Raw genomic sequence first — 113,094 nt, forward strand, 5'->3', positions numbered from 1 at the left:
AGGGAGCCCGGGTCGTCGTAGTCGACGCGCAGCAGCAGCTTGCCCGCGTCGAAGCCGAGGCGCTGGATGTCCTCGGGGCGGTGGCCGGTGAACCGGTCGTCGAGCTCGAAGCTGGCACCCTGCAGGCCGCCGCGGTTCATGGAGCCCATGACGACCTTGTGGTCGAGGGCGCCGAGCAGGAGCAGGTCGTCGAGGATGTCCGCGGTGGCGAGGACGCCGTCGACGCCGGGCCGGGACAGTGCGAGGCAGAGGCGTTCGAGCAGGTCGGCCCGGTTGGCCATGGCGAGCTTGCGGTCACCGACAGCGAGGGCGCCACGGGCCGGGTGGTCGGCGGCGACGATCATCAGCCGGCCGTCGTCGTTGAGCAGGGGCCTGCGGGCCCGGCGGGCGGCGGCCTCGGCGATCGCCTCGGGGTGGTGGGTGCGGATGCGGACCAGCGCGGAGACGTCCACCCGGGGCTGCCGGGTGCCGTCCCCGCCCTCGTGGTGGGCGCCCGCAACCCTGCCCGCCCTCACAGCACCGCTCCGGCCTCGAGCGCGGCGGCCACCTCGTCGGGGGTCGGCATCGCGGAGGAGCACTCCAGGCGGGAGGCGACGATGGCGCCGGCCGCGTTGGCGTGCCTCATGATCGTCTCCAGGTCCCAGCCGGCCAGCAGACCGTGGCACAGGGAGCCGCCGAAGGCGTCCCCGGCGCCGAGCCCGTTGAGGACGGTGACGGGTAGGGGTGGGACCTCGGCCGCCTCGCCCTTCCGGTTCACGGCGAGAACGCCCTTCGGCCCCTGCTTCACCACGGCGACCTCCACTCCCGCGTCCAGCAGGGCACGGGCGGCGGCGTGCGGCTCGCGCACCCCGGTGGCGACCTCGACCTCGTCCAGGTTGCCGACGGCGACGGTGCTGTGGCGCAGTGCCTCGGCGTAGAAGGGGCGCGCGGCCTCGGGGTCGGCCCAGAACATCGGCCTCCAGTCGAGGTCGAAGACCGTCGTGCCCGACCGCGCCCGGTGGGAGAGGGCGGCGAGGGTCGCCGTACGGCTGGGTTCCTCGCTCAGGCCGGTGCCGGTGACCCAGAAGATGCCGGCGCCGTGGATGGCGTCCAGGTCCAGGTCGTGGGCGTCGATCTCCAGGTCGGGCGCCTTGGGCTGCCGGTAGAAGTAGAGCGGGAAGTCGTCCGGCGGGAAGACCTCGCAGAAGGTGACCGGGGTCGGCAGCCCGGGAACGGAGGTGACCCAGCGGTCGTCGACGCCGAAGCCGCGCAGCGCCTCGTGCAGATAGGCGCCGAACGGATCGTCGCCGGTACGGGTGATCACGGCGGTCCGCCTGCCGAGCCGGGCCGCGGCGACCGCGACGTTCGTCGCCGACCCGCCGAGGAACTTGCCGAAGGACGACACCTGGGGGAGCGGGACACCGGTTTGCAGCGGGTAGAGGTCCACTCCGATCCGCCCCATGGTGATCAGGTCGTAGGCCATCGGCTTCCCTTCGTCACGGCTCTCCCCGGCTTTCTAGTCCCGTACGCCGAGCCCTGTCAATGTTTTGTCCAGACATTCGGACCAGCCCTTGACACCGCTTTCCCGGGCCCGCACCCTGACGGCCATGACGTCGTTGTCACCCTCCTCACTGTCCCGCATCCGCATCGGATCGGCGCCCGACTCCTGGGGCGTGTGGTTCCCGGACGACCCCCGGCAGGTGCCCTGGCAGCGCTTCCTGGACGAGGTGTCCGCCTCCGGCTACGAGTGGATCGAGCTGGGCCCCTACGGCTATCTGCCCACCGACCCGGTGGTGCTCGCCGAGGAGACCGCCCGGCGCGGCCTGAACGTGTCGGCGGGCACCGTCTTCACCGGCCTGCATCAGGGCGAGGCGGTGTGGGACAGGACGTGGGCCCATGTCTCCGACATCGCCGCCCTCACCCAGGCCATGGGCGCCCGCCACCTGGTCGTCATCCCGTCCTTCTGGCGGGACGACAAGACAGGGCGGGTGCTGGAGCCCTCCGAGCTGACGCCGGAGCAGTGGCGGAGCCTCACCTCGCTGACCGAGCGGCTCGGGCGGGAGGTGCGGGAGCGCTACGGCCTCACGATCGTCGTCCACCCGCACGCCGACACCCACATCGACAGCGAGGAGAACGTCACCCGCTTCCTCGACGGCACGGACTCCGGCCTGGTGTCGCTGTGCCTGGACACCGGGCACTACGCCTACTGCGGCGGGGACAGCGTCAAGCTGATCGAGACCTACGGTGAGCGGATCGGTTATCTGCACCTCAAGCAGGTGGATCCGGAGATCCTGGCCGACGTACGGGCCAAGGGCACGCCGTTCGGGCCGGCGGTCGCCCAGGGCGTGATGTGCGAACCGCCGGCCGGGGTGCCGGAACTCGAACCGGTGCTTCAGGCGGCGCAGCGGCTGGACGTCGACCTGTTCGCGATCGTCGAGCAGGACATGTACCCGTGCGAGCCGGACGCTCCGCTGCCGATCGCCCGGCGGACCCGGGCGTTTCTCCGGTCGTGCGGGGTGTAGCCCTCCGGGGGGTTCCGGGTGGGGACCCCGCGTGGGGCAGGGTAAGGAAGCCGCGTGGTGCAGGGTGAGGAAGCCGTGTGGTGCAGGGTAAGGAAGCCGCGTGGTGCAGGGTGACGAAGCCGTATGGTCGCGCCACCCGGCGTCAACACGCCTCGCCCATGTACCGGCGCACGCCTTTGCGGCAGCTGTGTCACAAACACCTCCCCTGTGTCACATATGTCGCGTGTACGCGGTCTCTCGGTCACACCCGGTCGACAGGCGCTGCCCCTCCGTCACGCTGCGTCGTTCACCGGGCACAGGCTTGTTGATCGCCAGTGAAGCGTCCGGCTGCCAGAGGGCCGTCCCGGTCGCCGCCGGGCGCACGCAGGGAGGTACAGCTCATGACCGACCGAAGGCTCTGGTCCTATAAAGAGATCGCCGCGCACATCAAGGTGCAGCCGGACACCGTACGGTCCTATCGCAAGCACGGGCTGCTGCCCCCACCCGACCATGTGGAGGGCGGCAAGCCCTACTGGTACGCCGACACCGTCCGGGCCTGGGTCACCTCCCGCCCCGGCAACCGCGGCCGCAGACAGGACTGAACGCCCGCTCCCCGGTGGACGGCCCCGCGGAGCCTCAGCCCCGGCTCCATGGCTCGATGACCGTGACGCCCGCCCCCGCTGCCGTGCCCATGGCCGCGAGCGCCGCCGGGGCCGCGTCGAGAGGGATGGCGGCCGTCACCAGGAGGTCGGGGCGCAGGATGCCGGAGCGGACCAGGTGGAGCATGGCGGGATAGGTGTGGGCGGCCATGCCGTGGCTGCCGGACAGTTCCAGTTCCAGGGCGATGGCGCGGGCCAGCGGGACGGGTGTGGTGCCCTCGGGTGAGGGCAGCAGGCCGACCTGGACGTGCCGGCCGCGGCGGCGCAGGCCGTTCACGGAGGCCGCGCAGGTGACGGGGGAGCCGAGGGCGTCGAGGGAAAGGTGGGCGCCGCCGCCGGTCAGCTCGCGGACGGCGGCGGCCGTGTCGGGCACGGCGGCCGCGTCCACGCACTCCGCGGCGCCGAACCTTCGCGCCAGATCGAGCGCTTGGGGCGATACGTCGACGGCGATCACCCGCGCCCCGGAGGCCACCGCGATCATCACCGCCGACAGTCCGACCCCGCCGCAGCCGTGCACCGCGACCCACTGCCCCGCCGCGACCCGGCCCTGCTGCACCACGGCCCGGAAGGCGGTGGCGAAGCGGCAGCCGAGGCCGGCGGCGGTGGCGTAGGCCATGTCATCCGGGATGGCGACGAGGTTGACGTCGGCGTGGTCGAGCGCCACGTACTCGGCGAAGGAGCCCCAGTGGTGGAAGCCGGGCTGGGTCTGCCGTTCGCACACCTGCTGGTCACCCGCCGCGCAGGACGGGCAGGTGCCGCACGCGCACACGAAGGGCACGGTGACGCGGTCGCCGGGCCGCCACCCGGTCACCCGCGTGCCCACCGTCTCGACGACACCGGCGAGTTCATGCCCGGGAACGTGCGGCAGCGTGATGCCGGGGTCGTGCCCCATCCAGCCGTGCCAGTCGCTGCGGCACAGCCCGGTCGCCTCGACCCGCACGATCACTCCGTGGTCGGCGGGCCGGGGGTCGGGCACCTCGCGCACCTCGGCCGGTTCGCCATATCGCTCGAACACCACAGCGCGCATGCGTGCCTCACCTTCCGTTCACGTCCGGGCCACCGCTTCCCGTGGAACGCTAGCGCTCCACGGGAGATGCCGTTCGCCGGCCGCGGGCCACCGGTGGCCGGTCCTGCTCGCGCGGCGGCGCCGCAGATGTGTTTGCCCCACGCCCCTTCGGGGCGAGGACTTCACCGGCCTCGCTCATCCCGAACCGCCCGTGGAAGCGGCGCAGCGGGGCCGGCGCCCACCAGGTGGCGCGGCCGGTGAGCCGCATGATGGCCGGGACCAGCAGGCTGCGCACCACCATGGCGTCCATCAGCACGGCGAGCGCGATGCCGAGGCCCAGCATCTTGGTGTTGGTCACCCGTGAGGTGCCGATGGCGACCATCACCACCGCGAGGATGACCGCCGCCGCGGTGATCAGCCCGCCGGTGCGCTGCAGTCCGTGGCGCACGGCCGCGTTGTGGTCGCCCGTGTGGTCGTACTCCTCCTTGATGCGGGAGAGCAGGAACACGCCGTAGTCCATGGAGAGGCCGAAGGCCACGCAGAACATCAGGACGGGCAGGGTGGTCTCGATGGAGCCGGAGCTGGTGAAGCCGAGCGCTCCCGACAGGTGGCCGTCCTGGAAGACCCACACCACCGCGCCGAACATCGCCGTCAGGCTGAGCGCGTTGAGCACCACGGCCTGCAGGGGTATCAGCACGCTGCCGGTGAGCAGGAAGACCAGCAGCAGGGTCACCACGACGATGAACAGGACCGCCCAGGGCAGGCGTTCGGCTATCGCGTGCTTGGTGTCGACGAGGACGGCCGCCGTGCCGGTCACCTTGGTGTCGAACGGGGTATCCAGGGAGCGCAGGTCCCCCACCAGGCGCTGGGCGGGGTCGTCAACGGCCTCGCCCACGGGCTGGACGGTGAAGTAGGCCGCGTCGCCTCTGACCAGGGGGCCGTCGACGCGGGCCACCTCGGGAAGGGCGGCCACCTGCTGCCGGTAGGCGGCGTACTGGGCCTCGGTGGCCCCGCCCTCGGCGAGGACCTCCAGCCCGCCGCCGGGGCTGCCGGGGAAGCCCTCGCGGATGTCCTGCTGCACCACATGGGACTCGGCGGCCGAGGGGAGCTGGCGGTCGTCGGCGGTGCCGAACCGCACGCCGAGGAACGGCAGTCCCAGGAGGACCAGCAGGGCGGTGGTGCCGAGCGCGAAGACCGGGGCGCGGCGCATGACCAGAGAGGCGACGCGGGCCCAGGCGGTGCCCTCGGCGGGCCGGGCCTCGCCCTCGCGCCGGAAGAGGCGGCGCACGTCCCAGGAGTTGACCCGGTGGCCGAGCAGGATCAGCGCGGCCGGGAGCAGGATCAGAGCGGCGGCCGCCGCGAGCAGGACCACGGCGATGCCGGCGTAGGCGAAGGAGCGCAGGAAGTACTGCGGGAAGACCATCATCGCGGCGAGGGACACCGCGACGGTGAGGGCGGAGAAGAGCACCGTGCGGCCGGCCGTGCGCAGGGTCGTCCCCACGGCCGTCAACGGGTCGGCGCCGGTGGACAGTTCCTCGCGGTAGCGGCGGACGATGAACAGGGCGTAGTCGATGGCGAGGCCGAGCCCGAGAGCCGTGGTGAGGTTCAGCGCGAAGACGGAGACGTCGGTGAAGGACGTCAGGCCGCGCAGCACCGCGTTCGTCCCGAGGATCGCCACGACACCGATGCCCAGCGGCAGCAGGGCGGCGACCGCGCTGCCGAAAACCATCACCAGCAGCACGAGGGTGATGGGCAGGGCGATCATCTCGGCCCGGGTCAGGTCCTCCTTGATGATGGTCTGCATCTCGTGCCGGACCGCGACGATGCCGCCGACCTTCACCTGTACCGGGCCGTGCGTCCCCCGGTAATGGGGGGCGATGCGGTCCAGGGTCCTGCCCATCGTGTTCTCGTCGCCGGTGATGCGGGCGGCGATCAGCGCCTCGCGGCCGTCCTCGGCGCGCAGGGCGGGCGACTTGCTCTGCCAGTAGGAGCCGACGCCGGTGACGCCCTTCTCCCCTGCCAGCCGGGTGGTCAGGCTCCGGGCGGCGGCGGCGACCGCGGGGGCGTCGACCGAGGCGCGGCCCGAGTCGACCAGGAGCAGCAGGTTCGGCTGGGAGCCGGGGAACTCGCGCTCCAGCGCCTTGGTCGCGTACGTCGACTCGGCGGCCGGGTCCTCCCAGCCGCCGCTGCCGAGGTGGTCCGCCACCCCGCTGCCGGCCAGGACGGCGAGCGCGGTGAGCAGCAGGGCCGCGAGCAGCGACAGGCGTGGACGGGCGGTCACCAAGCGCGTCCACCCGCCGGGACGGGGTGGTCCGTCACCGGAACGTGGTGGTGTTTTGACTTGGGTCATCGTGCGGTGTCCCCTTCACCCCGACCAGCGCGGCCGTGTGCGAGCACGGCAGCATGGATCAGCCATTGCCATAGACTGGCAAACACGAGAGATCGCTCGCGTTTCCCAAGAATGCGAGCGACCGCTCGCGTTTGTCAATCGCGTTCCGAGAGCTGGGGATGACGCGTGTCCGAGAAGACCGAGCCCGACAAGACGGAGAAGGAGCAGCCGCGCCGCCGCCAGGCCCGCGGCGAGCGCCGTATCGCCCAGCTGCTCCAAGCCGCCGCCCAGGTCTTCTGCACGAGCGGCTACACGGCCGCCAGCACCAACGCCATCGCCCGCGAGGCCGGCGTCTCCCCGGGCACGCTCTACCAGTTCTTCCCCAACAAGGAAGCGATCGCGATCGAGCTGGGCGACCGGCTCATGCACGAGATGCGGGAGACCTACGGCGAGGCGCTGGCACCCGTCGATCCCGCCACGCCCCTGGAGGAGGCGATCGGCTCGGCCGTCGACCGGTTCATGGCCTTCAACACCGACCACCCGGTCTTCTTCGCGCTCATGCACGGCCCCGACATCCCGGGCCGGATGGCCGAGGCGCACGACCAGCTGCACACGACCGTGATCGGCCGCATCGAGATCCTGCTCGCCTCCCTCATGCCCGGCGCCCCCCCGGCCGACGTCACGCGCACGGCACACGTCTGCCTCGGCGTCTACAAGGCCGGCCTGGAACTCGTCCTCGCCCACGAGGGCGCCGAGCGCGCGGCGTACGTCCAGGAGGTCAAGGACGTCCTGATCCGCTACCTGGAACCGCTGGTGGGTGGCCGGTTCGGCCGTACGTGACCCCAGCGAGCCCCCTGGACTGCGTCTCGCGGGACATCTGCCTAAGGTGCGGATAAATCGCCCAGCAGCCCGAGGGGACCCACGTGAGCCACTCCCCGCCGCCCGGCACGCCCAAGGCCCGCATCCCCGGCCCGCAGCAGCCCCCACCGCCGTACCCGCGCATCGGGGCGGGCCTGTGGCGGCGCGTTCTGGGCGGCGGGCTCGTCCTGTGGGCGCTGACCGCGGGGGTCGCGTATACGACACGGAACACCACGCTGCTGCCGACGCCGATCCTGCTCGGCAGCCTCCTCGTGCCGGTCGCCTTCGTGCTCTGGGCCTACGAGCGGCACGGCCGTGACCTGGGCGTCAGCGCGATCCTCGGCTGTTTCCTGGCCGGCGGCACGCTCGGCCTGCTCGGCGCCGCACTCATGGAGTCGTACCCGCTGCGCCCTTCCCTCGGGCTGTTCCTCGGCGCCGGCCTGATCGAGGAGGCGGCCAAAATGGGGGCGCTGGTGTTCGCGCTGCGCCGGCAGCGGGGCATCCGAGGGACACGGGCCGGGCTGGTGCTCGGCGCGGCCGTCGGCTTCGGCTTCGCGGCCCTGGAGACCGCCGGCTACGCCTTCGGCGCGGCGGTCTCCCTCGGGGGCGCCGATCCGCGGGCGCTGTTGGAGACGGAGGTCCTGCGCGGGGTACTCGCCCCCTTCGGGCACGGCCTGTGGACGGCGATCGCGGGCAGTGCGCTGCTGTCGCTGCGCCGCCCGGACGGGCGCTTCCGGTACGCGCCGCCGGTGGTCGCCGCCTGCATGGGCGTCTGTCTGCTGCACGCCCTGCGGGACTCCACGCACGGCATCGCGGTCTGGCTGGTGACACGTCTGTCCGGCGCCGGTCTCTCCGCGTGGATGTTCGCGCACGGGTACCCGAGCCGGCCGAGCGCGGCACAGGAGCACCTGTCCACGCTGTTCTCGGCCGGTGGCCTGACCCTGGTCGCGCTGGCCGGGGTCGGCTGGGTGCGGTCCCTGGCACACCGGGACACCCCTTGGAGGAATACCCCCTAGGGGTATAGTGTGAGCAGTAGGGGGTTCCCCGTGGGCCCCACCGGCCCCACACCCTGACGAGGAGAACGACATGAGCGCCGAGACCGACACCCCGGGCCCCGTCACCACCGTCTACAAGGTGACCGGCATGAGCTGTGGCCACTGCGAGGGTTCCGTCTCCGGTGAGATCTCACAGATCCCCGGTGTCAGCTCGGTGAAGGCCGTCGCGTCGACCGGCGAGGTGACCGTCGTCTCCACGGCCCCGCTGGACGAGGAGGCGGTGCGCGAAGCCGTCGACGAGGCCGGCTTCGAGCTGGCCGGCAAGGCCTGAGAAAAGCACGCTCCCTTTCCCTGACCGGGCCGCGCCGACCAGCTGATACTGGATCCGTACGGCCCGGTCCGATGTCTGGAGTCCGGACATGACCAGCACCACCGCAGAGACAGCCGTGGCCACGGGCACCGCCTCCCGGGTCGAGCTGCTCATCGGCGGGATGACCTGCGCCTCCTGCGCCGCCCGGGTGGAGAAGAAGCTCAACCGGATGGAGGGTGTGAGCGCCACCGTCAACTTCGCCACCGAGAAGGCGAAGGTCGCCTACGCCGAGGGCGTCCAGGTCGCCGACCTGATCGCCACCGTGGTGAAGACGGGCTACACCGCCGAGGTGCCCCCGCCGCCGGAGCCCGCACCCGAGGCGGCCCCGGAAGCCGCCGAGCGGGACCTCGAACTCGGCGCCCTGCGCCACCGCCTGCTCGTCTCCGCACTGCTCGCCGCGCCCGTGGTCCTCATCGCGATGATCCCCGCGTTGCAGTTCGACAACTGGCAGTGGCTCTCGCTCACGCTCGCCGCGCCCGTGGTCGTCTGGGGCGGCGCCCCCTTCCACCGGGCCGCCTGGACCAACGCCCGGCACGGGGCCGCCACCATGGACACCCTCGTCTCGGTCGGCACGCTGGCGGCGTTCGGCTGGTCGCTGTGGGCGCTGTTCTTCGGCGACGCGGGCATGCCCGGCATGCACGACGAGTTCCGCCTCACCGTCTCGCGGATGGACGGCGCCGCCACCATCTACCTGGAGGTCGCCGCCGGAGTCGTCGCGCTGATCCTGCTCGGCCGCTATCTGGAGGCCCGTTCCAAGCGGCGCGCCGGGGCGGCCCTGAAGGCGCTGATGGAGCTGGGCGCCAAGGATGTGGCGGTACTGCGGGACGGGCGCGAGGTGCGGGTACCGGTGGACTCCCTCGGGGCCGGCGACCGGTTCGTCGTACGCCCCGGTGAGAAGATCGCCACCGACGGCATCGTCGTGGAGGGCGTCTCCGCGGTGGACGCGTCCATGCTGACCGGCGAGTCGGTGCCGGTGGACGTCGGCCCGGGCGACCGGGTCACCGGCGCCACGGTCAACGCGGGCGGCCGGCTGGTGATCGAGGCCACCCGGGTCGGCGCCGACACCCAGCTCGCCCGGATGGCCAGGCTCGTGGAGGACGCGCAGAACGGCAAGGCCGAGGTGCAGCGGCTCGCCGACCGCGTCTCCGCGGTGTTCGTGCCGGTGGTCATCCTCATCGCGCTCGGCACGTTCGGCGTCTGGCTGGGCACCACCGGGGACCCGGTCGCCGCGTTCACGGCCGCCGTCGCCGTCCTGATCATCGCCTGCCCGTGCGCGCTGGGCCTCGCCACGCCGACCGCGCTGATGGTCGGCACCGGCCGCGGCGCCCAGCTCGGCATCCTCATCAAGGGTCCCGAGGTGCTGGAGTCCACGCGCCGCGTCGACACGGTCGTCCTCGACAAGACCGGCACCGTCACCACCGGCCGGATGACTCTGCAGGCGGTGTACGCCGCCGACGGCGAGGACGAGAAGGAACTGCTGCGACTCGCGGGCGCCCTGGAGCACGCCTCCGAGCACCCCGTCGCCCGCGCCATCGCCGCCGGCGCCGAGGAGCGCACCGGCGCCCTGCCGGCGGCCGAACACTTCGAGAACGTCCCCGGGCGTGGTGTACGCGGGCGCGTGGACGGCCGCGAGGTGGTCGTGGGGCGCCTGTACGACGACCTCCCGGAGGAGCTGGCCCGTGCGGCCCGAGAGGCCGAGGAGCAGGGCCGTACGGCCGTCCTGGCCGGCTGGGACGGCCGTCCCCGCGGGGTCCTCGCCGTCGCCGACGCGATCAAGGAGACCAGCGCCGAGGCGGTGCGCGAGCTGCGCGCCCTCGGTCTCACACCGGTACTGCTCACCGGGGACAACCGGACCGTCGCCGAGGCGGTCGCCAGGGCCGTCGGCGTCGACGAGGTGATCGCCGAGGTGCTCCCCGAGGACAAGGTGGACGTCGTACGACGGCTGCAGCGCGAGGGGCGGACCGTGGCGATGGTCGGCGATGGCGTCAACGACGCGGCCGCGCTCGCCACCGCCGACCTGGGTCTCGCCATGGGCACCGGCACGGACGCGGCGATCGAGGCCGGCGACCTCACACTGGTGCGCGGGGACCTGCGCGTGGCCGCCGACGCGATCCGGCTCTCCCGGCGCACCCTCGCCACCATCAAGGGCAACCTCGTGTGGGCCTTCGGCTACAACGTGGCCGCGCTGCCCCTGGCCGCCGCGGGCCTGCTGAACCCGATGATCGCGGGCGCCGCGATGGCCTTCTCCTCGGTGTTCGTGGTGACCAACAGCCTGCGGCTGCGCACCTTTCGATGAAGCCACCGGGGATCCGCCGGGACCGAAGTGGGAGGCCCCCTGGAGTCCGGCGCGCGCCTCACATAAACTCTTCACAAGGCTCGCGCATCATCCTTACGCCTGGGTCCCGATCGCCGTATCGGGGCTCTTGCGTACCTAAAGGACATATGCAAGAGACGCAGATCACAGTGATGCGAACGTAACCATCGAAGGGGTTCGAAGGTCTAAGTTGGCGATGTCAGACCAGCGTCTTGGGGGGCGCTGACTGGCATCTGGGGATGTCTTGGGGGACTTCCTCAGAGATGCGTTGCCGGGGCACGTACCCCTGGGAAGCTTTGAGCGGCCCTCCCAGCGTGCGTTGTCCCGGCAGATCGCACCGCATCACCGGAGCACGACGAGTTTTGCTCATTGTGCTCAGACAGCGATTCAGGCGCTGTCCTCTCCAAGCGCCCGGCCGGATCCCGTGGGGGGAATCCGCACCGGGACATGGGAAGGCGCCCTGGTCGTCGGCCCGTGGGGGGACCGGCGACGCAGGGCGCCTTCCGCCTTTTCGTGGCTCGGTGCGGCCGGTTCGCCTCGGGGCGACTTCAGCCGGTGCCGAGACCACGACCGTGCTCAGCCCTCAGGGCCTCCGCGCGCTCGCGCCCTCGACACCGACGCCCCCTTCGGCTCACCCGCCGCTGGACAGCGTGGTTCAGCGCTCCTCGACCGGAACGAAGTCGCGCTCGACGACGCCCGTGTAGATCTGGCGCGGGCGGCCGATGCGGGAGCCGGGCTCCTTGATCATCTCGGTCCACTGGGCGATCCAGCCCGGCAGGCGGCCGAGGGCGAACAGGACCGTGAACATCTCGGTCGGGAAGCCCATGGCCCGGTAGATCAGACCGGTGTAGAAGTCGACGTTCGGGTACAGCTTGCGCTCGACGAAGTAGTCGTCGGACAGCGCGTGCTCCTCCAGCTTCAGGGCGATGTCGAGGAGTTCGTCCTCCTTGCCCAGCGCCGAGAGCACGTCGTGCGCGGCGGCCTTGATGATCTTGGCGCGCGGGTCGAAGTTCTTGTAGACCCGGTGGCCGAAGCCCATCAGACGGACGCCGTCCTCCTTGTTCTTCACCTTGCGGATGAAGGTGTCGACGTCGGAGCCGGAGTCGCGGATGCCCTCGAGCATCTCCAGCACGGACTGGTTGGCGCCGCCGTGCAGCGGGCCCCACAGGGCGCTGATGCCGGCCGAGATCGACGCGAACATGTTGGCCTGCGAGGAGCCGACGAGGCGGACCGTGGAGGTCGAACAGTTCTGCTCGTGGTCGGCATGCAGGATCAGCAGCTTGTCCAGCGCGGAGACGACGACCGGGTCCGGCTGGTACTCGTCCGCCGGGACCGAGAAGGTCATGCGCAGGAAGTTCTCGACGTAGCCGAGGTCGTTGCGCGGGTAGACGAACGGGTGGCCGATCGACTTCTTGTACGCATAGGCCGCGATCGTCGGGAGCTTGGCGAGCAGGCGGATCGTCGAGAGGTTCCGCTGGTTCTCGTCGAACGGGTTGTGGCTGTCCTGGTAGAAGGTGGACAGCGCCGAGACGACCGAGGACAGCATGGCCATCGGGTGGGCGTCACGCGGGAAGCCCCTGTAGAAGTTCTTGACGTCCTCGTGCAGCAGGGTGTGCCGCGTGATGTCGTTCTTGAACGTCGTCAGCTCGTCGACGGTGGGCAGCTCGCCGTTGATCAGCAGGTACGCCACCTCGAGGAAGGTGGAGCGCTCGGCCAGCTGCTCGATCGGGTAGCCGCGGTAGCGGAGGATGCCCGCCTCGCCGTCGAGGTAGGTGACCGCGGATTTATAGGCGGCCGTGTTGCCGTAACCGCTGTCCAGGGTCACCAGACCGGTCTGGGCGCGGAGCTTCCCGATGTCGAAGCCCTTGTCGCCGACGGTGCTGTCGACCACCGGATAGGTGTACTCGCCGTCGCCGTACCGCAGTACTACAGAGTTGTCGCTCACGTCTTCCCTCACCGACGTAGTGCCTCATCTTCGAGGTGCCCTGACTGTCTCTACCATCCCCCATTTGGCTCAGGAGAGTGCACTCGGGGTCGACCATTGGGCCTACTGGCGGCACTCAGTGCCGCCAACCTGCTCATCCTGCCCCCTCCGCACGGCATCTGGAAGTGCTCTGTGACCTTTGCGACTCGTTTGATCGATCATTTTTTGTGATGAAGGTCGCCGTCCCGGGCCGGGGGCCGGTCAAAAGCCGCGAAGCCTGAAGTCCAGAGCCGTGCAGCGCCGTCCCGCGGACACCGTGCGCACCGCCTGCCCGATCGCCCTGCGCGAACCGACGAGGACCACGAGCCGTTTCGCCCGCGTCACCGCCGTGTACAGCAGGTTCCGCTGGAGCATCATCCATGCCCCGGTGGTGACGGGAATCACCACCGCGGGATACTCGCTCCCCTGCGAGCGGTGGATGGTCACCGCGTACGCGTGTGCCAGTTCGTCCAGTTCGTCGAATTCATACGGAACCTCCTCGTCCTCGTCCGTCAGCACCGTCAGACGCTGGTCGACCGGATCGAGCGAGGTGACGACGCCCACGGTGCCGTTGAAGACACCGTTCTGCCCTTTCTCGTAATTGTTGCGAATCTGGGTGACCTTGTCGCCGACGCGGAAGACCCTGCCGCCGAACCGCTTCTCCGGCAGGTCCGGCCGGCCGGGCGTGATGGCCTGCTGGAGCAGACCGTTGAGGGTGCCCGCACCGGCCGGACCCCGGTGCATCGGCGCGAGCACCTGCACGTCCCGCCGAGGGTCGAGCCCGAACCTGTCCGGGATCCGCCGGGCGGCCACGTCCACGGTGAGCCGCCCGGCCTCCTCGGTGTCGTCCTCGACGAAGAGGAAGAAGTCCTTGAGCCCGTCGGTGAGCGGATGCTGCCCGGCGTTGATCCGGTGCGCGTTGGTGACGACGCCGGACTGCTGGGCCTGCCGGAAGACGCGGGTGAGCCGGACGGCGGGAACGGGGCCGTCCTTGGCGAGCAGGTCCCGCAGCACCTCCCCCGCACCCACGCTGGGCAGCTGGTCAACGTCCCCCACGAACAGCAGATGAGCCCCCGGCGGCACGGCCTTCACCAGCTTGTTGGCGAGCAGCAGATCCAGCATCGACGCCTCGTCCACGACCACCAGGTCGGCGTCCAGCGGGCGGTCCTTGTCATAGGCCGCGTCACCGCCGGGCTTCAGCTCCAGCAGCCGGTGGACGGTGGAGGCCTCCGCGCCGGTCAGCTCAGACAGCCGCTTGGCCGCACGGCCGGTCGGGGCGGCGAGCACCACCTTGGCCCGCTTGGCCCGGGCCAGCTCCACGATCGAGCGGACCGTGAAGGACTTGCCGCAACCGGGCCCACCGGTCAGGACGGCGACCTTCTCGGTCAGCGCGAGCCTCACCGCGGCCTCCTGTTCGGGAGCGAGGTCGGCGCCCGTGCGGCCCTTCAGCCAGTCGAGGGCCTTGTCCCAGTCCACATCCCGGAAGGCCGGCATCCGGTCGTCGCCGGTCCGCAGCAGGTGCAGCAGCCGGGAGGAGAGGGACAGCTCCGCACGGTGGAAGGGGACGAGGTAGACGGCGGTGACGGGTTCGGAGTCGCCACCGTCCGGCCCGGGTACCTTTTCGCGTACGACCCCGGGGTCCTCGCCGTCGTCCGGTGCTTGGGCCAGCTCCGCGAGGCACTCGATGACCAGCCCCGTGTCGACGCCGAGCAACTTCACCGCGTCGGCGATCAGCCGCTCCTCGGGCAGGAAGCAGTGCCCCTGGTCGGCGGACTGGGACAGGGCGTACTGCAGGCCCGCCTTCACCCGCTCCGGGCTGTCGTGCGGGATGCCGACGGACTGGGCGATCTTGTCGGCGGTGAGGAAGCCGATGCCCCAGACGTCGGCGGCCAGCCGGTACGGCTGCTCCTTCACGACCGAGATCGACGCGTCCCCGTACTTCTTGTAGATCCGCACCGCGATGGACGTCGACACTTCGACGGTCTGGAGGAAGAGCATGACCTCCTTGATCGCCTTCTGCTCCTCCCAGGCGTCGGCGATCTTCTTGGTCCGCTTCGGACCGAGGCCGGGCACCTCGACGAGCCGCTCGGGCTCCTCCTCGATGATCCTCAGTGTGTCCAGCCCGAAGTGCTGGGTGATGCGGTCGGCGAAGACGGGTCCGATGCCCTTGACCAGGCCGGAACCGAGATAACGGCGGATGCCCTGGACGGTGGCGGGCAGCACGGTCGTGTAGTTCTCGACGTGGAACTGCTTGCCGTACTGCGGATGCGACCCCCAGCGGCCCTCCATACGGAGGGACTCGCCGACCTGGGCACCGAGCAGCGCACCGACCACCGTGAGGAGGTCACCGGCGCCTCTTCCGGTGTCGACCCGCGCGACCGTGTAGCCGTTCTCCTCATTGGCGTACGTGATCCGCTCCAGCACGCCTTCGAGCACGGCGAGCCGCCGCTCGCCGCCCGCTTGGTTCCCCGCCTGACTGGCCATGAACCGAAGGTACCGGTGGGGTGTGACAGCGGGACTGTTACCCTCCGTGCCCGTGAGGGGAGCCAACGGCCCAGATGCCGTCGAGGAGTTTCACGCCCGCGTGGAGGCCGCCGTCGCCGGTACGGCCTTCCGGATGCAGCGGAAGGGGCCGGGATTCGACCTGGCGGTGAACGTCGATGCCCGGCCGCGGCAGGTGCACACCTACCGCGTCGCGCTGCGCCTGCCGGAGAAGGCGTTCACGATGACGGACATCATCCGCACCGTCGAGAACGAGGGCGGCCCGGGTGGGCCGCGCCTGGGCAGGTCGGTGTCCGCCGGCCGGAGCGTGTACGTGGTCACGCGGCGCAGCCTGGACGGCACCGACCGGTACCGCTTCTCGTCCGCCGACGGTCACCGCCTGATCCGGGGCGTGGCCAAGGAGCTGGGCTGGCGGGAGATCAGGCCTACCAGCGTGAAGGTGGCCATCGGCCTCGGCATCTTCGGGGCTGTCGTCGCACTGGGCACGCTGATCGCCCTGGCCGCCGTGTTCTGGCTCTGAGGGGTCAGCGCTGCGGGTCCTCCTTGAGGGCTTGCAGGAAGGTGGCGAAGGCGAGGGCCGGGAAGGTGAGGGTCGCTCGGGTGGGGGTCTTGGAGTCGCGGACGGCGACGTGGGTGGGGGTGTTCGCGATCTCCACGCACTCGTTTCCGTCGCCCTCACCGGAATAGGACGACTTCCGCCAGGTGTCGAGAGTGATCATGGAATGCCTCACAGCTCCTTTGCCAGCTCGTGGATGAAGTCACGCGACCGGTCGGGCTCAAGCGATACGGCCTCCACCTTACGGAAGCGCGTTCGATAAGCGTTCAGCTGAGCTTCGGAATCGATGAAGACCGAGCCGTGAGGCGCGTCGCGCACCACGGTGTCCAGCCTGGACAGGGGACCGCCCACGTACGTCATGGAGCTTGACGCTCTGGCGAAGCCGTCCAGGTCGAACGGGATCACGCGCACGGTGATGCCGTCCGCCTCGGAGAGCTCCAGAAGCTTGGCGAGTTGGGCTCGGGAGGCAGCGCGATCACTGACCCTGATACGCAGGGCCGACTCATGGATCACCAACTCGTACGGGAAGGTGATCCGCTGGCCTGCCAGCCGATGACGGACACGCATTTCCAGCTCGTCCGGAGTCAGTTCGGGCAACCTGGACGAGAAGACGGCACGAGCGTAGTTCTCCGTCTGGAGCAGCCCCGGCACGTACAGGATCGCGACATCGCGCCGGAACGAGGCGTGGTGATTCAGCTCGGAGAGATCCAGGAACGACGTGGGCAGCAGACCTCGGTACTCCTCCCACCACCCGCGCGTTCGATCGGTCGCCATGGCGACCAGGGCGTCGACGAACTCCTCGTCCGTGCACGCATAGTGGGATGCGAGGCGGCGCAACCGGCTCTCGCTCACACCCGCGATGCCTGACTCGATCTGGCTGACGACCGGAGGAGTCACCCCGAGCAGGGCAGCCGCCTCCCGGGCTGTGAGGCCTGCCGCATCGCGGAGTCTGCGCAACTCGACCGCCAGCCGCGCCTGACGGGCTGTCGGCTCACTCCTCAACGCCATCGACGGGTCCTCCCAAGGCGCCAGTGGATGCGACTCGTTCGGGCGTCACATTACGCGATCCGCTTGCAACGTTTAAACAATTAGCCCTACTGTCAGTGATGCCACGCACACGCAGCGGAAGCGCACCGCTTCGTCCTGCCACGACGGCTGCGGCAATGCCACCGCACGCGAAAGCCCCCTCACTCTCACGGAGTTGATGACGCATGCCCGAGACCGAGTCGTGGGACTACACCCTCTACATCCCGAAACGACCTCAGAGCCGTCACCGTCTGCCGCCGCACCCTGCGTCTGATCCTGACCCTGCACGGGCTGATCGGTCTGGTCGACACGGCGGAACTGCTCGCGGCGGAGCTGGTCTCCAACGCCGTACGGCACACCAAGGGGCCGGCCGCGCTGAGGGTTCGCCGCACCCCGCAGGGGGTGGTGTGGATCGGAGCGTGGGACACGGATCCCGAGCCGCCCCCTCCGCCCCGACCGCTGGACCAGGCCGCCGAGCTGGAGGACGGACGGGGACTGGGGCTGGTGAGGGCCTGCGCGGACTACTGGGGCTGGCAGCCGTCGGCGCGGTTCGGGGACCGGGGCAAATACGTGTGGTGCGAACTTGCGGCGGCTTAGCTCGTTGATCACGTCGTACGGAAAGGAGAGCTGATGGTCGGCTCGTCGCATGAGGCGTTGCACCGGATCTTCCAGAAGGACCCGGCGCTGCTGACGAGAGCGTTACAGCGCGTGTTGCACGTGCCGTTCCCCGAACCCAGGGAGATCGCCGCGCTCAACGTGGACCTCACGGAGATCGAACCGGTCGAGCGGCGTGTGGACACGTTGCTGCGAGCGGAGACGGACAAGGGGACGTACCTCCTCGTGGTGGAGTCACAGGGGAAGGCGGACGAACGGAAACGGGGCAGCTGGCCGTACTACCTTTCCTACCTGTACGAGAAGTACCGCTGTGAGCCGGTGCTCATCGTCATCACCCAGAGCAGTTCGACGGCCAAGTGGGCATCACGCCCGATCCGGCTCGGCTTCCCCGGCTGGCACTCGCTGACGGTACGTCCCCTGGTACTGGGTCCGGACAACGTGCCGGTGATCGCCGACGAGCGGCAGGCCGAACGGGATGTACCCCTCGCGGTGCTCTCGGCGATGACACACGGGCGCGGCCCGCAGGCCCCGGCCATACTGGAATCCCTGGCATCCGCCCTGCGGACCATTGACTCGGACACCGCCGCAGTCTTCGTGCAGTTCATCGACTCATGCCTGACAGACCCCCAGGCGAAGCAGATGTGGAGGGAATTGATGACGGCGATCCAGTACTTCTGGCGACACCCGCTGGCCGAGCAGGTCCGCGAAGAAGGGCGGGAGCAAGGCCTAGAGCAAGGGCGGGAGCAAGGGCGGGCGGAGGCCAAGGCCGAAATGGTCCTCCACGTCCTGGAATGGCGCGGCATCCCCGTGCCCGACGCCGTCCGCGAGCGGGTCGAGGCCTGCACGGACCTGGACCAGCTGGAGCTGTGGGCCCGGCGAGCCGTACACGCCACCGACCCGACGGAGCTGTTCGCCCAGGAGTGAGCACGTGAGCGTTGGGCCACGGACCGAAAAGGCAGTGGCCCTGGCCGGCATGGTGCGCGGGCCGGCAGCGTCCGCACCATCGGCAAGAGGTGCGGTCGCCGCCTGCGCGCCGGGCGCGCGCAGCGACTGACGGCCGGCGGAAGGAAGGAATCGATGACGGCGATCCAGTACTTCTGGCGACACCCGCTGGCCGAGCAGGTCCGCGAAGAAGGGCGGGAGCAAGGCCTAGAGCAAGGCCTAGAGCAAGGGCGGGAACAAGGGCGGGAGCAAGGGCGGGCGGAGGCCAAGGCCGAAATGGTCCTCCACGTCCTGGAATGGCGCGGCATCGCGGTGCCCGACGCCGTCCGTGAGCGGGTCGAGGCGTGCACGGACCTGGACCAGCTGGAGCTGTGGGCCCGGCGAGCCGTACACGCCACCGACCCGACGGAGCTGTTCGCCCAGGAATGAGCGGATGACTGTCGGGGACGCGATCGCCGCGGTCGTCATCGGCGGCGCCTCGCTCGCGGGCGACACCAGGGCGCCGGCGGACAGGGTGAGGAGGGCGGCCAGGGCGGCCCTCGGGACCTTCCCGCTCATGGTCAGCTCCTCGTCTTCGAGCGCAGGATGATCACTCGCTCGATGCGGTGGGATCTCTCCGGGTAGCGGGCGACGGCGGCGCTCGGGTGGTCTTGCCGACGCCTCCGTGCCGCGGTGGCCGGAGGTCCCGGCCGGTGTGCCGCACCGGCACCCATCTCCCGGTTCCGATCACCACACCCGCGGTTCCTAGTCGTTGTGCCGGTAGACGACCAGATACGGCACATTGCCCACACCGTGGGCGAAGACACCGACCCCGTCGACGTCGGCGATCGGCACCTGCTCCACTCCGGGCAGCGCCTTCGGGGTACCCGTAGCCAGCGAGAGCTGGACGGGGGCCGTGGTCCCGGTCAGGCCGTCGTCCTTCGTGAGTGAGGTGCCGTAGGCGATGCCGTCGTCGGTGACGGCGTCGAAGCTGAGAGGCTTGCTGTCGTCGGTCTCCTCGAAGCAATATCCCTTCTTCGACCGGAGGTCGAAGGCGAGGTGCTCCGAGACCAGGTACCGGCCGTTCGGGGAGAGCGCGGAGCGGGGGGCCTGCGCCGACGCGACCGACGGTTTGGCGCACAGCGCGGACGCCTGGACATGGCCGGTCCGGCCGTCGAGCACGGCCCACACGTTCTGGCTGCCACCGTTCTTCTGCGCCCAGCGGGCGATGAGGTGCCCGCCGCTGCCCGGCCATACCGCGCCGGTCGCGGGATCGGCCTCGGCCGGCGCGATCCGGTCGTCGTCCCAGGAACCAGGGATGCCGAAGGCGCCCTCACCCTCGTTCAGCACCACGGGTTCCTGCTCCGTCAGGGCGGCGATCTCGTTGCCGTAGGAGCAGGAGGAGCAGCCGGGCACCTTGAGGGATCCGGTGTCGTATGTGGTGGTCCGGCCCGTGACCACGTCGAGGGCGACCTTGCGCTTGTCCGTTACGGGCATCAGAAGCCGTTCCCCCGCTTCGGTGACGTTGCCCGTGCCGTAATCGGTTGCCGGGACCTCGACGTGGTGCGCGGGCGCTACCGCGTCGCCCGAGCCCTCGGCGGCATAGATGTCCACGGCGTACACCTGCTTCGCCTTGGACAGGGCATCCCCGCCCGTTTTTCCCCGGGACCAGGTCACCAGGTAGTCCCTGCCGTGGGCGGGGACGACGAACACGCCGGGCGTCGCGCCCTCGGACAGGTCCTTGAACGGCTTGCCCGTCCAGCGGACCTGGCCCGTCACCGCATCCCGTACGGTCACCCGATAGTTGGGTCCCGCGCTGGTCATCGTGGCTATCGCACCGGCCTTCGGCAGCACGGCGTACGTACCGAGCTGCTTCCCCGAGAGCTGCCAGCCCTGTGAAGGGTCATACGCGGTGGGCACTTCGAGTCTGAGCGAGGGCGCCGATGCCGAGGGGTGTGCGGAGGACTTCGCGCCGCTGCCGGAGGTCTTCGCCCCTGCCGATCCGCCACCGCAAGCCGCGAGCGATCCGATGGTGACGACGGCGACGGACGTCTTGACGAGTACCGACCTCATGCACTGCCCCTTCGGTTCCGCGAGGGACAGCCCACGAGCCGAACCGCCTCCCCCGATGGCGTGATCATGGCAGTAAGGCTACCGCCCGAGCCGCCACGACGGTCCGTCCCGACGAACCGCCCGCGCCTCGGACTGCGGCCTACTCGCGGGCCTGAAACCCGGTCTGACCACAGCTGACGACAGTCCCTAGCCCGCGTGCTCCGCGAACCGCGCCGCCGTCTCCGCCAGCATCTCCCGGCCGTCCCGCGACCACAGCGCCTCGTTGAACAGCTCCACCTCGATGGCGCCGGTGTACCCGGCCGCCTCGACGTAGCCCCTCCACTCCCGCATGTCGATCGAACCGTCGCCGATCTGCCCGCGGCCGTTCAGCACACCCTCGGGCAACGGAGTGATCCAGTCGGCGAGTTGGAAGGCGTGGATCCGGCCGCCCGCACCCGCCCGGGCGATCTGCGCGGGCGCGGTGTCGTCCCACCAGACGTGGTACGTGTCGACCGTGACGCCGACCTGCTGGGCGGGGAAGCGTTCGGCGAGGTCGAGGGCCTGGGCGAGGGTGGAGACCACACAGCGGTCCGAGGCGAACATCGGGTGGAGCGGCTCGATCGCCAGCTTGACCCCGTGGTCCTCCGCGTACGGTCCGAGCAGAGCCAGCGCGTCCGCGATCCGCTCCCGTGCGCCGTGCAGGTCTTTCGAGCCGGCCGGGAGGCCGCCCGAGACCAGTACCAGCGTGTCCGTGCCCAGCGTCGCCGCCTCGTCGACCGCTCGGCGGTTGTCGGCCAGGGCCGCGGCCCGCTCGTCGGGGTCGGTCGCGGTGAGGAAGCCGCCCCGGCACAGGGTCGTCACGGTCAGGCCCGCGTCCCGGACCAGCCCGGCGGTCGCCTCCACGCCGTACGCCCGGACCGGCTCGCGCCACAGGCCCATCTGGGCGATGCCCGTCTTCCCGCAGGCGTCGACGAGTTCCGGCAGTGACAGCTGCCTCACCGTCATCTGGTTGATGGAGAAGCGTTCGAGTCCGGTGCCGGTCATCGGTTCACCCCGTACAGCGACAGCAGGGTCTTCATGCGCTCCTCGGCGAGCTCGGGGTCCGGGAACAGGCACAGGCCGTCGGCGAGTTCGTAGGCGCGGGCGAGGTGCGGGAGGGAACGGGCCGATTGGAGGCCGCCGATCATCGTGAAGTGCGACTGGTGACCCGCGAGCCAGGCGAGGAAGACCACGCCCGTCTTGTAGAAGCGGGTGGGGGTCTGGAAGAGGTGGCGGGAGAGGCCGACGGTCGGGTCGAGGAGGGCCCGGAAGCCCTGCACGTCGCCCGTGTCGAGCACCCGTACCGCCTCCGCCGCCAGCGGGCCCAGCGGATCGAAGATGCCGAGCAGTGCGTGGCTGAAGCCGTGGTCGTCGCCCGCGATGAGCTCGGGGTAGTGGAAGTCGTCGCCCGTGTAGCAGCGGACACCGTCGGGGAGGCGACGACGGAGGGCGGTCTCCCGTTGCGCGTCCAGCAACGACACCTTGATGCCGTCCACCTTGTCGGGGTGAGCGGCGATGACCTCCAGGAAGGTGTCCGTGGCCGTGTCGAGGTCGCTCGACCCCCAGTAGCCCTCCAGCGCCGGGTCGAACATGGGGCCCAGCCAGTGCAGGATCACCGGTTCGGCGGACTGGCGCAGGAGGTGGCCGTAGAGCTCCAGGTAGTCCTCGGGGCCGGAGGCGGCACGGGCCAGTGCCCGGGAGGCCATCAGGATCGCCTGGGCGCCCGACTCCTCGGCCACGGCGAGCTGCTCCTCGTAGGCCGCCTTGATCTCGGCCGGGGATCCCCCGGTGATCTGGTCGGTGCCGACCCCGCAGGCGATGCGGCCGCCGACCGCCTTCGCCTCTGCCGCCGACCGGCGGATCAGTTCGGCCGCGCCCGCCCAGTCCAGGCCCATGCCGCGCTGGGCGGTGTCCATCGCCTCGGCGACGCCGAGGCCGTGGGACCACAGGTGGCGGCGGAAGGCGAGGGTGGCGTCCCAGTCGACCGCGGCGGGTGAGTCGGGTGAGACGTCCGCGTACGGGTCGGCGACGACGTGGGCCGCGGAGAAGACCGTACGGGAGGCGAAGGGGGTGCCGGTGGCCGGGGAGAGGGGTTCGGCGCGGGGCTCGTACGTCCTGAAGGTGCCGTCCGCGGAGGGGAGGTGGAGGGTCACAGGGAGATCTCCGGTACGTCGATGCGGCGGCCCTCGGCGGAGGACTTCAGGCCCAGTTCGGCGAGTTGCACGCCGCGGGCGCCGGCGAGCAGGTCCCAGTGGTAGGGGGCGTCGGCGTAGACGTGCCTGAGGAACAGCTCCCACTGGGCCTTGAAGCCGTTGTCGAACTCCGCGTTGTCGGGCACCTCCTGCCACTGGTCACGGAAGGCCTCGGTGGCGGGGATGTCCGGGTTCCAGACGGGCTTGGGGGTGGCGCCGCGGTGCTGCGCGCGGCACGTTCGGAGGCCCGCCACCGCCGAGCCCTCGGTGCCGTCGACCTGGAACTCGACGAGTTCGTCGCGGTGGACGCGGACCGCCCAGGAGGAGTTGATCTGGGCGATGGCGCCGCCTTCGAGCTCGAAGATGCCGTAGGCGGCGTCGTCGGCGGTGGCGTCGTAGGGCTTGCCCTGCTCGTCCCAGCGCTGCGGGATGTGGGTGGTGGCCAGGGCCTGGACGGACCTCACGCGGCCGAACAGCTCATGCAGCACGTATTCCCAGTGCGGGAACATGTCGACAACGATGCCGCCGCCGTCCTCGGCGCGGTAGTTCCACGAGGGGCGCTGGGCGGGCTGCCAGTCGCCCTCGAAGACCCAGTAGCCGAACTCGCCGCGGACGGAGAGGATGCGGCCGAAGAAGCCGCCGTCGATGAGCCGCTTCAGCTTCAGCAGGCCCGGCAGGAAGATCTTGTCCTGGACGACGCCGTGCCTGACGCCCCTGCCGTGGGCGAGGCGGGCGAGTGCGAGGGCGCCGTCGAGACCGGTGGCGGTGGGCTTCTCGGTGTAGACGTGCTTGCCGGCCGCGATCGCCTTCTTGATCGACTCCTCGCGGGCGGAGGTGACCTGCGCGTCGAAGTAGAGGTCGACGGTGGGGTCGGCGAGGACGGCGTCGACGTCGGTGGAGACGTGCTCCAGGCCGTGCCGTTCGGCGATCTCCCTCAGGGCGTGCTCGCGGCGGCCGAGCAGGATCGGCTCGGGCCAGAGCACGGTGCCGTCGCCGAGGTCGAGGCCGCCCTGTTCGCGCAGGGCGAGGATCGACCGGACGAGGTGCTGGCGGTAGCCCATGCGCCCGGTCACGCCGTTCATGGCGATACGCACCGTCTTGCGTGTCACGTCAGTCCCCTTCGTGGGCGGCACGCGCCCCGTTCCACAGCAGTGTCGAGAGTGCAGCAAGCGCTTTCCATCCCATGGGAAACTAGCCCCTCAACAGTTGTCTGTACAAGACCGTGTCCTCTTCGAGTTGTTCGAGGGGGCGAACAAGCGGGGTCCGTGGCTTTAAGGTCTGCTCGACAGTCCCTCGGAACCAGGAGCGAGGCCAGGCTGTCTACGAGGGCGTACGAACGACGCGCGACCGGAGGACGACGAAATGACGGTGACCCTGGCGGACGTGGCGGCCCGCGCCCAGGTCTCCCCCGCGACGGTGTCGCGCGTGCTGAACGGCAACTATCCGGTGGCCGCGTCCACGCGCGAGCGGGTGCTGCGGGCCGTGGACGAGCTGGACTACGTCCTCAACGGCCCCGCCAGCGCGCTCGCCGCCGCCACCTCCGACCTGGTCGGCATCCTCGTCAACGACATCGCCGACCCGTTCTTCGGGATCATGGCGAGCGCCATCCAGGCCGAGATCGGGGGGCCGGGCGGGCGCGCGGGCGGAGAACGTCTGGCGGTCGTCTGCAACACCGGCGGATCACCGGAGCGTGAGCTGACGTACCTGACCCTGCTCCAGCGGCAGCGGGCGGCGGCCGTGGTGCTGACCGGCGGGGCGGTGGAGGACGCGCCGCACGCGGCGGCGGTCGCGGCGAAGCTGCGCAAGCTGGCGGAGGCCGGGACCCGGGTGGTGCTGTGCGGACGCCCGCCGGCGCCGGACACCCAGGCGATCGCGCTGACCTTCGACAACCGCGGTGGCGCCCGCGCGCTGACGGACCACCTCATCGGCCTCGGCCACCGGCGGCTCGGCTACATCGCCGGTCCCGAGGAACGTACGACGACCCGGCACCGCCTGGAAGGTCACCGCGCGGCCCTGGCGGCGGCCGGTGTCGAGGAGGACCCGCGCTGGACGGTGTACGGCCGCTACGACCGCCGGTCCGGCTACGAGGCCACGCTGGAACTGCTGCGCCGTGACCCCTCGCTGACGGCGGTCGTGGCCGCGAACGACTCCGTCGCCCTCGGCGCCTGCGCCGCGCTGCGCGAGTCCGGCCTGCGCATTCCCGAGGACGTCTCGGTGGCCGGCTTCGACGACCTGCCGTTCAGCATCGACGCGGTGCCGTCGCTCACGACGGTGCGCCTGCCGTTGTCGGAGGCGGGAGCCCGGGCCGGCCGCGTCGCGATGGGCCGCGAGGAACCGCCGCCCGGCGGGATCGCCTCGGTGCGGGGGGAGTTGATGGTGCGGGGCTCCTCCGGGGTGCCGCGGGGGTGAGTGCCCTCCGGGGTGCCCCGCGGGTGGGTGTCCGTGGAGGGCCGGGCGCCGGGCGGCGCCGGGGATGGGGGTGCGGGCGTCCGCGGGGTACCGGCCGGCTGTGGCCGGGTCGCGCAGTTTCCCGCGCGCCTTGCGTCGGCCACGCGGCCGCTTCCCGGACAGCGCACGGATGACCCTGGAGCCGATCAGTGACGCGGTTCGCTGCCAGGACCGCGGTGCCTTCCCGTGCGGGCGCCGTTCGGGGTGGTGGGCGAGGCGCGGCCCGCTCTCACGCCGTCGCGTGGCCGCGCACCCTTGCGCCCCCGCGGACGGCACCCTCCTTCCGCCGCCGTCCTACACGTGCGGCCGGTGACCCCGTTCCTGGTGCGGGAACGTCTGGTCCGCGCCCGGCAGCGCCGGCTTCGGCAGCGTTGCCACCTCCTCCTTCGCCTTCTCCAGCTGTTCCGCCGTGTCGTCCGGCAGGCGGGGCGGGCGCGGCCGGGCGTGGGAGAAGCGGAAGGCGCTGGTGAGGTCGCCGAAGGTGGCGCGTCGCCAGTCACTGACGTTCGGCTCCTCGACTCCGGTGAAGCACTCCAGGAACTGCAGGGCCGAGGTGTGGTCGAAGGCCTCCGTGGCGACCCAGCCACCCACGGTCCAGGGCGAGACGATGATCGCGGGGACTCGGAAGCCGCCGCCGATGGGGAGGCCGCCGATGAACTCGTCCTCCGTTCCGGCGGGAGGCGTGGGCGGGGCCACGTGGTCGAACAGGCCGTCGTTCTCGTCGTAGTTGAGGATGAAGGCCGTCTTCCGCCACACCTTCCGGTTGGACGCGATCGCCTCGATCTTCGACGCCATGAAATCGGCACCCGCGGCGGGCAGATAGTCCGGGTGCTCCGACTGGTAGCTGGCCGGCATGATCCAGCTCACCGCGGGGAGGCGGTCGTTGCGGGCGTCGTCCTCGAAGGTCCCCTCGGGCTGCGGGCGCACGCCGCGCTCGTAGAGGTCGGAGCCCGGCTGGGCGTTCTTGAAGGTGGCGAACTGCTCCAGCATGTTGCAGCCGTAGTCGTCCTCCTGCTGGTAGACCTTCCAGCTGATCCCGGCCGCTTGGAGGCGCTCGGCGTAGGTCGTCCAGCGGTACGGCGTCGGGGCCCTGTTGTTGATGACCGGGCCGCCCTGTGTGCCGGCCGGGTCGATCGAGCCGGTCATCCACATCAGCCGGTTGGGCCACGTCGGGCCGAACACCGAGCAGAAGTAGTGGTCGCAGATGGTGAAGGCCTCGGCGAGCGCGAACTGGAACGGTATGTCCTCGCGCGTGTAGTACCCCATGACGTAGGGGCCGTTGGCGCCGTCGGCCTTGCGGTGGGCCGGCAGCCACCGGTCCATCTTGCCGCCGTTCCACGCCTCGTGCTGCACCGACCAGGCGTGACTGGTTGACGGTATGGCCTGGGCGCTGGACTTGTGGGTGTCGAGGTGGAAGGGCAGCAGGTAGCCCTTCGGGTTCTGGGCGTCCGGCTGGTAGAAGACGCTGCGCCCGTCGTCGAGCTTCAGCGCGTGCGGGTCGGCGAAGCCGCGTACGCCGGAGAGCGTGCCGAAGTAGTGGTCGAAGGACCGGTTCTCCTGCATCAGCAGGACGACGTGCTCGATGTCGCGCAGCGAGCTGTGCCGGGGCGGCTCGGCGGCGACCGCCTTCTGCACGCTCGGCGGGAGGAGGGAGAGGGCCGCCGCGCCACCCAGCGCGCCGGCAGCCGAACCCAGGAGTCTACGTCGCGTCAACTCGGCCATGGATGCCCCTTCTTGAGCGATCGCGTGGACCAGACCGCAAGCCACCTTCCGCCCCAGGAGGCAAGCGGCAGCAGTGTCCGGCGATGAACATGCGGACAACGTGCGGCAGGAGCTTGGCAAAGTCATGACATTTACCGGCCGAATGTCGCCGGTACGTCGCCGGGCCGTCACCCGCCTTCCGGACGCCGGGTGTCTGAGCCGGATCCTGGACGGGTTCGAGGAGGGCGGGCCGATCGAGCGCGGTCCCTCGGACGGCGATCCGCACCGGCGACGGGTGCGGTCACCGCGCGCGGGCGCGAGGCGGCCGGGCTGCTGCACGAGCGGACCCGGGAGACGCGGGACGCCGCTCGGCGCCGTGGCCCCACGGGACCGGGCACGGCCGGCCGAGGCCACGGGGACCGTTCGGAGCATTCTCGGGGACGGGCCGGCTCCGGCGTCCGGGGAGGTGGTGCCGTGCGAGCCGCGCCCCGGCGACCGGGGGCTAGACCGTGCGGCGCGACGCCCGCCGTGGGCGCCGGGTACGGCTGGAAGGCCGACCACGAGGGCCTCCTCGCCCGGATCGTCGCCGCCTTCGCGGAGGACCGCGACCCGCGTCCGGAGCGGGTGCGGATCGCCGGTCCGGACCGGCGAGCGGTGGGGTGCGCGATGTGCGTACGGAACGACGCGCCGGGCACCGCGCGGCCGCGGCTGCCCGTCGAGCCCGAGGCGCGGGCGCGGCATCGGCGACCGGCTGGTGCCGGCCGTCGTCGACTCCGCCCGCGGGGCCGGCTTCCGCGACCTGGTGCTGTGGGCCGACGACGTGCTCAGCGGCGCCCGCCCTCGCTGCCGGCGGCACGGCTTCGTCCCCGCCGCCGGGAAGCCGCACCACTCCTTCGGCCAGGATCTCGTCGGCCCGGATCGGCGGCTGGAGTGCATGGAACCGGCGGCTGGGGGGTACGGTCCGTGCCCATGAAGCTGGCGTTCTCCACTCTCGGTGTCCCTGGCCTGCCCGTCCCGGAAGTCCTGGCGCTCGCGGCCGCACACGGTTACCACGGCGTCGAACTGCGCGCCCACCCTGAGGAACCGGTGCATCCCGGCCTCTCCCCCTCCGAACGCGCCGAGACCGCGGCCCTGTTCAAGGGCGCCGGGGTCGAGGTGCTGGGCGTCGCCGGGTACGCGCGCGTGGCCGCCCCCGGCGACGACGGCCCCGTACTGGAGGAGATCCGCCACCTCCTTCAGCTGGCCCACGACCTGGGCGCGCCCTTCGTCCGCGTCTTCCCCGGCGCCGACCCCGGCCGGCCCCGCGAGGAGGCCGACGCCGTCGCCGCCCGGCGGCTCGGCACCGCCGCCGAGGACGCCGCCGCGCTCGGCGTCCGCATCCTGCTGGAGACCCACGACTCGCACCGCACCGGGGCCGACGCGATCCGGATCCTCGGCCCGGTCGGCCACCGGCAGGTGGGCGCGCTGTGGGATGTGATGCACACCTGGCTCGGCGGCGAACAACCCTCGGAGACGTACGCCGCCCTCGCCCCGCACCTGGGATATGTGCAGGTCAAGGACATCTCCTCGGCCGAGGACACCACCCCGGTGCCGCTCGGCGCGGGGGTGCTGCCGCTCACCGAGTGCGTGGACGTCCTCTCCCGCCACGGCTGGGACGGCTGGTTGTGCTGGGAGTACGAGAAGCGGTGGTACGAGACGGCCGCCGCGCTTCCCGAGCTGCTGGGCGCGGGCCGCGACCATCTGGTACGGCTGATGGGCGAGGCGGCGTAATACACCGCCGTGGCGCGGGACGACCGTGGCGCACGGCCGCCGGGTAATTCGCTGGCCCGGCCGTCGGCACGCGGTTAGCCTCCCCCGGTGATCCAGCAGCTTGCGTCCCGCGCCCTCGTCTGCCCCGGTCCGCGGTCATGAGCCTCGCCCGCCGGCTCGTGGACCTCCGGCCGTTGCGCACCTCACCCGCCTTCCGGCGGCTGCTGATCGGCCGGACCGTGTCCGTACTCGGCGGGTTCATGACCATGGTGACGGTCATGTACCAGGTGTGGGACCTGACCCACAGCAGCGCCTGGACCGGCGCGGTGGGGCTGGCGCAGGCGCTGCCGCTGGCGGTGTTCGGCCTGTTCGCCGGGGCGTGGGTGGACCGGGCCGACCGGCGCCGGATCTTCCTCGCCGCCACGGTCGGCCAGGCGGCCTGCTCCCTGCTGCTCGCCGTGCAGGGCTTCACCGGCCATGTGCCGGTGGCGGTGATCCTGCTGCTCGTGGCCGCGCAGTCGACGTTCGGCGCGCTGGGCGCCCCGGCCGCCGGTGTCTTCGTACCGCGCCTGCTGCCCAGGGACCAGGTGGCCGCCGGTCTCACACTGAACCAGGTCACCGGCCAGTCGATGATGCTGCTGGGCCCGGCCCTTGCGGGGGTGCTGCTGGGCTGGTTCGGCACCGGCGTCTGCTATCTGCTGGACGCCCTCAGCTTCGGCTTCGCCTTCTACGGCGCGTTCGGGCTGCCCGCGCTGCCACCGGAGGGCGAGCCGTCACGGGCGGGTGTGCACGGGGTGCTGGACGGGCTGCGGTTCCTGGCCGGGCACCGGGTGGTGCGGGGCGCGCTGATCACCGACCTCGCCGCGACGGTGCTGTCCTTCCCTGTGAGCCTGTTCCCGCTGGTCAACTCCGAGCGGTTCGGCGGCGATCCGCGCACCCTCGGCCTGTTCCTGTCGGCGCTCGCGGTGGGCGGTGTCGCCGCGACCGCGCTGTCGGGGCCGCTGACCCGGCTCGGCGGGCCGGGGCCGGTGATGCTGTGCGCCGCCGGCACCTGGGGCGCGGCCCTGGTGCTGTTCGGCCTGTCCACCCGGTCCTGGATCGGTCTGACGCTGCTCGTGATCGCCGGGGCGGCGGACGCCACCTCGGTGGTCGCCCGTTCCACGATCGTGCAGACCCGCACCCCCGACGCGCTGCTCGGCCGGGTCACGGCGGCCGAGCAGATCGTCGGCCAGGCGGGCCCCAACCTGGGGAACGTACGCGGCGGCCTGCTCGCCGGCTGGACCTCCGGTGCGACCGCCCTGATCACCGGCGGCCTGCTGTGCGTGCTGGCGGTGACGGGGGTGGCGGCGACGACACCCGAGCTGCGGGAGCGGGCGAGCGGGGACAAGGGCGGTGGCACCGGACCGACGGACGACGCTTCCGCGCCGGCGGACGGCATTCTCTCCGGCGCAGCCGCTACGGCGCCGGACGGGCCGTAACGCGATCAGTCGATCGTGCGCGACGCCGCGAACGCCTCGTGGAAGCCCGGGAACGTCTTGCGTACGCAGTCGGGGTCGTCGTACGACATCCCGGGTGTGCGCAGGGCGGTCACGGCGAAGGACATCACGATGCGGTGGTCACCGAAGGACTTGATCTCGACCCCGGGCGCGGGCCGGCCCGGCCGGACCTCGATCCAGTCGGGGCCGGTCGCGACGTCCACGCCGAGCCGCCGGAGGTTGACCGCGCAGGCCTCCAGGCGGTCGCACTCCTTCACGCGGGTGTTGGCGACGTCCTCTATGCGGACCGGGGCGGAAGCGAACGGCGCGATCGCGGCCAGCGTCGGCATGGTGTCGGAGATGTCCCGCATGTTCACGGTGAGTCCGCGCAGCACTCCCGTGCCGCGTACGGTCGTCCGGTCCCCGGCCACCTCGACTTCCGCGCCCATCCGCCGGAGCACCTCGACGAAGCGCAGGTCGCCCTGGAGCGCCCCCGTCCCGAGGCCCGGCACGGTGACCTCGCGGCCCGGGGTGACGGCCGCCGCGGCGAAGAAGTAACTCGCGGTCGAGGCGTCGGGCTCCACGGCGTAGGTGGTGGCCCGGTAGCCGCCCGGCGGGACGTCGTACACCGTGCCGTCCCGGGCGACCTCCACGCCGAACGCCCGCATCATCGCGAGCGTGATGTCCACGTACGGCGCCGAGACCAGGTCCGTCACCCGGATCCGCAGGCCCCGGCGGGTGAGCGGCCCCAGCAGGAGCAGGGCGGTGAGGTACTGGGACGACTCGCCCGCGTCCAGGACGACCTCACCGCCTTCGACTCCGGCCGCCCGGACGGTGAGCGGATGGTGGCCCTCGGCCTCCTCGTGCCGTAGGTCGACGCCCAGGTCGCGCAGGGCGCGGCTGAGCGGACCGAGGGGGCGGCGGCGCATCTGCGGAGAGGCGTCGAAGCGGTAGGTGCCGCGGCCCGCGGCGGCCAGGGTGGGCAGGAAGCGGGCGGTGGTGGCGCCGTCGCGGCAGAAGACGTCGGCCTCGGCGAGCGCGGGTCCCTGCGGGCGGCCGTCCACCTGCCAGGCGTCCGGGGTGCGGCCCACCCGGTAGCCGAGCCGGGTCAGGCCTTCGGCGAAGCCCTCGGTGTCGTCGGAGCGCAGGGGCCGGACGAGGGTGCTGACGCCGTCGGCGGCGGCGGCGAGGAAGAGCGCGCGGGCGGTGATGGACTTGGAACCGGGGATGGCGACTGCGGGCATGGCCGCATGATGACCGCTCGTCCGCACTCCGGTCACGCATGTCCAGAGACTGGACCGTCCTTCCTTCCCCGGTGCGGGGCGCCGGCCGGCTCCCGCGCTGGGAAGCCGTCGCCGTCCCCGGCCGTCCGGCGCTCAGGTTGCCGGACTGGGCTCCGTGCCGCGGTGTCGGCCCTTCGCGACCGCCCGCGAACACCGGCTCAGCCTCTCCGCCTGGGCACGGCCGGCAGCCCGCCGCCACCGGCGCGCCCCCCTCCCATGAACCGGCGGCGGCCCCGTCCGCGGGTACTGTGCATTCCCTTGACGGAAAGAAACTTCCTGGATATTGGTGACTCCTCGGAAGTTTCCTTCAGCGGTTCTCCTCTGGAAGGAGCGCACGTGCACGACACCAGCACGGCAAGCACGGGAAACACCGCACGGCCGTCCAGACGCGCCGTACTCGCCGCGACCGCGGGTCTCACCACCGCGCTGACCGTACCGACGACCGCCCGCGCCGCCGTCCCCGACGACCACCGCCTGCGTGCCCTGATCTCCCGGATGTCGCTGGAGGAGAAGGTCGGCCAGCTCTTCGTGATGCGGGTCTACGGCCACTCCGCCACCGCCCCCGACCAGGCCGACGTCGACGCCAACCTCAGGGAGATCGGGGTCCGTACCGCCGCCGAGCTGATCGCGAAGTACCGGGTCGGCGGCGTCATCTACTTCACCTGGGCCCACAACACCCGTGATCCGCACCAGATCGCGGACCTGTCCAACGGCATCCAGCGGGCCTCCCTGGACCAGCCGCACGGACTGCCGGTGCTCATCGCCACCGACCAGGAGCACGGCGCCGTCTGCCGGGTCGGCAAACCCGCGACCCTCTTCCCGGGCGCCATGGCGATCGGCGCGGGCGGCTCCCGCTCCGACGCCCGCACCCTCGGCCGGATCTCCGGCGCCGAGCTCCGCGCGATGGGCATCAACCAGGACTACTCCCCCGACGCCGACGTCAACGTCAACCCGGCCAACCCGGTCATCGGCGTACGGTCCTTCGGCGCCGACCCGGAGTCGGTGGCCAGGCTGGTGGCCGCCGAGGTGAAGGGCTATCAGGCGTCCCGGGTCGCGGCGACCGCCAAGCACTTCCCGGGCCACGGGGACACCGCCGTCGACAGCCACTACGGCTTCCCGGTCATCACGCACAGCCGGGAGCTGTGGGAGAGGCTGGACGCGGTGCCCTTCCGCGCCGCGATCGCCGCGGGCATCGACTCGATCATGACAGCGCACATCCAGTTCCCGGCCCTCGACGACTCCGGCGACCCGGCCACCCTGTCCCACCCGATCCTCACCGGGATCCTGCGCGGCGAACTCGGCTACGACGGAGTGGTGATCACCGACTCGCTCGGCATGGAAGGCGTCCGCACGAAGTACGGCGACGACCGGGTGCCGGTGCTCGCACTCAAGGCCGGCGTCGACCAGCTGCTCAACCCGCCGTCCATCGACGTGGCCTGGCACGCGGTCCTGAAGGCCGTCCAGGAGGGTGAGCTGACCGAGGCCCGCCTGGACGAATCGATCCTGCGCATCCTGCGCCTCAAGGCCCGGCTCGGGCTCTTCGGCCACCCGTACGCCAGCCGGGCGGACGTGGACCGCACGGTGGGCACCAAGGCCCATCTGGCCGCCGCCGACCGGATCGCCGAGCGGACCACGACCCTGCTGGTCAACGAGGACGACCTGCTTCCGCTCGACCGCCGCACCGCACGCAGGATCCTGGTCGTCGGCGCCGACCCGGCCTCCCCGTCCGGCACCACCGGCCCGCCCACCGGCGTACTGGCCACCGCCCTCACCGAGCTGGGCTTCACCGCCACGGCCCTCTCGACCGGCACCACGCCCTCGGCCGCGACCATCACCAGGGCGGTCACGGCCGCGCAGGACGCGGACGCGGTGGTCGTGGCCACGTACAACGTGACGGCGGGCAGTGCGCAGCGGACGCTGGTGGAGCGGCTGCTGGCGACGGGCAGGCCGGTGGTGGCGGTGGCCGTCCGCAACCCCTACGACATCGCCCAACTGCCCTCGGTCAAGGGGTGTTTGGCGACCTACTGCTGGACCGACACAGAACTGCGGGCCGCCGCACGGGTGATCGCCGGGCGGGTGTCTCCGCGCGGGACGCTGCCGGTACCGGTGCAGCGGGCGGACGATCCGGCGCGGGTTCTGTACCCGATCGGGTACGGGCTGTCGTACGAGAGGCACGCAGCGCACCGGGCGTAACCCTCAACAGACCGAGAGCCTCCCCTGCGTGGCCCCGGCTCCCGGGGCCACGCTGGGGGGCTGCGGGGGCGTGATGCACGGCCCCAGCGGCCCCAGCGGCCGCCTCCGGACCGCGTAACGGTAAAACCGGCGGTTACCGCCGTCGTGGTGACGCGCCGTTGCGGCGGAGAGAAGTGAACGGCATCGTCAACTCCTCTCCGCCGCGCCGGCGGTCAGCCGCGACGGAATCCGGCGGTGCCGAACTCGCCGTCCTGTCGACGGCGTCGGACACTCACGGCCGCAGCGCCGGTTCGCGCTCCACGTCCCGGACGTCCAGCTTCGCGTCGTAGCGGGCCAGCGGCTTCGCCGCCGACGGGTCCGCCTGGACCGCCTGCGAGGCCACGCCCGCCCACTGAAGGATGCGGGCCGTGGCGAGGGCCTTCTGGTCGGGGACCAGGCCCGCCACGTTCGCGCCGTGGTTCAGGCCGGGCGCGGTGAAGACGTAGGAGTCACGGGCGCCCGCGCCGAGCCGGAAACGCTCGGAACCCCACGGGTCGTTCTGGCCGTAGACGAAGAGCATGTGCGTGGCGTGGTGGCGGACCCAGGTGTCCACGTCCCGCATCGCCCGCGGCTGGAAGCGCATCGGGATGGAGCGGGGCACGAAGTGGCGCGGCGGCTGGTAGCCGTAGCGGATCAACTTCCGCTCGATGTGCGGGAAGTGAATGGTGGGGGCGCCGAGCTGGGTGCCCGCCTGGTAGTAGTACGGGGTGTAGGTCTCCAGGCCCTGGTCGGTGTAGGCCGAGAAACCGGAGATGGTGTCGACCGAGTCCCAGATCTCGTCGTCGCTCGCGGTGGCCGCATGCGCCGGCACGGTGTCGCAGTCCTTGAGCAGGCTGTACTGCCAGAAGCCCCACACGTAGTCGAGGACGACCGCCTCGTACGCCTTGTCCAGGCCGCCGATGGTGTCGAAGGTGTAGCCGTTCCCGGCGGCGTACTGGGCGTACTTCCTCTCCAGCGGCTCGCGGCGCACCAGCGCCTCCCGCTGCACGGCGTTCAGCCGGTCCCGGCACTCCTTGGTGCCGACGCGGCCGAAGAAGCGGTCGTAGGCCGAGTCCTCGTTGTTCACGACGTCGTTCGGGGCGACGTAGGCGACCACGCCGTCCATGTCGTGCGGGTAGAACCGCTCGTAGTACGTGGCCGTCATGCCGCCCTTGGAGCCGCCGGTGGCGAGCCAGTTGCCGCCGTACACGGGCTTGAGGGCCTCGTAGACACGGTGCTGGTCGCTGGCCGCCTGCCAGATGTCGAGCTTGGACCAGTCGGCCGGGGCCGGGCGGGACGGGGTGAAGAAGCGGTATTCCAGGGAGACCTGGTTGCCGTCCACGATCTGGGTGGGCTCGCGGCGCGAGGGTGTCGTGGAGACGTTGTAGCCGCTGGTGTAGAAGACCGTCGGGCGGCTTGTGTCCTTGTGCAGCACGGTGATGCGCTGCTGGAAGGTGCCCCGGTCGGGATGGCGGTGGTCGATCGGCTGGGCGTAGTTCAGGACGAAGTAGCGGTAGCCGGGATACGGCTTCTCCTGGATCAGGCTCATGCCCGGTATGGACAGCAGCCGGTCCTTGATGTCGATGGGCTCGGACTGTGCGGCGGTGGCCGCGCCCGCCGTGCTCAGGGTGCCTATGAACACCGTGAGCGCCAGCAGCCATCTGAGCGCCTTGCGCATGCGGACTCTCCCCTGTGAGACAGATGTGCGCCGGAAGCTATCCCAGCAACGGCTGTCACACCAGGGGGGGTTGAGGGAGCCTCAGAATCCGGTTCGGGCGCTCAGCACAGGATCCAGCCCGAGTTGACCGAATACCGGCCCACCGAGCCCTTGATCCACACGCAGCGGTGCCCGGCGTGCACGGTCACCGGACCGGCGTGGTGCCTGTAGCGGCCCTTGTCGGCGACCGGCCGGTTGCCGCGTGCCTGCACGCTGACCGACATCGTCCGGGCGGGGCCGGGGTGTCTGGCGACGGTGATGGCGCAGACGTACCCGTTGCCCTTGTAGACGTGGGTGACGCCGGTGCGGAACGGCAGGGTGCGCACCTCGCGCCCGGCGCAGGTGCCGGCCGTGCCGGCCTGTGCGGTACCGGTCGCCGTGAGAGCGAGCGCCCCGGACGCGGCCAGCACCGCCGCGCCGAGCGCCAGCCGCCTGCGTATCGCACCACTGTCCACTGTCGTCCTCCCGTACCGCGTCGTCCGTCCCTCGATGACCGTACTGATGTACGGACGCACGACATGTGTCGGATGGTTGCACGACCGTCAGCGGCACGTGTCGACCGGGGGGGCGGCCGGAACGTCCGCCGGGCCCGCGCGGGGGCGTCGACCGGCCTCAGCGGGACACGCCGACCGGCTCCTCCGGCTCGGACCGGCCCACGAAGGTCCGCCACAGCTCGGCGTACCGGCCGCCGCGGGCCAGCAGTTCCTCGTGCGTGCCGTCCTCCACGACCCGGCCGCGGTCCATCACCACCACCCGGTCCGCGCGGGCCGCGGTGGTCAGCCGGTGGGCCACCACCAGGGTCGTACGGCGGCCCGCCAGCCGGTCGGTGGCCTGGTTCACCTGAGCCTCCGTGGCCAGGTCGAGGGCGGCCGTGGCCTCGTCGAGGAGCAGGACGTCGGGGTCGACCAGTTCGGCGCGGGCGAGGGCGATCAGCTGGCGCTGCCCGGCCGAGAGGTTGCGGCCGCGCTCGGCGACCTCGTGCAGATAGCCACCCTCCAGCGTGGCGATCATCTCGTGCGCGCCGACCGCCCGGGCCGCCGTCTCCACCTCGGCGTCGGTGGCGTCGGGACGGCCGTAGGCGATGGCGTCGCGGATCGTGCCGGGGAAGAGGTACGCCTCCTGCGGCACGACCCCGAGCCGGTGCCGGTACGAGGTGAGGTCCAGGGCGCGCAGATCCGTGCCGTCGACCATGACCCGGCCGGCGGTGGGGTCGTAGAACCGGGCGACCAGCTTCACCAGCGTCGACTTTCCGGCACCCGTCTCGCCGACGAACGCGACCGTCTGCCCGGCCGGGATCGTCAGGCTGACACCCGTGAGCGCTTCCTCGTCATCGCCGTACTTGAAGCGCACGTCCTCGAAGGCGATGTCGCCGCGCAGGGACGAAACGTCGAGGGGTTCGCCGGCGGACTTCGTGGACGTCGGCTCGCGCAGCAGCTCCTGGATGCGGCCCAGCGACACCGTGGCCTGCTGGTAACCGTCGAAGACCTGGGAGAGCTGCTGGACGGGTGCGAAGAAGAGGTCGATGTAGAGCAGGTACGCCACCAGCGCGCCCGCGGTCAGCGTGGCCGCCTCCACCCGTCCCGCGCCCGCGATCAGCACGGCCGCCGCGGCGACCGAGGACAGCAGCTGGACGAAGGGGAAGTAGATCGAGATCAGCCACTGGCCGCGGATGCGGGCGTCGCGGTAGCCGTCGCTGCGCTCGGCGAACCGCCGTGCGCCGTCCCGCTCCCGCCGGAACGCCTGCACGATCCGCAGTCCCGCCACCGACTCCTGAAGATCGGCGTTCACCACCGAGATCCGCTCGCGGGCGAGTTGGTACGCCTTCACACTCGCGCGGCGGAAGAAGAAGGTGGCGACGATCAGCGGGGGCAGGGTGGCGAAGACGACGAGGGCGAGCTGCACGTCGATCACCAGCAGGGCGACCATGATGCCGAAGAAGGTGACGACGGAGACGAACGCCGTGACCAGACCGGTCTGCAGGAACGTCGACAGGGCGTCGACGTCCGTGGTCATCCGGGTCATGATCCGGCCGGTCAGCTCGCGCTCGTAGTAGTCGAGGCCGAGCCTCTGGAGCTGGGCGAAGATCTTCAGCCGCAGCGTGTAGAGGACGCGCTCGCCGGTACGGCCGGTCATCCGGGTCTCGCCGGTCTGCGCGGCCCACTGGACGAGGACGGTCAGCAGGCCGAGCAGGGCGGCCGCCCACACCGCCCCGAGGGCCGCCCGGGTGACGCCCTGGTCGATGCCGTGCCGGATCAGCACCGGCAGCAGCAGGCCGGCGCCCGCGTCCACGGCGACCAGTAGCAGGCTGACCAGCAGGGGCGCGCCGAAACCGCGCAGCAGACGGCGCAGGCCGTAGGAGTCCTCCGGGAGGACCGCCCGGCCCTCGTCGATGTCCGGGGTGTCGGTCGCCGGGGGCAGTGCCTCGACCTGGGCGAGGAGTTCGGGGGTGGCCGGGGTGCCGCTGAGCGACTGGTCCCTGGGCTCGCGGTCGCCGGTCCACAGCCTGGGGGTCACGCCCCGCTCGGCGTCGAACTCGGCGTCCAGCTCCTCGCGGACGGAGGTGTCCTCCTGCGGCTCGGCCGGGCTTCCATGGCCCGGGGAGACCCCGCCCAGCTCGTCCGGATCGGTCAGCAGACGGCGGTAGAGGGAAGAGCGCTCCTGCAGCTCCGCGTGGGTGCCGAGGTCGGCGAGCCGGCCGCCGTCCAGGACGGCGATGCGGTCGGCGAGGTTCAGGGTGGAGCGGCGGTGGGCGATGAGGAGGGTCGTGCGGCCCTCCATGACGTGCTTGAGCGCCTCGTGGATCTCGTGCTCGACGCGGGCGTCCACGGCCGAGGTCGCGTCGTCCAGGACCAGCAGGCGCGGGTCGGTGAGCAGGGCGCGGGCGAGCGCGATGCGCTGGCGCTGGCCGCCGGAGAGGGTCAGGCCGTGCTCGCCGACCTTGGTGTCGTAGCCCTCGGGCAGCTCGGCGATGAAACGGTCCGCCTGGGCGGTGCGGGCGGCGGCCTCGATCTCCTCCTGGGCGGCGTCCGGGCGGCCGTATGCGATGTTGGCGCGGACCGTGTCCGAGAAGAGGAAGGAGTCCTCCGGGACCAGGCCGATCGCCGCCCGCAGCGAGTCCAGGGTCAGCTCGCGTACATCGTGGCCGCCGATCAGGACGGCGCCGTGGGTGACGTCGTAGAAGCGCGGGAGGAGCAGGGAGAGGGTGGACTTGCCGGAGCCGGAGGAGCCGACGACGGCGAGGGTCTCGCCGGCCCGGATCTCGAAGCTGAGCCCGTCGAGGACCTGTGCGCCGCTGTCGTAGGCGAAGGACACGTCGTCGAACTCGACGGTCGCGGGCGCGTCGGCGGGCAGTTCCTTCGTGCCGTCCTTCAGCATCGGCTCGGTGTCGATCAGCTCCAGGACGCGCTCGGTGCCGGCGCGGGCCTGCTGGCCGACCGTGAGGACCATCGCCAGCATGCGGACGGGGCCGACGAGCTGGGCGAGGTAGGTGGAGAAGGCGACGAAGGTGCCGAGCGTGATGTGCCCGCGCACGGCGAGCCAGCCGCCGAGGGCCAGCATGGCGACCTGGCCGAGCGCGGGTACGGCCTGCAGGGCGGGGGTGTACCTGCTGTTCAGGCGGATGGTGCGGAGGCGTCCGGCGAAGAGCCGCCGCCCGACCTCGCGCAGCTTGCCCGTCTCCTGCTCCTCCTGCCCGAAGCCCTTCACCACGCGTACGCCGCTCACCGCGCCGTCGACCACGCCCGCGACGGCGGCGGCCTGGGCCTGGGCGTACCAGGTGGCGGGGTGCAGCTTCGACCGGCTCCGCCTGGCGATCCAGCCGAGCGCGGGTGCGACGGCGAGCGCGATCAGGGTCAGGGGCAGCGACAGCCACGCCATGATCACCAGGGAGATCAGGAAGAGCAGCACGTTCCCGATGGTCATCGGGAGCATGAAGAGCAGGCCCTGTATCAGCTGGAGGTCGCTGGTGGCGCGGCCGATGACCTGTCCGGTGGACAGCTCGTCCTGGCGGCGGCCGTCGAGACGGGTGATCGTGCCGTACATCTCGGTCCGCAGGTCGTGCTGGACGTCGAGGGCGAGCCGGCCGCCGTAGAAGCGGCGGATGTAGGTGAGGGCGTAGACCAGGAGGGCCGCGCCGAGCAGGGCGCCGGCCCAGGGAGCCATGTCACGGCTGTGGTCTCCGATCACGTCGTCGATGACCACCTTGGTGATCAGCGGGACGACCGCGAGGACGGCCATGCCGGCGAGGGAGGAGCCGAGGGCCAGGACGACGTCCCTGGGATACCGCCAGGCGTAGGCCGCCAGCCGCCGTGCCCATCCCCGTTGCGTTGCCACGCCGGTGCCTCCCTGTTGACCTGGTCTGCCGGAAGGCACAAACGCTCCGCGGGTTCGGCCCTATTCCTGGTACAGGTCCGTCGTGGCTGGTCGCGCCGTTCCCCGGGTCCCTGAGGACTGGCACCTCCGTAGGTCAGACGCGTACCCGCAGGAAGTAGAACCGTGTGGTCTGGGTCGCGTTCTGGTTGTCGTCGCTCACCAGGAGCACCTTCAGGCGGCCGGTGCGGTCATGGCCCGTGACCGTCATGCCCTCGATGTTGTCCAGCAGGGGATTCGGCTGGGGCTGTTTCGCCGTGGCGCCCAGGGACGGGCAGGTGGCGATGTCGGTCAGCAGGGTCTTCCTGACCAGGTGGACGTCCGGCCGGCCGGTGAGGTTCTCGATACCGCCGGTGTCCGTGGCGTGGCGCAGGTCGGCCAGGTAGAGGCGGACGGTGTTGCCGACGCCGGAGGTGAAGCCGCGCTCCAGGACGAGGAGGCGTCCGTCGGGCGTGGCCTGGACCTCGGGGACGCCGAGGCCGGCGTCGGTGCGGTAGGCGTACTGGGCCGCGAGCCGGAAGCGGCCGCCCCTCGTGCGCTGCCAGGTCTGGAAGCGGACGATCCCGGGGCTGTCCCCGGAGATCGCGTACTCCATGGACGCCAGCAGCCGGTGGCCGCCCGGCAGCAGGGTCAGACCCTCGAAGGTCTGGTTGGCGGTGGCGCGGCCGGCCGGGGTGACCAGGAGCGAGGACGGCACCGGGAGACGCTCGAGGATCTCGCCGTCGCGGGCGTAGCGGCGTACGGACGGCTCGGTCTCGGAGCTGATGAGCCGGGTGCCGTCACGGTCGTCGACGACGAGCCCCTCGGAGTCGAGGTCGGCGCCCTTCTCGTCGGCGAGGTGGGCGGCCGCCTTCGGCCTGAGGGTCCGGGCGTCCAGGCGGAACAGGGACGAACGGTCCCCCAGGGCCGCGAGCGAGCCGTCCCGGTCCACCGCGAGGGCGGAGAAGTTGCCGGCGAAGGTGCCGTCGTAGGTCGTCTTGTCGAGCACGTCGGAGAAACGGTCGAGGGAGACGTAGGGCGAACAGGCGTGAGCGGGAGCGGAGTTTTTGGCGTGGGCGGGGCCGGCGCTCGCGGGCCCGGCGGCGGTCAGGCAGGTGGCCGCCGCCAGGCCGGCGGTGAGGGTGGCGAGTACGGTTCCCAGGCGCATGCCCCTCACCGTAGGGCGGTCCGGTGTCCGACGGGAGACCGCCTCATGAAGCGTCAGGTCTGCGTTCAGCCCTGCGGGGGTGCCGCGACGAAGGCCTCGCGCGGCCGGCTGGTCGGGGTGTAGCGCGTAACACCGGCGGTGGTCGGGACCAGGTCCTTGTGGATGGCCATGGCGACGTTCTGAATGGTCGTGACGCCGTAGTTCATGGTGCTGTTGTCCTGTGTCAGCACGGTGATCATGTAGTCGCGGCCGCCTCCGTTGAAGGTGCCCAGGCTGTGCACGCGCCAGCCGTGCGTGGAGCGCTGGAGCCAGCCGTTCTTGACGTGCACGGCGACGGAGGACGGCGCACCGGCGGGCGTGCCCCAGCGCTGCGAGGAGACGACCTGGCCCATCAACTTCAGGATGTAGGCCCGGGAGTTGTCGCTCAACACGCTGTTCTTTGCGGTGATGAGCTTGAGCAGCTTCTGCTCGTCGGTGACGTTCTCCTGGGTGAGACCCCAGTAACCGTTCGCGCCCGGCGTGGTCTTCGTCATCCCGGCAGCGGCCAGGAAGCCCTTGATCTTCGTCATCCCCAGCTGCTTCCACAGCCTGCTGGTCGCGTCGTTGTCGGACTTGGTGATCATGGCTGTGGCGAGCGAGGCCTCGGTGTCCGTCAGGTACCGGTTGTGCTTCTTCGCGTCCCACAGCAGCGTGGCGAGCACGGTGACCTTGACGGTGCTGGCCGAGTCGTAGGCGCTGGTGGCCCGCAGGGTGCAGGTGGTCTTGGTGCCGCGGTCGTACAGGCCGACGGCGACAGTGCCCCTGCGGCCAGCGAGGGCGGCCGTGATGTCCTTCTCCAGCTTGGCGGCGAGGCCCGCCTGGGCGGATGTACAGGTCACGGCGGGCGTGGCGGCGGCGGCCGGAGTGGCTGCCGTGACCGCCGGTACGAGCAGCGCGGCACCGAGGCCGGCCGCGAGCAAGCCGACATGTCCGGATGTCCGGTACGTCATGGAAAGTTCCCCCTGAACGTCTACGGGCGTCCCCCTGAACGCCGTCGAGCGCACCTGTGCGCTACCTGAACCGACTCGCCAGGGCGTCCGGAAGTTGTACGCGTGTTTCCGACTGAACCGACAGGCCGGCCTTCCGGTCACGGGTCGTTCCGCCATGTGACCCGATCGGCATGTTGAATTTTTGGCCATACCGGCATGTGCATGCCATTCTCCAGTCTGCCGCCTTCGATCAACCCGCGTAGATGGGAACCCCACATGCTGGCGACAACGCGCACCCGCAGATGGAAGCCGGTGGCTCTGGCCACCGCCGTCGTCCTGGCCGGCGCCACCGCCCCCGCGCTGACCGCGACCCCGGCCGCCGCGACGACCACCGCGTACGACTCGACGTACTACAAGAACGCGATCGGCAAGACGGGCACGAGCCTGAAGTCGTCGCTGCACACGATCATCAGCAGCCAGAGCAAGCTGTCCTACTCGCAGGTGTGGGACGCGCTGAAGGTGACCGACCAGGACCCGAACAACAGCGGCAACGTGATCCTGCTGTACTCCGGCAAGTCCCGCAGCAAGACGCTCAACGGCGGCGACACCGGCGACTGGAACCGCGAGCACACCTGGGCGATCTCCCACGGCGACCTCACCACCTCGACCGGCCCGGGCACCGACCTGCACCACATCCGCCCGGAGGACGTGACCGTCAACTCCATACGCGGCAACAAGGACTTCGACGAGGGCGGCAGCGCGGTCGGCAACGGCGGCGGCAGCCTCACCGACTCCGACTCCTTCGAGCCCCGCGACGCCGTCAAGGGCGACGTGGCCCGCATGATCCTCTACATGGCGGTCCGCTACGAGGGCGACGACGGCTTCGCGAACCTCGAACCCGACGAGAAGGTCGACAACGGCAGCACCCCCTGCATCGGCAAGCTCTCGATCCTGAAGAAGTGGAACGACGAGGACCCGCCGGACGCCTTCGAGGAGCGGCGCAACCAGGTCGTCTACGACTCCTACCAGCACAACCGCAACCCGTTCATCGACCACCCGGAGTGGGTGGAGGCGATCTGGTAGGCGGTGCGCACCGGTCGGCCGTTCGGCTGAACCGCAAAAACGTACAGAACGAACGGTAGAGTCTTAAGAGACGTGCAGTGTGAGGTCCAGCCCCGGGGGCCACCGGGACTGGACCGCAGTGCACGCGCTGGGTGGGTCCGGCCGAACTAGCGCCGGTCGGACTCGCCTGGCCAAGGCCTCGGCGACGCCGCCTCCCGGTCCGTCCCACCCGTCGTCGTCCGCTACTTGGCGAACGTCTGCACACACACCGCGACAAGGGGGGCGAGTGGCGTGAGGATCGCGACCGTCACCCGTACCCACTGGGGTAACGGATCCGGATCGCGTTCTGCCGCCTGACCACCTTCTCCTTGCCATACCGGCTCTCCCTTCGTCGCAGCTTTCCGAAACCGACCCGAGCGGGCCGGAACACAAGGCGACGAAAGGAACACCGGACGGAGTTGAGCATACTGCCGGGGGCCGCGCCGACAGAGCCGGTTGTACTGGTTTCGTTAGTTCTACTAGTTCGCCCACACAGGTGACGTCGCTGCCGGGCTCGGGCGTGTCCGCTTCCCCCGACAGCAGCATGGTGACACCCCGGCACATCGGCCGGGGTGCCGCCTCGTTCGCCGTCCTGGAGAGTCCCGTGAAGCTTCGTTCCTGGTCACTCGCCGCCGCCCTCGCCCTGACCGCCCTTCTGCTGCCGGCCCAGACGGCTTCCGCGCAGGCCGCCCCACCCCCCTGTCCGGACGGGTCGGTGTGCTTCTGGAGCGAGGAGGGCTTCCACGGGAGCTACTGGGAGTGGACGGCGCGCAGCGGTTACCGCGACATGCCGCCCTTCCTGCACGACCACGTCGGCTCCGCCGTCGCGAGCACCCGCGCCTGCTTCGTCAACTGGTCACCGGTGGAGAAGCGGGACGTGTTCAACGGCGACTGGCGCTCGCGGTACCTGCACGACTTCGGCGGCCGTATCGACGGGGTGGGACCGGGGGCCTGCTGACACGCCCTGCTCAGCCGAGGTGCGTCGGCGCGAACATCCGCAGCACCGCCGGGAGGACCACCACCGACGGGCCGGGGGCCGTGAGCGCCTTCGTCAGGTCCTCCCGCAGGGTGCCGGGGCTCGTACGGATCCCGGGGACGCCGAAGGACTCGGCCAGGGCCACGTAGTCGGGGCGGGTCAGTTCCGTCGCCGTGGCCTGGCCGAAGGCGTCTGTCATGTACTCGCGGAGAATGCCGTAGCCGCCGTCGTCGACGATCAGCCAGGTGACCGGCAGGTCGTACTGGCGGGCCGTCGCCAGCTCGGCGATCGAGTACAGCGCCCCTCCGTCGCCCGAGACCGCGAGGACCGGGCGCGTGGGGTCCGCGGCCGCCGCGCCCAGCGCCGCCGGGAAGCCGTAGCCGAGGCCGCCGGCGCCCTGAGCCGAGTGCATGGTGTTGGCACCGCGCGGGTCGAACGCCGACCACGCCCAGTACGCCAGGATCGTCATGTCCCAGAAGGAGGGAGAGCCGGCGGGCAGGGCACGGCGTACGGCCGCCAGCACATCCTGCTCCAGCGTGAGTTCCTGGGCGGATATACGGGCCGCGACCTTCGCGAGGAGGTCACGCACCCGCTGCGGCGCCGACGCGTCGGTGCGTCCCTCCACCGTCTCCAGCAGCGCCTGGAGTGCCAGGCGGGCGTCCGCGTGGAGGCCGAGCGCCGGGTGGTTGGACTCCAGCTTGCCTAGGTCCGCCTCGATCTGGATCACCCGGCCGCGCGGCTTGAACGTGTGGTAGTTCGAGGAGAGTTCGCCCAGGCCCGAGCCGACCACGAGCAGGACGTCCGCGTCCTCCAGGAAGTCCGTCGTGTGGCGGTCCTCCAGCCAGGACTGGAGGGACAGGGGGTGGTTCCACGGGAACGCGCCCTTGCCGCCGAACGTCGTCACCACCGGCGCCTGGAGCTTCTCGGCCAAAAGAAGCAGCTTGCCCGACGCGTCCGCGCGTACGACTCCACCGCCCGCGATGATCGCCGGGCGGGCGGCGTGCGACAGCAAGTGCGCTGCCGCAGCTGTGAGTTCGGGACGCGGGACCAGGTCCTCCGGGGTCGCGTCCGGCGCCGTCACCACCGGCAGCACGGTCGGAGACAGCAGCACGTCCTGCGGGATCTCCACCCACACCGGGCCGTGCGGAGCCGTCAGCGCCGACTTCCAGGCCGCCGCGATCGCGGAGGGGATCTGGGACTGCGTGCGGACCGTGTGGACCGACTTGACCACGCCCCTGAACGAGGCCGCCTGGTCGGGGAGTTCGTGCAGATAGCCGTGGCGGCCGCCACCCAGACCGGCGGTGGGCACCTGGCTGCTGATCGCCAGGACGGGGGCCGACGCCGCGGCCGCCTCCTGGAGGGCCGCGAGCGACGTCAGCGCCCCCGGGCCCGTCGACAGCAGCAGCGGTGCCGCCTCGCCGGTGATCCTGCCGTACGCGTCCGCCGCGAAGCCCGCGTTGTTCTCCACCCGCAGGCCGACGTAGCGGAGGGAGGAGCGGCGCAGGGCGTCGAACATGCCGAGGGCGTGCTGGCCGGGCAGGCCGAAGACGGTCGTCGCGCCCAGCCCGGCCAGGGTCTCCACGACCAGGTCTCCGCCGTTGCGTCCCGGGGGCGGGTTCAGAGCGGCCGAGATCTGCGCCGCCGTCGGGCGGAGTACCAGGTCGTGGTCGTGGGTCACTTCGCTCCCGAGTCCTTCCGGGCCGCCGCGATCTGGCGGCTCATGATGGTGGTCAGTTCGTAGGCCGTGTGGGAGGCCGCGACCGAGGTGATCTCCGCGTGGTCGTACGCGGGAGCGACTTCGACCACGTCCGCCGAGACCAGGTTGCAGGAGGCCAGGCCGCGCAGGATCTCCAGCAGCTCGCGGGAGGTCATGCCGCCGGCCTCGGGGGTTCCGGTGCCGGGCGCGTGAGCCGGGTCGAGGCAGTCGATGTCGATGGAGATGTACAGCGGCCGGTCGCCGATGCGCTGGCGCAGCTGGTCGGCGACCTCGTCGGCGCCCCTGCGGTAGATGTCCGCCGAGGTGACGATACCGAAGCCCATCTTCTCGTCGTCGGTGAGGTCCTGCTTGCCGTACAGCGGGCCGCGGGTGCCCACGTGGGAGAGCGCCTCGGTGTCGAGGATGCCCTCCTCCACCGCACGGCGGAACGGGGTGCCGTGGGTGTACTCGGCGCCGAAGTAGGTGTCCCAGGTGTCGAGGTGGGCGTCGAAGTGGAGCAGGGCTACCGGGCCGTGCTTCTTCGCGACCGAGCGCAGGAGCGGCAGGGCGATGGTGTGGTCGCCGCCGAGGGTCATCAGGCGGGCGCCCGTGCCGAGGAGGTCGTCGGCCGCGGCCTCGACGGTCTCCACGGCCTCGTTGATGTTGAACGGGTTCACGGCGATGTCGCCGCCGTCCGCGACCTGGGCGAGAGCGAAGGGAGAGGCGTCCTGCGCGGGGTTGTAGGGGCGCAGCAGCCGGGACGCCTCGCGGATGGCGTTGCCGCCGAAGCGGGCGCCCGGCCGGTACGAGACGCCGGAGTCGAACGGCACACCCACGACGGCGACGTCGGCGGTGCCGACCTCGTCCAGACGGGGCAGCCGGGCGAAGGTCGCGGGTCCGGCGTACCGCGGGATGCGGGAGGAGTCGACGGGGCCGCGGGGCGTCTCGTTGCTGGTCATGATGAAGTGCCTTCTTTCTTGCGCTTCGTCGCGCATGTACTGCTTTCCATACGACTCTACTGGTGAGCCGGGACCGGTTCGGACGTGAGTTCGGGGGACCGTCCGGTGAGGCGCTCGTGCCAGGTGGCGAGGACGGTCTCGTCGGTGGGCCTGGTCGCCGGGGAGACGGCGGCGTAGGCGGCGAGGGAGGCGGGCTCGTCGGCGGGGATGCCGTAGCCGGCCGTCAGGCCGATGACGGCGAGGGCGCCCTGCACGGTGCCGTGCTTCCACAGCAGTCCGCCGAGAGTGGGGACGACGAGCAGGCCGCTGTGTAGTCGACGGCCATGGGGTGGCCCTCCTTCGCTCACTTCGGTGGCGTGTCGTGCGGGGACGGGTGTGACGGCAGCGGATCGCGGGGACATCCGCCCGTACCCTCGGATGCCGTTCCGTGTCGACAGTAGGTGGCTGGAAAGCGGCTGCGAAGAGTACGTTTCATCCATAGGAACGGGGCGGGATGGAGGAAACGCACACCATGCCGGAGACGATCACCCCAGCCGTCCCACCGACCCCGCCGGTCCCGCTCGCGGCCCTGCTGGCCCGGGAGGACCTGGGGCTGCGGCAGATCGCGGGCCCCACGGACCCGGGCATCGTGATCCACTGGGCGCACACCTCGGAGATGGCCGACCCGTACCCGTACCTGCTGGGCGGCGAGCTGCTGCTGACGGCCGGGGTGCACGTCCCGGAGGCGGCCGGCTCGGACGGGGGCGCCCTGGGGGATTACTTCGACGACTACGTGTCCCGGATCGTGACGGCGGGCGGAGCGGCCCTCGGTTTCGGCCTGGCCCCGGTGCACGACACGGTCCCGCGCGCCCTGGTCGCCGCCTGCGGGACCTACGGCCTGCCCCTGCTGGAGGTTCCGCCGCAGACCACCTTCTCCGGTGTGGCGCGCGCGGTGTGGCAGCTGATGGCCCAGGCCCGCCTGGCGGAGCTGCGCCGCGTCACGGAGGCCCAGCAGAGCCTCGCGGTCGCGGCCTCCCGCCCGGACCCGGTGCCGTCCGTTCTCCGCCAGCTGGCCCAGCGGCTGGGCGGGTTCGCGGCCCTGCACGGCCCGGACGGCGGCGAGATCGCGGCGGTGGGCCGCGAGCCGGCGCAGGGGGTGCGCGAGGCACTGGCGGAGCTGACCGGGGTGGTCAGGCCGACGGCCAGGGCGACCACGGCGGCGGACCACGCACCGGGCGGCGCTCCCGCCGCCCGGCCGCTGCCCACCTCGGCCACCGACACCCTCGGCTCCACCCACCTCGCCGTCTACGCCCTCGGCGTGGGCGCGGGCTTCGTGCTCGGCGTGGCCACGCCCCGCCGCGACCCCGGCGACCACACCATCGCCTCCGTCGCCGCCGTACTGCTGTCCCTGCTGACGGGTGAGCACCGGAGTGGCACCGGTGCCGCCCGGTCCTCCGCCCTGGTACGGCTGCTGCTGGGCGCCGGCCCCGAGGAGGTGGCCCCCCTCCTCGGATGGGGGTCCCCTCGTTCGGGCGAAGCCGAGAGCGGCGGAGGGCAGTGGCTCGTCGTGCACGCCCGGCCGGAGACCCGGGCTCCCGCCGGCTCCCGACTTCGTTCGGGCGAGGGGGACCTCCATGACGCGGTCGCCGCCTCCGCCCTGGGCGCCGCCCTGGATTCGCCGCTGGTCGACGTCACCGGTGACGTCGTACGGGTACTGGTGCCGGCCGGGCGGGAACCGGAGCCGCAGCCCGGCTGGACGCTCGGAGTGAGTGCCGCCGTCGAGCCGCACGAGTGGCCGGCCGCCGACACCCAGGCGGCCCGTGCCCTCGCCCGCGCCCGAGCCACCCGCACCCCGCTGGTCCGGCACGCGGCCCGGCCGGCGCTGGAGGACCTGGTGCCCCGGGTGGACGCCGAGACGCACGCCCGCGCGCTGCTCGCGCCGCTCGCGGGGCAGGCCGCGCTCGCCGAGACCCTGCGCACCTGGCTGTCCCTGCACGGCAGTTGGGACCGCACCGCGGTGGCGCTGAACGTGCACCGCAACACCGTGCGGCAGCGGATCGCCCGCTGCGCCGCCCTGTTGGACGCCGACCTGGACGACCCGGATGTGCGCATGGAGTTGTGGTTCGCGCTGCGGCAGAGCTGACGGCAGGGGCGAGTGACCCCCGTCCCAGGAGGCGATATGCCGAAGACGCCCGTGGCGTGCTGCCTCACAATGGGAGGCATGCCGATATCCGGGACCCCCAGCCGCGCCCAGCTCGTCGACCACCTGGTGAGAACCCGTATCGCGGGGGACGTCGCCACGCCCCGCGAGAACAACCTCTCCCACTACCGTCAGCTCGCCAACGGTGTGCGCAACTTCTGGTTCGGCCTGGAACTGGGCGACCGCTGGACGGACGAGCAGGACGTGCTCGCGGTCATGGCCGAGCGGGTGGGCGTCAACGACGATCCCGAGTACCGGTACGGACAGGACACCATCGACCCCGAGCTGACCGTGGACGCGCTGGACCGCATGGCGGCGCGGCTGCGCAAGGCGGCCGGCGGGAGGCAGCGGGTGCTGTTCGCGACCGGTCACCCGGGCGGCCTGCTGGATGTGCACCGGGCCACGGCCGCCGCGCTGCGCGCCGCCGGCTGCGAGATCGTCGTCATCCCGGACGGGCTGCAGACGGACGAGGGGTATGTCATGCAGTTCGCGGACGTGGCCGTGCTGGAGCACGGGGCGACGCTGTGGCACACCCACTCCGGGGAGCCTATGCGGGCCGTTCTCACGGGACTTGAGCGTGCGGGGCGTCCGCTGCCCGACCTGGTCGTCGCCGACCACGGCTGGGCCGGATACGCTGGCCAGCACGGTGTCGACTCCGTCGGGTACGCCGACAGCAACGACCCCGCGCTGTTCCTCGCCGAGTCCGAGGGCACCCTGCAGGTGGTCGTGCCGCTCGACGACCATGTGGTCAGCCCTCGTCACTACGACCCGATGACGGCGTATCTGCTGGCGGAGGCGGGCCTGGCACAACACATGCCGTAAGGCAGCGATGTGCGACTCCGTCGGCGGAGCCGCACCTCGCGCACCTCGCGTTCAGCTCACGGTCGGATCAGTGACGTCCTCCGTCGTGGCCGTTGTCGCCGTGGCCGTTGTCGCCGCGGTCATGGTCACCGTGGTCGCCGCGGTCATGGTCACCGTGGTCGCCGCGGCCATGGTCGTCATGGTCGCCCCGGCCATGGTCGTCATGGTCGCCCCGGTCGTGGTTGTAACCGTGGTGGTCGCTACGGCCGTTGTCGCAGTCGTCGTCGTTCCACCAGGTGTTGTGGTGGTCGTCGTCGCAGTACCGGCTGTAGCTGCTGTGGTCGTTGTGGTCCGAGGACGCGGAGGCGGTGCCCGCCGCGCCGATCGCTGCCCCGCCGGCCATCAGCACACCGGTCGCCGACATCGCGAGGAGACGCCTCGCGCGTTGTGCTCGCATGGGAGATACCTTCCGTTCCATCGTCTCTCGTAACTCCCTGGGGGAACGTCACGAGGTGATGGCCGACACCGCATGAGAAGAGAAGTACGCGGCACGGTCTTCGGATGTCACCGCTGCGTCAAGAGCGGCACGACGCTTCCACCGACGCCTGCAGCCCACCCGTACGTCATTGCGCCTTCGGGTGCTGCGGCTGAAGCCCCAAGGTCCGGAACCTCGTCGACCGGGCATGCCGTTCGCCGCGGCTTTCACTCCAAGAGCCTAATCCCGCATCTGTCACACGTCATCTCGGGCGGCACATGGATCACAGTCATCGCGGAACCCGGACGACACCCTCCTGGATGACCGTGATGGCGAGCCGCCCGTCCTGTGTGTAGATACGGGCCTGGCCGAGGCCCCGACCGCCGTGCGCGGACGGCGACTCCTGGTCGTACAGCAGCCATTCGTCGGCGCGGAAGGGCCGGTGGAACCACATCGCGTGGTCCAGGGAGGCCCCCACGACATCCCCGACGGCCCAGCCGCCGCGTCCGTGCGCGAGCAGGACGGAGTCGAGCAGGGTCATGTCGGAGACATAGGTGGCGAGGACGACATGCAGCAGCGGGTCGTCGTCGAGCTTGCCGTTGGTGCGGAACCACACCTGGGAGTGCGGCTCGCGCGGCTCGCCGAACTTCCCGTACGGCGGCTCGTCCACGTACCGCAGGTCGATCGCCTCGCGGGCCTCCAGGAACCGCTCCACCACCTCTGGCGCGAGGTGGCCGTAGCCGCGCAGCCGCTGCTGCGAGGTCGGCAGGGACGCCGGGTCGGGCGCGGCCGGCATCGGCGCCTGGTGGTCGAGCCCTTCCTCGGGACTCTGGAAGGACGCCGAGAGGTGGAAGATCGGCTTGCCGTGCTGGACGGCGACCACGCGCCGGGTGGTGAAGGACCGGCCGTCGCGGATGCGGTCCACGGTGTAGACGATCGGCGCGCCCGGGTCACCGAGGCGCAGGAAGTACGCGTGCAGGGAGTGGGCCGGCCGGTCCGCGGGGACCGTCCGGCCGGCGGCGACCAGCGCCTGCGCCGCGACCTGCCCGCCGAAGACCCGGGGGACGACGGCGGAGCGGGACTGCCCGCGGAAGATGTTCTCCTCGATCTGCTCCAGGTCGAGCAGATCGAGGAGATCCTGGAGTGCCTGACTCATGGCGTTCGGTTGTATCGGCCAGTGGTTGCGGAGACCTACAGACCCATGTCCTTGGCGATGATCGTCTTCATGATCTCGCTGGTGCCGCCGTAGATACGGTTGACGCGGTTGTCCGCGTACAGGCGGGCGATCGGGTACTCGTTCATGTAGCCGTAGCCGCCGTGCAGCTGCAGGCAGCGGTCGATCACCCGGTGGGCGACCTCGGTGCAGAAGAGCTTCGCGGAGGCGGCCTCGGCGGGGGTCAGCTCGCCGGCGTCCAGAGCCTCCGTCGCGCGGTCGGCCACGGCCTCGGCCGCGTCCACCTCGGCCTGGCAGGCGGCCAGTTCGAACTTGGTGTTCTGGAAGTGGGCGACGGGCTTGCCGAAGACGGTGCGCTCCTGCACGTACTGCTTGGCGAACCGGACGGCGGCCTTGGCCTGTGCGTAGGCGCCGAAGGCGATGCCCCAGCGCTCGGAGGCCAGGTTGTGACCGAGGTAGTAGAAGCCCTTGTTCTCTTCGCCGAGCAGGTCCTCGACCGGCACCTTGACATCGACGAAGGCCAGCTCGGCGGTGTCGGAGGTGCGCAGGCCCAGCTTGTCGAGCTTGCGGCCGATGGAGTAGCCCTCGGACTTGGTGTCCACGGCGAACAGGGAGATGCCGTGGCGGCGGTCCTCGGCGGTCGGCGCGGCCGTACGGGCGCAGACGATCACCTTGTCGGCGTGCACGCCGCCGGTGATGAAGGTCTTGGCGCCGTTGAGCACGTAGTGCGTGCCGTCCTCGGAGAGCTTGGCGGTGGTCTTCATGCCCGCGAGGTCGGAGCCGGTGCCCGGCTCGGTCATCGCGATGGCCCACATCTCCTCGCCGGTGACGAACTTCGGCAGGTAGCGCTTCTTCTGCTCGTCGGTGGCGAGCATCTTGAGGTACGGCAGCGCGAGCAGCACGTGCACGCCGGAGCCGCCGAACTGGACGCCCGCGCGAGCGGTCTCCTCGTAGATGACGGCCTCGAACTTGTGGGTGTCCAGGCCCGCGCCGCCGAACTCCTCGGGCACGCTGATGCCGAAGACGCCCAGCTCACCGAGCTTGTAGTAGAAGTCGCGCGGCGCCTGGCCCGCGGCGAACCACTCGTCGTACACCGGCACGACCTCGGCCTCGATGAAGGCGCGAAGAGTCTCCCGGAACGCCTCATGATCCTCGTTGAACACCGTACGGCGCATGCCGCCCACCTCCACGTACCTCGGCATGCCAGCGGCATGTCTAAGCGCTTGCTCAGAGGTTAAGATACCGGCGAGTACATTCGGGCGTCCAGGGTGACCTTGGCCACCCGGGCAGGGCGGCCGGCGTCAGTTCCCGTCGTTGTCCCCAGGCCCCTTCCAGCCGCTCGGCGTAGGCCCCGAGTTCCTCGGCGATCGCGCGCATCCTGGCGCAGTCCATGCCCATGCCCCGAGAGTACCGAGGCGCCCCCCGCCGGCGGCCTCGTCGGGCCGCCTCGGCTCAGCCCCCCGTCGCATCCGCCGCCGCGAACGCCCCCCGCGCCATCCGGTGCAGCAGTTCCGCCGTGGCCCCACGTCCCGGCAGCGTCCCCGCCCGCCCCAGATGCGGGGTGGAGTTGAGCAGGCCGAACACCGAGTGGACCGCCGAGCGGGCGCTGGGTTCGGTGAGCCCGGGGTAGACCTCCCGCACGACTTCCACCCACAGCTCCACGTACTGCCGCTGGAGCTGCCGCACCAGCTTGCGGTCGCTGTCGCGCAGGCGGTCCAGCTCACGGTCGTGCAAGGTGATCAGAGGGCGGTCGTCGAGGGCGAAGTCGATGTGTCCCTCGATGAGGGAGTCGAGGACCGCCGCGGCTCCGGCGTCCCCGTCGGTCTCCGCCAAGCGGCGCCTGGCTCCCGTCAGCAGCTGGCCGCTGATGCCGACCAGCAGTTCGGCGAGCATCGCGTCCTTGCCCGGGAAGTGCCGGTAGAGGCCGGGGCCACTGATGCCGACGGCGGCGCCTATCTCGTCCACACCGACGCCGTGGAAACCGCGCTCGGCGAAGAGCCGGGCGGCCTCCTTGAGGATCTGCTCGCGGCGGGTGCTGGCGTCGGTTCTGGTGACCATGCAGGCAATTCTAGACAGCGAGGTTAGCGGTCGTTAACCTGAAGGAAATGGTTAACGCTCATTAACAGGTTCGATCACCGTGTGAGGGGACCGCAGAATGCACGAGGCACCGGAGCTGACGAGCGCGGCAGATCCCGCGTCGGAGGCCTGGCGGGCCAACGAGGAAGGCCACCTCGCACTGGTCGGGGAGCTGCGCGCCAAGCTGGCCGCGGCGGCCCTCGGCGGTGGCGAGAAGGCACGGGCCCGGCACACCGCGCGGGGCAAGCTGCTGCCGAGGGACCGGGTGGACACACTGCTCGATCCGGGCTCGCCGTTCCTGGAGCTGGCCCCGCTCGCGGCGGACGGCATGTATGACGGGCAGGCCCCCGCGGCCGGGGTGATCGCCGGGATCGGGCGGGTCAGCGGGCGCGAGTGCGTGATCGTCGCCAACGACGCCACCGTCAAGGGCGGCACGTACTACCCGATGACGGTGAAGAAGCACCTGCGCGCGCAGGAGGTGGCTCTGGACAACCGGCTGCCGTGCGTCTACCTGGTCGACTCCGGCGGGGCATTCCTGCCGATGCAGGACGAGGTCTTCCCGGACCGCGAGCACTTCGGACGTATCTTCTACAACCAGGCCCGGATGTCCGGCGCCGGGATTCCGCAGATCGCCGCCGTGCTCGGCTCGTGCACGGCCGGTGGCGCGTACGTCCCGGCCATGAGCGACGAGGCCGTGATCGTCCGCGACCAGGGCACGATCTTCCTCGGCGGGCCCCCGCTGGTGAAGGCCGCCACGGGTGAGGTGGTCACCGCCGAGGAACTGGGCGGCGGCGAGGTCCACTCCCGGGTCTCCGGGGTCACCGACCACCTCGCCGAGGACGACGCGCACGCCCTCAGGATCGTCCGGAACATCGTCGCCACGCTGCCGGCCCGGCAGTCCCTCCCCTGGGAGGTCCAGCCGTCCGTCGAGCCCAAGGTCGACCCCTACGGGCTCTACGGCGCCGTCCCCGTCGACTCCCGCACCCCCTACGACGTACGCGAGATCATCGCGCGCGTGGTGGACGGTTCGCGGTTCGCCGAGTTCAAGGCCGAGTTCGGCCAGACCCTGGTCACCGGCTTCGCCCGCATCCACGGCCACCCGGTCGGGATCGTCGCCAACAACGGCATCCTGTTCTCCGAGTCCGCCCAGAAGGGCGCCCACTTCATCGAGCTGTGCGACCAGCGCCGGATCCCGCTGGTGTTCCTGCAGAACATCTCCGGCTTCATGGTCGGCAAGGACTACGAGGCGGGCGGCATCGCCAAGCACGGCGCCAAGATGGTGACGGCGGTGGCCTGCACGCGCGTGCCCAAGCTGACCGTGGTGGTCGGCGGTTCGTATGGCGCCGGGAACTACTCCATGTGCGGCCGGGCCTACTCGCCCCGCTTTCTGTGGATGTGGCCCAACGCCAAGATCTCCGTCATGGGCGGCGAGCAGGCCGCCAGCGTCCTCGCCACGGTCAAGCGCGACCAGCTGGAGGCGCGCGGCGAGGACTGGCCGGCCGAGGAGGAAGAGGCGTTCAAGGCGCCGATCCGCGCGCAGTACGAGCGCCAGGGCAACGCCTACTACGCCACGGCCCGCCTCTGGGACGACGGCGTCATCGACCCGCTGGAGACCCGTCAGGTGCTGGGACTCGCCCTGACGGCCTGCGCCAACGCGCCCCTGGGAGATCCCCAGTTCGGCGTCTTCCGGATGTGAGGAGGGGAACCGTGTTCGACACAGTGCTGGTGGCCAACCGGGGCGAGATCGCCGTACGCGTCATCCGTACGCTGCGCTCGCTGGGCGTGCGCTCGGTGGCGGTCTTCTCCGACGCCGACGCCGACGCACGGCACGTCCGGGAGGCCGACACGGCGGTACGGATCGGTCCGGCGCCGGCCGCCGAGAGCTATCTGTCGGTCGAGCGGCTGCTTCAGGCCGCCGCCCGTACCGGCGCGCAGGCCGTCCACCCCGGGTACGGCTTCCTCGCCGAGAACGCGGGCTTCGCGCGCGCGTGCGAGGAGGCGGGGCTGGTGTTCATCGGCCCGCCGGCGGACGCCATCGCGTTGATGGGCGACAAGATCCGCGCCAAGGAGACGGTGAAGGCGGCCGGGGTGCCGGTCGTGCCGGGCTCGAGCGGCAGCGGGCTGACCGACGGGCAACTCGCGGACGCCGCCCGGGAGATCGGGACGCCGGTGCTGCTGAAGCCCTCCGCGGGTGGTGGCGGCAAGGGCATGCGGCTGGTGCGCGACGCCGGGAAGCTCGCCGACGAGATCGCCGCCGCCCGCCGCGAGGCCCGCGCCTCCTTCGGCGACGACACCCTGCTGGTGGAGCGGTGGATCGACCGGCCCCGGCACATCGAGATCCAGGTGCTGGCCGACGGCCACGGGGGCATCGTCCACCTCGGTGAGCGCGAGTGCTCCCTCCAGCGGCGGCACCAGAAGATCATCGAGGAGGCGCCGAGCGTGCTCCTCGACGAGGCCACGCGCGCGGCGATGGGCGAGGCGGCCGTACAGGCGGCCCGCAGCTGCGGCTACCGGGGCGCGGGCACGGTGGAGTTCATCGTGCCGGGCGGTGACCCGTCGCAGTACTACTTCATGGAGATGAACACCCGCCTGCAGGTGGAGCACCCCGTCACCGAACTCGTCACCGGGCTCGACCTGGTGGAGTGGCAGCTTCGGGTGGCGGCCGGGGAGCCGCTGGGCTTCGCGCAGGAGGACGTGCGGCTGACCGGGCACGCGGTCGAGGCCCGGATCTGCGCCGAGGACCCGGCGCGCGGGTTCCTGCCCTCCGGCGGCACGGTCCTGCTGCTGAACGAGCCGCAGGGCGACGGCGTGCGCACCGATTCCGGGCTCGGCGAGGGCACCGAGGTGGGCAGTCTGTACGACCCGATGCTGTCCAAGGTGATCGCCTACGGTCCCGACCGCGCGAGTGCGCTCCGCAAGCTCCGGGCGGCCCTCGCGGAGACCGTCACGCTGGGCGTGCAGACCAACGCGGGCTTCCTGCGCCGGCTGCTGGCCCATCCGGCGGTGGTGGCGGGCGAGCTGGACACCGGCCTGGTCGAGCGGGAAGTGGAGGGGCTGGTGCCGCAGGAGGTGCCGGCGGAGGTGTACGCGGCGGCGGCTCTCCTGCGTCACACCGCGCTCGCGCCCGCCGACGGCCGCGCACGGGGGAACCCGTTCGCCGCCGCCGACGGCTGGCGGCTGGGCGGCGAGCGGGCCTGGACACCGCACCACCTGCGGGTGCCGGGCCAGGAGCCGGTGACCCTGCGCGTGCGCAGCGCGCCGGACGGCGGAACCGAGCTGCTCCTCCCCGGGGCGGACAAGCCCCTCCGGTCGGGGGGCGTGCCGCCGCGGCGGGGCGCGGGGCACACGTGCACGTTTCTGCTCGACGGCGTCACCCACACCTTCGCCGCTCTGCCGGACGGCACCTGGCTGGGGCGGGAGGGAGACGCCTGGCACGTGCGCGACCACGACCCGGTGGCCGCCTCGCTGAGCCGCGCGGCCCACGCGGGTGCCGACTCGCTGACCGCGCCCATGCCCGGCACGGTGACCGTCGTGAAGGTGGCCGTCGGCGACGAAGTGGCCGCCGGGCAGAGCCTGCTGGTGGTGGAGGCGATGAAGATGGAGCACGTCGTCTCCGCCCCGCACGCCGGGACGGTCGCCGAGCTGGACGTGACGCCGGGCACGACGGTCGCCATGGACCAGGTGCTGGCCGTCATCGCGCCGAGGGAGGCGGCGGAGTGAGTGCCGACGGACTGCCCATGGTCGTACCGGCCCGGGATCTGCCCGCGCGGGTGAGGATCCACGAGGTCGGCGCGCGCGACGGGCTGCAGAACGAGGAGACGGTCGTACCGACCGAGGTGAAGGCGGAGTTCGTGCGCCGCCTGGCCGACGCGGGCCTGACGACCATCGAGGCGACCAGCTTCGTGCACCCCGAGTGGGTGCCTCGGCTGGCCGACGCCGAGCAGTTGTTCTCGCTGGTGCGCGACCTGGACGTGGCCCTTCCGGTGCTGGTGCCCAACGAGCGCGGTCTGGAGCGGGCGCTGGCGCTGGGCGCGGAGCGTGTCGCCGTCTTCGCCAGCGCCACCGAGTCCTTCGCGAAGGCCAACCTCAACCGCACGCTGGACGAGTCGCTGGCCGTGTTCGAGCCGGTGGTGCGGCGCGCGAAGGACGAGGGCGTGCACGTGCGCGGGTATGTGTCGATGTGCTTCGGCGACCCGTGGGAGGGCGCGGTCCCGCTCCACCAGGTGGCCCGCGTCTGCACGGCGCTGCGGGACATGGGCTGTGACGAGCTGAGCCTCGGCGACACGATCGGTGTCGCCACCCCGGGCCATGTCCACGCACTCCTCGACGTCCTCGACGAGGAGGGTGTGCCGACGAACGAGATCGGCGTGCACTTCCACGACACCTACGGGCAGGCGCTCGTCAACACCTACGCGGCCCTGGAGCACGGCGTGACGACCGTCGACGCCTCCGCGGGCGGTCTCGGCGGCTGCCCCTACGCCAAGTCCGCCACCGGCAACCTCGCCACCGAGGACCTCGTCTGGATGCTGCACGGCCTCGGCATCGAGACCGGGGTCGACCTCGGCCGTCTGACCGCCACCAGCGTGTGGATGGCCGACCGGCTGGGCCGCCCCAGCCCGTCCCGTACCGTCCGCGCTCTCTCCCACAAGGACCAGTGATCAGCATGGACCACCGTCTCAGCCCCGAGCTGGAAGAACTCCGCCGTACGGTGGAGGAGTTCGCGCACGATGTCGTGGCGCCGAAGATCGGCGACTTCTACGAGCGGCACGAGTTCCCGTACGAGATCGTCCGCGAGATGGGCCGCATGGGCCTGTTCGGACTGCCGTTCCCGGAGGAGTACGGCGGCATGGGCGGCGACTATATGGCCCTCGGCATCGCCCTGGAGGAACTGGCCCGGGTGGACTCGTCGGTGGCGATCACCCTGGAGGCGGGGGTCTCCCTGGGTGCCATGCCGATCCATCTGTTCGGCACTCAGGAGCAGAAGCGCGAGTGGCTCCCCCGTCTCTGCTCGGGCGAGATCCTCGGCGCGTTCGGCCTGACGGAACCGGACGGCGGCAGCGACGCCGGCGCGACCCGTACGACGGCCCGTCTGGATCCGGCCACTAACGAGTGGGTGATCAACGGCACGAAGTGCTTCATCACCAACTCCGGCACGGACATCACGGGCCTGGTGACGGTCACGGCGGTCACCGGCCGCAAGCCCGACGGCAAGCCGCAGATCTCGGCGATCATCGTCCCGTCGGGCACCCCTGGCTTCACGGTGGCGGCCCCCTACTCGAAGGTCGGCTGGAACGCCTCCGACACCCGCGAGCTGTCGTTCGCCGACGTCCGGGTTCCGGCCGCCAACCTCCTGGGCGAAGAGGGCCGCGGCTACGCCCAGTTCCTGCGCATCCTGGACGAGGGCCGCATCGCCATCGCGGCGCTCGCGACGGGCCTGGCACAGGGCTGCGTGGACGAGTCGGTGAAGTACGCGAAGGAACGCCACGCCTTCGGCCGCCCGATCGGCGCCAACCAGGCCATCCAGTTCAAGATCGCCGACATGGAGATGAAGGCCCACACGGCCCGGCTGGCCTGGCGCGACGCGGCCTCCCGCCTGGTGGCCGGGGAGCCCTTCAAGAAGGAAGCGGCCCTGGCCAAGCTCTACTCCTCCACCGTCGCCGTCGACAACGCCCGCGAGGCCACCCAGGTCCACGGCGGGTACGGCTTCATGAACGAGTACCCGGTGGCCCGCATGTGGCGCGACTCCAAGATCCTGGAGATCGGCGAGGGCACGAGCGAGGTCCAGCGCATGTTGATCGCAAGGGAGTTGGGGCTGGTGAGCTGATCCCTGGGCGCCCGCTGGACTCGGCTCGGGCCGTATCGCCCGCCCACCCTCTGGACATCGACCAAGGTTAGGCTAACCTATCTTTGACCTTGTCCGGCGGGCGCTCCGCCCCGTTCGAAAGCAGTCACAGCCATGCCCCATGCCCGTGCCTCCCACCTCACTCGCCGCGGACTGCTGGCCGCCGGCGGCGCCCTCGGACTCGGGGCCTCGCTCGCCGCCTGCGGGGACGACAAGGGGAAAGACGCGGGTTCCGGCACGGAGACGGCGGCCGCCAAGTCCGGGCCCTGGTCCTTCAAGGACGACCGCGGCACCACCGTGAAGCTGGACAAGGTCCCGGCGAACATCGTCGCCTTCACCGGTGTCGGCGCCGCGCTGTACGACTACGGCATCCAGGTCAAGGGCGTCTTCGGCCCGACGAGGACCACGGACGGCAAGCCCGACGTCCAGGCCGGTGACATGGACATCAGCAAGGTGACGGTCATCGGCAACACCTGGGGACAGTTCAACATCGAGAAGTACGCGTCCCTCGCACCGGACGTGCTGATCTCCACGATGTTCGACGGCACCGGCACCCTCTGGTACGTCCCCGAGGAGTCGAAGAAGAAGATCGCCCAGCTGGCCCCCGGCGTCGGCATCTCCGTCTACGACCGCCAGCTCACCCAGTCGCTGCAGCGGATGGGGCAGCTCGCCGAGTCGCTCGGCGCCGACATGAACGCCGCCAAGGTGACGGACGCCAAGAAGCGCTTCGAGGACGCGGCCGCCCGCCTGCGCGCCGCGGCCAAGGCCAAGCCCGACATCAAGGTGATGGCCGGCTCCGCGAGCGACCAGCTCTTCTACGTCTCCGGCACCAACCTCTCCATCGACCTGGAGTACTTCAAGGCCCTCGGCGTGAACCTCGTCGAGCCCCCGGAGAGCGCCAAGGCCAAGGTCGGCGGCTGGTACGAGTCGCTGAGCTGGGAGAACGTCGACAAGTACAAGGCCGACATCATCATGATGGACGACCGTTCCTCGACCATCCAGCCGGCCGACATCACCAAGGCGACCTGGAAGAAGCTCCCCGCGGTCAGGGCCGACCAGGTCATCTCCCGCTCTCCCGAGCCGATCCTGTCGTACGACAAGTGTGTGCCGCTGCTCACCACCCTGGCCGAGGCGCTGGAGAAGGCCAAAAAGGTCGCCTGACCCCGGAAAAGCCCCTGACAAAGCCCTGAATCACCTCCTCAGGAGCCACACATGACGACGGCCGTCGCCGCCCCCTTCCGTTTCTTCTCCCTGCAGGTCGTACGGACGAGGCGGCTCGGCCCGTCTCTGGTACGGGTCACCTTCGCCGGTGCCGATCTGCACGCCTTCCACTCCGGCGGACGCGACCAGTCCCTGTCCCTGTTCCTGCCGCATCCCGGGCAGACCGAGCCGGTGGTCCCGCTGGAGCTGGGCGACGGCTGGTGGCAGGGCTGGCGGGAACTCCCGGACGACGTACGGGCCGTGATGCGCTCGTACACGCTCCGCGCGCTGCGCCGGGACCCCGACGAGATCGACATCGACTTCGTGCTGCACGGTGTCGAACCCGGCGCCGCCACTCCGGCCGGGCCCGCCTCCCGCTGGGCCTCCCACGCCACCCCGGGCGACCGCGTCCTGCTGCTCGGACCGGCGATCGCCGACAACCGCGCGATCCGCTTCCGGCCGCCGGCGGACACCGACCTCGTCGTCATCTGGGGCGACGAGACCGCCGTACCCGCCGCCACCGCCATCCTCGAGTCCCTTCCCGCCGGCACCCGCGCACTCGCCTGGCTCCAGGTGCCGCACGCGGGTGACATCCAGGACGTGGCGACCGAGGCGGACGCGGAGATCACGTGGCTCGTACGGCACGACGACTCTCCCATGGCCGTCGACGCCGTACGGGCTTCCCGACTCTCCCCGGCCGAGCGGCCGTACGTGTGGCTCGCGGGCGAGTCCGGTCAGGTGAAGGCGCTGCGCAGGCACTTCGTCGGTGAGCGCGGCATCGACCGGCGTCGGGTGACGTTCGTCGGGTACTGGCGGCACGGGATGACGGAAGAGCAGCTGCGCGCCGCGGAGTAACGAAGCCCGCAGTGAAGGCGGCCACGGGAGGCGTGCGTCCACCTTCCGAAAACTTAGATTAGGCTAACCTAAGTTGAAGTCGCCCTTTGGCACCCCGTCTCGAGTTCCCCGCACGGACCGCCCCCCTCGGAGGACCCCCCATGCGCTCGCACCTGCTCAATGGCCTCACCGCGGAGCACTACCGCCGCTCCGTGACCGAAGGAGTCGAGCGGGTGGCGGCCAAACTCGCCACCACCGACCGTCCGTTCACCGGCGTCACCGTGGACGCCCTCGCGCCCCGCATCGACGGGATCGACCTCGACCGGCCCCTGGGCGACAGCGCGGCCGTGCTGGACGAACTGGAGGACGTCTACCTCCGGGACGCCGTCTACTTCCACCACCCCCGCTACCTCGCCCACCTCAACTGCCCGGTCGTCATCCCGGCGGTGCTCGGCGAGGTCGTGCTCTCCGCGCTCAACTCCTCCCTCGACACCTGGGACCAGTCGGCCGGCGGCACCCTGATCGAGCGCAAACTCATCGACTGGACGACCGCCCGCATCGGCCTCGGCCCGGCGGCCGACGGCGTGTTCACCTCCGGCGGCACCCAGTCCAACCTCCAGGCGTTGCTGCTGGCCCGCGAGGAGGCCAAGAGCGACTCCCCCGGCAGACTGCGGATCTTCGCCTCCGAGGCCAGCCACTTCAGCGTGCAGAAGTCCGCGAAACTGCTCGGCCTGGGACCGGACTCCGTCGTCACCATCCCCGTCGACCACGACAAGCGCATGCAAACGGTCGCCCTCGCCCACGAACTGGAGCGCTGCACGAAGGACGGCCTGGTTCCGATGGCCGTCGTCGCCACCGCCGGCACCACCGACTTCGGCTCCATCGACCCGCTGCCGGAGATCGCCGGGCTGTGCGCCCAGTACGGCGTGTGGCTGCACGTGGACGCGGCCTACGGCTGCGGACTGCTCGCCTCCCTGAAGTACCGGGACCGCATCGACGGCATCGACCGCGCCGACTCGGTGACCGTCGACTACCACAAGTCCTTCTTCCAGCCGGTGAGTTCCTCCGCCGTGCTGGTCCGGGACGCGGCCACGCTGCGGCACGCCACCTACCACGCGGAGTACCTCAACCCGCGCCGCATGGTGCAGGAACGCATCCCCAACCAGGTCGACAAGTCCCTGCAGACCACCCGCCGGTTCGACGCGCTCAAGCTGTGGCTCACCCTGCGCACGATGGGCGCCGACGGCATCGGGCGGCTCTTCGACGAGGTCTGCGACCTGGCACGGGAGGGCTGGAAGCTGCTCGCCGCCGACCCACGCTACGACGTCGTCGTCGAGCCCACCCTGTCCACCCTCGTCTTCCGCTACATCCCGGCGGCCGTCACCGCCCCGGCCGAGATCGACCGCGCCAACCTCCACGCCCGCAAGGCCCTGTTCGCCTCCGGCGAGGCCGTGGTCGCGGGCACCAAGGTCGGCGGCCGCCACTACCTGAAGTTCACCCTGCTCAACCCCGAGACGACGGCGGCCGACATCACCGCCGTCCTCGACCTGATCGCCGGCCACGCCGAGCAGTACCTGGGAGAGTCCCTTGACCGCGCGTCCTGAAGCCCCGCACCCGACCTACGACTTCGTGGGGATCGGGCTCGGCCCCTTCAACCTCGGCCTCGCCTGCCTCACCGAGCCGATCGCCGAACTGAACGGCGTCTTCCTGGACTCCAAGCCCGACTTCGAGTGGCACGCCGGGATGTTCCTGGACGGCGCCCATCTCCAGACCCCGTTCATGTCGGACCTGGTCACGCTCGCCGACCCGACCTCGCCGTACTCCTTCCTCAACTACCTGAAGGAGAAGGGCAGACTCTACTCGTTCTACATCCGCGAGAACTTCTACCCGCTGCGGGTCGAGTACGACGACTACTGCCGCTGGGCCGCGGACAAACTGAGCAGCGTCCGCTTCGGCACCACGGTCACCGAGGTGACGTACGAGGACGACCTGTACGTGGTCCGCACCGAGGCCGGCGAAACGCTCCGCGCCCGCCATCTGGTCCTCGGCACCGGCACCCCGCCCCACATCCCGGACGCCTGCCGGGATCTGGACGGCGACTTCATCCACAACTCCCGTTATCTCCAGCACAGGGCGGAGCTGCAGCGCAAGAAGTCGATCACGCTGGTGGGCAGCGGGCAGTCGGCGGCGGAGATCTACCACGACCTGCTGAGCGAGATCGACGTCCACGGCTACCAGCTGAACTGGGTCACCCGCTCGCCGCGCTTCTTCCCGCTCGAGTACACGAAACTCACGCTGGAGATGACCTCCCCGGAGTACATCGACTACTACCACGCGCTCCCGGAAGCCACCCGCTACCGGCTCACGGCCCAGCAGAAGGGCCTGTTCAAGGGCATCGACGGCGATCTGATCAACGAGATCTTCGACCTGCTCTACCAGAAGAACCTCGGCGGCCCGGTCCCCACCCGCCTGCTCACCAACTCGGCGCTGTACAAGGCGAGCCACCAGAACGGCACGTACACCCTCGGCCTGCGCCAGGAGGAGCAGCAGAAGGACTACGAGCTGACCAGCGAGGGCCTGATCCTGGCCACCGGCTACCGGTACGCCGAGCCCGCCTTCCTGGCGCCCGTCCGGGACCGTCTGCGCTACGACTCGCAGGGCAACTTCGACATCGCCCGCAACTACGCCATCGACGTCACCGGCCGCGAGGTCTTCCTCCAGAACGCCGGCGTCCACACGCACAGCATCACCAGCCCCGACCTGGGCATGGGCGCGTACCGGAACGCGTACATCATCCGCGAGCTGCTCGGCCGCGAGTACTACCCGGTCGAGAAGTCCATCGCCTTCCAGGAGTTCGCGGTATGACCAGCACGGACATGACCTTCACCATCCGCCCCCTCGACCCCCTGAAGGACGCCGGGACGCTGCACGGCTGGGTCACGCACCCCAAGGCGGCGTACTGGATGATGCAGGACGCGAAACTGGAGGACGTCGAGCGGGCCTACATGGAGATCGCGGCCGACGAGCACCACGACGCCTTCCTCGGGCTGCGCGACGGGAAGCCGGTCTTCCTGATGGAGAGGTACGACCCCGCCCGCCGGGAGCTGGTCGGGCTGTACGAGCCGCAGCCGGGGGACGTCGGCATGCACTTCCTGGTCGCGCCGACCGACACCCCGGTGCACGGGTTCACGCGGGCCGTCATCACGGCCGTGATGGCGTACCTCTTCGAGGACCCCGCGGCCCGGCGGGTCGTCGTCGAGCCGGACGTGCGCAACACGGCCGTGCACGCGCTCAACGAGGCCGTCGGGTTCGTGCCCGAGCGGGAGGTGCACAAGCCGGAGAAGCAGGCCCTGCTCAGTTTCTGCACGCGCGAGCAGTTCGCGAAGGCGGTGGGCGCGTGACCCTCGCCGACGCCGTGGCCCATCTGTCCCCCGAGCGCTGGGAGACCGCCAACCGTCTCCTGATACGCAAGGCGCTCGCCGAGTTCGCGCACGAGCGCCTGCTCACACCCGAGCCGACGGGCGACCGGTACACCGTCCGAAGCGACGACGGCCTCACCTCCTACCGGTTCCGCGCCGTGCGCCGTGCCCTCGACCACTGGGCGGTCGACGCCGGGTCGATCACCCGGCACCGTGACGGCACCGAACTGCCCCTCGCCGCGCTCGACTTCTTCATCGAACTCAAGGAGTCCCTGGGCCTGAGCGACGAGATCCTGCCGGTCTACCTGGAGGAGATCTCCTCCACCCTCTCCGGCACCTGCTACAAGCTCACCAAGCCGCAGGTCACCTCCGCCGAACTGGCTCACCAAGGCTTCCAGGCGATCGAGACCGGGATGACCGAGGGACACCCTTGCTTCGTCGCGAACAACGGACGGCTCGGTTTCGGCATCCACGAGTACCTGTCGTACGCCCCGGAGACCGCGAGCCCCGTCCGGCTGGTGTGGCTGGCCGCGCACCGCTCGCGGGCCGCGTTCACCGCCGGGGCCGGGATCGAGTACCGGGACTTCATCCGGCAGGAGCTGGGCGCGGAGACCGTCGAGCGGTTCCGCGGCAAGCTGACCGAGCAGGGCCTCGATCCGGACGACTACCTGCTCATCCCCGTCCACCCCTGGCAGTGGTGGAACAAGCTCACCGTCACCTTCGCCGCCGAGGTGGCCCGGGGCCACCTCGTCTGCCTCGGCGAGGGCGACGACGAGTACCTGGCCCAGCAGTCCATCCGCACCTTCTTCAACACCAGCGACCCGCACAAGCACTATGTGAAGACGGCCCTGTCGGTCCTCAACATGGGCTTCATGCGCGGTCTCTCGGCCGCCTACATGGAGGCGACCCCGGCGATCAACGACTGGCTGGCCCAGCTGATCGAGAACGACCCGGTGCTCAAGTCGACCGGCTTGTCGATCATCCGGGAGCGGGCTGCCGTCGGCTACCGGCACCTGGAGTACGAGAAGGCGACCGACCGCTACTCGCCCTACCGCAAGATGCTGGCCGCACTGTGGCGGGAGAGCCCCGTGCCCTCGCTCCGGGACGGCGAGTCCCTCGCGACCATGGCCTCCCTGCTGCACGTGGACCACGAGGGCACCTCGTTCGCAGGCGCGCTGATCGAGCGGTCGGGCCTGTCCCCGGTGGAGTGGCTGCGCCGGTACCTGCGGGCGTACTACGTCCCCCTCCTGCACAGCTTCTACGCCTACGACCTGGCGTTCATGCCGCATGGTGAGAACGTCATCCTGGTGCTGGCGGACGGGGTCGTGCGGCGGGCGGTCTACAAGGACATCGCCGAGGAGATCGTGGTGATGGACCCGGACGCCGTCCTGCCGCCGGAGGTCCGGCGGATCCGCGTCGAGGTCCCGGACGACAAGAAGCTGCTGTCGATCTTCACCGACGTCTTCGACTGCTTCTTCCGCTTCCTCGCCGCCGATCTCGCCGCCGAGGGCATCCTGGAGGAGGACGGCTTCTGGCGCACGGTCGCCGAGATCACCCGCGAGTACCAGGAGGCGAATCCCCAACTCGCCGACAGGTTCCGGCAGTACGACATGTTCGCGCCGGAGTTCGCGCTGTCCTGTCTCAACCGGCTCCAGCTGCGCGACAACAGGCAGATGGTGGACCTCGCCGATCCGTCCGGCGCGCTCCAGCTGGCCGGGAACCTGAAGAACCCCCTGGCGGGGCGGTGACGGCTCACAGACGTACGGGCACCCCGGAGTACGGTCCTCCGGGGTGCCCGTCGGCCTTCGGTCAGCTCTCCGGCCAGGAGACCTGCGGCGACCGGTAGTAGGGGATGCCGAGGGCGTCCCAGCGCGGGCCCTGGGCGGCCAGCCGCACCCTGTAGGCGTCCCAGTCGTGGGTGGCCGCAGGCGACCAGCCCAGCTCGGCCGCGCCCGCGAGGCGCGGGAACGCCATGTACTCGATGTCGGCGGGCTTCTTCAGGGTCTCCGACCACATGGGCGCCTCGACGCCCCGGATCGCCGAAGCGGGAGCCCCGGCGAGATAGGCACCCGGATCCCAGTCGTAGGACCGCTTCACCTCCACCAGACCCGCCCACTCCAGGCCGAGCTCGGTGTCCTTGGTGTACTTCATGTCGAGGTAGATCCGGTCGGCCGGGGACAGGATCAGCCCGGTGCCGTGCTGGGCGGCCGTGGCGACCTGGGCCTTCTCCGCCGCGCTGGTGCGGTCCAGGCCCCAGTACTGGGCGAGGGCGCCCTGGACGGGGTGGGCGCCGGTGAGCTGGTGCCACCCGATGACCGTCTTGCCGTACTTGGCGACGATCGGCTGCACGCGGTCCATGAACGCCACGTAGTCGGCGTGGCTGGTGGAGTGCGCCTCGTCGCCGCCGATGTGGAGATACCGGCCCGGGGTGAGCGCGGCCAGTTCACGGATCACGTCGTCCACGAAGTCGTAGGTGACCCCCTTGGCGACACACAGCGAGCTGAAGCCGACCTTGGTGCCGGTGTACAGCGGGGGCGCCACGCCGTCGCAGTTGAGCTCGGCGTAGGAGGCGAGGGCGGCGTTGGTGTGGCCGGGCATGTCGATCTCGGGGACGACCTCCAGATGGCGGGAGGCCGCGTACCGGACGATCTCCCGGTAGTCGGCCTTGCTGTAGTAACCGCCCGTGCCGCCGCCGACCTGGGTGGAACCGCCGTAGGTGGCGAGGCGCGGCCAGGAGTCGATCGCGATGCGCCAGCCCTGGTCGTCGCTGAGGTGCAGATGCAGCTCGTTGATCTTGTAGAGGGCCAACTGGTCGATGTAGCGCTCGACCTGGGCGACGGAGAAGAAGTGCCGGGAGACGTCCAGCATCGCGCCCCGGTAGGCGTAGCGGGGACTGTCCTCTATGGTGCCGCCGGCGATCCACCAGGGGCCGGGCTGGACGGTCTTCCTCTCGACGGCCGCCGGAAGCAGCTGGCGCAGGGTCTGGACACCGTGGAAGAGGCCGGCGGGGGCGCCGGCGGTGATGGTGACGCCGCCGGCACCGCTGTGCAGCCGGTATCCCTCGGCGCCGAAGTCGCCTTGTCCGAGCCGGAGTCGGATGCCGCCGGTGCCGTGGTCGGTGAGCGGCAGCGGGTAACCGGTGGCGGGCCGCAGGAGGCCGGCGAGGTACGCGCCGATCCGGCGCACCTCGGCGGAGCCGTCGACCCGGACACTGGTCGCGCGGGTGATGCGGTACGCCGTTCCGCCCTGGTCGACGGAGGCGGGTGCCGGGACCACCCGGTCAAGGGGGGTCGGCTCGGCGGCGCGTGCCGCGGGGGCCGCGCCGGAGGTGAACACGCCGACCGCCGCCACAAGCAGCAGTGCTCCGAGGATGCGGGTCGTTCGGGGAGTCGTGCTGTGGTTCCGTCTCACATGCGCTCCCTTCAATGGTGGTCGAGACCACTCTCCCGCAGATCCGGTGAAACAATCCCCGCATGGCGGAAATCATCCAGAAGGACGGCACCTGGGCCTTCGACGGCGACGCCCTGCGGCTCACCCCGGGCCGGGACAAGAACGTGAGCCCGCTCCGTCGTGAGCTGGGTGAACTCAGCGTGCCACTGGGCGCGGTGGCTGGGATCTCCTTCGAGCAGGGGCGGAAGTCGGGCCGGTTGAGGCTGCGGCTGCGCGACGGCTCCGACCCGCTGCTGCAGGCCACCGGCGGCCGGCTCACCGAGCCGAACGACCCGTATCAGCTGACCGTGGAGTCCGACCGGTACGGCGTCGCCGAGTACGTCACGGACGCGGTGCGCAACGCGCTGCTGCTGGACGGGGTTTCGCCGGAGCCGGCCACCGAGTACCTGCTGCCGGGCCCGTCGCTGCCGGTGTCCGCCTCCGCCGGGGACGGCACGGCGAGCTTCGACGGGGAGCGGGTGCGGCTGGAGTGGAACTGGAAGACGGAGGACGCCAAGGCCGTGTCCGGCCCCCGGACGATCCCGCTCGCGGAGATCGCCGGCGTGGAGTGGCAGCCGGCGGCCGGGCTCGAGAACGGGCATCTGCGCTTCGAGGTGCGCGGCGCGCCCGTCACGGCACCGCCCAAGTACGACCCGAACGCGGTCGAGCTGTGGGGTTTCAAGAAGGACCCGCTGATGGCCCTGGTCGCGGCGGCGGTCCAGGCCCGGCTGCCGCACCCGTCGGCTCCGTCCGCCTCGGCGGACGCCGTACGCCCCGAGCCGCTGCCGCTCACGAAGGAGGCGGCCGAGGACGGTCACGACGCGCTGCTGCGGCGGCTGCGGGAACTCGGCGATCTGCACCGCGAAGGAGTGCTGACGGACGAGGAGTTCACGCTGGCCAAGCAGGCGGTCCTCAAGCGGATGTGAGGACCGCCCGCCCTCCGTGGGGTGCGCACCGCCGTCCGGGCGCGTCCAAGGCCTACTTCGCCTTGCGGGCCACCGTGAAGTGGTCGATGCGGTCGCCGGTCTCGGCGATGCCCGACACCTTCAGCGTGGCCTGCCGGCCCTTCGGCGCGGGCGTGACGTCCACGCGCAGGAAGGAGTAGTCGAGGTAGCGCACCCGGGACCAGGCGACGGTCTCGTGGACCTTGCCGTCCTTGGTGTTGACGAACGAGGCCACGGAGTCTGTCTCGTGCTCATGCCCCTCGTAGGAGTCGGGGGCGGAGAAGGCGTACAGGCCTCGACCCGCCGCGCCCGCGGTGACGTAGACCACACCCTCGGTCTCGGGGTAGGCCGTGCCGCCGATCGGGAGCTTCTTGGTGACCTTGTCGCCCTTGATGACGTCGGTGCGCTCGTACTGGTGGTTGTGGCCGTTGATCACCAGGTCCACGGTGTACTTCTCGAACAGTGGCACCCACTCCTGGCGCACACCCCCCTCCGAGGCGTGCGCGGTGGAGGTGCAGTAGGCGCAGTGGTGGAAGAAGACGACGATGAAGTCGATGTCCTTCGAGGCGCGGAACTTCTTCAGCTGGACTTCCAGCCATTTCGTCTGAGTTCCGCCAGACATGCCCAGATTCGCCGGAATTTCGAAGGAGATGTCGTTGGCGTCCAGCGAGATGACCGCCGTGTTGCCGTAGACGAAGGAGTAGACGCCGGGCAGGTTCTTGGCGTCGGGGCCGTTGTCCGGCAGGTTCCAGCGGGCCTCCTCGCCGCCGTAGCCGTTGGGCGAGTACCAGGCCTCCATGTCGTGGTTGCCATAGGCGGGCATCCACGGGATCTGCTTGGCGACCGACTCGGTCTGGTGCAGGAACTGGTCCCAGGTGCGCGAGTCGAACCCGGTGTCGGTGGTCTCGCCCGCACCGGAGGGGTCACCGTAGGCGATGTCGCCGGCGTGCAGATGGAAGGCCGGGTTCTGGCCGAGGATCAGGGCGTTGTTGGCCAGGCCGTGGTAGCTGACGCCCTCGTCGCCGAACGCGGTGAAGGTGAACGGCCCCTTGTGGGCGGGAGCGGTGGTGAAGGTGCCCAGCGTGCCCGCCAGGTGCGGCTCGGCCGGGTCGAAGCCCTGGTGGCCGACCCCGTAGTAGTAGGTCCTGCCGGGGCGCAGGCGGGTGAGTTCGGCGTGCAGGTAGTACTGGGTGTGGTCACCGCTCGCACCGACGCCGGCCGGAGTGTGGAGGGGACGGACCTCGGCCTCGATCTTGCGGGAGAGGTCCCAGGGGCGGGCGCCGATGCGGATGAAGGGCTTCTTCACCGCGACCGGGACCTGCCAGGAGACGGTGATCTCGGTGCGCGGGTCGTTGCCGAAGGCGAGGTGGCGGCCGAAGGGGGCGACGAGGGAGCCGTCGATCGATTCAACCGCGGCGGCGACGCGCTGCGTCGGCACGGTCGCCTGGGCGGTGGCGCCCGGCATGAACGCGCCACCCGTGACGGCGCCCAGGGTGACGGCGCCGCCCCTGATCATGGTGCGCCGCGAGAACCTGGCGCGCAGGTACTCATGCTGTTCGGCCATGCTCATGCGCCCGGCCAGCTTCTCGGGTACGCCCATACGAGGAATGTCCATGGCGTCCGAAACTCGTGGGTCCGGGCAACGAGACACAGGACACAGGATGGACGGCTTGCGAACAGAGCACCATAAGAGGTTCAACAACCCCCTGCCCGAAATCGGGCACGTTTCTTGCGAAACGGCGGCCGGTACTCCAGGATCTACCGGGTGCACGACGAACTGCTTGATCATCTGACGCGGTCCACGCCCCTGAGCCGGGGCGAGGCGCTGCGGGTGGTCCAGGACGTGCTCGCCTACTTCGACGAGACGACCCAGGAGTTCGTCCGTCGCCGCCACCGTGAACTGCAGGCCCAGGGCCTGGTGAACACGGAGATCTTCGGACGGATCGAGGCGGACCTGAAATACCGGGCGGTGGCGCCGCCGGAGCTGACGCTCAGGCAGCTGCGCCGCATGGTCTACGGCTGAGAACCAGCCGGACCGGACCAGCGACACCCAAGGGATACCTCTATATATGTGCGGAATTGTCGGATACATCGGGAAGCGTGACGTCGCACCCCTCCTGCTGGAAGGCCTGCAGCGGCTGGAGTACCGCGGCTACGACTCCGCGGGCATCGTCGTCACCTCCCCGAAGACGCCCGGCCTGAAGATGGTCAAGGCCAAGGGCCGGGTGCGCGACCTGGAGGCCAAGGTCCCGGCGCGCTTCAAGGGCACCACCGGCATCGCCCACACCCGCTGGGCCACCCACGGCGCCCCGTCCGACCTGAACGCCCACCCGCACATGTCGGCCGACGACAAGGTCGCCGTCGTGCACAACGGCATCATCGACAACGCCGCCGACCTGCGCCGCAAGCTGGAGGCGGACGGCGTCGAGTTCCTCTCCGAGACCGACACCGAGGTCCTCACCCACCTCATCGCCCGCTCCCAGGCGGAGACCCTGGAGGAGAAGGTCCGCCAGGCCCTGCGCCTGGTCGAGGGCACCTACGGCATCGCCGTGATGCACGCCGACTTCAACGACCGCATCGTGGTGGCCCGCAACGGCTCCCCGGTCGTCCTCGGCATCGGCGAGAAGGAGATGTTCGTCGCATCCGACATCGCCGCGCTGGTCACTCACACCCGGCAGATAGTGACGCTGGACGACGGCGAGATGGCCACCCTCAAGGCCGACGACTTCCGCACCTACACCACCGAGGGCACCCGCACGAGCGCCGAGCCCACCACCGTGGAGTGGGAGGCGGCCTCGTACGACATGGGCGGCCACGACACGTACATGCACAAGGAGATCCACGAGCAGGCCGACGCCGTGGACCGCGTGCTGCGCGGCCGTATCGACGACCGCTTCTCCACCGTGCACCTCGGCGGCCTGAACCTGGACGCCCGTGAGGCGCGCCGGATCCGCCGCGTGAAGATCCTCGGCTGCGGCACCTCGTACCACGCGGGCATGATCGGCGCCCAGATGATCGAGGAGCTGGCCCGCATCCCCGCCGACGCCGAGCCGGCCTCCGAGTTCCGCTACCGCAACGCGGTCGTGGACCCCGACACCCTGTACGTCGCCGTCTCCCAGTCCGGTGAGACGTACGACGTCCTCGCCGCCGTCCAGGAACTGAAGCGCAAGGGCGCCCGCGTCCTCGGTGTGGTCAACGTGGTCGGCTCGGCGATCGCCCGTGAGGCGGACGGCGGCGTCTACGTGCACGCGGGCCCCGAGGTCTGCGTGGTCTCGACGAAGTGCTTCACCAACACCACCGTCGCCTTCGCCCTGCTCGCCCTGCACCTCGGCCGCACCCGCGACCTCTCCGTCCGCGACGGCAAGCGGATCATCGAGGGCCTGCGCAAGCTGCCGCAGCAGATCTCCGAGATCCTGGAACAGGAGGAGGAGATCAAGAAGCTGGCGGAGGACTACGCCGACGCCCGCTCGATGCTCTTCATCGGCCGCGTCCGGGGCTACCCGGTGGCCCGCGAGGCCTCCCTGAAGCTCAAGGAGGTCTCCTACATCCACGCCGAGGCCTACCCCGCCTCCGAACTGAAGCACGGCCCGCTGGCCCTCATCGAGCCGGCCCTCCCCACGGTCGCGATCGTTCCCGACGACGACCTGCTGGAGAAGAACCGCGCGGCCCTGGAGGAGATCAAGGCCCGCGAGGGCAAGATCCTCGCCGTGGCCCACCAGCACCAGGAGAAGGCCGACCAGACGATCCTCGTCCCCAAGAACGAGGACGAACTGGACCCGATCCTGATGGGCATCCCGCTCCAGCTCCTCGCCTACCACACGGCCAGGGCCCTGGGCCGGGACATCGACAAGCCGAGGAACCTCGCCAAGTCGGTGACGGTGGAGTAGGAGTCTCTCCGCCCACGGCCGCAGCGACGATCGGGCAGCCCCCACCGCGAGCGACCACGTCCGAGAGAGCGGCGCCGGTTCAGGCGCGGAGAACGGACCCCCACGTGTGCCACCGAACACGCGGGGGTCCTTTCCATGCCGCTGTGTATCAGCCGGTGGCCGTCACCCCCCGGCCCGCGGCACGCCCCGGAAGCGCCGTCGGCCAGTGAGCCGGCGCCGCCGTCACCGCGTAACGGGCCACCGCACCGGAGACCCCGGCCACCCAGCCGCGGCCTTGGTCCGAGCCGAACCGTCCGCGAGGGTCAGTGTGAGCGCCAGGAGGGCGACGAAACCGGTACCGCGGGCGGTGTCACGGTCGCGCAGTGCCACCAGGCCGACGAGGAACAGGGCGACGCCGCCCGCATGGCGGCCCAGCGTCACCGCGTCCGAGGTGCCCACGCCGTCGATCCCGCCGGCCGTGCCGAGTCCGAGCGCCAACAGGGTGATTCCCAGGGCGACTCGACCGACCACGAGAGTGCTCACGCTACCCGCGGAGACGCCCTTGTCCACGGCGGGCTCCCTTCGTACATGTGCAGTGGTGCGGTGAGCGGTATATACCCTTCCCAAGGGGCGGAAACCACCTCTACGCACGAGTGGTTTCGCGCTGTACGAAGGGAGTTGACGAGGCGTGAGGCGTCAGGGAATGACGATCACGGGCCGCTGCGCCCGCTTGGCGAGCCGCCCCGCGACGGAGCCGAAGATCCGGCCGACGATGCCGTGCGTGGAGCCGACGACGATCGCGTCGGCCTCGTACTCCCGCCCCACCTCTTCGAGTTCGTGGCAGATGTCCCCGCCCCGCTCGACCAGGATCCACGGCACCTCGGCCAGATAGTCCGCGCAGGCCAGCTCCAGCCCGAGAACCTCGGTGCGGTGGTCCGGGACGTCGACGAAGACGGGCGGCTCACAGCCGGCCCACACGGTGGTGGGGAGCCGGTTGGCGACGTGGACGATGATCAGGCCGGAGCGGGAGCGGTGTGCCATGCCGATCGCGTAGGCGAGGGCGCGCTCGCTGGAGGTCGAGCCGTCGAAGCCGACGACGACTCCGTGCCGGAAGGCGGGGTCGCAGGAAGGACGTGCTTCTGCCGCCGCCAGGGGATCGGCCGCCGTGGGATCGGCGACCGGCCGCTTGCGGTCCGCGGGTTCGAAGAATTCGTGACCGGCCATGGCTGTCTCGGCGTTGTGATCCTTTATGGATGGGACGACAGTGTGCGGCGGAAGTGTGCGGCGGAGCTGTGTCCGGGAAACACCTTCCCAACCCCATACCCTCCAGGGTACGGCGGCACGCCTCCTGAGCCCAGATCCCGCGCACGCTCCGTAAGCGGTGCCCCGACGTCCGTAGGGGTTCACCGGAGCATGCACGAGCGGCGCCCGTAACGCAATGGTTGCTGCCCCGTACAGGCGGTTTGCACGGGATTCACAGATGCGCGGTCGGTGACCGTCGCGTCGAAGGGGCGTTGTACCCGGGTGAACCACCGCCACAGGGAGTACGAGATGTCCGGACCCCGACCGAGCCCCGACCCGCACCCGACGCCGGACACCGTGAGCGATGTGATCCGCTGGGCAGCCTTCAGCTGCGTCCTCGTCCCCGTGGTCCTGCTCTGGTACGGCACCTCGCTGGCCGGCGCGGCGGGCACCGCGCTGGGCCTGGCCGCCGTCACGGCCGTCTGCCGGGTGCTGCTGCGCCGCTCCGAGCGGTGTGCCGAGGATTGCGCCGCGCAAAGAGGTGGACGTCACACCCGGGAGCGGACACCGGTCGACTGACCGGTTTCCGCACCCTGGGACGCATCTTTTCAGCCAACTTCTGGATATCGCCCAGGAGGGGTCCGAACCACCCCCCAACCCCCGTTCCACCTGCACGGAAAGGGTCTACGGGCCGCTGTGCACCCTACGCGGTTTGGCCACTGCGACAAGGCGTACTTCCCTGCGCGGCCCGTGAGTGCAACCCTTCGTGATCGAATGCTTCACGCCAAGTTGTCATGTCGACAATGTCCGGCGTGTCGAACTGGCCATCGTGAGACCGCGGTAGCCAGTAGTTTGATCTTGACTGTCTTACGGCGGGGGACTCGTGCAGGACCGAGGGGAAACGTGCAGGAGCGACACAACCGAGGAGCCGCGACCACCGAGGGGGGCTTAGCAGGATGAGCCACGACTCCACTGCCGCGCCGGAAGCCGCGGCCCGGAAACTGTCCGGGCGACGCCGCAAGGAGATCGTCGCGGTGCTGCTGTTCAGCGGCGGTCCCATCTTCGAGAGTTCCATTCCGCTGTCGGTGTTCGGGATCGACCGCCAGGACGCCGGAGTGCCGCGCTACCGACTGCTGGTATGCGGCGGCGAGGAAGGCCCGCTGCGGACCACGGGGGGCCTGGAACTCACCGCGCCACATGGACTGGAGGCGATCTCCCGTGCCGGGACGGTCGTCGTGCCGGCCTGGCGCTCGATCACTTCACCGCCGCCGGAGGAAGCGCTCGACGCACTGCGGCGAGCGCACGAGGAGGGTGCCCGCATCGTAGGGCTGTGCACGGGCGCGTTCGTGCTCGCGGCGGCCGGACTGCTGGACGGACGCCCGGCGACCACCCACTGGATGTACGCGCCGACGCTGGCCAAGCGCTACCCGTCGGTGCACGTCGATCCACGGGAGCTGTTCGTCGACGACGGTGACGTGCTGACATCGGCCGGTACGGCCGCGGGCATCGACCTGTGTCTGCACATCGTGCGCACGGACCACGGCAACGAGGCGGCCGGCGCGCTCGCCCGGCGCCTGGTGGTCCCGCCACGCCGCAGCGGCGGTCAGGAGCGCTATCTCGACAGGTCTTTACCGGAGGAGATCGGCGCCGACCCGCTCGCCGAGGTCGTCGCCTGGGCACTGGAACACCTCCACGAGCAGTTCGACGTGGAGACACTGGCGGCCCGCGCCTATATGAGCCGCCGTACCTTCGACCGCCGGTTCCGCTCGCTGACCGGCAGCGCTCCGCTGCAGTGGCTGATCACGCAGCGGGTGCTGCAGGCACAGCGGCTGCTGGAGACGTCGGACTACTCCGTGGACGAGGTGGCGGGCCGGTGCGGTTTCCGCTCCCCCGTCGCGCTGCGCGGGCACTTCCGCCGCCAGCTCGGCTCGTCCCCGGCGGCCTACCGCGCGGCCTACCGGGCCCGCCGGCCGCAGGGCGACAGGCACGGTGACACGGAAGCGCCGGTGTCCGCGTCCGCCCAGCAGGGCCCGCCCGCGGGTCTGCCCGGCCACCCCGGGCCGATGGGCCACGTGCCCGCGGTCCTGCACCCGGACAGCGGTGTGCCGATGCAGAGCCGCCGTGCGGCGGCCGGCGCGGTGAGCCTGCTGCCGGGAGCGCGCAGCGGCAGCTGAGCCGGAGGCGTCGGAAGGAGGGGGGTGGAGCACGGCTCCGCCCCCCTCCTTCTCGTCCTTCTCGTGTGCCGTGCCCGCGTGCGGCGGCCGCCACCGGGCGGTCCCGCACCGACGCGGGGCATCCCAAAAACGGACGTCAGCTTTAGGGTGGTCGCATGAACGATCGCATGGTGTGGATCGACTGCGAGATGACCGGCCTCTCGCTGTCCGACGACGCTCTCATCGAGGTGGCCGCCCTCGTCACCGACTCCGAGCTGAACGTACTCGGCGAGGGGGTGGACATCGTCATCCGCCCGCCGGAGCGGGCGCTGGAGACGATGCCGGAGGTGGTGCGTCGGATGCACACCGCGTCCGGGCTGCTCGCCGAACTGGAGAACGGCACGACCCTGAAAGACGCCGAGGAGCAGGTCCTCGGCTATGTCCGGGAGCACGTCAAGGAGCCCGGCAAGGCCCCGCTGTGCGGCAACTCCGTCGGCACCGACCGCGGCTTCCTGTCGCGGGACATGCCGACCCTGGAGGACTACCTCCACTACCGGATCGTCGACGTCTCCTCGATCAAGGAGCTGGCCCGACGCTGGTACCCGAGGGCGTACTTCAACAGCCCGGAGAAGAACGGCAACCACCGGGCCCTCGCCGACATCCGCGAGTCGATCGCCGAGCTGCGCTACTACCGCGAGGCCGTCTTCGTCCCGCAGCCCGGGCCGGACTCCGACACCGCGAAGGCGATCGCCGCCAAGCACGTCCTGCCCGCGCAGTAGCCGCCACGGAATCCGCGCACAGCCCGGCTCGGCGCCCGCGCGGAGTCCGGGCGGGCCGGTCCGCCCGGAGGCCGCGCGAAAACCTGTGCGCGAGCACCCCTTCGGACCCTGTAGACTTCTTCTCGGCCGGTCGGGGAAAACTCCTCGAACTGCCGGTCATGGTGGGTGTAGCTCAGCTGGTAGAGCACCTGGTTGTGGTCCAGGATGCCGCGGGTTCGAGTCCCGTCACTCACCCTGCGTGATCAGCCGGTGACTCCGTCGTGAGACGGGTCACCGGCTGATTCGTTTCCGGCGTCCGACCGCGGCCGGGCTTCCCCCGCAGGGGCACCTCCTCCACCAGTACCGCGGTGACGAACGCCACCACGCCCATGACGGCCGCCGTCAGGAAGACGTGCCGCGTGCCGGCCGCCACCGCCGCCCGGTACGCCTCCCCCGTCGCCGTGGCCGGCACCGCCCGCGTGAACAGCGAGCCGAAGACCGCCACTCCCAGGGAGCCGCCGAGGGTACGGAAGAGGTTGGTCGCCGCCGAGGCCGCCCCCATGTCCCGCAGCTCCACACTGTTCTGCGCCAGGGTGCCCCCCAACTGCAGGGTGAACCCCATCCCCAGCCCCACCAGCGCCATGCCGCACCCGGCCGTGGTCCGGGAGGTGTCCGTGTCCATCGTGGCGAGCAGCAGCGTGCCCGCGGTCAGCAGCACGGTGCCGAGCACCGGGAAGACCTTGTAGCGGCCGGTACGGGACATCACCTTGCCCGCGACGTTGGAGGCGATCACCACCGGGATCATCATCGGCAGCAGGAGCAGACCGGAGCTGGTGGCCGAGGCGCCCTGGACCGTCTGCTGGAAGAGCGGCAGATACAGCGCCGCGCCGAACATCACCACGCCGACCGCCAGCAGCAGGCCGGCGGCCAGCGGGAAGTTGCGGTGACCGGTGAACACCCGGGGCGGCAGCAGCGGTTCGGGGGCGCGCCGCTCCACGGCGACGAACGCGGCCGCGCCGAGGACCCCCAGCGCCCACAGAACCAGGATCTGCCACGACGTCCAGGCGTACGTGGTACCGGCCCACGTGGCCGCGAGGACGACCGCGCCGATCGTGAGGGTCAGCGCGACGATGCCCGCCCAGTCGATGCGCGGCCGCGTCTTCGGAGCCTGCGCCGGCAGACGCAGCATCAGCTGGACCCACACCAGGGCGACGATCCCGAGCGGCAGATTGACGTAGAACGCCCAGCGCCAGCCGAGGTGGCCGGTGACCAGGCCGCCGACCAGCGGCCCGCCGACCACGCCGACGGCCATCACGGTGGCGGTCATGCCCTGGTAGCGGCCGCGCTCCCGGGGCGGCACGAGGGTGCCGATCAGCGCGAACGCCCCGGCGGCCAGTCCGCCCGCGCCGATGCCCTGCAGGGCGCGGAACTCGATCAGCTGGGTCATCGAGTGCGCGGCGCCGGCGAGCAGCGAGCCGAGCAGGAAGACCACGATCGCGGCCTGGAATGTTCGTTTACGGCCGTAAAGGTCGCCGAACTTTCCCCAGACGGGGGTGGCGACGGCGGTGGCCAGCGTGTATGCCGTGACGACCCAGGAGATGTGCTCAAGTCCCCCCAGGTCGCGGACGATCGTCGGCATCGCCGTACCGACGATGTTGTTGTCGAGCATGCCCAGCAACATGGCGAGCATGACGCCGAGCAGCGTCCAGCGGACGTTTGCGACCGGCATGGGTGTGCGCTCCTTCGAAAGTGCGGGGTGGGAACGCACCCAGAAAAGCACACCGACTCACTAAGTGCAATGAGTCAACTTTTTGGGTAAGACAACCGATCCGGGTACCCTGGGGGCATGAGCGAGACGACGACTGCCGGGCCCGGGCCGGCCATGGGCCGCCGCGAACGCAAGAAGGCCGCGACCCGCCGGGCACTGGCCGACGCGGCGCTTGAGCTGTTTCTGGAGCGCGGCTTCGACGCGGTGAGCATCAGGGACGTGGCCGAGGCCGCGGACGTCTCCACGACGACGCTCTTCAAGCACTTCCCGAGCAAGGAGGCCCTGCTCTTCGACATGGACCCGGAGATGGAGGCCGCGCTGGTCGCGGCCGTCCGGGACCGGTCACCGGGCACCCCGGTCATCCAGGCGCTGCGGGCGCACATGCTGGGCGCGCGGGCCCTCAGAGCCGATCACGAGGAGCTGATCGCGGCGTTCCAGCGGCTCGTCCACAGCACGCCGGCACTCATCGAGTACCACCGGCGCATGTGGATGCGGCACGAACGCGCCCTCGCCGAGGCGCTGGCCGCCGACGCCGGGGCCCCCGCCGGCGACCCCATGTGCGCGGCCCTGGCCCACCTGACCCTGGAGGCCCGCGCCCTCGCCGCCACCGCCCACGACCCGGAAGCCGCCGTGAACGCCGCGTTCGACCTGCTGGAGAAGGGGTGGGATGCGGTACGCCCTCAAGGGCCCGACGAGCTTCCGGCCTGAGCGGCTGCGCCGGAGGTGCGTCAGCCCTCGTGGAGATGAGCCATGCACAGCCCCGCACGGGCGGCCCGGCCGTAGAGGGCACACACCTCGGTGAGGGTCGTGCCCAGATCCTCCGCGTATCCCTCGGGGATTCCACCGACGACGATGCCGGCGAGCACGTCGGGAGCGACGCTCATGACCTCGTCGACACGAATCCCGGAGAGGACACCGTCAACGCGCTGCACTTCGCCGGCGGACAGGAAAGCGCAGATCGTTCCGGCGCCGTCGTCACCGAGCAGGGCTCCGCCGAAGAGTGCGAGTTCCGTGATCTCGACGACGCCCGCACGAAGCAGCAGCTCCTTGAGGACGCCTCCCTCCTCCCCCAGATCGCAGTACGCCTCAGCGGGCCCGTGCGCCGCCAGCTCACGGCAACGCGCGACCACCCGGTCGAAGCCGGCCTGGATCTCCGCCTGTGGAAGAGGGAAAAGGGACATGTTCATCTCCGGCCGCCGCCTTCCCGGCCGCTCATGACGACGCCCGCGTCACAAGTTCCGTCGGCAGTACCGCCTGCCGTCGCTCCAGTCCCCGGGACGCGGCCGGGCGGCGGTCGGCGATCTCTGCGAGGAGCAGGTCGATCATGGCCCGGCCCATCTCCTCGATGGGCTGCCGGACACTGGTGAGCGGCGGGTCCATATGGCGGGCGATGGCCGAGTCGTCGTAGCCGACCAGCGCCACGTCGTCCGGGATACGGCGGCCCGCCTCGCGCAGCACCTGCCGGGCGCCGGCCGCCATCACGTCCGAGCCGGCGAAGACCGCGTCGAGGTCGGGGTGGCGGCCCAGCAGGGCCGTCATCGCGCTGCGGCCGCCCTCCTCGGTGAAGTCACCCGGCTCCAGCAGGAGTTCGTCCGCCCGGTGACCCGCGTCGCGCAGGGCCTCGCGGTAGCCGTCGACGCGGCGCTGGGCGCCGTAGACGTCCAGACGTCCGGTGATGTGCGCGATCCGGCGGCGCCCCCGGGACAGCAGGTGCTCCACCGCCGAGCGCGCACCGCCGTAGTTGTCCGAGTCCACCGAGGTGAGCGTCTCGCCGGCCGAGCGCGGGCCGCTGATCACGGCAGGGATCTCCAGCTGCGCCAGAAGATCGGGCAGGGGATCGTCGGCATGGACCGAGACCAGCAGGACGCCGTCCACCCGGTGGGCCGCCAGATACTGCGCGAGGCGCTGCCGCTCGCGGTCGCTGCCCGCGAAGATCAGCAGCAACTGCATCTCGGTTTCCGAGAGTTCGGCACCGACACCGCGGAGCATGTCCGAGAAGTACGGCTCGGCGAAGAAGCGCGTCTCCGGCTCGGGGACGACAAGGGCGATGGCGTCGGTGCGGTTGGCCGCGAGGGCGCGGGCCGCCGTGTTGGGGACGTAGCCGAGTTCGGCGACCGCGGCCTCGACCGCGGCGCGGGTGGCGTCACTGACCCGGGGCGAGCCGTTGATCACCCGGGAGACCGTGCCCCGGCCGACACCGGCCCGGGCGGCGACCTCCTCGAGCGTGGGCCGGCCCCCGCTTCGGCCCCGCCCTCCGTGGCTTGCCATGGACTCCGCCTCTCTCGACCGGTTCCCGGTGCTGGCCTGGAATGTAACAGCCCTGCCTGTCGCGGTGGCCGTCCCGGGGGCCGCCGCCCCAGCCGCTCGCCTCTTCGGACTGAACGGCCCCGCACGCACGCGCGGGACGGGATTCTTTCGCCGGGCCCGGGCCCACTTACCGGAGTCCAGCGGTCCACTTAACGTCCCGATAACTGAACGCGGTTGCCCCTGTCCGGTCCCTTGACACCCCGCCGGGAACCTACGACCCTTCAACACATCACTGATGGGAGCGCTCCCACATTACCTGACACCTACACATCCCGCACGTTCCCCGCCCGAGCCGCAGCGAGTACGAACGGGCCCTGTTCCATGCAGTTGGCCGGGGGGTCGGCACGTCAGGCAACAGGAGGACGCAATGCGCACGAGCATCCGCGGGTCCCGCGGGCTGGGGGCCTTCGTGGCCGTCGCCGCGCTGACCACAGGACTGCTGGCCGGCTGCGCCAACGACTCGGACGACGGCTCGAAGGCGGACGGCGGTGGCGACGGCAGCGGGAAGGGCGAGATCACGCTGACCGTCGGCACCTTCGGGGTCTTCGGCTACAAGCAGGCCGGTCTTTATGACGAGTACATGAATGCCCATCCGGACATCAACATCAAGGAGAACGTCACCACCCGTACCGACGTCTACTGGCCGAAGGTGCTCACCCGCCTGCAGGCCGGTTCCGGCACCGACGACATCCAGGCCATCGAGGTCGGCAACATCACCGAGGCCGTGCAGACGCAGGCGAACAAGTTCGTCGACATCGGCAAGGACGTCGACAAGGCGCAGTGGCTGGACTGGAAGCTCGCACAGGCGACGACCGAGGACGGCAGGACCATCGGACTGGGGACCGACATCGGCCCGATGGCGATCTGCTACCGCAAGGACCTGTTCGAGAAGGCCGGCCTGGAGACGGACCGCACGAAGCTCGCCGCCCAGTGGAAGGGCGACTGGGCCAAGTACGTCGACCTCGGCAAGCAGTACATGAAGAAGGCGCCCAAGGGCACCAAGTACGTCGACTCGGCCTCCTCCGTGTACAACGCGGCCCTCGGTGGCGGGAGCGAGCGGTACTACGACAAGGACGGCGATGTCGTCTGGGACAGGTCGCAGGGCGTGAAGACGGCCTGGAACGCGGCCATGACCGTGGCGACCAGCGACATGTCCGCGAAGCTGAAGCAGTTCGACAAGCCCTGGGACCAGGGCTTCGCCAACGGCACCTTCGCCACCGTCGCCTGCCCGGCCTGGATGATCGGTTACATCGAGCAGAAGTCCGGTGACGCGGGCAAGGGCAACTGGGACGTGGCGGCGGCGCCGACCGCGGCCAACTGGGGCGGCTCCTTCCTCGGCGTGCCGACGGCGAGCAAGCACCAGAAGGAGGCCGTCGAGCTGGCCAAGTGGCTGACCGCGCCCGAGCAGCAGGCCAAGGTCTTCGCCAAGCAGGCGAGCTTCCCGTCGACTCCGTCGGCCTACGCGAGTCTGAAGCCGGCCGCGGACACCACGGCGTACTTCTCCAACGCGCCGATCACGCAGATCTTCTCCGACTCGGCGAAGACGATTCCGACGCAGTACTTCGGCATCAAGGACCAGCCGATCAACAGCGCGATCACCGACGTCGGTGTCCTGCAGGTCGAGCAGCGGGGCAAGTCGCCCTCGCAGGGCTGGGACTCGGCGTCCAAGGAGATCAAGGACGTGCTCGGCCAGTGACCAGCTCGAAAGAGGCTCTCGCGCACCCCGCGTCGAGCGCCGAGGCCGCGCCCGGCACCCCGTCGGGCGCGGCCCGGGGCGCTCACGGTCGCGATACGCCGGCGGGCGCCGACTCCTGGCGCAGCCGGCTGTACCGCTGGGACATGAAAGCGTCACCGTACGCGTTCGTGGCTCCCTTCTTCGTCCTGTTCGGGGCCTTCACGCTGGTCCCGCTGCTCTACACGGCCTGGTACTCACTGCACGATGTGCAGCTGTCGGCACTGGACCACCAGACCTGGTCCGGCATGGACAACTACACGAACCTGTTGTCCTCGGACTTCTTCTGGAACGCCCTGAAGAACACGTTCACCATCGGCCTGATCTCGACCGTGCCGCAGCTGCTGGCCGCGATCGGGCTCGCGCACCTGCTGAACTACAAGCTGCGCGGGTCGACGGTGTGGCGGGTCGTGATGCTGACCCCGTACGCCACCTCGGTGGCCGCGGCGACCCTGGTGTTCACGCTGCTGTACTCGTGGGACGGCGGCATGGTCAACTGGATCCTTCACTTCTTCGGGGTGGACCCGGTCAACTGGCGCGAGTCCGACTGGGGTTCGCAGTTCGCCGTCTCGTCCATCGTGATCTGGCGGTGGACCGGTTACAACGCGCTGATCTACCTCGCGGCGATGCAGGCGATCCCGGCCGATCTCTACGAGTCGGCGGCGATCGACGGGGCCAACCGCTGGCAGCAGTTCCGGCACGTGACCGTTCCACAGCTGCGGCCGACGATCCTGTTCACGGTCGTCGTCTCCACCATCGGTGCCACCCAGCTCTTCGGTGAGCCGCTGCTGTTCGGCGGGGTCAGCGGGTCCAAGGGCGGCTCCGAGCACCAGTACCAGACGCTCGGTCTGTACATGTACGACCAGGGCTGGATCATCGGCAATCTCGGCAAGGCGTCCGCGATCGCCTGGTCGATGTTCCTGATCCTGCTGATCATCGCCGCGGTCAATCTGCTGCTCACCCGACGGCTGGGGAAGTCCCGATGACGACCAGTGAACTGACACGGCCCCAGGCGGCGCAGGAGCGCCGCCGCCGGGTGATGGGCGCGGGCAAGCAGTTGCACGCGGGCCCGGTGACGTACCTCGTGCTGACCGTCTTCGCCCTTGTCTCGCTGGCCCCGCTGGTATGGACGGCGATCGCGGCCTCGCGCACCGACCGGCGGCTCGCCGAGACCCCGCCGCCGCTGTGGTTCGGCGGCAACCTGTCCAGGAACCTCCGGGCGGCCTGGGACCAGGCGGGCCTCGGCACCGCGATGTTCAACTCGGTGCTCGTGGCGGGCGCGATCACGATCAGCACGGTGCTGTTCTCCACGCTGGCCGGTTTCGCCTTCGCCAAGCTGCGGTTCCGGTTCTCCGGCCTGCTGTTGCTGCTGACCGTCGGTACGATGATGATCCCGCCGCAACTGGCCGTCGTACCGCTGTACCTGTGGATGTCGGATCTCGGCTGGTCGAACCAGCTGCAGACGGTGATCCTGCCGAGCCTCGTCACCGCCTTCGGTACGTTCTTCATGCGGCAGTACCTGGTGCAGGCGCTGCCGACGGAGCTGATCGAGGCGGCCCGGGTGGACGGTGCGAGCAGCCTCCGGATCGTGTGGCACGTCGTCTTCCCGGCCGCCCGGCCGGCGATGGCGGTGCTCGGTCTGCTGACGTTCGTGTTCGCCTGGAACGACTTCCTGTGGCCGATCATCGCCCTGAACCAGCAGAACCCGACCGTGCAGGTGGCCCTGAACTCGCTCGGCACCGGCTACGTCCCGGACCAGGCGGTGATCATGGCGGGCGCGCTGCTCGGCACGCTGCCGCTGCTGATCGCCTTCCTGCTGTTCGGCAAGCAGATCGTGGGCGGGATCATGCAGGGCGCGGTCAAGGGCTGACGCGTCGTCCAGGGCTGACGCGTCGTCTTCCCGAGGGCCGGGCCAGCGCCGCCCCGACCCCCTTCCGCCTTCGGGCGGCCCTCTCCTGCCCACCCACCCCGTCGGTCTCCACGACCCCCAATGGGAGCGCTTCCATGTCTGAACCCGTTTCCTCCGTGACCTTTCCCGCCGCCTTCCTCTGGGGCGCGGCGACCTCGGCGTACCAGATCGAGGGGGCGGTGCGGGAGGACGGCCGCACCCCCTCGATCTGGGACACCTTCAGCCACACGCCGGGCAAGACGGCGGGCGGTGAGACCGGTGACATCGCGGTCGACCACTATCACCGCTACCGCGACGACGTGGCGCTGATGGCGGAGCTGGGCCTGACCGCGTACCGCTTCTCCATCTCCTGGTCGCGGGTGCAGCCGACGGGCCGGGGACCGGCGGTCCAGCGCGGCCTGGACTTCTACCGCCGTCTGGTGGACGAGCTGCTGGCGCACGGCATCACGCCGGCGGTCACCCTCTACCACTGGGACCTGCCGCAGGAGCTGGAGGACGCGGGCGGCTGGCCGGAGCGGGACACCGCGCTCCGGTTCGCCGAGTACGCGCAGCTCGTCGGCGAGGCGCTCGGTGACCGCGTGGAGCGCTGGATCACCCTCAACGAGCCCTGGTGCAGCGCCTTCCTGGGCTACGGCTCCGGCGTCCACGCACCCGGCCGCACCGACCCGGCGGCCTCCCTGCGCGCGGCCCACCACCTGAACCTGGCGCACGGACTGGGCACCTCGGCCCTGCGCGCGGCGATGCCGTCCCGCAACCAGGTCGCGGTCAGCCTGAACTCCTCGGTCGTACGGCCCCTTTCCCAGGTCCCGGCCGACCTGGCGGCGGCCCGCCGGATCGACGACCTGGCCAACGGGATCTTCCACGGCCCGATGCTGCACGGGGCGTACCCCGAGACGCTGTTCGCGGCGACGGCCTCGGTCACCGACTGGTCGTACGTCCTCGACGGCGACGTCCGCGCGATCAACGCGCCGCTGGACGCGCTGGGGCTGAACTACTACACCCCGGCCCTGGTCTCGGCGGCTCCCAGCGAGGTCAAGGGCCCGCGCGCGGACGGCCACGGCGCCAGCGACCACTCGCCCTGGCCCGGCGCCGACGACGTGCTGTTCCACCAGGCACCCGGCGAGCGCACGGAGATGGGCTGGACGATCGACCCGACGGGGCTGTACGACCTGCTGATGCGCTACACGCGGGAGGCCCCCGGCCTGCCCCTGTACATCACCGAGAACGGCGCGGCCTACGACGACAAGCCCGACCCTGACGGCCGCGTGCACGACCCCGAGCGCATCGCCTACCTGCACGGTCATCTGTCGGAGGTGCGGCGCGCCATTGCCGACGGAGCCGATGTACGCGGCTACTACCTGTGGTCCCTGATGGACAACTTCGAGTGGGCGTACGGCTACGGCAAGCGGTTCGGCGCGGTGTACGTGGACTACACGACGCTGGAGCGGACGCCGAAGTCGAGTGCGCGGTGGTATGCGGAGGCGGCGCGGACGGGTGCGCTGCCGCCGGTGGAGCCGGCTGCCTGACCCGGCCGGAAGGGGCGCGGCACCCCACCGTGGTGCCGCGCCCCGTCAGAGGGGGTGCGTCAGCTGAACGCCCCGAACGCCTTCGAGAAGGCGAACCTGTCCTGGACGAGGGAGCTGCAGCTCGCGTCGGCGGTGGGCTTGGTGCCGCCGTCGCACTGCTTGTCGCGGGTCGCGGACCACATGGAGAGCCAGCCGAGGCCCTTGGCCTTGGCGAAGTTCACCAGCTGGGTGGCGTCGTCGACCTTGAAGACCTCCGAGGAGACATCGTTGACGCCGATCATCGGGGTGACCGCGACCGCCTTCCAGGCGGCGGACTCGGACAGCCCCAGCACGCTCTTGACCTGGGCCTGGGTGGCCGTCGCGGCCTGTTCGGCGTAGGTGCCCATGTCGCCGCTGTAGGAGGGGCCGTAGTCCATCGCCATGATGTTCACGGTGTCGACCTTCACGCCGTTGGACTTGGCGTTGGTCAGGAGGTTCACGCCGTCCTGGGTGAGGCCCTCGGGCATCACCGGGAGGGTGAAGGAGACGTCGAGGTTCGGGTGCCGGGCCTGGAGCTTGGCGATGGCCTGGGCGCGGCGCGTGTTGGCGGCGGTGTCGGGCAGCGCGCCGCCCTCGACGTCGAAGTCGACCTTGGTCAGCTTGAAGGCGTCGACGGCCTTGCCGTACGCCGCCGCCAGCGCGTCCGCGGAGGAGCAGGTGGTGGCCAGCTCCGAGCCGGAGGCGCCGCCGAAGGAGACCCGGACGTCACCGCCCTTGGCGCGCAGCGAGCCGATCTGGGCGGCCACGCCGTCACCGTTCAGGTCCGTGACACCGCCCCACTTGGGGGTGCAGCCGCCGCCGTCGGTGATGAAGGCGAGGTTGTAGTTCTTCACGCCGGTCGTCTCGGCGGCGCCCACGAGGTCGAAGGCCGGGTAGAGGGAGGTGTCGACGTAGGGGGCGAAGCCGGCGGAGGCGGTGGTGCCGCTGCCGGTGCTGCCCGTGGGGGTGGGGGTGGCGCTCTGGGTGGGGGTGGCCGTCTTGGTGGGGGTGGGCGCCGGGGACTGGGACTCGGTGGGGCGGCCGCTCGGCTCGGGGGTCGCGCCGCCGTCCGCGGAACACCGGGCGTTGTCGATACGGCAGCCCGTCGGGTCGCCGCTGCCGCTGACCACGAAGCCGACGGTGACCGACCTGCCGGGCGCCAGGCCGTCCGTGTCCCACTTCGCGGGCCTGACGGTGACGTGCCGGCCGCTGACGCTCGACTCGCCGTTCCAGAGGGAGGAGAGCCGGGCGCCCGCCGGGAGGTCGAACTCCAGCGACCAGGCCTTCTCGGCCTGGCCGCTGTTGTTGGTGACGACGTACTGGCCGGTGTACCCCGTCGACCAGTCACTGGTCCTGGTGTAGGCGGCGTTCACACCGGCCGCGTTCGCGGTGCCGGTGAGCAGGACCGCGCCGCCACCGATCACGGCCGCGGCCACCAGGCCGCCTATCGCCTTGTTCCTGCCACTGATCCTGCGCCGGTGCGTGCTCATGCGCGTGCCTGCCTTCGCTGTTCACGGGGGGTGAGGTGCGGCAGCACGCTAGCGATGCGGAATCGGACAATCGGCTTGATAGGGACGGCCGTTGCCGACCTTAGGGTTCGCTTAAGGAAGCGATCGGGACCGGTTAAAGGTAGAGACCAATTTGCCCGATCGTCGCCTGCGTACGGCCCCCCGGTGTCCCCGCCCCACCGGCTTGCGCCCGTCCAGCTGGAACCAGATCCGCACCTCGGTGCCGCCCAGGACCGAGCCGCCGATGCGGACGTCACCGCCGGTGGACTCGGCGAGCCGGCGGACGATGTCGAGGCCGAGGCCGGTCGAGCCGGTGTTCCCGGAGCCGCGGCCGCGGGCCATCGCCGCGTCCGGGTCGGGTATGCCGGGGCCCGCGTCGGAGACCAGCATGATCACCGCGTCCTCGCCGTTGTGCACGTCGACCGCGAAGGCGGTGCCCTCGTCGGTGTGCCGGAAGACGTTGCCGAGCAGGGCGTCGAGCGCGGCGGCCAGGTCGGCGCGGGCCACGGGTATGCGCACCGGGCGGTCGACGCCGGCCACCCGCCACTTGCGGCCCTCGTCCTCGGCGAGCGCCGACCAGAACTCCATGCGCTCACGGACCACCGCGGCCGCGTCGCATCCGGCGCCGGGGCCGGCCACGGCCGTCTGCGGTTTGGCCTCCCGCGCCGTACGGATGATGGTGTCCACCTCACCCTCCAGCTGGGCGACGGCGGCCCGGGTCTGCTCGGCGGCGGGTCCGGCGCCGAGGGAGGCCGCGTTCAGCCGGAGGACGGTGAGCGGGGTGCGCAGCCGGTGGGAGAGGTCGGCCGCCAGCTCCCTTTCGCTGGCGAGGAGTTGGACCACCTGGTCCGCCATGGAGTTGAACGCGACCGCCGCCAGCCGCAGTTCCGTCGGACCCTCCTCCGGCACCCGGGCGCCCAGCCGGCCCTCACCCAGCTCGTGCGCGCCCTCGACCAGCCGCTGGGCCGGCCGCACCATGCGCACCCCGAGCCGGTCGGCGACGGCGACCGAGCCGACGATCAGCGCGAGGCCGACGGCCGCGAGCACGGCCCAGGCGGTGCCGACGCCGTTGGTCACCTCGGACTCGGGGACGTACACCTCGACGACCGCGATGGAACCGGAGCCGAGCGCGACCGGCTGCAGCAGCGTGGAGCCGCCGGCGACGGTGGACGTGGAGGCGCGACCGAGCTTGCGCACGGCCTGGATGTCGCGGTCGGCGGCGCGCTGCCGGCCGAGCTCGAGCGCGGCCCGGCCACCGTCGGCCGGCAGGTGCACCGCCATTCCGGAGTCCGCACCGGCGGAGGCCACCACCCGCTCCAGTTCGTCCCGGTCGGTGGTGATGGACAGCGCGGGCGCGACCGCGGCGGCCTCCCGCTCGGCGCCCGCGAACGCGCGGTCGCGGGCCATCTCCTCGACGACCAGGCCGAGCGGGACGGCGAAGGCGGCCACGACCATCGTGGTGACCGCCAGGCAGACCTTGACCAGGGCCCATCTCATCGCGGTGGCGTCCCTTCCCCCTCGGCGGGCGCGGGCGGCTCCAGCTTCACGCCGACGCCGCGCAGGGTGTGCAGATAGCGCGGCCGGGCCGCGGTCTCCCCCAGCTTGCGGCGCAGCCAGGACAGATGGACGTCGATGGTCTGGTCGTCGCCGTAGGACTGCTGCCAGACCTCTGCGAGGAGCTCCTTGCGCGGGACGACGACGCCGGGGCGGCCGGCCAGGAAGGCCAGCAGGTCGAACTCGCGACGGGTCAGGTCCAGCCGGACGCCGTCCAGTTCGGCCTGGCGGCGCAGCGGGTCGACGGTCAGCCCGCCGACGCGGAGCACGGACGAGGGCGGGGCCTCCGCGGCGCCGGAGCGGGCCCGGCGCAGCACGGCCGCGATACGGGCGGAGAGGTGCTCGACGGAGAAGGGCTTGGTGAGATAGTCGTCCGCGCCGGCGTTCAGCAGCCGGACGACCTCCGCCTCGTCGTCCCGGGCGGTGGCGATGATGACCGGCACGTCGGTGATGCCGCGCAGCATCTTCAGGGCCTCGGAGCCGTCCAGGTCGGGCAGTCCGAGGTCCAGGATGACCAGGTCGAAACGGAAATGGGCGACCTCGCGCAGCGCCTCCAGTGCCGTACCGACGCTGCGCACGGTGTGCGAGGCGTCGGTCAGGTGCCGGATGAGCGCCGAGCGTACGAACTGGTCGTCCTCGACCACGAGCACACTTGCCATGCGCGGCACCGTACGCCATGCGGGCAACACCGGGCGGGCGCCTGTGGACGACCCGGGTCATGTGCGCACGGCGGTACCCCTGAGGCAGTATGGCCCGTGATGCGCAGAGGACTCGTACACGTACTGGCATGGCTGCTCGCGACGGGAGCGGCGGTCACGCTGTCGTGGTGGGGCGTGCACACGGTGATGGCGGGGACGGCGTACGACCCGCCGCGCGCCCTGCCGGTCGCGGCGGCCGACGCGACGACAGGGAAGGCGAAGTCGGCGTCGAAGGCGCCGTCTCCCTCGCCGACCCCGTCGGAGCGCCCGTCATCGCCGGCACCCACATCCTCGCGGACCCCGGCCCGCACCCACAGCCCCTCCCCCAGCGCCTCCGCCCCGGCGTCCGGTCGCGTCAAGGCCTACGACACCGATGGCGGCCGGGCGGTGTTCGAGCTGGGCACCTCCAGCGCGACGCTCGTCTCGGCGACGCCGGGGGCCGGCTGGTCGATGCAGCTGTGGAAGACGGAGGCGTGGATCCGGGTGGAGTTCAGCAGGGGCGCGGACCGGGTGTCGGTGTTCTGCACCTGGCACGACGGCCCGCCGCGGGTGGAGGTCGGGAACTACTGACCGGGGCCGGTGCTCAGCGGAACACCGAGGGCGGCGGGGCCGGGGAGGCCACCGCCGCCTCGTCCGTCACGGGGAGCGCGCCGCCGGTGAAGTCGGTGAGCGGCCTGCCGTGTTCGACCCGGCCGGGGTGCGGGTCGGAGGCTGCCCGGCGGGTGAGTTCGGCGAGGGGCAGCGGCAGGTCGGAGGCGACCAGGATGGCGTTGCCGAAGCGCTTGCCGCGCAGCACGGCCGCGTCGGCGAGGAGCGCGAGTTCGCCGAAGCGGGCGGCGGCGGTGGCGATCTGGCCCCGGAGGTGGGCGAGCGGCGGGCCGTCGGCGAGATTGGCGGCGTAGACGCCGGACGGTTTCAGGGCGCGGCGGACCTCGTCCAGGAACTCCACGGACGTGAGGTGGGCCGGGGTGCGGGCGTCGCTGAAAACGTCGGCGATGACCAGATCGGCCCAGCCGTCCGGCACCTTGCCCAGCCCCGCGCGGGCGTCCGCCGACCGCACCCGGATCCGCGCGTTCGGGTCCAGGGGCAGCTCTCTGCGGACCAGTTGGACCAGACCCGCGTCGCGTTCGACGACCTGCTGGGTGGAGCGGGGCCGGGTCGCGGCGACGTACCGGGCGAGGGTGAAGGCGCCACCGCCGAGGTGCACGGCGTGCACGGGCTTGCCGGGCGGGGTGGCGAGGTCGATGACATGGCCGAGGCGGCGCTGGTACTCGAAGGAGAGGTACGCGGGGTCGTCCAGGTCGACGTGCGACTGCGGCGCCCCGTCGATCAGCAGGGTCCAGGCCCGGCCGCGGTCGGGGTCGGGTACGAGCTGCGCGAGCCCGCCGTCGACCGCCTCCTCGACGGCTTCGACGGCGGCCGACCTGCGCCGTGTGTTCCTCGACCTGCCCATCGGTCCAGTCTCGCAGGTGAGCCGGGCAGGCGCGTCACCGGCAGTTGTCGGCCGCCTCGATCATCCGGGCCGCCTCTCCGAGGGCCCGGCGCAGCACCACCGGGTCGGTGGCGAGGTCGGCCTCGCCGGGCGGCAGCAGCCAGTCGGAGCCTTCCACCGGGGGCCCGGGGTTCAGGCGCAGCCCGCGGCCGTTCGTCTCGGTGCAGGTGCTGCCCGGCACGTCCCAGCAGGCCGCCGTGCCGGCCGGCACCAGGAAGCCGAGGGTGTCGCAGCCGCCGTCGTGCAGGACGGGCCCCACCGCGTCCACGGCTCCGCGCCGCAGGATGTCGACCGCCTCCAGCCCCTGCCTGGCCGGCACCGTCACGAGGTCGCATCCCGTGTCGCCTCCCGGCGACGGGGGTGCCGACGACGGCGGCGTACAAGGTTCGTTGCCCTGGCTGGTCTCCATGCCGGCCTCCACCACACAGCCCTGTTGCGGTCCATGGAGTCCAACGCGCGAGCGCGTCAACGGCTACGGCACAAGTGCGCCGCAAAGGATGGCACTTCATGGCAGATCGTGGAGGAGATATCCGGTTTGTAGCCAAACACAGCGTGGCGGGCCCTTCACAGCAGGTACGTTCATGCCCGCCGGAACCAGGGCGTCGCTCGGACAACTCATCCCGAATCGCCCCGGCACCGGCATGGTTCGACGGTTCGCACGAGAGGACCCGGCCATGGCGTCGTCAACCGTGACCTCGTCACAGCCCGAACGGCCATCCCAGCCGAACCTCGCCTTCCGGCAACTGCGCGGCAGGCGTTCACCGGCCGAGTTCGCGGCGCTCGTACGGCGTGCCGCGCGCGAGATCGGTGAGCGGGTGAGCTGTGACGCGCGCTACGTCGGCCGGGTCGAGGCGGGCGAGATCCGCTGCCCCAACTACGCGTACGAGCGGGTGTTCTTGCACATGTTCCCCGGCCATACGCTCACCGACCTCGGTTTCTCCCCCCGTTCGGCCGTCCGCGGACGTGCGGCGCGCCCCGCTGCGGACGCACCCGAGGCCGCCGGGGACCTCGCCGCCGGTGAGACGCGGGAGACAGCCGAGAGCAGCGGGACCGTTGAGACGAGGGGGGCGTTCGAGCCGTATGACACGCACGACCCGCACGACCCGCACGACCCGCAGGACCCGCAGGACCCGCAGGACCCGCAGGACCCGTACCAGCCGCACGAGCCGTGCGCGGAAGACCACCTGAACCACGAGGAGAGCGACGTGCTGCGTCGCGCATTCATGACCGGCGGAGGCGCCACGGTGGCCGCCGCCACGCTGGGCCCGCTGGGGCTCACCACGGACGCTGCGGCCGTGGCCCGGCCCCCGCGCCGGCCCGGAACGTCCGAGGCGGCCGCCCTGGAGGAGGCCGTCCGCCGCATCCGGCTGCTCGACGACCGGCACGGCGCGGACGGCCTCTACCGGCGCGCGGCGGCCCCGCTGCGTGCGGCCTACGCGCTGCTGGACGCCGGCGCGACCCGGCAGACCACCGCCGAGCGGCTGCACGCGGGCGCCGGTGAACTCGCCATCTCCGTCGGCTGGCTGGCCCACGACTCAGGCCGGTTCGACGACGCCCGCTCGCACTACGCGGAGGCGCTGGCCACCGCCCGGATGACCGGCGATCCGGCACTGGAGGCGCACGCCTTCTGCAACACCGCGTTCCTGGCCCGGGACGCCGGCCGCCCCCGGGAAGCGGTCCGGGCCGCGCAGGCCGCCCAGCGCGCCGCCCGCCCCCTGGGCTCCGCGCGCCTGATGTCCCTGCTGGCGCTGCGCGAGGCGGGCGGCTGGGCGGGGCTCGCCGACCGCACCGGCTGCGAACAGGCGCTGGTCCGGGCGCAGGCCCTCTTCGGGCGGGGCCACTCGGACGCCGACCCCGAGTGGATGAGCTTCTACGGCGAGGCCGAGCTGGAGGGGCTGGAGGCGCAGTGCTGGTCCACGCTGGGCGACTGGCGGCGCGCGTCGCGGCACGCACGCCGCGCGGCCCGTCTGCAGGATCCGCACTTCACGCGCAACATCGCGCTCTACACCGCGGAACTGGCCGACGACCTCGCCCGCGAGGGGCGTCCCGACGAGGCGGCCGAGGCGGGGCTGCGCGTGCTGACGCTGCTGGACCAGGTCCAGTCCTCCCGCGTCCAGACGATGCTGGCGGGCACGGCGAGGGTTCTGCTGCCGCACCGGCGGGCTTCGGGGGTGTCGGAGTTCCTGGAGCGGCATGCCTCATCGCCGAGGCGGGTGTAGCCGGCCGCTGCCGGTTCGGGGCGGGGTGCGTGCAGTCGCCGGTCCGCGGGCCGTCTGTCGCCGAACGCGCGGGTCCCCGCGCCCCTCCGGGCGCTCCGCGGCGGCACAGGGCACCGGCTCAGGACACCAGGTGCCCCACGTCGTTCCAGCTCTCGATCGCCGGTTCCCCGTACGCCCAGCCGAGCACGGACAGTGACGTCGGGTTCAGGCGTATACGGGCCGCGAAGTCCAGCGGCAGTCCAAGCCAGCGTGCGCCGATCGACCGCAGGATGTGCCCGTGGGCGAAGACCAGTACGTCCCGGTCGGCCGAGCGCGCCCAGTCGACCACCTCGTCCGCGCGCGCGGTGACCTCGGCGAGGCTCTCCCCCTCAGGGACACCGTCCCGCCAGATCAGCCATCCTGGCCGGACGTCCTGGATCTCGGCCGGGGTCATGCCCTCGTACGCGCCGTAGTCCCACTCCATGAGCGTGTCCCACGCGGTGGCACGCTCACCGAAGCCGGCGAGTTCACACGTCTCACGCGCGCGGGACAGCGGACTCGTCCGCACCTCCGCCTCGGCCAGGCCGTCCAGCGGAGCGCGATGCAGCCGCTCGCCGAGCAGCTTGGCCCCGCGCCGGCCCTCCTCCAGCAGCGGCACGTCCGTCCTGCCGGTGTGCTTGCCGGACAGCGACCATGCCGTCTGTCCGTGCCGGGCCAGCAGGATGCGCGGTGCCATGGGAGACCTTTCCGGAAGAGGGACGCCACACGGACGCCACGAAGACAGGGGGGACGGGGTGCCTCCATCATCGCTCACACCGGTACGGGGCAACCCGGCGGGCGATCTCGACGTCTTCGAGGACTGAGCCGCCCACGCGGGCGAAACGGGAGCGCCCTCATGGGTGATCCAGGGACACCGTAAAGTGGCACGGTCGCCCGCCGGGGCGCGCCGCACAGCAGAAGGGGGAGGGCGATCGGATGCCGCAGACCGAGACACCGGGCACCGAGGTGACCGCCCGTCCCCGGTTGCGCTGGTGGACCGAACTGCCGCTGATCCTTCTGGTCTACGGCTGCTACTCGGCCGGCCGCCTCCTCGCGCGCGGTGACGTCACCGGCGCCGTGGACCACGGCCTGGCGATCCTGCGCATCGAGAAGCTGCTGTACCTGAACGCCGAGCACCCGCTGAACCGGCTGTTCACGCGCGAGCCGTGGCTCGGGGTGCCGGCCGACTTCTGGTACGCCTCGCTGCACTACCTGGTCACGCCCGCCGTGCTCATCTGGCTGTTCCGGGCCCGCGCCGCGCACTACCGGGCGGCCCGCACCTGGCTGATGACGTCCACGTTCATGGGCCTGATCGGCTTCACGCTGCTACCGACCTGCCCGCCCCGCCTGCTCTCGGCCGACCACGGCTTCGTGGACACGATGGCCCACTACAGCTCGTACGGCTGGTGGGGCGGCGAGGCCAGCGCGCCACGCGGCATGGGCGGCATGACCAACCAGTACGCGGCCATGCCCAGCCTGCACGTCGGCTGGGCGCTGTGGTGCGGCGTGATGCTGTGGCGGTACGGCGGCACCCGCCTGGCGAAGGTCTGCGGCGTGGCCTACCCGCTGCTGACCGCGCTCGTGGTCATGGGCACCGCCAACCACTACTTCCTGGACGCGGCCGCGGGCGTCGCCGTGATGGGCGTCGGCCTGCTGCTGGCGCCGCGCGTGCTGCGGGCCGCGGATCTGGTCCGGGCCCGCCTGCCGCGGCGCACCGCACCGGTCCCGAGCGCCACGGGTTCCCCGATTGTCAGTCCCGGATGCCAGACTTCCGCGGGTGAGCGAATTCCACGGCAGCGCGAGTCGCAGTTCGACGCCGGAGGCGCACCGGACGCCTCCCCCGCGGACGCGGGAGAAGGGGCTCCGGCACCGGCTCGCTGAGCTGCGCGGTCCCGACGTACCGGCCAAGGCCCTGGACGCGCGCGCTCTCGCGGCGCTCGCCGCGAACCCCGGGTGCCGCAGGCGGGCGATCCTGGACGGCGCCGGGGTGGACAAGGCGCGCCTGGCCAGCGCGCTGGGCGCGCCGTCGGGCTTCGGGCAGTCGCAGTTCGCGCTGACCCGGGGCAACGCGTTCGAGGCGAAGGTGAAGGCGGACGGCGGCGCGGAGCTGCTGCGGCTGGCGCACGCCCGCCTGGACCCGGGCGCCGTACCGCCGGAAGAGGCCGCCGTACCCGACCTGGCCGCGCAGGGCCCCGAGGGGCGCACGGCCCGTACGGCGCTGGCGCTGCGCGAGGCCACGCGCGCGGGCGGCTGGACGCTGCTGGACCATCCGATGCTGGCTCTGGACGTGGCGGGTTCGCCGGCCTTCCTGGAGCCGGACGCGGTGGTGGTGCACCCGGACGGCAGCTGGTCGGTGGTGGAGATCAAGTCCTTCCCGATGGTCGACGGTTCGGCGGACCCGGCGAAGGTGGGCGCGGCCGCCCGGCAGGCGGCGGTGTACGTGCTCGCACTGGAGGAGGTCGCCGCGCGCCTGAATCCCGCCCCGCGTGTGCGTCACCGGGTGCTGCTGGTGTGCCCCAAGGACTTCACCAACCTGCCCGCGGGCTCCGCCGTGGACGTCCGCAAGCAGCGGGCGGTCACCGCACGCCAGCTGGCCCGGCTCACCCGGATCGAGGAGATCGCCGACTCCCTGCCCGAGGGCACGTGCTTCGCGCCCGACCGGCCCGCCGAGGAGCTGACGGCCGCCGTGGCGGCGGTGCCGGCGACGTACGCGCCCGAGTGTCTGTCCGCCTGCGAACTGGCCTTCCACTGCCGGGAACGCTCGCGCGCGGCCGGTGCCGTCACCCGCCTCGGCCGGCCCCTGCGTGCCGAACTGGGCGGGCTGGCCACGGTCGAGGACGTCCTCGCGGCAGCCCGCGGCGAGAGCGGTGACCCGGACGACCCGGCGGTGGCGGCGCTGCGCCGGGCGGCGGAACTGCGCGCGGAAGCCCTCCGGGCGGCGGCCCTGCGCGCCGAGGCCCCGGGGGACACGGACCGCCCGGAGGTGGCCCCGTGTCCCTGATCACCACCCTGGCCCGCCTCGAGGCCGTAGCCTCCGGCCGGGCCCAGCCCGCCGCGACCGTCCGCCACCGGCATCTGTCCGAGCGCCCGCTGGTGTTCGTGCCGCTCACCACCGCCGGTGAGGCGGGCGCCCCGCTCGGCGCGCTGGTCGGCACCGACCGGGACGCGCCCCGCCTGCTCGCCGTACCGCAGCCCCGCGACCGCGACCTGCGCTTCGCGTTCCTTGCCCAACTGGCCGACGTCGTGCTGCCCTACATCGACGCCCACGCGGAGTCCGTGGAGGCGGCCGAGCGCACCGAGACCGACCCGGAGACCGGCAAGCGGGTCAGGGTCGAGGTCGAGCTGTGCGCGGACGCGCCCCAGCTGATCGTGCCGAGCCGCGCGGGGCTTGACTTCGTGCGGCTGCTCGGCCGTTCGATGCGGTTCCGCCGCACCGCCGAGCAGGACCCGGAGGCGCCGTATCCGGCGCCGCCCCGGGTGCCGCTGCTCGGCCGGTGGCTGACCCACTACGGCGAGCGGGCCCGGGTCCCCGGCTCCTCGCTGCTGCTCGCCCTCACCGAGGTGCTGTCCCATCACTGGGCGACCGGCCAGTCCAGCCTGGAGGACCAGCACCTGGGTGCGCTGCTCGCCTGGATCGACCCACCCGAGGGCACGACCGGCGCCGAGGCCGCCCGGCGGGCCGAGCTGGAGCGGGACCCGGCCGGGCAGTTGCTGTGCCCGCCGGCGGGTCCGGCCACCGACCCGGCGTTCGACAACAAGTTGCTGGCCCCGGCGATCGCGCGCTACGACCGCGCGCGTACCGCCCTCGCCGCCGCCGAGGACCCGCTGGAGGCCGACGACCGGCTCGTCGCGCTCACCACGGCCGAGCGGGAGATCCGCGACCTGGTCGAAAGCCGTACGCGGCCGACCTGGGACGCGGTGTGGCAGGGCCTGGACCTGCTGCGGGCGCTGCCGGAGGGCGCGCGCGTCGAGGAGCGCTGGACCCGGGACCGCTGGTCGTTCACCGGCCACCGTGACCGGGTACTGGCCGGCGAGCCGCCGCAGCCGCGCCGGGACGACGCGGTGACCGCGGCGAACAAACTGGCCACGCGCGAGCGTGAGCAGTCTCGCCTGGAGGCGCAGGAGGCACTGGACGACCCGCTGGTGATGGCGGGGCGGCGGCTGGCCGGTGAGGCGTTCGCGGGCGAGGTGACCGACGTCGTGATGGCGTACAGCGAGGGCAAGCGGCCGAGCCCGCGCCCGCTGGTGACGGTCCGCACGGACGACCGGCCGCATCTGGCGGAGCGCGCGAAGGTGTACCGCTCGCTGGGCGGCAAGCCCCAGTCGGCGGAGTTCGTCCGCCACGAGGCCGCGGACGGGAGCCTGCTGGTGCTGCGGATCACGGACAAGATGGGGCGGGGCAGGGAACCGGAGCCCGGTTCGGTGCCGGAGAAGGGCGACCGGGTCTGTTTCACCCTCTTCGAGCACGAGCAGCGCGGCGGGGCGAAGCTGCCGGACCCGGAGGAGACCCCGTGGACGCACGGCGGCCCGCCGGGCGAGCCCGCGGCGGAAGCCCCGGACACCGTCACCGAGGAGGACGTGCTGTGACGACCGTCGACTTCGACCCCGGAGCCGCTGCCGCCCGCGCCACCGACGCGATCCTGCACGACACCCTGCACGGCACGGAGCGGGGCGTGGTGGTCGACTCCCCGCCAGGCGCCGGCAAGTCGACCCTGGTGGTCCGCGCGGCCCTCGAGCTGGCCGGCGCTGGCCGCCCGCTGATGGTGGTGGCACAGACGAACGCCCAGGTGGACGACCTGGTGCTGCGGCTGGCGGAGAAGGATCCGGACCTGCCGGTGGGCCGTCTGCACAGCAGCGACGCCGACGCGTACGACAAGGCGCTGGACGACCTGCCGCACGTCCGTACGTCGGCGAAGGCGGCCGACCTGAACGGCCTCCCGGTCGTCCTCTCCACGGCCGCGAAGTGGGCGCACGTGAAGGTGGACGAGCCCTGGCGGCACGCGATCGTGGACGAGGCGTACCAGATGCGCTCGGACTCCCTGCTCGCCGTGGCCGGCCTGTTCGAGCGGGCGCTGTTCGTGGGCGACCCGGGGCAGCTGGACCCGTTCGCGATCGTCGGCAGCGAGCAGTGGGCGGGCCTGTCGTACGACCCGTCGGCCTCCGCGGTCACCACCCTTCTGGCCCACAACCCGGGCCTCCCCCAGCACCGCCTCCCCGTCTCCTGGCGCCTGCCCGCTTCCGCGGCACCCCTGGTCTCGGACGCCTTCTACCCGTACACCCCGTTCCGCAGCGGCACCGGTCACGGTGACCGCCGCCTCGCCTTCGCCGTCCCCTCCGACGGCTCCGGCCCGGACCGGGTGATCGACGAGGCGGCGGCGTCCGGCTGGGGCCTGCTGGAGCTGCCCGCCCGGCACACCCCGCGCACGGACCCGGAGGCGGTACGCGCGGTGGCGGCGGTGGTGCGGCGCCTGCTCGACCGAGGGGGCGCGGCGGCCTCGGAGCGCTCCCCGGCGCCCTCCCCCCTCACCGCCGACCGCATCGCCGTCGGCACGGCCCACCGGGACCAGGCGGCGGCGGTCCGCGCGGCCCTGACCGACCTCGGCGTGCCCGATGTGACGGTCGACACCGCGAACCGTCTCCAGGGCCGCGAGTACGACGTCACGGTCGTCCTGCACCCGCTCTCCGGCCGCCCCGACGCCACCGCCTTCCACCTGGAGACCGGCCGCCTGTGCGTCCTGGCCTCCCGCCACCGTCATGCCTGCATCGTGGTCTGCCGGGCCGGCGTGGGTGACCTCCTGGACGACTACCCGTCCACGGAACCGGTCCGGCTGGGAACGCTGGTGAAGTTCCCTGACGGCTGGGAGGCGAACCACGCCGTCCTGGCCCACCTGTCGGAACACCGGGTGAGCTGGCGGCCATGACCGGCATCCAGCAGCCGCCCGACGAGCGCCCGGCCCATCGCCGCCCACTCACCGGACGGAGCCCGGCACGCCGCCGGAGACGGCCGGTGAACACAGCCCCGGCGGCCGGGAGGCGAACCACGCCGTCCTGGCCCACCGGTCGCGACACCGGGTGAGCCGGCGGCCATGACCGCCCCTTGCGCGGGCGCGGGACAATGGACGATGGCCCCCCTGAAGGCGGCGCCCAGCGAACCGTACGAGGAGGAGACAAGACATGGCGGAGCCCACGCCGCGTCGTAACGAACCGCGGCTACGCCCCGCGCCCCTGCTCTTCGAGCCCGCGGAGGCGGCCTCCGATCCCGAGCACTTCTTCGACCTGGAGTCGATCGAGGACCCGCGGGCCCTGCTGGCGCGTGCGACGGAGCTGACCCAGGCGTTCCGCGCGGCCGCCGACCGGGCCGTGGAGTTCCAGGCCATCGCGGCGGCCCAGCTCGCCGACCCGCGCCGGTTCGACCGGCTGACCCCGGCGGACATCGCCGACCGGGCGGAGTGGACCGAGGACTACGCGAAGAAGATGGTCGAGTTCGGGCGGGACCTGATGCGGGGGGACAGCGAGGGACGGACGTCCGCGGACCCCGTCTAGTCTCGGCCCCGTCCCGCCTCGGCCCGGCTGCCCTGGCTCCCGCCCCCGTCCCGCCCCCGTCCGCCGCGGCGCCCGGTGGTCACCGCCGTCGCCCCGTGCGGCACACACCCCGGCACCTGGGACTCCGCCCGTGCGGCTCACGCCCCGGTCCGACGCGCCTCGGCCCGTGCAGCCCCGTCTGGCATATGCCGGGCGGGCAAGATACTCCTCCCGGTGTCCCTCTGTCCCGGTTTTCCGCAACCCAGGGAAACCACGTGCTCACAGCCGGTACATGTAATCGCATGAGCAGTGCACCGAAGGTCACCTGTGCCACCCCCGACGGCCTCGCCTGGCTCGCCTCGGCAGGACCGTATCCACGGAGCACCCTGGCCCTGTGGGAGGAGCGCCCGGACGCCCCGGTCGTCCTGCCCTGCGGCACCGCCTTCGACGTGGTGAGCGCACCCGCGATCTTCGGGCGCCGGATGCTGGACCGCTTGTGGGACGAGGGGCCGGGATCGGGACCGGTCGCGGTGTTCCGGGGCCGCATGCTGCTGTTCGCCGCGCCGGGCACGGCCCAGCGGCTGCCCTCGCTGCTGGCCTGGGAGGAGTGGGGTTCCCACCGGGCGGAGGAGGTGCCGCCCCTGCTGTGCCACGGCACGGGAGACGCGGTGACCGTCCCGGCTCTGACCGGCGGCGACGCCCCCGGCACCTCCCGCTGGCTGGCCGCCCCCGACACCCGGCACCCGTGGCTGCCCGGCCCCGAGGTCGTGCTCTGGGCGGCCGTACGAGCCGCCCGGGCCGCCGTACGGATATCGATTTTTCCTCCCGCCGAACGGGATGCTAAGGTCTACGACGTCAGCAGGCGCCGCTAGCTCAGTTGGTTAGAGCAGCTGACTCTTAATCAGCGGGTCCGGGGTTCGAGTCCCTGGCGGCGCACGCGAAGGAAACGGCGGGTCCGGTTCGAAAGAATCCGGCCCGCCGTTTTCGTATACACCCGGCGTCGCACCGAGCGTCTCAGCCGCCGATCCCCGGCGTGATCTTCACCGTCCACGCCCCCGACGCCGTCCGGTCCTCCACCTCCACCTTCACCCCCTCCCCGGGCACGGTGAAGCTCTCCCCGAGAGGAACCGGAGCGTCGGCCAGGGGCGGATAGACCGAGTTCTCCCAGCAGGCCTCGGTGTGCGGGTGGGCGTCCACGACCTCGACCGGGCCGCCGCCGGACTCGGCGCCGCCCCGGACCCGGTAGACCAGGATGCCCTGCCGGCAGGACGCCCGGTCGTTCCCGGCCGTGCCGCGCGCCTCGAAGGCGAGGGCGCTGTCCGGGCCGGTGCGCACGACGGCCAGCTTCACTCCGTTGCCGAGACCGAAAGCGGGCGCGCCACCCATGCCCCGCACCGGGACGCCCGGACCGGCGGCCAGTGGTTCCAGGGTGAGGCGGGTCGGCTCGGTGCCGCGCACGCACGCCACCTGGCGGGGATCCAGCCAGCCGAGCTTCCACTTGTGCCAGGCGAACAGGTCGGGTGCCAGCCCGAACTGGCTGCCCATCAGATCCCAGTCGCCGACGTAGGTGTCCCAGTCGCCCTTGCCGTCGGCCGGCCGGTGGTAGAGGTCGGGCAGGTCGAACACATGGCCGGTCTCGTGGGCGAGGACCAGCCGGTCCGGCGGATGTTTCTCGAACACGGTGACGACCCGGCGGACGTCCGTGCCGTCCACGTGCACGGGCGTGTCGAGGTTCACGACCTTCGTGGCGTCCGAGTCCACGCCGGGCGCGTCGGGGTCGGCGACGAAGTACACGACCGGATAGCGCGAGAAGTCGACTTCCCTGTCGGCCACGGCGAACGCGTCCCGCAGATAGGCGGCCCGGTCCTCGGCGCTCCAGTCCCGCCTTATGGCGTACGACGTGGACGGACGCGGCATGCGCAGCCAGCGCTTCAGCGGCTGCGGACGCAGCGTCAGCCTGCCGTAGGAGGCCTGTTCGAAGAAGCGGCTGGTGGCCGGGAAATGGTCGGCGGTCAGCTGGGCCGGGGTGGTGTGCGGGGCGGCGTCCGGGAAGGAGAGGTAGACGAGTACCGCGTCGAGCCCGCCGGTCGGGCGGGTGTAGGCGGGGTTCCAGGTGTCCACGCCCTCCGAATGGTGGGCCTCGGTCCGGTGCAGGGCACAGGGGGCCGTCGAGAAGGGCTCGGCGACCGACGGGCCGGTGAGGATCGAGGTCGCGGCGAGCGCCGACAGCGTGGTGCACACGGCGGCGGTGCTGCGCAGCTTGGGCACGGGCTGACCTCCGGATGCGGTTCACGGGACCCGCACCCAGATTGCTGCGCTTTGTTGCGTTATGCCCTGTTCGCCTGCACCAGAAGGGTGAATGCGCCCCACTCGCACGCCGGTGCGCTCCGGCGCCCGACACCCCGAAACATTCACGGAACGTCACAACTGGTCGGGGGCCTAAAGAACCCGTCCAGGTGCGGGCAGAAACGATCTGTCAGAAGCCGTGCTCCATCCGGGAGACTGGACAGCGGCTGGAAGGGCCCGGGGCCAGCCTCTATGATCGGCACACTTTCCGGCACGGACAGGTATCGAGTGCACTGCGGGAGCGAGCGGTGAGCGGAACGTCCGAAGGGCCGACGCCCGCGGCAGACCTCGACCGGTCAGCCGTCACAGACAGTGACCACACCACGTACCACCGTGTCTTCGCGGCCGCCCCGCTCGCCATGGCGGTCGTGGACGCCGAGGGCATCGCCGTCAGCGCCAACTCCGCCTTCGGGGAGCTGCTCGGCACCGATCCGGAGGCGCTCACCGGGCGGGTCGCCGCCGACCTGGTGGACCTGGCCTCGGACGCCCGCACCTGGCACGCCTACCGCGAGGTCCTGCGCGGCCGGCAGGCCAGGCTGCGCTGCACCCGCCGGCTGAAACACCCCGACGGGCACTCGGTGTGGGTGCAGGTCACCGTCACCCCGCTGGCCGGCGGCGGACCCGGCGTCCTCCTCTCGGTCGCCGACGTCAGCGCCCGCCGTGAACTCCAGGCCCAGCTGCGGCACTTGCAGATGCACGACCCGGTGACCCGGCTGCCCAACCGCACCCTGTTCTTCGAGCGGCTCTCGGCCGCGCTGGAGGCGGAGTCGTACGAGCAGAGCGGCACCGGCCGGATCGGCCTGTGCTACCTGGACCTGGACGGGTTCAAGGCGGTCAACGACACCCTCGGCCACCGCGTCGGGGACCGGCTGCTCGCGGCCGCCGCCGAACGCCTGACCCGGGTCGCCGACGAGGCCGGGTACGCCCGCGCGGCGACTCCCCTCGTGGCCCGCCTCGGCGGCGACGAGTTCGCGCTGCTCGTCGAGGACTCCACCGGCACCGAGCAGCTCGCCGACCTCGCCGAGTCGGCGCTGAGGTCCCTGGAGGAACCGTTCGACCTGGCCGGACAGCGGCTGTCGTTGACGGCGTCCATCGGTGTGGTCGAGCGGCATGCGGCGGGTACGACGGCCACGGGTCTGATGCAGGCGGCCGATACGACCCTGTACTGGGCGAAGGCGGACGGCAAGGGCCGCTGGACGCTCTTCGACCCCGAGCGCAACGCGCACCGCATGACCCGTCAGGCCCTCTCCTCCACCCTGCGTCCCGCCATCGAACGCGGTGAGTTCGCCCTGGAGTACCAGCCGTTGGTGGGCATGGAGGACGGACGGCTCAGCGGGGTCGAGGCACTGATCCGCTGGAATCATCCTCAGTTCGGCACACTGACGCCGAATCGGTTCATCGGACTGGCCGAGGAGGACGGTTCGATCGTGCAGCTGGGCCGCTGGGCGCTGAACACCGCCTGCCGGCAGGCACGCCGCTGGCAGCTGGACCATCCCGGCGAGCCGCCCATCTTCGTCAGCGTGAACGTGGCCGTGCGCCAGGTGTGGGACTCCGACCTGGTGGCGGATGTGGCGGAGATCCTCGCCGAGACCGGACTGGCCCCGCATCTGCTCCAGTTGGAGCTGACCGAGTCCGCCGTGATGGGCTCCGGGGGCCGCCCGCTCCAGGCCCTGCAGGCCCTCAGCGACATGGGTGTGCGCATCGCCATCGACGACTTCGGCACCGGCTACTCCAACCTCGCCTACCTGAGCCGCCTGCCGGTGTCGGTCCTGAAGCTGGACGGTTCCTTCGTGCGCGGCTTCCAGTACGAGGGCGACAAGAAGGCCATCGCCCCCAACCCGGCCGACGAGGTGATCGTGGAGGCGATGATCCAGCTGGCGCACCGCCTCGGCCTGACCGTCACCGCGGAGTGCGTGGAGACCTCGGCCCAGGCCACCCGCCTGCGCCGGATCGGCTGCGACACCGGACAGGGCTGGCTGTACTCCCGCCCGGTGTCGCCGGATCGTATCTCCGAGCTGCTGGGGGAACAGACCTACGCGGTCGGCAACCCGTAGGCGTCCGCGATCAACTCGTAGGAGCGCAGCCGCAGTTCGCCGCGATGGGCGTGGGAGGTGAGCATCAGCTCGTCGGCGCCGGTGCGCTTGTGGAGGTCGTCCAGGCCGGTGCGGACCTCGTCGGCCGTGCCGTGCACGATGTTCGCCGTCCAGGAGCCGATGAACTCCTCCTCCATCGGGCTGAACTCGTGCCGCTCGGCTTCCTCCGGGTCCGGGAACAGGCCGGGGCGGCCGGAGCGCAGCCTGAGCATGTTCAGCGCCGTCGCCCGGGTCTGGCGGCGGGCCTCCCGTTCGTCGTCCGTGGCGAGGGCGGAGACGCCGATGAGGGCGTACGGGGCGTCCAGGACCGCGGAGGGGCGGAAGGTCTGCCGGTACAGGTCGAGGGCCGGGATGGTGTTCTGCGCGGAGAAGTGGTGCGCGAAGGCGAACGGCAGGCCCAGCATTCCGGCCAGGCGGGCGCTGAAGCCGGAGGAGCCGAGCAGCCAGACCGGCGGGCGGTGCGGGGACTGCACACCGCCGGGTGCGGTGCCCTGGACCGGGCCCGGGATCGCGTGGATACGGCCGTAGGGGTGCCCGTCGGGGAAGTCGTCGTCCAGGAAGCGGGTCAGTTCCGCGAGCCGCTGCGGGAAGTCGTCGGCGCCCTCGTCGAGGGTGTCGGTACGGCGGAGCGCGGCGGCCGTGGCCCCGTCGGTGCCGGGAGCCCGCCCGAGGCCGAGGTCGATGCGGCCCGGTGCCATGGCCTCCAGCGTGCCGAACTGCTCGGCGATCACCAGCGGGGCGTGGTTGGGCAGCATGACGCCGCCCGAGCCGAGCCGGATGCGGTCGGTGTGGGCGGCGAGGTGGGCGAGGATCACGGCGGGCGAGGAGGAGGCGACGCCGGGCATGGAGTGGTGCTCGGCGACCCAGTACCGGTGGAAGCCGCGGGACTCCGTCAGCCGGGACAGCTCGACGCTGGTGCGCAGGGCGTCGGTGGCGGTGCTGCCCGCACCGACGGTCACCAGATCCAGTACGGAGAGGGGGACGGGGGCGGTCCCGTGCGTCGTGCCCCGGATCTCGTCTGCCGACACGGTGTGGGCCTCCTGTTTGTGGCGTGCGCTGTCCTGCGAGCCCATAACAGGAGGCGGTCTCCGTTTATTCCGGGAGGCGCCGCGAGGCGGAGCCCAGGGGCGCGGCCCCGGTGCTATGCCTGGACCAACGGGTGCCGGGTGAACAGACTCCCCAGTGCGGGCGCGTTCACCCGCCGGTCGGCCAGCCTCAGCCCCTCCCACACGCTCACCTGGTTCGCCGTGAGCACCGGCTTGGACAGCGTCTTCTCCAGCAACTGAAGATGCGCGGCCGTGTGCAAGGCGGTGTCGGGCAGCAGTACCGCCTCCGCGTCGGCGGCGTCCGCCCCCCGCGCCAGCGTGAGCACGTCCTCCTCGCCCCAGGTGCCGGCCTCCGCCGCCGTGACGATCCCGTAGGACCGCACCCCGGTCACCTCCAGCCCCCCGGCCCGCAGGAACTCCGCGAACAGGGCCGCCACGTCCTCCGGGTAGGTCGCCCCGACGGCGACCCGGCGCACCCCGATCTCCCGGGCCGCGTGCACGAAGGCGAACGACGTCGAGGAGGCCGGCATCCCGGCCAGCCGCGCCAGCGTCCGCACCTGGTCCTGGGCGCCCTGCCAGCCGTGCACGAAGCTGCCGCTGGTGCACGCCCACACCACCGTCTCGGCCCCGGCCAGCCGCAGCCCCTCCATGCCCGCGGCGAGCCGTTCCGCGGAGCCCATCTCACGCAGCGCTTCCACCCGGTGCGCGTCCTCACCGATGTCCGTGTGGGCCAGGTCCAACCGGATGTCGCTCCCCAGGAGCTGCTCGATACGTGGATAGTCGTCCTCGGCGGAGTGGCCCGGGTAGAGGAAACCGAGTGCGGTCATGTCCGTCCTTCCTGCGTCTCTTCGGGCGGTACGGGCCTTTCCCGCGCGGCCATGTCCAGCAGCGCCTGACAGGGCCCCATGACTCGGGTACCCAGTCGGCGCAGTGCCGCCCACATCGTGACCTGGTTGGCCGAGAGGACCCGCATGCCCGGTTCGGCCTCCACCGAGGGCAGGGCGCTCTCGTGCTCGCTGACCAGCCGGGCCGGGTCCGGACTCACCCCGGCCGGCACGAACGGGGTCCGGGCCCGAGGCAGCGACACCTCGTCGGGCACCCAGCGCCACAGGTCGCGGCCGAGGACGAAGCCGAAGGGGGCGCCGACTCCCGCCCCGCGCTGGGGGCGGGGGCCGCCGAGAAAGGAGACGTCCATGGCCGGCACCGGTCTCACGCTGGGAGACGAGGGGGCAACGGATCGCCGTCGCGCCCGTGTTGACGACGGGAGGTTCGGGTGCGAGCGTGGTCAATCCGTGCATGTCAGACGCCGGGAGCCGCCCCGCATGACGCCGACCCCGCCCACCCTTCTCGTCCTCGACGCCGATCCGCCGCCCCGGCTCGGCCGCCTCACCGGCCGCGCCCGGATCGTGCACACGGATGCCGCGCACCTGGCCGAGCGGCTGCCCGAGGCGGACGCCCTGCTGGTGTGGGACTTCACCTCGCACGCCGTGCGCGAGGCCTGGCCGGGGGACGGGCCCAGGCCGCGCTGGGTGCACACCGCGAGCGCGGGCGTGGACCATCTGATGTGCCCGGAACTGGCCGCGTCCGACACGGTGGTCACCAACGCGCGCGGGATCTTCGACCAGCCGATCGCCGAGTATGTGGCGGCCCTGGTCCTGGCGGTCGCCAAGGATCTGCCGCGCACGCTGGAGTACCAGCGGGAGCGGACCTGGCGGCACCGGGAGAGCCGGCGGGTGGCGGGCACGCGCGCGTGCGTGGTCGGCTCGGGCCCGATCGGCCGGGCGATCGTCCGCACGCTGAAGGCTCTGGACGTGACGACGGCGCTGGTCGGGCGGGTGCCGCGGACCGGCATCCACGGTCCGGCCGACCTGGACCGGCTGATCTCCCGCGCGGACTGGGTGATCGCGGCGGCTCCGCTGACCGAGCGGACGTACCGCATGTTCGACGCCCACCGCTTCGGGGTGATGCAGCCCTCGGCGTTCTTCGTGAACGTCGGCCGCGGGCAGCTGGTCGACGAGGACGCGCTCGCCGAGGCACTGACCCGGCACTGGATCGCGGGCGCCGCGCTGGACGTGTTCGCCACGGAACCGCTGCCCGGGGACAGCCCGTTGTGGGGGCTGCCGGACCTGATCGTCTCCCCGCACATGAGCGGGGACACGGTCGGCTGGCGGGACGAACTGGGCGCGCAGTTCGTGGAGTTGTACGAGCGGTGGGCGGCGGGCAGATCGCTGGCGAACGTGGTCGACAAGAGGCGTGGTTACGTGCCCGGTCACTGACCCGATGGAGGGTGCATGCAGCTCACCGACCTGACCGCCGTCCAGCTCCTCGACGGTTACCGCAGGGGCGAGTTCAGTCCCGTGGAGGCGACCGTCCAGTGCGTGGAGCGGGCGCGGCAAATCCAGCCGGAGGTGAACGCGTTCGTCCGCCTCACCGAGGAGGACGCGCTCACCCGGGCCCGGGAGTCGGAGGCGCGCTGGCTGCGCGGTGAGCCGGCCGGGCTGCTGGACGGGGTGCCGGTGACGGTGAAGGACCTTCTGCTGCTGCGCGGCCACCCGACCCTGCGCGGCTCCAAGACCATCGCCGGACGGGTGAAATGGGACGAGGACGCGCCCTCGGTGGCCCGGCTGCGCGAGCACGGCGCGGTGTTCCTCGGCAAGACGACGACCCCCGAGTACGGATGGAAGGGGGTCACGGACTCCCCGCTGTCCGGGGTGACCCGCAATCCGTACGACCCGGAGCGCACCGCGGGCGGATCCAGCGGCGGCAGCGCGGCGGCCGTCGCGCTCGGCGCGGGCCCGCTGTCGCTGGGCACGGACGGCGGCGGCAGCATCCGTATCCCGGCCGCGTTCTGCGGGATCTTCGGGCTGAAGCCGACGTACGGCAGGGTGCCCCTGTATCCGGCGAGCGCGTTCGGCACGCTGGCGCACGCGGGCCCGATGACCCGCGACGCGGCCGACGCTGCCCTGCTGCTCGACGTCGTCGGTGCCCCCGACCCGCGCGACTGGTCGGCGCTGCCGCCCGCGCCGTCCTCCTTCACGGAGGGGCTGAGAGCAGGCGTGCGGGGGCTGCGGGTGGCGTACTCGCCGTCCCTGGGCGGGCAGGTGGCGGTCCGGCCGGGGGTGGCGGCGGCGGTGCGGCGGGCGGTGGCCGGGCTCGCGGACCTCGGCGCGTACGTCGAAGAGACCGACCCCGACCTCAGCAACCCGGTGGAGGCGTTCCACACCCTGTGGTTCAGCGGCGCGGCCCGGCTCACCCAGCGGTTCTCGCCGCACCGGCGGCAACTCCTCGACCCCGGCCTGCGGGAGGTCTGCACCGAGGGCGCCGGGTACACCGCGCTGGATTATCTGGCCGCGGTGGACGTCCGCATGGACCTCGGGCGGCGCATGGGGCGCTTCCACGAGACGTACGACCTGCTGGTCACGCCGACGCTGCCGGTGACGGCGTTCGAGGCGGGCGTGGAAGTGCCGAAGGGCTCCGCCTACCGGCGCTGGACCGGGTGGACCCCGTTCACGTACCCGTTCAATCTGACGCAGCAGCCCGCTGCCACCGTTCCGGTCGGGTCGGACGGCGGACTTCCGGTGGGGATGCAGATCGTCGCTGCCCGCCACCGGGACGATCTGGTGCTGCGGGCCGCGCACGCCCTGTACGAAGCCGGCCTCACACTCTCCGGAAGCTGAGCGTCTCCCCCGCCGCCCCCGTGCGCCCCGGGTCGTTGCAGGCCTCGCATGGCGCCGAGGCCGTCGACCACCCGGCCCCGGACGATCCCGGGCACCCGGCCGACGTCCCCGTTGAGCAGCAGGCTGTCGCGCTCGCAGAACAGGCGAGGCCGGCCACGGTGGTGCCGGGGCGGGCCTCGCGGTCGCAGCCGAGGCCTTCGTGCCCGGTCCGGTGCCGGCGAGGGAGAAGTGACAGAGGTCGCCGGGAACAGGGGTGATCGTCGGGGTCTCCGGTGGGGGTTCCGTGGAGGCGAACGCCGGGAAGAGGGCGTGGATCTCGTGGCGCGCGTACGTGACGTGAGGGACGCCACCCGCAGTGCCTCCCCCACCGCGTCGCAGGTCAGGGGCGCGCGGTCGGTCAGCAGACGTGCCGTGGCAGTGCACGTCCCGCCTGCCGGGCGGGACGGTGGCGAATCGATCGGCCCCGAGAACACGGGTGCATGGCCCGGGGGCGCTTGGGTAGCCGCGCCGCCATGGCTCCACCACTTGGGAACGACGTACACATATTCCGGTCGGAACACAGGCCCGGTCGCCGCTCGGTGCTCACGGGCATCGCGGCGATCGGCGCGCTGGGTGCCGCGGGCTGCACACGGGTGGCGTCGGCGTCCGGCAGGAACGGCGGCGACCTGCTCGACCGGTTGCGCGCGCAGGGTGTCGTACGCCTCGGGATCGCCGGCGAGATCCCGTTCGGGTACATCGACAAGGACGGCCATCTCACCGGTGAGGCGCCCGAGCTCGCGAAGGTGATCTTCAAACGGCTCGGGGTGGACCGGGTGCAGCCGGTGCCGACGGAGTTCGGCTCGCTGATCCCGGGGCTGAAGTCGCAGCAGTTCGACGTCGTGGCCGCCGGAATGTACGTCAACGCCGACCGGTGCGAGCAGGTGATCTTCGCCGATCCCGACTACCAGATGCTGGACTCCTTCATCGTCCGCAAGGGCAACCCCAAGGGGCTGCACACCTACCAGGACGTGGTGGAGAAGAAGGCGAGGTTCGCCACCGGGACCGGGTACGCGGAGATCCAGTACGCGGTGGACGCCGGGCTGCGGCAGAGCGACATCGTCATCGTGCCGGACCAGGTCGCCGGGCTGAACGCCGTGGAGACCGGCCGGGCCGACGTGTTCGCGGGGACGGCCCTGACCACCCGCGAGGTGGTGAAGAAGTCCGCCAAGGCGGAGGCCACCAAGCCCTTCGCCCCACTGGTCGACGGCCGGCCGCACGTCGACGGCGGCGCGTTCGCGTTCCGGCCGGCCGAGACGCGGCTGCGGGACGCCTTCAACGTCGAGCTGCGCAAGCTGAGGAAGAGCGGCGAATTGTTCCGGATCCTGCGGCCGTTCGGCTTCACCAAGGCCGAGATGACCGATCTCACCGCGAAGGAGCTGTGCCGCGGATGACCCCGGGACTCTGGGAGCTCGTACTCAAGGGCATAGGCACCACCCTCCAACTGCTGGTCTACAGCGCGCTGCTGGCCGTCGCCGTCTCCTTCGCCGTCGGTGCCGCGCGCACCCACCGGCTGTGGATCGTCCGCTTCGTCGCGGGCTTCTACACCGAGGTGTTCCGCGGCACCTCCGCGCTGGTGATGATCTTCTGGGTGTTCTTCGTGCTGCCGGTCGCCTTCGGCTGGCAGCTGGTGCCGATGTGGGCCGGCACGCTCGCGCTGGGGCTGACCTACGGCGCGTACGGCTCGGAGATCGTGCGCGGCGCCCTGCAGGCGGTCGATCCCGCACAGCGGGAGGGCGGCATCGCGCTCGGCTTCTCCCCCGCGCAGCGGCTGCGGCTGATCCTGCTGCCGCAGGCGGTGCCGGAGATGATCCCGTCCTTCTGCAACCTGCTGATCGAGCTGCTCAAGGGCACCGCCCTGGTGTCCATCACGGGCATGGGCGACCTGGCCTTCAGCGGAAACCTGGTGCGTCTGGCGCTTCAGGAGAGCGGTGAGATCTACACCTATCTGCTGCTGATCTATTTCGTGATCGCGTTCCTGCTCACCCGTGGTATGCGGGTGCTGGAACGCCGGCTGAAGGCGGGGGTGGCCCGATGAAGTGGGACTGGGGAGCCGTGGCCGACTTCATGCCGCAGTTCTGGCAGGGTCTGCTCGTCACGCTGGAGGCGCTCGCCCTGGGGTCGCTGATCTCGTTCGCGCTGGGGCTGGTGTGGACGCTGCTGATGCGGGCGCCGACCCGGTGGGTGCGCTGGCCGGTGGGGATCTTCACCGAGTTCGTGCGGGACACCCCGCTGCTGGTCCAGCTGTTCTTCCTCTTCTACGTGCTGCCCGAGGCGGGCCTGACCCTGTCCCCGCTGACCACCGGCGTCCTCGGCATCGGGCTGCACTACTCGACGTACACGATGCAGGTCTACCGGGCCGGTATCGAGGCGGTGCCGGCGGGCCAGTGGGAGGCCGCGACGGCGCTCAGCCTGCCCGTGCACCGCACCTGGACGGCGGTGATCCTGCCGCAGGCGGTCCGCCGGGTGGTGCCGCCGCTCGGCAACTACGTCATCTCGATGCTGAAGGACACGCCGATGCTGATGACGATCGGCGTGCTGGAGATGCTGGGCCACGCCCGGCTCGTCTCCCAGCAGCACTTCCAGTTCACCGAGCCCCTGACGGTGATCGGTGTGGCCTTCATCGTCGTCTCGTACCTGGCCTCCCTTCTTCTGCACACCCTGGAGCGACGCCTTGTCCGTTGAGACCAGCAAGCAGCCGGCCGCGACCGGCGCCCTGCCGACCGAGCTGATCCGCCTGGAGGGCGTGACCAAGCGGTTCGGGGACAACACGGTCCTCGACGGCCTCGGCCTGTCCGTGGACGCGGGCCGGCACGTCACCCTGATCGGGCCCTCCGGCTCCGGCAAGACCACGATCCTCAGAATGCTGATGACCCTCACGAAACCGGACGAGGGCACGATCACCGTCGACGGAGAACGGCTGTTCCCGGCGTCGGAGAAGCAGATCCGGGAGGTCCGCAAGAAGATCGGGATGGTGTTCCAGCAGTTCAACCTGTTCCCGAACATGTCGGTGCTGCGGAACATCACCGAGGCGCCGGTGCGGGTGCTCGGAATGTCGAAGGACGAGGCCGAGGCGCGGGCCCGGGAGCTGCTGGACCTGGTGGGGCTCGCCGACAAGTGCGACGCGAGGCCCACCCGGCTCTCCGGCGGTCAGCAGCAGCGGGTGGCGATCGCCCGGGCGCTGGCGATGCGGCCACGGGTGCTGCTGCTGGACGAGGTGACCTCCGCGCTCGACCCGGAGCTGGTCGCGGGAGTGCTCGATCTGCTCAGGGACATCGCCCGCAGCACGGACATCACGATGCTCTGTGTGACCCATGAGATGGGTTTCGCCAGGGACATCTCCGACCAGGTACTCATGTTCGACTCGGGGCGGGTCATCGAGGCGGGCCCCCCGGAGCAGATCTTCGGCGATCCGGTGCGGGACCGCACCCGGGAATTCCTCAGCGCGGTCTTGTGACTACGGGCCGTGAAGAGGAGAAACATCCTGGGTCCGGCCACTGGGTCATGACGTCGGCATATGCCAGAGGGTCTGCGCCGCAGTTGGGAGAGAGGGCGTC

General features: G+C 71.4%; 96 protein-coding genes, 2 tRNA genes and 3 pseudogenes (1 of these 101 running past the window's edge). 57 read left to right on the forward strand and 44 right to left on the reverse strand.

The features are described from left to right. Both ABZ079_RS00760 and iolC read right to left on the reverse strand, forming a co-directional pair. Positions 1–452, reverse strand: partial view of a deoxyribose-phosphate aldolase gene (locus tag ABZ079_RS00760; protein ID WP_356937639.1) — the 5' portion only. 433 nt of this gene lie to the left of the window's left edge; only the first 452 of its 885 coding nucleotides appear in the window; its start codon is at positions 450–452; its stop codon lies beyond the left edge, outside the window. 59 nt (positions 453–511) lie between these two features. After that, the gene (gene iolC / locus ABZ079_RS00765) at positions 512–1,462 is read right to left on the reverse strand and encodes a 5-dehydro-2-deoxygluconokinase (RefSeq protein WP_356937195.1); all 951 of its coding nucleotides are present in this window, start codon (positions 1,460–1,462) and stop codon (positions 512–514) included. Between the two features lie 124 nt (positions 1,463–1,586). Here iolC and ABZ079_RS00770 point away from each other — a divergent pair, with 124 nt between their 5' ends. Together ABZ079_RS00770 and ABZ079_RS00775 are read left to right on the forward strand one after the other, a co-directional pair. Further along, positions 1,587–2,501, forward strand: coding sequence for a sugar phosphate isomerase/epimerase (locus ABZ079_RS00770; RefSeq protein ID WP_356937196.1), 915 nt, complete (start codon positions 1,587–1,589; stop codon positions 2,499–2,501). A 380-nt stretch (positions 2,502–2,881) separates the two neighbouring features. Beyond that, a complete protein-coding gene (locus ABZ079_RS00775) occupies positions 2,882–3,082 on the forward strand; it encodes a MerR family transcriptional regulator (protein WP_356937197.1) in 201 nt (66 codons plus the stop codon). A 34-nt stretch (positions 3,083–3,116) separates the two neighbouring features. Here the strand turns inward: ABZ079_RS00775 and ABZ079_RS00780 are convergent, their stop codons facing one another. Together ABZ079_RS00780 and ABZ079_RS00785 are read right to left on the reverse strand one after the other, a co-directional pair. Continuing rightward, positions 3,117–4,166 carry a zinc-dependent alcohol dehydrogenase family protein gene (locus tag ABZ079_RS00780; RefSeq protein WP_356937198.1) on the reverse strand — a complete coding sequence of 350 codons (1,050 nt, stop codon included), beginning with the start codon at positions 4,164–4,166 and terminating at the stop codon, positions 3,117–3,119. A 49-nt stretch (positions 4,167–4,215) separates the two neighbouring features. Continuing rightward, positions 4,216–6,495: an MMPL family transporter gene (locus ABZ079_RS00785; protein WP_356937199.1), complete on the reverse strand. Its 2,280-nt coding sequence runs from the start codon at positions 6,493–6,495 to the stop codon at positions 4,216–4,218. A 165-nt stretch (positions 6,496–6,660) separates the two neighbouring features. On the opposite strand from ABZ079_RS00785, the gene ABZ079_RS00790 reads away from it, so the two are divergent. From ABZ079_RS00790 to ABZ079_RS00805, 4 genes are all read left to right on the forward strand, one after another. Further along, positions 6,661–7,314 (forward strand): TetR family transcriptional regulator, encoded by a 654-nt coding sequence (locus ABZ079_RS00790; protein WP_356937200.1) that lies wholly within the window; start codon positions 6,661–6,663, stop codon positions 7,312–7,314. Positions 7,315–7,397: 83 nt separating this feature from the next. After that, positions 7,398–8,348 (forward strand): PrsW family intramembrane metalloprotease, encoded by a 951-nt coding sequence (locus tag ABZ079_RS00795; protein WP_356937201.1) that lies wholly within the window; start codon positions 7,398–7,400, stop codon positions 8,346–8,348. A gap of 70 nt (positions 8,349–8,418) precedes the next feature. Continuing rightward, positions 8,419–8,658 (forward strand): heavy-metal-associated domain-containing protein, encoded by a 240-nt coding sequence (locus ABZ079_RS00800; RefSeq protein ID WP_356937202.1) that lies wholly within the window; start codon positions 8,419–8,421, stop codon positions 8,656–8,658. A gap of 88 nt (positions 8,659–8,746) precedes the next feature. Then, complete coding sequence (locus ABZ079_RS00805) at positions 8,747–10,993, forward strand: heavy metal translocating P-type ATPase (RefSeq protein ID WP_356937203.1); 2,247 nt, start codon at positions 8,747–8,749, stop codon at positions 10,991–10,993. Positions 10,994–11,666: 673 nt separating this feature from the next. Here ABZ079_RS00805 and ABZ079_RS00810 read toward each other — a convergent pair. Further along, positions 11,667–12,956, reverse strand: a complete 1,290-nt coding sequence (locus ABZ079_RS00810) for a citrate synthase (protein ID WP_356937204.1) — start codon at positions 12,954–12,956, stop codon at positions 11,667–11,669. A 240-nt stretch (positions 12,957–13,196) separates the two neighbouring features. Continuing rightward, complete coding sequence (locus tag ABZ079_RS00815; protein WP_356937205.1) at positions 13,197–15,458, reverse strand: ATP-dependent RecD-like DNA helicase; 2,262 nt, start codon at positions 15,456–15,458, stop codon at positions 13,197–13,199. 52 nt (positions 15,459–15,510) lie between these two features. On the opposite strand from ABZ079_RS00815, the gene ABZ079_RS00820 reads away from it, so the two are divergent. Further along, on the forward strand, positions 15,511–15,996 hold the full coding sequence (locus ABZ079_RS00820; protein WP_356937206.1) for a hypothetical protein: 486 nt from the start codon (positions 15,511–15,513) through the stop codon (positions 15,994–15,996). A 4-nt stretch (positions 15,997–16,000) separates the two neighbouring features. Here ABZ079_RS00820 and ABZ079_RS00825 read toward each other — a convergent pair whose 3' ends face one another. Together ABZ079_RS00825 and ABZ079_RS00830 are read right to left on the reverse strand one after the other, a co-directional pair. After that, the gene (locus ABZ079_RS00825) at positions 16,001–16,195 is read right to left on the reverse strand and encodes a DUF397 domain-containing protein (RefSeq protein WP_356937207.1); all 195 of its coding nucleotides are present in this window, start codon (positions 16,193–16,195) and stop codon (positions 16,001–16,003) included. A gap of 8 nt (positions 16,196–16,203) precedes the next feature. Beyond that, on the reverse strand, positions 16,204–17,040 hold the full coding sequence (locus tag ABZ079_RS00830; RefSeq protein ID WP_356937208.1) for a helix-turn-helix transcriptional regulator: 837 nt from the start codon (positions 17,038–17,040) through the stop codon (positions 16,204–16,206). Positions 17,041–17,243: 203 nt separating this feature from the next. On the opposite strand from ABZ079_RS00830, the pseudogene ABZ079_RS00835 reads away from it, so the two are divergent. From ABZ079_RS00835 to ABZ079_RS00850, 4 genes and pseudogenes are all read left to right on the forward strand, one after another. Beyond that, a pseudogene (locus tag ABZ079_RS00835) lies at positions 17,244–17,655 on the forward strand (ATP-binding protein). A 33-nt stretch (positions 17,656–17,688) separates the two neighbouring features. Beyond that, positions 17,689–18,597 (forward strand): hypothetical protein, encoded by a 909-nt coding sequence (locus ABZ079_RS00840; RefSeq protein WP_356937209.1) that lies wholly within the window; start codon positions 17,689–17,691, stop codon positions 18,595–18,597. A 153-nt stretch (positions 18,598–18,750) separates the two neighbouring features. After that, a complete protein-coding gene (locus ABZ079_RS00845) occupies positions 18,751–19,044 on the forward strand; it encodes a hypothetical protein (protein WP_356937210.1) in 294 nt (97 codons plus the stop codon). A 4-nt stretch (positions 19,045–19,048) separates the two neighbouring features. Beyond that, on the forward strand, positions 19,049–19,204 hold the full coding sequence (locus ABZ079_RS00850; protein ID WP_356937211.1) for a hypothetical protein: 156 nt from the start codon (positions 19,049–19,051) through the stop codon (positions 19,202–19,204). Between the two features lie 155 nt (positions 19,205–19,359). Here the strand turns inward: ABZ079_RS00850 and ABZ079_RS00855 are convergent, their stop codons facing one another. From ABZ079_RS00855 to ABZ079_RS00870, 4 genes are all read right to left on the reverse strand, one after another. Beyond that, positions 19,360–20,667, reverse strand: coding sequence for a hypothetical protein (locus ABZ079_RS00855; protein WP_356937212.1), 1,308 nt, complete (start codon positions 20,665–20,667; stop codon positions 19,360–19,362). A 186-nt stretch (positions 20,668–20,853) separates the two neighbouring features. Next, complete coding sequence (locus tag ABZ079_RS00860; protein WP_356937213.1) at positions 20,854–21,690, reverse strand: sugar phosphate isomerase/epimerase family protein; 837 nt, start codon at positions 21,688–21,690, stop codon at positions 20,854–20,856. After that, positions 21,687–22,838: a dihydrodipicolinate synthase family protein gene (locus ABZ079_RS00865; RefSeq protein ID WP_356937214.1), complete on the reverse strand. Its 1,152-nt coding sequence runs from the start codon at positions 22,836–22,838 to the stop codon at positions 21,687–21,689. The genes ABZ079_RS00860 and ABZ079_RS00865 overlap by 4 nt, the downstream gene beginning before the upstream one ends. Beyond that, the gene (locus ABZ079_RS00870; RefSeq protein WP_356937215.1) at positions 22,835–23,986 is read right to left on the reverse strand and encodes a Gfo/Idh/MocA family oxidoreductase; all 1,152 of its coding nucleotides are present in this window, start codon (positions 23,984–23,986) and stop codon (positions 22,835–22,837) included. Before ABZ079_RS00870 ends, ABZ079_RS00865 begins: the two co-directional genes overlap by 4 nt. 253 nt (positions 23,987–24,239) lie before the next feature. Here ABZ079_RS00870 and ABZ079_RS00875 point away from each other — a divergent pair, with 253 nt between their 5' ends. After that, complete coding sequence (locus tag ABZ079_RS00875) at positions 24,240–25,286, forward strand: LacI family DNA-binding transcriptional regulator (protein ID WP_356937216.1); 1,047 nt, start codon at positions 24,240–24,242, stop codon at positions 25,284–25,286. A gap of 333 nt (positions 25,287–25,619) precedes the next feature. On the opposite strand, the gene ABZ079_RS00880 is transcribed toward ABZ079_RS00875, so the two are convergent. Continuing rightward, positions 25,620–27,047, reverse strand: a complete 1,428-nt coding sequence (locus ABZ079_RS00880) for an alkaline phosphatase family protein (protein ID WP_356937217.1) — start codon at positions 27,045–27,047, stop codon at positions 25,620–25,622. Between the two features lie 948 nt (positions 27,048–27,995). On the opposite strand from ABZ079_RS00880, the gene ABZ079_RS00885 reads away from it, so the two are divergent. After that, positions 27,996–28,796: a sugar phosphate isomerase/epimerase family protein gene (locus tag ABZ079_RS00885; protein WP_356937218.1), complete on the forward strand. Its 801-nt coding sequence runs from the start codon at positions 27,996–27,998 to the stop codon at positions 28,794–28,796. 137 nt (positions 28,797–28,933) lie between these two features. Then, positions 28,934–30,253 carry an MFS transporter gene (locus tag ABZ079_RS00890; protein WP_356937219.1) on the forward strand — a complete coding sequence of 440 codons (1,320 nt, stop codon included), beginning with the start codon at positions 28,934–28,936 and terminating at the stop codon, positions 30,251–30,253. A 5-nt stretch (positions 30,254–30,258) separates the two neighbouring features. On the opposite strand, the gene aroA is transcribed toward ABZ079_RS00890, so the two are convergent. Further along, complete coding sequence (gene aroA / locus ABZ079_RS00895; protein ID WP_356937220.1) at positions 30,259–31,494, reverse strand: 3-phosphoshikimate 1-carboxyvinyltransferase; 1,236 nt, start codon at positions 31,492–31,494, stop codon at positions 30,259–30,261. A gap of 375 nt (positions 31,495–31,869) precedes the next feature. On the opposite strand from aroA, the gene ABZ079_RS00900 reads away from it, so the two are divergent. Continuing rightward, complete coding sequence (locus tag ABZ079_RS00900; RefSeq protein WP_356937221.1) at positions 31,870–33,726, forward strand: glycoside hydrolase family 3 protein; 1,857 nt, start codon at positions 31,870–31,872, stop codon at positions 33,724–33,726. Positions 33,727–33,997: 271 nt separating this feature from the next. Here the strand turns inward: ABZ079_RS00900 and ABZ079_RS00905 are convergent, their stop codons facing one another. The 5 genes from ABZ079_RS00905 to ABZ079_RS00925 form a co-directional block, all read right to left on the reverse strand. Beyond that, positions 33,998–35,422 (reverse strand): S28 family serine protease, encoded by a 1,425-nt coding sequence (locus ABZ079_RS00905; protein ID WP_356937222.1) that lies wholly within the window; start codon positions 35,420–35,422, stop codon positions 33,998–34,000. Positions 35,423–35,523: 101 nt separating this feature from the next. Continuing rightward, positions 35,524–35,916, reverse strand: a complete 393-nt coding sequence (locus ABZ079_RS00910; RefSeq protein WP_356937223.1) for a hypothetical protein — start codon at positions 35,914–35,916, stop codon at positions 35,524–35,526. A 157-nt stretch (positions 35,917–36,073) separates the two neighbouring features. Beyond that, complete coding sequence (locus ABZ079_RS00915) at positions 36,074–39,793, reverse strand: ABC transporter ATP-binding protein (protein ID WP_356937224.1); 3,720 nt, start codon at positions 39,791–39,793, stop codon at positions 36,074–36,076. Positions 39,794–39,926: 133 nt separating this feature from the next. Further along, on the reverse strand, positions 39,927–40,976 hold the full coding sequence (locus ABZ079_RS00920) for an esterase-like activity of phytase family protein (RefSeq protein ID WP_356937225.1): 1,050 nt from the start codon (positions 40,974–40,976) through the stop codon (positions 39,927–39,929). Positions 40,977–41,041: 65 nt separating this feature from the next. Then, the gene (locus tag ABZ079_RS00925; RefSeq protein WP_356937226.1) at positions 41,042–41,965 is read right to left on the reverse strand and encodes a serine hydrolase; all 924 of its coding nucleotides are present in this window, start codon (positions 41,963–41,965) and stop codon (positions 41,042–41,044) included. Positions 41,966–42,220: 255 nt separating this feature from the next. Here ABZ079_RS00925 and ABZ079_RS00930 point away from each other — a divergent pair, with 255 nt between their 5' ends. Continuing rightward, positions 42,221–43,027, forward strand: coding sequence for an endonuclease (locus ABZ079_RS00930; RefSeq protein WP_356937227.1), 807 nt, complete (start codon positions 42,221–42,223; stop codon positions 43,025–43,027). A 514-nt stretch (positions 43,028–43,541) separates the two neighbouring features. Beyond that, complete coding sequence (locus tag ABZ079_RS00935) at positions 43,542–44,003, forward strand: peptidase inhibitor family I36 protein (RefSeq protein ID WP_356937228.1); 462 nt, start codon at positions 43,542–43,544, stop codon at positions 44,001–44,003. Between the two features lie 10 nt (positions 44,004–44,013). Here the strand turns inward: ABZ079_RS00935 and ABZ079_RS00940 are convergent, their stop codons facing one another. The 3 genes and pseudogenes from ABZ079_RS00940 to ABZ079_RS00950 form a co-directional block, all read right to left on the reverse strand. Further along, complete coding sequence (locus tag ABZ079_RS00940) at positions 44,014–45,699, reverse strand: thiamine pyrophosphate-binding protein (protein ID WP_356937229.1); 1,686 nt, start codon at positions 45,697–45,699, stop codon at positions 44,014–44,016. Continuing rightward, complete coding sequence (gene speB / locus ABZ079_RS00945) at positions 45,696–46,676, reverse strand: agmatinase (RefSeq protein WP_356937230.1); 981 nt, start codon at positions 46,674–46,676, stop codon at positions 45,696–45,698. Before speB ends, ABZ079_RS00940 begins: the two co-directional genes overlap by 4 nt. Before the next feature lie 56 nt (positions 46,677–46,732). Next, a pseudogene (locus tag ABZ079_RS00950) lies at positions 46,733–46,981 on the reverse strand (sodium:solute symporter); the annotation flags it as partial. Positions 46,982–47,187: 206 nt separating this feature from the next. Here ABZ079_RS00950 and ABZ079_RS00955 point away from each other — a divergent pair. Continuing rightward, a complete protein-coding gene (locus ABZ079_RS00955) occupies positions 47,188–48,798 on the forward strand; it encodes a PucR family transcriptional regulator (protein WP_356937231.1) in 1,611 nt (536 codons plus the stop codon). 78 nt (positions 48,799–48,876) lie between these two features. Beyond that, positions 48,877–49,677 carry a phosphatase gene (locus ABZ079_RS00960; protein ID WP_356937232.1) on the forward strand — a complete coding sequence of 267 codons (801 nt, stop codon included), beginning with the start codon at positions 48,877–48,879 and terminating at the stop codon, positions 49,675–49,677. Positions 49,678–49,744: 67 nt separating this feature from the next. Here ABZ079_RS00960 and ABZ079_RS00965 read toward each other — a convergent pair whose 3' ends face one another. From ABZ079_RS00965 to ABZ079_RS00980, 4 genes are all read right to left on the reverse strand, one after another. Beyond that, complete coding sequence (locus ABZ079_RS00965) at positions 49,745–50,113, reverse strand: hypothetical protein (RefSeq protein WP_356937233.1); 369 nt, start codon at positions 50,111–50,113, stop codon at positions 49,745–49,747. Between the two features lie 307 nt (positions 50,114–50,420). Further along, positions 50,421–51,287: an acyl-CoA thioesterase II gene (gene tesB, locus ABZ079_RS00970; protein WP_356937234.1), complete on the reverse strand. Its 867-nt coding sequence runs from the start codon at positions 51,285–51,287 to the stop codon at positions 50,421–50,423. Between the two features lie 35 nt (positions 51,288–51,322). Continuing rightward, positions 51,323–52,480: an acyl-CoA dehydrogenase family protein gene (locus ABZ079_RS00975; RefSeq protein ID WP_356937640.1), complete on the reverse strand. Its 1,158-nt coding sequence runs from the start codon at positions 52,478–52,480 to the stop codon at positions 51,323–51,325. A gap of 277 nt (positions 52,481–52,757) precedes the next feature. Next, a complete protein-coding gene (locus ABZ079_RS00980) occupies positions 52,758–53,363 on the reverse strand; it encodes a TetR/AcrR family transcriptional regulator (RefSeq protein WP_356937235.1) in 606 nt (201 codons plus the stop codon). 97 nt (positions 53,364–53,460) lie between these two features. On the opposite strand from ABZ079_RS00980, the gene ABZ079_RS00985 reads away from it, so the two are divergent. From ABZ079_RS00985 to ABZ079_RS01030, 10 genes are all read left to right on the forward strand, one after another. After that, entirely contained in the window at positions 53,461–55,077 is a 1,617-nt protein-coding gene (locus ABZ079_RS00985) for a carboxyl transferase domain-containing protein (protein ID WP_356937236.1), read from the forward strand. An 11-nt stretch (positions 55,078–55,088) separates the two neighbouring features. Next, positions 55,089–57,101, forward strand: a complete 2,013-nt coding sequence (locus tag ABZ079_RS00990; protein ID WP_356937237.1) for an acetyl/propionyl/methylcrotonyl-CoA carboxylase subunit alpha — start codon at positions 55,089–55,091, stop codon at positions 57,099–57,101. Then, positions 57,098–58,039, forward strand: coding sequence for a hydroxymethylglutaryl-CoA lyase (locus tag ABZ079_RS00995; protein ID WP_356937238.1), 942 nt, complete (start codon positions 57,098–57,100; stop codon positions 58,037–58,039). Before ABZ079_RS00990 ends, ABZ079_RS00995 begins: the two co-directional genes overlap by 4 nt. Before the next feature lie 5 nt (positions 58,040–58,044). Beyond that, entirely contained in the window at positions 58,045–59,205 is a 1,161-nt protein-coding gene (locus tag ABZ079_RS01000; RefSeq protein WP_356937239.1) for an acyl-CoA dehydrogenase family protein, read from the forward strand. A gap of 132 nt (positions 59,206–59,337) precedes the next feature. Beyond that, positions 59,338–60,384 carry an ABC transporter substrate-binding protein gene (locus ABZ079_RS01005; RefSeq protein WP_356937240.1) on the forward strand — a complete coding sequence of 349 codons (1,047 nt, stop codon included), beginning with the start codon at positions 59,338–59,340 and terminating at the stop codon, positions 60,382–60,384. 51 nt (positions 60,385–60,435) lie between these two features. Beyond that, complete coding sequence (locus ABZ079_RS01010) at positions 60,436–61,278, forward strand: siderophore-interacting protein (RefSeq protein ID WP_356937241.1); 843 nt, start codon at positions 60,436–60,438, stop codon at positions 61,276–61,278. A 140-nt stretch (positions 61,279–61,418) separates the two neighbouring features. Then, positions 61,419–62,861 (forward strand): lysine decarboxylase DesA, encoded by a 1,443-nt coding sequence (gene desA, locus ABZ079_RS01015; RefSeq protein ID WP_356937242.1) that lies wholly within the window; start codon positions 61,419–61,421, stop codon positions 62,859–62,861. Beyond that, positions 62,845–64,122: a lysine N(6)-hydroxylase/L-ornithine N(5)-oxygenase family protein gene (locus ABZ079_RS01020; RefSeq protein WP_356937243.1), complete on the forward strand. Its 1,278-nt coding sequence runs from the start codon at positions 62,845–62,847 to the stop codon at positions 64,120–64,122. The genes desA and ABZ079_RS01020 overlap by 17 nt, the downstream gene beginning before the upstream one ends. Beyond that, positions 64,119–64,658 carry a GNAT family N-acetyltransferase gene (locus ABZ079_RS01025; RefSeq protein WP_356937244.1) on the forward strand — a complete coding sequence of 180 codons (540 nt, stop codon included), beginning with the start codon at positions 64,119–64,121 and terminating at the stop codon, positions 64,656–64,658. Before ABZ079_RS01020 ends, ABZ079_RS01025 begins: the two co-directional genes overlap by 4 nt. Continuing rightward, entirely contained in the window at positions 64,655–66,424 is a 1,770-nt protein-coding gene (locus tag ABZ079_RS01030; protein WP_356937245.1) for an IucA/IucC family siderophore biosynthesis protein, read from the forward strand. Before ABZ079_RS01025 ends, ABZ079_RS01030 begins: the two co-directional genes overlap by 4 nt. 61 nt (positions 66,425–66,485) lie before the next feature. Here the strand turns inward: ABZ079_RS01030 and ABZ079_RS01035 are convergent, their stop codons facing one another. Beyond that, entirely contained in the window at positions 66,486–68,087 is a 1,602-nt protein-coding gene (locus ABZ079_RS01035) for a beta-N-acetylhexosaminidase (RefSeq protein ID WP_356937246.1), read from the reverse strand. A gap of 62 nt (positions 68,088–68,149) precedes the next feature. Here ABZ079_RS01035 and ABZ079_RS01040 point away from each other — a divergent pair, with 62 nt between their 5' ends. Beyond that, positions 68,150–69,031, forward strand: a complete 882-nt coding sequence (locus ABZ079_RS01040; protein WP_356937247.1) for a DUF4429 domain-containing protein — start codon at positions 68,150–68,152, stop codon at positions 69,029–69,031. Positions 69,032–69,083: 52 nt separating this feature from the next. On the opposite strand, the gene ABZ079_RS01045 is transcribed toward ABZ079_RS01040, so the two are convergent. Continuing rightward, positions 69,084–70,649, reverse strand: coding sequence for a metallophosphoesterase family protein (locus ABZ079_RS01045; protein WP_356937248.1), 1,566 nt, complete (start codon positions 70,647–70,649; stop codon positions 69,084–69,086). Positions 70,650–70,814: 165 nt separating this feature from the next. Between ABZ079_RS01045 and ABZ079_RS01050 the strand changes: the two genes are divergently transcribed. Both ABZ079_RS01050 and glmS read left to right on the forward strand, forming a co-directional pair. Continuing rightward, positions 70,815–71,072: a hypothetical protein gene (locus ABZ079_RS01050; protein WP_356937249.1), complete on the forward strand. Its 258-nt coding sequence runs from the start codon at positions 70,815–70,817 to the stop codon at positions 71,070–71,072. A 46-nt stretch (positions 71,073–71,118) separates the two neighbouring features. Continuing rightward, positions 71,119–72,936 (forward strand): glutamine--fructose-6-phosphate transaminase (isomerizing), encoded by a 1,818-nt coding sequence (glmS, locus tag ABZ079_RS01055; protein WP_356937250.1) that lies wholly within the window; start codon positions 71,119–71,121, stop codon positions 72,934–72,936. Positions 72,937–73,158: 222 nt separating this feature from the next. Here the strand turns inward: glmS and ABZ079_RS01060 are convergent, their stop codons facing one another. Further along, complete coding sequence (locus ABZ079_RS01060) at positions 73,159–73,485, reverse strand: hypothetical protein (RefSeq protein WP_356937251.1); 327 nt, start codon at positions 73,483–73,485, stop codon at positions 73,159–73,161. 126 nt (positions 73,486–73,611) lie between these two features. Further along, entirely contained in the window at positions 73,612–74,139 is a 528-nt protein-coding gene (locus ABZ079_RS01065; protein ID WP_356937252.1) for a universal stress protein, read from the reverse strand. Between the two features lie 327 nt (positions 74,140–74,466). Between ABZ079_RS01065 and ABZ079_RS01070 the strand changes: the two genes are divergently transcribed. The 4 genes from ABZ079_RS01070 (at position 74,467) to ABZ079_RS01085 (ending at position 77,323) form a co-directional block, all read left to right on the forward strand. Further along, on the forward strand, positions 74,467–74,736 hold the full coding sequence (locus ABZ079_RS01070; protein WP_356937253.1) for a hypothetical protein: 270 nt from the start codon (positions 74,467–74,469) through the stop codon (positions 74,734–74,736). A gap of 377 nt (positions 74,737–75,113) precedes the next feature. After that, complete coding sequence (locus ABZ079_RS01075; protein WP_356937254.1) at positions 75,114–76,331, forward strand: helix-turn-helix domain-containing protein; 1,218 nt, start codon at positions 75,114–75,116, stop codon at positions 76,329–76,331. A 155-nt stretch (positions 76,332–76,486) separates the two neighbouring features. Next, the gene (orn, locus tag ABZ079_RS01080) at positions 76,487–77,089 is read left to right on the forward strand and encodes an oligoribonuclease (RefSeq protein WP_356937255.1); all 603 of its coding nucleotides are present in this window, start codon (positions 76,487–76,489) and stop codon (positions 77,087–77,089) included. A gap of 161 nt (positions 77,090–77,250) precedes the next feature. Continuing rightward, a tRNA-His gene (locus tag ABZ079_RS01085) sits at positions 77,251–77,323 on the forward strand. On the opposite strand, the gene ABZ079_RS01090 is transcribed toward ABZ079_RS01085, so the two are convergent. After that, on the reverse strand, positions 77,319–78,797 hold the full coding sequence (locus ABZ079_RS01090; protein ID WP_356937256.1) for an MDR family MFS transporter: 1,479 nt from the start codon (positions 78,795–78,797) through the stop codon (positions 77,319–77,321). The genes ABZ079_RS01085 and ABZ079_RS01090 overlap by 5 nt on opposite strands. A gap of 117 nt (positions 78,798–78,914) precedes the next feature. On the opposite strand from ABZ079_RS01090, the gene ABZ079_RS01095 reads away from it, so the two are divergent. Then, positions 78,915–79,544, forward strand: a complete 630-nt coding sequence (locus ABZ079_RS01095) for a helix-turn-helix domain-containing protein (protein WP_356937257.1) — start codon at positions 78,915–78,917, stop codon at positions 79,542–79,544. A gap of 20 nt (positions 79,545–79,564) precedes the next feature. Here the strand turns inward: ABZ079_RS01095 and ABZ079_RS01100 are convergent, their stop codons facing one another. Both ABZ079_RS01100 and ABZ079_RS01105 read right to left on the reverse strand, forming a co-directional pair. After that, complete coding sequence (locus ABZ079_RS01100) at positions 79,565–80,023, reverse strand: hypothetical protein (RefSeq protein WP_356937258.1); 459 nt, start codon at positions 80,021–80,023, stop codon at positions 79,565–79,567. A gap of 25 nt (positions 80,024–80,048) precedes the next feature. Beyond that, complete coding sequence (locus ABZ079_RS01105; RefSeq protein ID WP_356937259.1) at positions 80,049–81,104, reverse strand: LacI family DNA-binding transcriptional regulator; 1,056 nt, start codon at positions 81,102–81,104, stop codon at positions 80,049–80,051. Between the two features lie 406 nt (positions 81,105–81,510). Between ABZ079_RS01105 and ABZ079_RS01110 the strand changes: the two genes are divergently transcribed. From ABZ079_RS01110 to ABZ079_RS01125, 4 genes are all read left to right on the forward strand, one after another. Further along, a complete protein-coding gene (locus ABZ079_RS01110; RefSeq protein WP_356937260.1) occupies positions 81,511–82,839 on the forward strand; it encodes an extracellular solute-binding protein in 1,329 nt (442 codons plus the stop codon). Next, positions 82,836–83,861 (forward strand): sugar ABC transporter permease, encoded by a 1,026-nt coding sequence (locus ABZ079_RS01115; RefSeq protein ID WP_356937261.1) that lies wholly within the window; start codon positions 82,836–82,838, stop codon positions 83,859–83,861. Before ABZ079_RS01110 ends, ABZ079_RS01115 begins: the two co-directional genes overlap by 4 nt. Then, a complete protein-coding gene (locus ABZ079_RS01120) occupies positions 83,858–84,745 on the forward strand; it encodes a carbohydrate ABC transporter permease (RefSeq protein ID WP_356937262.1) in 888 nt (295 codons plus the stop codon). The genes ABZ079_RS01115 and ABZ079_RS01120 overlap by 4 nt, the downstream gene beginning before the upstream one ends. 134 nt (positions 84,746–84,879) lie before the next feature. Continuing rightward, the gene (locus ABZ079_RS01125) at positions 84,880–86,310 is read left to right on the forward strand and encodes a GH1 family beta-glucosidase (RefSeq protein ID WP_356937263.1); all 1,431 of its coding nucleotides are present in this window, start codon (positions 84,880–84,882) and stop codon (positions 86,308–86,310) included. A 59-nt stretch (positions 86,311–86,369) separates the two neighbouring features. Here ABZ079_RS01125 and ABZ079_RS01130 read toward each other — a convergent pair whose 3' ends face one another. The 3 genes from ABZ079_RS01130 to ABZ079_RS01140 form a co-directional block, all read right to left on the reverse strand. After that, complete coding sequence (locus ABZ079_RS01130) at positions 86,370–87,818, reverse strand: cellulose binding domain-containing protein (protein ID WP_356937264.1); 1,449 nt, start codon at positions 87,816–87,818, stop codon at positions 86,370–86,372. 111 nt (positions 87,819–87,929) lie between these two features. After that, entirely contained in the window at positions 87,930–89,333 is a 1,404-nt protein-coding gene (locus ABZ079_RS01135; protein WP_356937265.1) for a HAMP domain-containing sensor histidine kinase, read from the reverse strand. After that, complete coding sequence (locus ABZ079_RS01140; RefSeq protein ID WP_356937266.1) at positions 89,330–90,049, reverse strand: response regulator transcription factor; 720 nt, start codon at positions 90,047–90,049, stop codon at positions 89,330–89,332. Before ABZ079_RS01140 ends, ABZ079_RS01135 begins: the two co-directional genes overlap by 4 nt. Positions 90,050–90,148: 99 nt before the next feature. On the opposite strand from ABZ079_RS01140, the gene ABZ079_RS01145 reads away from it, so the two are divergent. Continuing rightward, positions 90,149–90,658 (forward strand): hypothetical protein, encoded by a 510-nt coding sequence (locus ABZ079_RS01145; RefSeq protein WP_356937267.1) that lies wholly within the window; start codon positions 90,149–90,151, stop codon positions 90,656–90,658. A 13-nt stretch (positions 90,659–90,671) separates the two neighbouring features. On the opposite strand, the gene ABZ079_RS01150 is transcribed toward ABZ079_RS01145, so the two are convergent. Next, positions 90,672–91,541 carry a fused MFS/spermidine synthase gene (locus tag ABZ079_RS01150; RefSeq protein WP_356937268.1) on the reverse strand — a complete coding sequence of 290 codons (870 nt, stop codon included), beginning with the start codon at positions 91,539–91,541 and terminating at the stop codon, positions 90,672–90,674. Between the two features lie 34 nt (positions 91,542–91,575). Continuing rightward, positions 91,576–91,989, reverse strand: coding sequence for a hypothetical protein (locus ABZ079_RS01155; RefSeq protein WP_356937269.1), 414 nt, complete (start codon positions 91,987–91,989; stop codon positions 91,576–91,578). A gap of 265 nt (positions 91,990–92,254) precedes the next feature. Here ABZ079_RS01155 and ABZ079_RS01160 point away from each other — a divergent pair, with 265 nt between their 5' ends. Continuing rightward, a complete protein-coding gene (locus ABZ079_RS01160; RefSeq protein WP_356937270.1) occupies positions 92,255–93,799 on the forward strand; it encodes a hypothetical protein in 1,545 nt (514 codons plus the stop codon). Between the two features lie 118 nt (positions 93,800–93,917). Here ABZ079_RS01160 and ABZ079_RS01165 read toward each other — a convergent pair whose 3' ends face one another. Continuing rightward, complete coding sequence (locus ABZ079_RS01165) at positions 93,918–94,514, reverse strand: histidine phosphatase family protein (protein ID WP_356937271.1); 597 nt, start codon at positions 94,512–94,514, stop codon at positions 93,918–93,920. Between the two features lie 239 nt (positions 94,515–94,753). Here ABZ079_RS01165 and ABZ079_RS01170 point away from each other — a divergent pair, with 239 nt between their 5' ends. The 7 genes from ABZ079_RS01170 to ABZ079_RS01200 all read left to right on the forward strand — a co-directional run bounded on the left by ABZ079_RS01170 (position 94,754) and on the right by ABZ079_RS01200 (position 101,275). Beyond that, positions 94,754–95,698 (forward strand): phosphatase PAP2 family protein, encoded by a 945-nt coding sequence (locus tag ABZ079_RS01170; RefSeq protein WP_356937272.1) that lies wholly within the window; start codon positions 94,754–94,756, stop codon positions 95,696–95,698. A 1-nt stretch (position 95,699) separates the two neighbouring features. Beyond that, positions 95,700–96,818 (forward strand): hypothetical protein, encoded by a 1,119-nt coding sequence (locus ABZ079_RS01175; protein ID WP_356937641.1) that lies wholly within the window; start codon positions 95,700–95,702, stop codon positions 96,816–96,818. Further along, on the forward strand, positions 96,809–98,404 hold the full coding sequence (locus ABZ079_RS01180; RefSeq protein WP_356937273.1) for a hypothetical protein: 1,596 nt from the start codon (positions 96,809–96,811) through the stop codon (positions 98,402–98,404). The genes ABZ079_RS01175 and ABZ079_RS01180 overlap by 10 nt, the downstream gene beginning before the upstream one ends. Then, the gene (locus ABZ079_RS01185; protein ID WP_356937274.1) at positions 98,401–99,738 is read left to right on the forward strand and encodes an AAA domain-containing protein; all 1,338 of its coding nucleotides are present in this window, start codon (positions 98,401–98,403) and stop codon (positions 99,736–99,738) included. Before ABZ079_RS01180 ends, ABZ079_RS01185 begins: the two co-directional genes overlap by 4 nt. Before the next feature lie 253 nt (positions 99,739–99,991). Beyond that, a complete protein-coding gene (locus tag ABZ079_RS01190) occupies positions 99,992–100,360 on the forward strand; it encodes a hypothetical protein (RefSeq protein ID WP_356937275.1) in 369 nt (122 codons plus the stop codon). Between the two features lie 281 nt (positions 100,361–100,641). Further along, the gene (locus tag ABZ079_RS01195) at positions 100,642–101,211 is read left to right on the forward strand and encodes a bifunctional DNA primase/polymerase (protein ID WP_356937276.1); all 570 of its coding nucleotides are present in this window, start codon (positions 100,642–100,644) and stop codon (positions 101,209–101,211) included. Beyond that, positions 101,202–101,275: transfer RNA gene (locus ABZ079_RS01200), tRNA-Lys, on the forward strand. The genes ABZ079_RS01195 and ABZ079_RS01200 overlap by 10 nt, the downstream gene beginning before the upstream one ends. 78 nt (positions 101,276–101,353) lie before the next feature. Here the strand turns inward: ABZ079_RS01200 and ABZ079_RS01205 are convergent. Next, the gene (locus ABZ079_RS01205; RefSeq protein ID WP_356937277.1) at positions 101,354–102,607 is read right to left on the reverse strand and encodes a M6 family metalloprotease domain-containing protein; all 1,254 of its coding nucleotides are present in this window, start codon (positions 102,605–102,607) and stop codon (positions 101,354–101,356) included. A 326-nt stretch (positions 102,608–102,933) separates the two neighbouring features. Between ABZ079_RS01205 and ABZ079_RS01210 the strand changes: the two genes are divergently transcribed. Further along, complete coding sequence (locus ABZ079_RS01210) at positions 102,934–104,739, forward strand: bifunctional diguanylate cyclase/phosphodiesterase (protein WP_356937278.1); 1,806 nt, start codon at positions 102,934–102,936, stop codon at positions 104,737–104,739. On the opposite strand, the gene ABZ079_RS01215 is transcribed toward ABZ079_RS01210, so the two are convergent. The 3 genes from ABZ079_RS01215 to ABZ079_RS01225 form a co-directional block, all read right to left on the reverse strand. Continuing rightward, positions 104,718–105,851 carry an LLM class flavin-dependent oxidoreductase gene (locus ABZ079_RS01215; RefSeq protein WP_356937279.1) on the reverse strand — a complete coding sequence of 378 codons (1,134 nt, stop codon included), beginning with the start codon at positions 105,849–105,851 and terminating at the stop codon, positions 104,718–104,720. The two genes, ABZ079_RS01210 and ABZ079_RS01215, sit on opposite strands and share 22 nt — an antisense overlap. 68 nt (positions 105,852–105,919) lie before the next feature. Next, positions 105,920–106,651: a decarboxylase gene (locus ABZ079_RS01220; RefSeq protein WP_356937280.1), complete on the reverse strand. Its 732-nt coding sequence runs from the start codon at positions 106,649–106,651 to the stop codon at positions 105,920–105,922. Then, complete coding sequence (locus tag ABZ079_RS01225) at positions 106,648–107,019, reverse strand: hypothetical protein (RefSeq protein WP_356937642.1); 372 nt, start codon at positions 107,017–107,019, stop codon at positions 106,648–106,650. Before ABZ079_RS01225 ends, ABZ079_RS01220 begins: the two co-directional genes overlap by 4 nt. Positions 107,020–107,146: 127 nt before the next feature. On the opposite strand from ABZ079_RS01225, the gene ABZ079_RS01230 reads away from it, so the two are divergent. After that, complete coding sequence (locus ABZ079_RS01230) at positions 107,147–108,100, forward strand: D-2-hydroxyacid dehydrogenase (protein ID WP_356937281.1); 954 nt, start codon at positions 107,147–107,149, stop codon at positions 108,098–108,100. A 15-nt stretch (positions 108,101–108,115) separates the two neighbouring features. Next, entirely contained in the window at positions 108,116–109,501 is a 1,386-nt protein-coding gene (locus ABZ079_RS01235) for an amidase (RefSeq protein ID WP_356937282.1), read from the forward strand. Here ABZ079_RS01235 and ABZ079_RS01240 read toward each other — a convergent pair. Further along, positions 109,482–109,924, reverse strand: a pseudogene (locus ABZ079_RS01240) (DUF3830 family protein). The gene ABZ079_RS01235 and the pseudogene ABZ079_RS01240 sit on opposite strands and share 20 nt — an antisense overlap. An 89-nt stretch (positions 109,925–110,013) precedes the next feature. Between ABZ079_RS01240 and ehuB the strand changes: the two are divergent. From ehuB to ehuA, 4 genes are read left to right on the forward strand one after another with little or no spacing between them, the layout of a single operon-like run. Next, positions 110,014–110,931 (forward strand): ectoine/hydroxyectoine ABC transporter substrate-binding protein EhuB, encoded by a 918-nt coding sequence (ehuB, locus tag ABZ079_RS01245; RefSeq protein WP_356937283.1) that lies wholly within the window; start codon positions 110,014–110,016, stop codon positions 110,929–110,931. Then, positions 110,928–111,575 carry an ectoine/hydroxyectoine ABC transporter permease subunit EhuC gene (gene ehuC, locus ABZ079_RS01250; RefSeq protein WP_356937284.1) on the forward strand — a complete coding sequence of 216 codons (648 nt, stop codon included), beginning with the start codon at positions 110,928–110,930 and terminating at the stop codon, positions 111,573–111,575. The genes ehuB and ehuC overlap by 4 nt, the downstream gene beginning before the upstream one ends. Continuing rightward, complete coding sequence (gene ehuD, locus ABZ079_RS01255; protein WP_356937285.1) at positions 111,572–112,222, forward strand: ectoine/hydroxyectoine ABC transporter permease subunit EhuD; 651 nt, start codon at positions 111,572–111,574, stop codon at positions 112,220–112,222. The genes ehuC and ehuD overlap by 4 nt, the downstream gene beginning before the upstream one ends. Next, positions 112,212–112,994 (forward strand): ectoine/hydroxyectoine ABC transporter ATP-binding protein EhuA, encoded by a 783-nt coding sequence (gene ehuA / locus ABZ079_RS01260; RefSeq protein WP_356937286.1) that lies wholly within the window; start codon positions 112,212–112,214, stop codon positions 112,992–112,994. The genes ehuD and ehuA overlap by 11 nt, the downstream gene beginning before the upstream one ends. Positions 112,995–113,094: the final 100 nt, after the last annotated feature.

Origin of the sequence: Streptomyces sp. NPDC006314 (assembly GCF_040613075.1) — a bacterium.
Taxonomy (GTDB): Bacteria; Actinomycetota; Actinomycetes; order Streptomycetales; family Streptomycetaceae; genus Streptomyces.

Bases quoted from the DNA above. Each gene is read 5' to 3' on its own strand.
- iolC (WP_356937195.1), bottom strand. From the start codon at position 1,462: ATGGCCTACGACCTGATCACCATGGGGCGGATCGGAGTGGACCTCTAC.
- ABZ079_RS00770 (WP_356937196.1), top strand. From the start codon at position 1,587: ATGACGTCGTTGTCACCCTCCTCACTGTCCCGCATCCGCATCGGATCG.
- ABZ079_RS00775 (WP_356937197.1), top strand. From the start codon at position 2,882: ATGACCGACCGAAGGCTCTGGTCCTATAAAGAGATCGCCGCGCACATC.
- ABZ079_RS00780 (WP_356937198.1), bottom strand. From the start codon at position 4,166: ATGCGCGCTGTGGTGTTCGAGCGATATGGCGAACCGGCCGAGGTGCGC.
- ABZ079_RS00785 (WP_356937199.1), bottom strand. From the start codon at position 6,495: ATGACCCAAGTCAAAACACCACCACGTTCCGGTGACGGACCACCCCGT.
- ABZ079_RS00800 (WP_356937202.1), top strand. From the start codon at position 8,419: ATGAGCGCCGAGACCGACACCCCGGGCCCCGTCACCACCGTCTACAAG.
- ABZ079_RS00805 (WP_356937203.1), top strand. From the start codon at position 8,747: ATGACCAGCACCACCGCAGAGACAGCCGTGGCCACGGGCACCGCCTCC.
- ABZ079_RS00815 (WP_356937205.1), bottom strand. From the start codon at position 15,458: ATGGCCAGTCAGGCGGGGAACCAAGCGGGCGGCGAGCGGCGGCTCGCC.
- ABZ079_RS00825 (WP_356937207.1), bottom strand. From the start codon at position 16,195: ATGATCACTCTCGACACCTGGCGGAAGTCGTCCTATTCCGGTGAGGGC.
- ABZ079_RS00830 (WP_356937208.1), bottom strand. From the start codon at position 17,040: ATGGCGTTGAGGAGTGAGCCGACAGCCCGTCAGGCGCGGCTGGCGGTC.
- ABZ079_RS00840 (WP_356937209.1), top strand. From the start codon at position 17,689: ATGGTCGGCTCGTCGCATGAGGCGTTGCACCGGATCTTCCAGAAGGAC.
- ABZ079_RS00845 (WP_356937210.1), top strand. From the start codon at position 18,751: ATGACGGCGATCCAGTACTTCTGGCGACACCCGCTGGCCGAGCAGGTC.
- ABZ079_RS00850 (WP_356937211.1), top strand. From the start codon at position 19,049: ATGACTGTCGGGGACGCGATCGCCGCGGTCGTCATCGGCGGCGCCTCG.
- ABZ079_RS00855 (WP_356937212.1), bottom strand. From the start codon at position 20,667: ATGAGGTCGGTACTCGTCAAGACGTCCGTCGCCGTCGTCACCATCGGA.
- ABZ079_RS00860 (WP_356937213.1), bottom strand. From the start codon at position 21,690: ATGACCGGCACCGGACTCGAACGCTTCTCCATCAACCAGATGACGGTG.
- ABZ079_RS00875 (WP_356937216.1), top strand. From the start codon at position 24,240: ATGACGGTGACCCTGGCGGACGTGGCGGCCCGCGCCCAGGTCTCCCCC.
- ABZ079_RS00880 (WP_356937217.1), bottom strand. From the start codon at position 27,047: ATGGCCGAGTTGACGCGACGTAGACTCCTGGGTTCGGCTGCCGGCGCG.
- ABZ079_RS00885 (WP_356937218.1), top strand. From the start codon at position 27,996: ATGAAGCTGGCGTTCTCCACTCTCGGTGTCCCTGGCCTGCCCGTCCCG.
- ABZ079_RS00890 (WP_356937219.1), top strand. From the start codon at position 28,934: ATGAGCCTCGCCCGCCGGCTCGTGGACCTCCGGCCGTTGCGCACCTCA.
- aroA (WP_356937220.1), bottom strand. From the start codon at position 31,494: ATGCCCGCAGTCGCCATCCCCGGTTCCAAGTCCATCACCGCCCGCGCG.
- ABZ079_RS00905 (WP_356937222.1), bottom strand. From the start codon at position 35,422: ATGCGCAAGGCGCTCAGATGGCTGCTGGCGCTCACGGTGTTCATAGGC.
- ABZ079_RS00920 (WP_356937225.1), bottom strand. From the start codon at position 40,976: ATGCGCCTGGGAACCGTACTCGCCACCCTCACCGCCGGCCTGGCGGCG.
- ABZ079_RS00925 (WP_356937226.1), bottom strand. From the start codon at position 41,965: ATGACGTACCGGACATCCGGACATGTCGGCTTGCTCGCGGCCGGCCTC.
- ABZ079_RS00930 (WP_356937227.1), top strand. From the start codon at position 42,221: ATGCTGGCGACAACGCGCACCCGCAGATGGAAGCCGGTGGCTCTGGCC.
- speB (WP_356937230.1), bottom strand. From the start codon at position 46,676: ATGACCAGCAACGAGACGCCCCGCGGCCCCGTCGACTCCTCCCGCATC.
- ABZ079_RS00955 (WP_356937231.1), top strand. From the start codon at position 47,188: ATGCCGGAGACGATCACCCCAGCCGTCCCACCGACCCCGCCGGTCCCG.
- ABZ079_RS00960 (WP_356937232.1), top strand. From the start codon at position 48,877: ATGCCGATATCCGGGACCCCCAGCCGCGCCCAGCTCGTCGACCACCTG.
- ABZ079_RS00965 (WP_356937233.1), bottom strand. From the start codon at position 50,113: ATGCGAGCACAACGCGCGAGGCGTCTCCTCGCGATGTCGGCGACCGGT.
- tesB (WP_356937234.1), bottom strand. From the start codon at position 51,287: ATGAGTCAGGCACTCCAGGATCTCCTCGATCTGCTCGACCTGGAGCAG.
- ABZ079_RS00975 (WP_356937640.1), bottom strand. From the start codon at position 52,480: ATGCGCCGTACGGTGTTCAACGAGGATCATGAGGCGTTCCGGGAGACT.
- ABZ079_RS00980 (WP_356937235.1), bottom strand. From the start codon at position 53,363: ATGGTCACCAGAACCGACGCCAGCACCCGCCGCGAGCAGATCCTCAAG.
- ABZ079_RS00985 (WP_356937236.1), top strand. From the start codon at position 53,461: ATGCACGAGGCACCGGAGCTGACGAGCGCGGCAGATCCCGCGTCGGAG.
- ABZ079_RS01000 (WP_356937239.1), top strand. From the start codon at position 58,045: ATGGACCACCGTCTCAGCCCCGAGCTGGAAGAACTCCGCCGTACGGTG.
- ABZ079_RS01005 (WP_356937240.1), top strand. From the start codon at position 59,338: ATGCCCCATGCCCGTGCCTCCCACCTCACTCGCCGCGGACTGCTGGCC.
- ABZ079_RS01010 (WP_356937241.1), top strand. From the start codon at position 60,436: ATGACGACGGCCGTCGCCGCCCCCTTCCGTTTCTTCTCCCTGCAGGTC.
- desA (WP_356937242.1), top strand. From the start codon at position 61,419: ATGCGCTCGCACCTGCTCAATGGCCTCACCGCGGAGCACTACCGCCGC.
- ABZ079_RS01025 (WP_356937244.1), top strand. From the start codon at position 64,119: ATGACCAGCACGGACATGACCTTCACCATCCGCCCCCTCGACCCCCTG.
- ABZ079_RS01040 (WP_356937247.1), top strand. From the start codon at position 68,150: ATGGCGGAAATCATCCAGAAGGACGGCACCTGGGCCTTCGACGGCGAC.
- ABZ079_RS01045 (WP_356937248.1), bottom strand. From the start codon at position 70,649: ATGGGCGTACCCGAGAAGCTGGCCGGGCGCATGAGCATGGCCGAACAG.
- glmS (WP_356937250.1), top strand. From the start codon at position 71,119: ATGTGCGGAATTGTCGGATACATCGGGAAGCGTGACGTCGCACCCCTC.
- ABZ079_RS01065 (WP_356937252.1), bottom strand. From the start codon at position 74,139: ATGGCCGGTCACGAATTCTTCGAACCCGCGGACCGCAAGCGGCCGGTC.
- ABZ079_RS01070 (WP_356937253.1), top strand. From the start codon at position 74,467: ATGTCCGGACCCCGACCGAGCCCCGACCCGCACCCGACGCCGGACACC.
- ABZ079_RS01075 (WP_356937254.1), top strand. From the start codon at position 75,114: ATGAGCCACGACTCCACTGCCGCGCCGGAAGCCGCGGCCCGGAAACTG.
- orn (WP_356937255.1), top strand. From the start codon at position 76,487: ATGAACGATCGCATGGTGTGGATCGACTGCGAGATGACCGGCCTCTCG.
- ABZ079_RS01090 (WP_356937256.1), bottom strand. From the start codon at position 78,797: ATGCCGGTCGCAAACGTCCGCTGGACGCTGCTCGGCGTCATGCTCGCC.
- ABZ079_RS01095 (WP_356937257.1), top strand. From the start codon at position 78,915: ATGAGCGAGACGACGACTGCCGGGCCCGGGCCGGCCATGGGCCGCCGC.
- ABZ079_RS01100 (WP_356937258.1), bottom strand. From the start codon at position 80,023: ATGAACATGTCCCTTTTCCCTCTTCCACAGGCGGAGATCCAGGCCGGC.
- ABZ079_RS01105 (WP_356937259.1), bottom strand. From the start codon at position 81,104: ATGGCAAGCCACGGAGGGCGGGGCCGAAGCGGGGGCCGGCCCACGCTC.
- ABZ079_RS01110 (WP_356937260.1), top strand. From the start codon at position 81,511: ATGCGCACGAGCATCCGCGGGTCCCGCGGGCTGGGGGCCTTCGTGGCC.
- ABZ079_RS01120 (WP_356937262.1), top strand. From the start codon at position 83,858: ATGACGACCAGTGAACTGACACGGCCCCAGGCGGCGCAGGAGCGCCGC.
- ABZ079_RS01125 (WP_356937263.1), top strand. From the start codon at position 84,880: ATGTCTGAACCCGTTTCCTCCGTGACCTTTCCCGCCGCCTTCCTCTGG.
- ABZ079_RS01130 (WP_356937264.1), bottom strand. From the start codon at position 87,818: ATGAGCACGCACCGGCGCAGGATCAGTGGCAGGAACAAGGCGATAGGC.
- ABZ079_RS01135 (WP_356937265.1), bottom strand. From the start codon at position 89,333: ATGAGATGGGCCCTGGTCAAGGTCTGCCTGGCGGTCACCACGATGGTC.
- ABZ079_RS01140 (WP_356937266.1), bottom strand. From the start codon at position 90,049: ATGGCAAGTGTGCTCGTGGTCGAGGACGACCAGTTCGTACGCTCGGCG.
- ABZ079_RS01145 (WP_356937267.1), top strand. From the start codon at position 90,149: ATGCGCAGAGGACTCGTACACGTACTGGCATGGCTGCTCGCGACGGGA.
- ABZ079_RS01150 (WP_356937268.1), bottom strand. From the start codon at position 91,541: ATGGGCAGGTCGAGGAACACACGGCGCAGGTCGGCCGCCGTCGAAGCC.
- ABZ079_RS01155 (WP_356937269.1), bottom strand. From the start codon at position 91,989: ATGGAGACCAGCCAGGGCAACGAACCTTGTACGCCGCCGTCGTCGGCA.
- ABZ079_RS01160 (WP_356937270.1), top strand. From the start codon at position 92,255: ATGGCGTCGTCAACCGTGACCTCGTCACAGCCCGAACGGCCATCCCAG.
- ABZ079_RS01165 (WP_356937271.1), bottom strand. From the start codon at position 94,514: ATGGCACCGCGCATCCTGCTGGCCCGGCACGGACAGACGGCATGGTCG.
- ABZ079_RS01170 (WP_356937272.1), top strand. From the start codon at position 94,754: ATGCCGCAGACCGAGACACCGGGCACCGAGGTGACCGCCCGTCCCCGG.
- ABZ079_RS01190 (WP_356937275.1), top strand. From the start codon at position 99,992: ATGGCGGAGCCCACGCCGCGTCGTAACGAACCGCGGCTACGCCCCGCG.
- ABZ079_RS01195 (WP_356937276.1), top strand. From the start codon at position 100,642: ATGAGCAGTGCACCGAAGGTCACCTGTGCCACCCCCGACGGCCTCGCC.
- ABZ079_RS01215 (WP_356937279.1), bottom strand. From the start codon at position 105,851: ATGGGCTCGCAGGACAGCGCACGCCACAAACAGGAGGCCCACACCGTG.
- ABZ079_RS01220 (WP_356937280.1), bottom strand. From the start codon at position 106,651: ATGACCGCACTCGGTTTCCTCTACCCGGGCCACTCCGCCGAGGACGAC.
- ABZ079_RS01225 (WP_356937642.1), bottom strand. From the start codon at position 107,019: ATGGACGTCTCCTTTCTCGGCGGCCCCCGCCCCCAGCGCGGGGCGGGA.
- ABZ079_RS01230 (WP_356937281.1), top strand. From the start codon at position 107,147: ATGACGCCGACCCCGCCCACCCTTCTCGTCCTCGACGCCGATCCGCCG.
- ABZ079_RS01235 (WP_356937282.1), top strand. From the start codon at position 108,116: ATGCAGCTCACCGACCTGACCGCCGTCCAGCTCCTCGACGGTTACCGC.
- ehuB (WP_356937283.1), top strand. From the start codon at position 110,014: ATGGCTCCACCACTTGGGAACGACGTACACATATTCCGGTCGGAACAC.
- ehuC (WP_356937284.1), top strand. From the start codon at position 110,928: ATGACCCCGGGACTCTGGGAGCTCGTACTCAAGGGCATAGGCACCACC.
- ehuD (WP_356937285.1), top strand. From the start codon at position 111,572: ATGAAGTGGGACTGGGGAGCCGTGGCCGACTTCATGCCGCAGTTCTGG.